113 protein-coding genes and 3 pseudogenes (1 of these 116 cut by a window edge) are annotated in these 113,326 nt (G+C 56.9%); 63 read left to right on the top strand and 53 right to left on the bottom strand.

The window, feature by feature from the left end; all coding sequences use genetic code 11:
* Positions 1-2,752: the 5' portion of a virulence factor SrfB gene (locus GV764_RS17635; RefSeq protein WP_161661251.1), read on the bottom strand. The gene continues 236 nt to the left of window position 1, outside the view; only the first 2,752 of its 2,988 coding nucleotides appear in the window; it begins with the start codon at positions 2,750-2,752; its stop codon lies off the left edge, out of view.
* 4 nt (positions 2,753-2,756) lie between these two features.
* The gene (locus GV764_RS17630) at positions 2,757-4,112 is read right to left on the bottom strand and encodes an SrfA family protein (protein ID WP_161661250.1); all 1,356 of its coding nucleotides are present in this window, start codon (positions 4,110-4,112) and stop codon (positions 2,757-2,759) included.
* Positions 4,113-4,290: 178 nt separating this feature from the next.
* Here GV764_RS17630 and GV764_RS17625 point away from each other — a divergent pair, with 178 nt between their 5' ends.
* Positions 4,291-4,536, top strand: a complete 246-nt coding sequence (locus tag GV764_RS17625; protein ID WP_161661249.1) for a DUF2526 family protein — start codon at positions 4,291-4,293, stop codon at positions 4,534-4,536.
* Here the strand turns inward: GV764_RS17625 and GV764_RS17620 are convergent.
* Together GV764_RS17620 and GV764_RS17615 are read right to left on the bottom strand one after the other, a co-directional pair.
* Positions 4,533-4,982: a DMT family transporter gene (locus tag GV764_RS17620; protein WP_125295195.1), complete on the bottom strand. Its 450-nt coding sequence runs from the start codon at positions 4,980-4,982 to the stop codon at positions 4,533-4,535. The genes GV764_RS17625 and GV764_RS17620 overlap by 4 nt on opposite strands.
* Positions 4,979-5,497, bottom strand: a complete 519-nt coding sequence (locus GV764_RS17615; RefSeq protein WP_161661248.1) for a GNAT family N-acetyltransferase — start codon at positions 5,495-5,497, stop codon at positions 4,979-4,981. Before GV764_RS17615 ends, GV764_RS17620 begins: the two co-directional genes overlap by 4 nt.
* Before the next feature lie 39 nt (positions 5,498-5,536).
* Between GV764_RS17615 and GV764_RS17610 the strand changes: the two genes are divergently transcribed.
* The 3 genes from GV764_RS17610 to GV764_RS17600 all read left to right on the top strand — a co-directional run bounded on the left by GV764_RS17610 (position 5,537) and on the right by GV764_RS17600 (position 7,208).
* Positions 5,537-6,121, top strand: a complete 585-nt coding sequence (locus GV764_RS17610; RefSeq protein ID WP_161661247.1) for a helix-turn-helix domain-containing protein — start codon at positions 5,537-5,539, stop codon at positions 6,119-6,121.
* A gap of 147 nt (positions 6,122-6,268) precedes the next feature.
* On the top strand, positions 6,269-6,937 hold the full coding sequence (locus GV764_RS17605; protein WP_161661246.1) for a GntR family transcriptional regulator: 669 nt from the start codon (positions 6,269-6,271) through the stop codon (positions 6,935-6,937).
* 97 nt (positions 6,938-7,034) lie between these two features.
* Entirely contained in the window at positions 7,035-7,208 is a 174-nt protein-coding gene (locus GV764_RS17600) for a hypothetical protein (RefSeq protein ID WP_161661245.1), read from the top strand.
* Positions 7,209-7,322: 114 nt separating this feature from the next.
* On the opposite strand, the gene pqqU is transcribed toward GV764_RS17600, so the two are convergent.
* Entirely contained in the window at positions 7,323-9,440 is a 2,118-nt protein-coding gene (gene pqqU / locus GV764_RS17595; protein ID WP_161661244.1) for a TonB-dependent receptor PqqU, read from the bottom strand.
* Between the two features lie 247 nt (positions 9,441-9,687).
* Between pqqU and yncE the strand changes: the two genes are divergently transcribed.
* A complete protein-coding gene (gene yncE, locus GV764_RS17590) occupies positions 9,688-10,746 on the top strand; it encodes a 7-bladed beta-propeller protein YncE (protein ID WP_161661243.1) in 1,059 nt (352 codons plus the stop codon).
* Between the two features lie 14 nt (positions 10,747-10,760).
* Here the strand turns inward: yncE and GV764_RS17585 are convergent, their stop codons facing one another.
* The 4 genes from GV764_RS17585 to ansP all read right to left on the bottom strand — a co-directional run bounded on the left by GV764_RS17585 (position 10,761) and on the right by ansP (position 15,947).
* Positions 10,761-11,894 (bottom strand): MFS transporter, encoded by a 1,134-nt coding sequence (locus GV764_RS17585; RefSeq protein ID WP_161661242.1) that lies wholly within the window; start codon positions 11,892-11,894, stop codon positions 10,761-10,763.
* Positions 11,895-12,011: 117 nt separating this feature from the next.
* Positions 12,012-13,112: a mechanosensitive ion channel family protein gene (locus tag GV764_RS17580; protein ID WP_161661241.1), complete on the bottom strand. Its 1,101-nt coding sequence runs from the start codon at positions 13,110-13,112 to the stop codon at positions 12,012-12,014.
* 130 nt (positions 13,113-13,242) lie between these two features.
* The gene (locus tag GV764_RS17575; protein ID WP_236651897.1) at positions 13,243-14,307 is read right to left on the bottom strand and encodes a DUF1176 domain-containing protein; all 1,065 of its coding nucleotides are present in this window, start codon (positions 14,305-14,307) and stop codon (positions 13,243-13,245) included.
* A gap of 140 nt (positions 14,308-14,447) precedes the next feature.
* Positions 14,448-15,947: an L-asparagine permease gene (gene ansP / locus GV764_RS17570; protein WP_161661240.1), complete on the bottom strand. Its 1,500-nt coding sequence runs from the start codon at positions 15,945-15,947 to the stop codon at positions 14,448-14,450.
* 261 nt (positions 15,948-16,208) lie between these two features.
* Here ansP and GV764_RS17565 point away from each other — a divergent pair, with 261 nt between their 5' ends.
* The 6 genes from GV764_RS17565 to umuD all read left to right on the top strand — a co-directional run bounded on the left by GV764_RS17565 (position 16,209) and on the right by umuD (position 21,322).
* Positions 16,209-16,826 carry a glutathione S-transferase family protein gene (locus GV764_RS17565; RefSeq protein ID WP_161661239.1) on the top strand — a complete coding sequence of 206 codons (618 nt, stop codon included), beginning with the start codon at positions 16,209-16,211 and terminating at the stop codon, positions 16,824-16,826.
* A 49-nt stretch (positions 16,827-16,875) separates the two neighbouring features.
* Entirely contained in the window at positions 16,876-17,106 is a 231-nt protein-coding gene (gene pptA, locus GV764_RS17560) for a tautomerase PptA (protein ID WP_161661238.1), read from the top strand.
* Between the two features lie 99 nt (positions 17,107-17,205).
* Positions 17,206-18,756, top strand: a complete 1,551-nt coding sequence (norR, locus tag GV764_RS17555; RefSeq protein ID WP_161661237.1) for a nitric oxide reductase transcriptional regulator NorR — start codon at positions 17,206-17,208, stop codon at positions 18,754-18,756.
* Between the two features lie 90 nt (positions 18,757-18,846).
* Positions 18,847-19,674 (top strand): arylamine N-acetyltransferase, encoded by an 828-nt coding sequence (locus GV764_RS17550; protein WP_161661236.1) that lies wholly within the window; start codon positions 18,847-18,849, stop codon positions 19,672-19,674.
* Positions 19,675-19,774: 100 nt separating this feature from the next.
* A complete protein-coding gene (locus tag GV764_RS17545; RefSeq protein ID WP_161661235.1) occupies positions 19,775-20,584 on the top strand; it encodes a Cof-type HAD-IIB family hydrolase in 810 nt (269 codons plus the stop codon).
* 312 nt (positions 20,585-20,896) lie between these two features.
* A complete protein-coding gene (gene umuD, locus GV764_RS17540) occupies positions 20,897-21,322 on the top strand; it encodes a translesion error-prone DNA polymerase V autoproteolytic subunit (protein WP_161661234.1) in 426 nt (141 codons plus the stop codon).
* 32 nt (positions 21,323-21,354) lie between these two features.
* On the opposite strand, the pseudogene GV764_RS17535 reads toward umuD, so the two are convergent.
* Positions 21,355-22,136: pseudogene (locus tag GV764_RS17535) on the bottom strand (glutamine amidotransferase).
* Between the two features lie 261 nt (positions 22,137-22,397).
* On the opposite strand from GV764_RS17535, the gene umuC reads away from it, so the two are divergent.
* On the top strand, positions 22,398-23,660 hold the full coding sequence (umuC, locus tag GV764_RS17530) for a translesion error-prone DNA polymerase V subunit UmuC (protein WP_161661232.1): 1,263 nt from the start codon (positions 22,398-22,400) through the stop codon (positions 23,658-23,660).
* 161 nt (positions 23,661-23,821) lie between these two features.
* On the opposite strand, the gene GV764_RS17525 is transcribed toward umuC, so the two are convergent.
* The 3 genes from GV764_RS17525 to GV764_RS17515 are packed head-to-tail and all read right to left on the bottom strand — an operon-like array spanning position 23,822 to position 26,723.
* Complete coding sequence (locus GV764_RS17525) at positions 23,822-24,403, bottom strand: nucleoside/nucleotide kinase family protein (RefSeq protein ID WP_161661231.1); 582 nt, start codon at positions 24,401-24,403, stop codon at positions 23,822-23,824.
* 6 nt (positions 24,404-24,409) lie between these two features.
* Entirely contained in the window at positions 24,410-24,907 is a 498-nt protein-coding gene (locus tag GV764_RS17520; protein ID WP_161661230.1) for a GreA/GreB family elongation factor, read from the bottom strand.
* Positions 24,900-26,723 (bottom strand): hypothetical protein, encoded by a 1,824-nt coding sequence (locus tag GV764_RS17515; RefSeq protein ID WP_161661229.1) that lies wholly within the window; start codon positions 26,721-26,723, stop codon positions 24,900-24,902. The genes GV764_RS17520 and GV764_RS17515 overlap by 8 nt, the downstream gene beginning before the upstream one ends.
* Before the next feature lie 67 nt (positions 26,724-26,790).
* Between GV764_RS17515 and GV764_RS17510 the strand changes: the two genes are divergently transcribed.
* The 4 genes from GV764_RS17510 to GV764_RS17495 all read left to right on the top strand — a co-directional run bounded on the left by GV764_RS17510 (position 26,791) and on the right by GV764_RS17495 (position 30,713).
* Positions 26,791-28,680: a BrxR family helix-turn-helix transcriptional regulator gene (locus tag GV764_RS17510; RefSeq protein WP_161661228.1), complete on the top strand. Its 1,890-nt coding sequence runs from the start codon at positions 26,791-26,793 to the stop codon at positions 28,678-28,680.
* A 148-nt stretch (positions 28,681-28,828) separates the two neighbouring features.
* Positions 28,829-29,314, top strand: coding sequence for a cold-shock protein (locus tag GV764_RS17505; RefSeq protein ID WP_161661227.1), 486 nt, complete (start codon positions 28,829-28,831; stop codon positions 29,312-29,314).
* 35 nt (positions 29,315-29,349) lie between these two features.
* On the top strand, positions 29,350-29,889 hold the full coding sequence (locus GV764_RS17500; protein ID WP_161661226.1) for a DUF2058 domain-containing protein: 540 nt from the start codon (positions 29,350-29,352) through the stop codon (positions 29,887-29,889).
* A gap of 194 nt (positions 29,890-30,083) precedes the next feature.
* Positions 30,084-30,713, top strand: coding sequence for a YcxB family protein (locus GV764_RS17495; protein WP_236651896.1), 630 nt, complete (start codon positions 30,084-30,086; stop codon positions 30,711-30,713).
* 63 nt (positions 30,714-30,776) lie between these two features.
* Here GV764_RS17495 and GV764_RS17490 read toward each other — a convergent pair whose 3' ends face one another.
* The 5 genes from GV764_RS17490 to eptA all read right to left on the bottom strand — a co-directional run bounded on the left by GV764_RS17490 (position 30,777) and on the right by eptA (position 34,930).
* Positions 30,777-31,190: an Imm63 family immunity protein gene (locus tag GV764_RS17490; protein ID WP_161661225.1), complete on the bottom strand. Its 414-nt coding sequence runs from the start codon at positions 31,188-31,190 to the stop codon at positions 30,777-30,779.
* Positions 31,187-31,417, bottom strand: a complete 231-nt coding sequence (locus tag GV764_RS17485; protein ID WP_161661224.1) for a hypothetical protein — start codon at positions 31,415-31,417, stop codon at positions 31,187-31,189. The genes GV764_RS17490 and GV764_RS17485 overlap by 4 nt, the downstream gene beginning before the upstream one ends.
* 131 nt (positions 31,418-31,548) lie before the next feature.
* Positions 31,549-32,622 carry a two-component system sensor histidine kinase PmrB gene (gene pmrB / locus GV764_RS17480; protein ID WP_161661223.1) on the bottom strand — a complete coding sequence of 358 codons (1,074 nt, stop codon included), beginning with the start codon at positions 32,620-32,622 and terminating at the stop codon, positions 31,549-31,551.
* Positions 32,619-33,299 carry a two-component system response regulator PmrA gene (gene pmrA, locus GV764_RS17475; RefSeq protein WP_161661222.1) on the bottom strand — a complete coding sequence of 227 codons (681 nt, stop codon included), beginning with the start codon at positions 33,297-33,299 and terminating at the stop codon, positions 32,619-32,621. Before pmrA ends, pmrB begins: the two co-directional genes overlap by 4 nt.
* Positions 33,296-34,930, bottom strand: coding sequence for a phosphoethanolamine transferase EptA (gene eptA / locus GV764_RS17470; protein ID WP_161661221.1), 1,635 nt, complete (start codon positions 34,928-34,930; stop codon positions 33,296-33,298). Before eptA ends, pmrA begins: the two co-directional genes overlap by 4 nt.
* A gap of 150 nt (positions 34,931-35,080) precedes the next feature.
* On the opposite strand from eptA, the gene GV764_RS17465 reads away from it, so the two are divergent.
* A complete protein-coding gene (locus GV764_RS17465) occupies positions 35,081-35,485 on the top strand; it encodes a nucleotide triphosphate diphosphatase NUDT15 (protein WP_161661220.1) in 405 nt (134 codons plus the stop codon).
* Here the strand turns inward: GV764_RS17465 and GV764_RS17460 are convergent.
* Positions 35,482-35,889, bottom strand: coding sequence for an ASCH domain-containing protein (locus GV764_RS17460; RefSeq protein ID WP_161661219.1), 408 nt, complete (start codon positions 35,887-35,889; stop codon positions 35,482-35,484). The two genes, GV764_RS17465 and GV764_RS17460, sit on opposite strands and share 4 nt — an antisense overlap.
* A gap of 246 nt (positions 35,890-36,135) precedes the next feature.
* On the opposite strand from GV764_RS17460, the gene GV764_RS22420 reads away from it, so the two are divergent.
* The 3 genes from GV764_RS22420 (at position 36,136) to mdtI (ending at position 37,040) form a co-directional block, all read left to right on the top strand.
* Positions 36,136-36,231 carry a protein YdgV gene (locus GV764_RS22420; protein WP_476561223.1) on the top strand — a complete coding sequence of 32 codons (96 nt, stop codon included), beginning with the start codon at positions 36,136-36,138 and terminating at the stop codon, positions 36,229-36,231.
* 127 nt (positions 36,232-36,358) lie between these two features.
* On the top strand, positions 36,359-36,724 hold the full coding sequence (gene mdtJ, locus GV764_RS17455) for a multidrug/spermidine efflux SMR transporter subunit MdtJ (RefSeq protein WP_328515182.1): 366 nt from the start codon (positions 36,359-36,361) through the stop codon (positions 36,722-36,724).
* A complete protein-coding gene (mdtI, locus tag GV764_RS17450; RefSeq protein ID WP_161661217.1) occupies positions 36,711-37,040 on the top strand; it encodes a multidrug/spermidine efflux SMR transporter subunit MdtI in 330 nt (109 codons plus the stop codon). Before mdtJ ends, mdtI begins: the two co-directional genes overlap by 14 nt.
* A gap of 26 nt (positions 37,041-37,066) precedes the next feature.
* Here mdtI and GV764_RS17445 read toward each other — a convergent pair whose 3' ends face one another.
* From GV764_RS17445 to GV764_RS17435, 4 genes are all read right to left on the bottom strand, one after another.
* The gene (locus GV764_RS17445) at positions 37,067-37,885 is read right to left on the bottom strand and encodes a trypsin-like serine peptidase (RefSeq protein WP_161661216.1); all 819 of its coding nucleotides are present in this window, start codon (positions 37,883-37,885) and stop codon (positions 37,067-37,069) included.
* 105 nt (positions 37,886-37,990) lie between these two features.
* On the bottom strand, positions 37,991-38,068 hold the full coding sequence (gene ydgU, locus GV764_RS22415; RefSeq protein WP_455708647.1) for a small membrane protein YdgU: 78 nt from the start codon (positions 38,066-38,068) through the stop codon (positions 37,991-37,993).
* 125 nt (positions 38,069-38,193) lie between these two features.
* Complete coding sequence (locus GV764_RS17440; RefSeq protein WP_161661215.1) at positions 38,194-39,678, bottom strand: carboxypeptidase M32; 1,485 nt, start codon at positions 39,676-39,678, stop codon at positions 38,194-38,196.
* Between the two features lie 71 nt (positions 39,679-39,749).
* Positions 39,750-41,000, bottom strand: coding sequence for an MFS transporter (locus GV764_RS17435; RefSeq protein WP_161661214.1), 1,251 nt, complete (start codon positions 40,998-41,000; stop codon positions 39,750-39,752).
* A 99-nt stretch (positions 41,001-41,099) separates the two neighbouring features.
* On the opposite strand from GV764_RS17435, the gene GV764_RS17430 reads away from it, so the two are divergent.
* From GV764_RS17430 to bioD, 3 genes are all read left to right on the top strand, one after another.
* A complete protein-coding gene (locus GV764_RS17430) occupies positions 41,100-42,020 on the top strand; it encodes a LysR family transcriptional regulator (RefSeq protein ID WP_161661213.1) in 921 nt (306 codons plus the stop codon).
* A gap of 106 nt (positions 42,021-42,126) precedes the next feature.
* On the top strand, positions 42,127-43,344 hold the full coding sequence (mlc, locus tag GV764_RS17425; protein ID WP_161661212.1) for a sugar metabolism global transcriptional regulator Mlc: 1,218 nt from the start codon (positions 42,127-42,129) through the stop codon (positions 43,342-43,344).
* Positions 43,345-43,467: 123 nt separating this feature from the next.
* Positions 43,468-44,148, top strand: coding sequence for a dethiobiotin synthase (gene bioD / locus GV764_RS17420; protein WP_161661211.1), 681 nt, complete (start codon positions 43,468-43,470; stop codon positions 44,146-44,148).
* Between the two features lie 35 nt (positions 44,149-44,183).
* On the opposite strand, the gene osmV is transcribed toward bioD, so the two are convergent.
* From osmV to osmY, 4 genes are read right to left on the bottom strand one after another with little or no spacing between them, the layout of a single operon-like run.
* A complete protein-coding gene (gene osmV / locus GV764_RS17415) occupies positions 44,184-45,329 on the bottom strand; it encodes an osmoprotectant ABC transporter ATP-binding protein OsmV (RefSeq protein ID WP_161661210.1) in 1,146 nt (381 codons plus the stop codon).
* Entirely contained in the window at positions 45,329-45,976 is a 648-nt protein-coding gene (gene osmW, locus GV764_RS17410) for an osmoprotectant ABC transporter permease OsmW (RefSeq protein WP_144129654.1), read from the bottom strand. The genes osmV and osmW overlap by 1 nt, the downstream gene beginning before the upstream one ends.
* A 12-nt stretch (positions 45,977-45,988) precedes the next feature.
* Positions 45,989-46,891 carry an osmoprotectant ABC transporter substrate-binding protein OsmX gene (osmX, locus tag GV764_RS17405; RefSeq protein ID WP_161661209.1) on the bottom strand — a complete coding sequence of 301 codons (903 nt, stop codon included), beginning with the start codon at positions 46,889-46,891 and terminating at the stop codon, positions 45,989-45,991.
* 22 nt (positions 46,892-46,913) lie between these two features.
* A complete protein-coding gene (gene osmY / locus GV764_RS17400; protein WP_439954652.1) occupies positions 46,914-47,594 on the bottom strand; it encodes an osmoprotectant ABC transporter permease OsmY in 681 nt (226 codons plus the stop codon).
* 530 nt (positions 47,595-48,124) lie between these two features.
* On the opposite strand from osmY, the gene murQ reads away from it, so the two are divergent.
* Together murQ and murP are read left to right on the top strand one after the other, a co-directional pair.
* Positions 48,125-49,027: an N-acetylmuramic acid 6-phosphate etherase gene (gene murQ, locus GV764_RS17395; protein WP_161661207.1), complete on the top strand. Its 903-nt coding sequence runs from the start codon at positions 48,125-48,127 to the stop codon at positions 49,025-49,027.
* A 10-nt stretch (positions 49,028-49,037) separates the two neighbouring features.
* Positions 49,038-50,483 carry a PTS N-acetylmuramic acid transporter subunit IIBC gene (gene murP / locus GV764_RS17390; protein ID WP_161661206.1) on the top strand — a complete coding sequence of 482 codons (1,446 nt, stop codon included), beginning with the start codon at positions 49,038-49,040 and terminating at the stop codon, positions 50,481-50,483.
* 35 nt (positions 50,484-50,518) lie between these two features.
* On the opposite strand, the gene GV764_RS17385 is transcribed toward murP, so the two are convergent.
* Complete coding sequence (locus tag GV764_RS17385; RefSeq protein ID WP_161661205.1) at positions 50,519-50,821, bottom strand: DUF1161 domain-containing protein; 303 nt, start codon at positions 50,819-50,821, stop codon at positions 50,519-50,521.
* Positions 50,822-50,930: 109 nt separating this feature from the next.
* Between GV764_RS17385 and GV764_RS17380 the strand changes: the two genes are divergently transcribed.
* Complete coding sequence (locus GV764_RS17380) at positions 50,931-51,641, top strand: YnfC family lipoprotein (RefSeq protein ID WP_161661204.1); 711 nt, start codon at positions 50,931-50,933, stop codon at positions 51,639-51,641.
* Positions 51,642-51,667: 26 nt separating this feature from the next.
* Here GV764_RS17380 and speG read toward each other — a convergent pair.
* Together speG and GV764_RS17370 are read right to left on the bottom strand one after the other, a co-directional pair.
* Positions 51,668-52,225 (bottom strand): annotated as a pseudogene (gene speG, locus GV764_RS17375) (spermidine N1-acetyltransferase).
* Between the two features lie 53 nt (positions 52,226-52,278).
* Complete coding sequence (locus GV764_RS17370) at positions 52,279-52,614, bottom strand: DUF1283 family protein (protein WP_161661203.1); 336 nt, start codon at positions 52,612-52,614, stop codon at positions 52,279-52,281.
* A 114-nt stretch (positions 52,615-52,728) separates the two neighbouring features.
* Between GV764_RS17370 and GV764_RS17365 the strand changes: the two genes are divergently transcribed.
* The 5 genes from GV764_RS17365 (at position 52,729) to GV764_RS17345 (ending at position 58,954) form a co-directional block, all read left to right on the top strand.
* Positions 52,729-53,055, top strand: a complete 327-nt coding sequence (locus GV764_RS17365) for a YnfA family protein (RefSeq protein ID WP_161661202.1) — start codon at positions 52,729-52,731, stop codon at positions 53,053-53,055.
* A gap of 148 nt (positions 53,056-53,203) precedes the next feature.
* Positions 53,204-54,418, top strand: coding sequence for a starvation-sensing protein RspA (rspA, locus tag GV764_RS17360; RefSeq protein ID WP_161661201.1), 1,215 nt, complete (start codon positions 53,204-53,206; stop codon positions 54,416-54,418).
* A 45-nt stretch (positions 54,419-54,463) separates the two neighbouring features.
* A complete protein-coding gene (gene uxaC / locus GV764_RS17355; RefSeq protein ID WP_161661200.1) occupies positions 54,464-55,870 on the top strand; it encodes a glucuronate isomerase in 1,407 nt (468 codons plus the stop codon).
* Between the two features lie 27 nt (positions 55,871-55,897).
* Complete coding sequence (locus GV764_RS17350; protein ID WP_161661199.1) at positions 55,898-57,448, top strand: MFS transporter; 1,551 nt, start codon at positions 55,898-55,900, stop codon at positions 57,446-57,448.
* A gap of 54 nt (positions 57,449-57,502) precedes the next feature.
* Positions 57,503-58,954: a mannitol dehydrogenase family protein gene (locus GV764_RS17345; RefSeq protein ID WP_161661198.1), complete on the top strand. Its 1,452-nt coding sequence runs from the start codon at positions 57,503-57,505 to the stop codon at positions 58,952-58,954.
* Positions 58,955-58,994: 40 nt separating this feature from the next.
* Here the strand turns inward: GV764_RS17345 and ydfZ are convergent, their stop codons facing one another.
* The 3 genes from ydfZ to ydfG all read right to left on the bottom strand — a co-directional run bounded on the left by ydfZ (position 58,995) and on the right by ydfG (position 60,834).
* Complete coding sequence (ydfZ, locus tag GV764_RS17340) at positions 58,995-59,198, bottom strand: putative selenium delivery protein YdfZ (protein WP_161661197.1); 204 nt, start codon at positions 59,196-59,198, stop codon at positions 58,995-58,997.
* Between the two features lie 114 nt (positions 59,199-59,312).
* Positions 59,313-60,002, bottom strand: a complete 690-nt coding sequence (locus tag GV764_RS17335; RefSeq protein ID WP_161661196.1) for a GntR family transcriptional regulator — start codon at positions 60,000-60,002, stop codon at positions 59,313-59,315.
* An 82-nt stretch (positions 60,003-60,084) separates the two neighbouring features.
* Positions 60,085-60,834 carry a bifunctional NADP-dependent 3-hydroxy acid dehydrogenase/3-hydroxypropionate dehydrogenase YdfG gene (gene ydfG / locus GV764_RS17330; protein WP_161661195.1) on the bottom strand — a complete coding sequence of 250 codons (750 nt, stop codon included), beginning with the start codon at positions 60,832-60,834 and terminating at the stop codon, positions 60,085-60,087.
* 150 nt (positions 60,835-60,984) lie between these two features.
* Between ydfG and dcp the strand changes: the two genes are divergently transcribed.
* Positions 60,985-63,045, top strand: coding sequence for a peptidyl-dipeptidase Dcp (dcp, locus tag GV764_RS17325; protein WP_161661194.1), 2,061 nt, complete (start codon positions 60,985-60,987; stop codon positions 63,043-63,045).
* Positions 63,046-63,085: 40 nt separating this feature from the next.
* Here dcp and GV764_RS17320 read toward each other — a convergent pair whose 3' ends face one another.
* Positions 63,086-63,925 (bottom strand): MerR family transcriptional regulator, encoded by an 840-nt coding sequence (locus tag GV764_RS17320; protein WP_161661193.1) that lies wholly within the window; start codon positions 63,923-63,925, stop codon positions 63,086-63,088.
* A 616-nt stretch (positions 63,926-64,541) separates the two neighbouring features.
* Between GV764_RS17320 and lpxP the strand changes: the two genes are divergently transcribed.
* Together lpxP and GV764_RS17310 are read left to right on the top strand one after the other, a co-directional pair.
* Positions 64,542-65,462: a kdo(2)-lipid IV(A) palmitoleoyltransferase gene (gene lpxP, locus GV764_RS17315; RefSeq protein WP_161661192.1), complete on the top strand. Its 921-nt coding sequence runs from the start codon at positions 64,542-64,544 to the stop codon at positions 65,460-65,462.
* Between the two features lie 114 nt (positions 65,463-65,576).
* On the top strand, positions 65,577-65,756 hold the full coding sequence (locus GV764_RS17310) for a hypothetical protein (protein ID WP_161661191.1): 180 nt from the start codon (positions 65,577-65,579) through the stop codon (positions 65,754-65,756).
* Here GV764_RS17310 and GV764_RS17305 read toward each other — a convergent pair.
* Entirely contained in the window at positions 65,753-66,025 is a 273-nt protein-coding gene (locus GV764_RS17305; RefSeq protein ID WP_161661190.1) for a hypothetical protein, read from the bottom strand. The genes GV764_RS17310 and GV764_RS17305 overlap by 4 nt on opposite strands.
* Before the next feature lie 150 nt (positions 66,026-66,175).
* On the opposite strand from GV764_RS17305, the gene GV764_RS17300 reads away from it, so the two are divergent.
* A complete protein-coding gene (locus tag GV764_RS17300) occupies positions 66,176-66,511 on the top strand; it encodes a GlpM family protein (RefSeq protein WP_161661189.1) in 336 nt (111 codons plus the stop codon).
* A 244-nt stretch (positions 66,512-66,755) separates the two neighbouring features.
* On the opposite strand, the gene mgtS is transcribed toward GV764_RS17300, so the two are convergent.
* Together mgtS and ftrA are read right to left on the bottom strand one after the other, a co-directional pair.
* Complete coding sequence (mgtS, locus tag GV764_RS17295) at positions 66,756-66,851, bottom strand: protein MgtS (protein WP_000901367.1); 96 nt, start codon at positions 66,849-66,851, stop codon at positions 66,756-66,758.
* 125 nt (positions 66,852-66,976) lie between these two features.
* A complete protein-coding gene (ftrA, locus tag GV764_RS17290; protein ID WP_236651895.1) occupies positions 66,977-67,942 on the bottom strand; it encodes a transcriptional regulator FtrA in 966 nt (321 codons plus the stop codon).
* Positions 67,943-68,035: 93 nt separating this feature from the next.
* Between ftrA and GV764_RS17285 the strand changes: the two genes are divergently transcribed.
* Positions 68,036-68,425 carry a rhodanese-like domain-containing protein gene (locus GV764_RS17285; protein WP_161661187.1) on the top strand — a complete coding sequence of 130 codons (390 nt, stop codon included), beginning with the start codon at positions 68,036-68,038 and terminating at the stop codon, positions 68,423-68,425.
* Here the strand turns inward: GV764_RS17285 and GV764_RS17280 are convergent.
* A complete protein-coding gene (locus GV764_RS17280) occupies positions 68,422-70,179 on the bottom strand; it encodes a sigma-54-dependent Fis family transcriptional regulator (protein ID WP_161661186.1) in 1,758 nt (585 codons plus the stop codon). The genes GV764_RS17285 and GV764_RS17280 overlap by 4 nt on opposite strands.
* 229 nt (positions 70,180-70,408) lie before the next feature.
* Between GV764_RS17280 and exaC the strand changes: the two genes are divergently transcribed.
* A complete protein-coding gene (gene exaC / locus GV764_RS17275) occupies positions 70,409-71,929 on the top strand; it encodes an acetaldehyde dehydrogenase ExaC (protein ID WP_161661185.1) in 1,521 nt (506 codons plus the stop codon).
* Positions 71,930-71,959: 30 nt separating this feature from the next.
* Here exaC and GV764_RS17270 read toward each other — a convergent pair whose 3' ends face one another.
* Positions 71,960-72,976, bottom strand: coding sequence for a LacI family DNA-binding transcriptional regulator (locus GV764_RS17270; protein WP_161661184.1), 1,017 nt, complete (start codon positions 72,974-72,976; stop codon positions 71,960-71,962).
* Positions 72,977-73,309: 333 nt separating this feature from the next.
* On the opposite strand from GV764_RS17270, the gene ascF reads away from it, so the two are divergent.
* From ascF to GV764_RS17180, 18 genes are all read left to right on the top strand, one after another.
* Positions 73,310-74,767 carry a PTS cellobiose/arbutin/salicin transporter subunit IIBC gene (gene ascF / locus GV764_RS17265; RefSeq protein ID WP_161661183.1) on the top strand — a complete coding sequence of 486 codons (1,458 nt, stop codon included), beginning with the start codon at positions 73,310-73,312 and terminating at the stop codon, positions 74,765-74,767.
* 18 nt (positions 74,768-74,785) lie between these two features.
* Positions 74,786-76,216 carry a 6-phospho-beta-glucosidase gene (locus GV764_RS17260; RefSeq protein ID WP_161661182.1) on the top strand — a complete coding sequence of 477 codons (1,431 nt, stop codon included), beginning with the start codon at positions 74,786-74,788 and terminating at the stop codon, positions 76,214-76,216.
* 266 nt (positions 76,217-76,482) lie between these two features.
* Complete coding sequence (locus tag GV764_RS17255; RefSeq protein WP_161661181.1) at positions 76,483-77,454, top strand: phosphotriesterase family protein; 972 nt, start codon at positions 76,483-76,485, stop codon at positions 77,452-77,454.
* Between the two features lie 8 nt (positions 77,455-77,462).
* On the top strand, positions 77,463-78,194 hold the full coding sequence (locus GV764_RS17250; RefSeq protein ID WP_161661180.1) for a creatininase family protein: 732 nt from the start codon (positions 77,463-77,465) through the stop codon (positions 78,192-78,194).
* Positions 78,191-78,625, top strand: coding sequence for a PTS sugar transporter subunit IIA (locus tag GV764_RS17245; protein WP_125293281.1), 435 nt, complete (start codon positions 78,191-78,193; stop codon positions 78,623-78,625). Before GV764_RS17250 ends, GV764_RS17245 begins: the two co-directional genes overlap by 4 nt.
* A gap of 28 nt (positions 78,626-78,653) precedes the next feature.
* Complete coding sequence (locus GV764_RS17240; RefSeq protein ID WP_125293282.1) at positions 78,654-78,932, top strand: PTS sugar transporter subunit IIB; 279 nt, start codon at positions 78,654-78,656, stop codon at positions 78,930-78,932.
* Between the two features lie 4 nt (positions 78,933-78,936).
* Positions 78,937-80,247: a PTS ascorbate transporter subunit IIC gene (locus GV764_RS17235; protein ID WP_125293283.1), complete on the top strand. Its 1,311-nt coding sequence runs from the start codon at positions 78,937-78,939 to the stop codon at positions 80,245-80,247.
* An 11-nt stretch (positions 80,248-80,258) separates the two neighbouring features.
* Positions 80,259-80,999, top strand: a complete 741-nt coding sequence (locus GV764_RS17230) for a sugar isomerase domain-containing protein (RefSeq protein ID WP_161661179.1) — start codon at positions 80,259-80,261, stop codon at positions 80,997-80,999.
* A 13-nt stretch (positions 81,000-81,012) separates the two neighbouring features.
* A complete protein-coding gene (locus tag GV764_RS17225; protein WP_161661178.1) occupies positions 81,013-81,765 on the top strand; it encodes a GntR family transcriptional regulator in 753 nt (250 codons plus the stop codon).
* 237 nt (positions 81,766-82,002) lie between these two features.
* Positions 82,003-84,390, top strand: coding sequence for a DMSO/selenate family reductase complex A subunit (locus GV764_RS17220; RefSeq protein ID WP_161661177.1), 2,388 nt, complete (start codon positions 82,003-82,005; stop codon positions 84,388-84,390).
* On the top strand, positions 84,387-85,010 hold the full coding sequence (locus GV764_RS17215) for a DMSO/selenate family reductase complex B subunit (RefSeq protein ID WP_161661176.1): 624 nt from the start codon (positions 84,387-84,389) through the stop codon (positions 85,008-85,010). Before GV764_RS17220 ends, GV764_RS17215 begins: the two co-directional genes overlap by 4 nt.
* Positions 85,007-85,834 carry a DmsC/YnfH family molybdoenzyme membrane anchor subunit gene (locus GV764_RS17210; protein ID WP_236651894.1) on the top strand — a complete coding sequence of 276 codons (828 nt, stop codon included), beginning with the start codon at positions 85,007-85,009 and terminating at the stop codon, positions 85,832-85,834. Before GV764_RS17215 ends, GV764_RS17210 begins: the two co-directional genes overlap by 4 nt.
* A gap of 1 nt (position 85,835) precedes the next feature.
* Positions 85,836-86,699: a 4Fe-4S binding protein gene (locus tag GV764_RS17205; RefSeq protein ID WP_161661175.1), complete on the top strand. Its 864-nt coding sequence runs from the start codon at positions 85,836-85,838 to the stop codon at positions 86,697-86,699.
* Positions 86,700-86,708: 9 nt separating this feature from the next.
* Positions 86,709-87,311, top strand: a complete 603-nt coding sequence (dmsD, locus tag GV764_RS17200) for a Tat proofreading chaperone DmsD (RefSeq protein WP_161661174.1) — start codon at positions 86,709-86,711, stop codon at positions 87,309-87,311.
* 356 nt (positions 87,312-87,667) lie between these two features.
* Positions 87,668-89,071: a cytochrome ubiquinol oxidase subunit I gene (locus GV764_RS17195; protein ID WP_161661173.1), complete on the top strand. Its 1,404-nt coding sequence runs from the start codon at positions 87,668-87,670 to the stop codon at positions 89,069-89,071.
* Positions 89,071-90,081 carry a cytochrome d ubiquinol oxidase subunit II gene (gene cydB / locus GV764_RS17190; RefSeq protein WP_161661172.1) on the top strand — a complete coding sequence of 337 codons (1,011 nt, stop codon included), beginning with the start codon at positions 89,071-89,073 and terminating at the stop codon, positions 90,079-90,081. Before GV764_RS17195 ends, cydB begins: the two co-directional genes overlap by 1 nt.
* Positions 90,081-90,215 (top strand): DUF2474 domain-containing protein, encoded by a 135-nt coding sequence (locus GV764_RS17185; RefSeq protein ID WP_161661171.1) that lies wholly within the window; start codon positions 90,081-90,083, stop codon positions 90,213-90,215. The genes cydB and GV764_RS17185 overlap by 1 nt, the downstream gene beginning before the upstream one ends.
* 196 nt (positions 90,216-90,411) lie before the next feature.
* On the top strand, positions 90,412-90,810 hold the full coding sequence (locus tag GV764_RS17180; RefSeq protein ID WP_161661313.1) for a (R)-mandelonitrile lyase: 399 nt from the start codon (positions 90,412-90,414) through the stop codon (positions 90,808-90,810).
* A gap of 2 nt (positions 90,811-90,812) precedes the next feature.
* Here the strand turns inward: GV764_RS17180 and GV764_RS17175 are convergent, their stop codons facing one another.
* The 5 genes from GV764_RS17175 to ttrB all read right to left on the bottom strand — a co-directional run bounded on the left by GV764_RS17175 (position 90,813) and on the right by ttrB (position 97,701).
* Positions 90,813-91,706, bottom strand: a complete 894-nt coding sequence (locus GV764_RS17175; RefSeq protein ID WP_161661312.1) for a LysR family transcriptional regulator — start codon at positions 91,704-91,706, stop codon at positions 90,813-90,815.
* A gap of 60 nt (positions 91,707-91,766) precedes the next feature.
* Positions 91,767-92,756: an aldo/keto reductase gene (locus tag GV764_RS17170; RefSeq protein WP_161661170.1), complete on the bottom strand. Its 990-nt coding sequence runs from the start codon at positions 92,754-92,756 to the stop codon at positions 91,767-91,769.
* Between the two features lie 147 nt (positions 92,757-92,903).
* Positions 92,904-95,966 carry a tetrathionate reductase subunit TtrA gene (gene ttrA / locus GV764_RS17165; RefSeq protein ID WP_161661169.1) on the bottom strand — a complete coding sequence of 1,021 codons (3,063 nt, stop codon included), beginning with the start codon at positions 95,964-95,966 and terminating at the stop codon, positions 92,904-92,906.
* Positions 95,959-96,963 (bottom strand): tetrathionate reductase subunit TtrC, encoded by a 1,005-nt coding sequence (gene ttrC, locus GV764_RS17160; protein WP_161661168.1) that lies wholly within the window; start codon positions 96,961-96,963, stop codon positions 95,959-95,961. Before ttrC ends, ttrA begins: the two co-directional genes overlap by 8 nt.
* Positions 96,964-97,701 (bottom strand): tetrathionate reductase subunit TtrB, encoded by a 738-nt coding sequence (ttrB, locus tag GV764_RS17155; RefSeq protein WP_161661167.1) that lies wholly within the window; start codon positions 97,699-97,701, stop codon positions 96,964-96,966.
* A 164-nt stretch (positions 97,702-97,865) separates the two neighbouring features.
* Between ttrB and ttrS the strand changes: the two genes are divergently transcribed.
* Positions 97,866-99,593, top strand: coding sequence for a tetrathionate respiration histidine kinase TtrS (gene ttrS, locus GV764_RS17150; RefSeq protein WP_161661166.1), 1,728 nt, complete (start codon positions 97,866-97,868; stop codon positions 99,591-99,593).
* On the top strand, positions 99,593-100,177 hold the full coding sequence (gene ttrR, locus GV764_RS17145) for a tetrathionate respiration response regulator TtrR (RefSeq protein ID WP_161661165.1): 585 nt from the start codon (positions 99,593-99,595) through the stop codon (positions 100,175-100,177). Before ttrS ends, ttrR begins: the two co-directional genes overlap by 1 nt.
* Positions 100,178-100,200: 23 nt before the next feature.
* On the opposite strand, the gene GV764_RS17140 is transcribed toward ttrR, so the two are convergent.
* From GV764_RS17140 to GV764_RS17130, 3 genes are all read right to left on the bottom strand, one after another.
* The gene (locus tag GV764_RS17140) at positions 100,201-101,283 is read right to left on the bottom strand and encodes a malate/lactate/ureidoglycolate dehydrogenase (RefSeq protein WP_161661164.1); all 1,083 of its coding nucleotides are present in this window, start codon (positions 101,281-101,283) and stop codon (positions 100,201-100,203) included.
* A gap of 69 nt (positions 101,284-101,352) precedes the next feature.
* A complete protein-coding gene (locus tag GV764_RS17135) occupies positions 101,353-101,769 on the bottom strand; it encodes a DUF6691 family protein (RefSeq protein WP_161661163.1) in 417 nt (138 codons plus the stop codon).
* Positions 101,770-101,779: 10 nt separating this feature from the next.
* Complete coding sequence (locus tag GV764_RS17130; RefSeq protein WP_161661162.1) at positions 101,780-102,208, bottom strand: YeeE/YedE family protein; 429 nt, start codon at positions 102,206-102,208, stop codon at positions 101,780-101,782.
* Positions 102,209-102,367: 159 nt separating this feature from the next.
* Here GV764_RS17130 and paoA point away from each other — a divergent pair, with 159 nt between their 5' ends.
* The 5 genes from paoA to GV764_RS17105 are packed head-to-tail and all read left to right on the top strand — an operon-like array spanning position 102,368 to position 107,702.
* Complete coding sequence (gene paoA, locus GV764_RS17125) at positions 102,368-103,051, top strand: aldehyde dehydrogenase iron-sulfur subunit PaoA (RefSeq protein ID WP_161661161.1); 684 nt, start codon at positions 102,368-102,370, stop codon at positions 103,049-103,051.
* Entirely contained in the window at positions 103,048-103,998 is a 951-nt protein-coding gene (locus tag GV764_RS17120) for an FAD binding domain-containing protein (protein WP_161661160.1), read from the top strand. Before paoA ends, GV764_RS17120 begins: the two co-directional genes overlap by 4 nt.
* Before the next feature lie 4 nt (positions 103,999-104,002).
* Positions 104,003-106,192: an aldehyde oxidoreductase molybdenum-binding subunit PaoC gene (paoC, locus tag GV764_RS17115; RefSeq protein ID WP_161661159.1), complete on the top strand. Its 2,190-nt coding sequence runs from the start codon at positions 104,003-104,005 to the stop codon at positions 106,190-106,192.
* A 12-nt stretch (positions 106,193-106,204) separates the two neighbouring features.
* Entirely contained in the window at positions 106,205-107,131 is a 927-nt protein-coding gene (locus GV764_RS17110; RefSeq protein ID WP_328515178.1) for an XdhC family protein, read from the top strand.
* Positions 107,121-107,702 carry a nucleotidyltransferase family protein gene (locus GV764_RS17105; RefSeq protein ID WP_161661158.1) on the top strand — a complete coding sequence of 194 codons (582 nt, stop codon included), beginning with the start codon at positions 107,121-107,123 and terminating at the stop codon, positions 107,700-107,702. The genes GV764_RS17110 and GV764_RS17105 overlap by 11 nt, the downstream gene beginning before the upstream one ends.
* A gap of 63 nt (positions 107,703-107,765) precedes the next feature.
* On the opposite strand, the gene GV764_RS17100 is transcribed toward GV764_RS17105, so the two are convergent.
* The 3 genes from GV764_RS17100 to GV764_RS17090 all read right to left on the bottom strand — a co-directional run bounded on the left by GV764_RS17100 (position 107,766) and on the right by GV764_RS17090 (position 109,579).
* On the bottom strand, positions 107,766-108,545 hold the full coding sequence (locus GV764_RS17100) for a hypothetical protein (protein WP_161661157.1): 780 nt from the start codon (positions 108,543-108,545) through the stop codon (positions 107,766-107,768).
* Positions 108,539-108,973, bottom strand: a complete 435-nt coding sequence (locus GV764_RS17095; protein WP_161661156.1) for a RusA family crossover junction endodeoxyribonuclease — start codon at positions 108,971-108,973, stop codon at positions 108,539-108,541. The genes GV764_RS17100 and GV764_RS17095 overlap by 7 nt, the downstream gene beginning before the upstream one ends.
* 141 nt (positions 108,974-109,114) lie before the next feature.
* A complete protein-coding gene (locus GV764_RS17090) occupies positions 109,115-109,579 on the bottom strand; it encodes a GNAT family N-acetyltransferase (RefSeq protein ID WP_161661155.1) in 465 nt (154 codons plus the stop codon).
* A 117-nt stretch (positions 109,580-109,696) separates the two neighbouring features.
* Between GV764_RS17090 and pdxR the strand changes: the two genes are divergently transcribed.
* A complete protein-coding gene (gene pdxR, locus GV764_RS17085; protein ID WP_161661154.1) occupies positions 109,697-111,130 on the top strand; it encodes a MocR-like pyridoxine biosynthesis transcription factor PdxR in 1,434 nt (477 codons plus the stop codon).
* Between the two features lie 119 nt (positions 111,131-111,249).
* Here the strand turns inward: pdxR and GV764_RS17080 are convergent, their stop codons facing one another.
* The 3 genes and pseudogenes from GV764_RS17080 to GV764_RS17070 all read right to left on the bottom strand — a co-directional run bounded on the left by GV764_RS17080 (position 111,250) and on the right by GV764_RS17070 (position 113,309).
* Positions 111,250-112,569 carry a glycoside hydrolase family 10-like protein gene (locus tag GV764_RS17080; RefSeq protein WP_161661310.1) on the bottom strand — a complete coding sequence of 440 codons (1,320 nt, stop codon included), beginning with the start codon at positions 112,567-112,569 and terminating at the stop codon, positions 111,250-111,252.
* 238 nt (positions 112,570-112,807) lie between these two features.
* A pseudogene (locus tag GV764_RS17075) lies at positions 112,808-113,002 on the bottom strand (type II toxin-antitoxin system HipA family toxin); the annotation flags it as partial.
* Positions 112,992-113,309 carry a helix-turn-helix domain-containing protein gene (locus GV764_RS17070; protein WP_201743242.1) on the bottom strand — a complete coding sequence of 106 codons (318 nt, stop codon included), beginning with the start codon at positions 113,307-113,309 and terminating at the stop codon, positions 112,992-112,994. The gene GV764_RS17070 and the pseudogene GV764_RS17075, both read right to left, overlap by 11 nt.
* Positions 113,310-113,326 lie beyond the last annotated feature (17 nt).

The following is a 113,326-nucleotide window of genomic DNA, read 5'->3' as shown; positions in this document are numbered from 1 at the left end:
AGTTGACCGCCAGAGTATACAGCGGCGTGGCGGGCCAGCGGGCGTTATCCAGCTGGCGAAAACCGAGCGTGACGTTGCCGCGCAGCGGGAAATGCAGTCTGGCATTGAGTTTTTCGCCGGGATTATCAAGGTCGATTTCCCGATACCAGATATTCTCATCGCGCAGCGTATTGGCCTCATTGTCCAGTACGCCGAGATAACGCACCGTGGAATACGCGCCGATGTCTGCCGCCTTAAAGTTAAAGCGCGGCAGGCGCAGATCCAGGGCGAGGGCGCACAGCATCGCGCCCACGGCGGCGGTGGATTTCGGATTGCCGACGCGGCCCCGTTTGCTGAACGGATACCATTCGTGTACTTCATAATTTTCCAGCCACACCATGCGGCTGACCGGCACCGGTTGCAGATGGCGGATCAGCGCCTGGACGCCCGGCAAACAGCCCGGACGTCCGGTGACCAGCAGCACGTCGCAGCGGTAATGGGAAATCACTTCGCACAGCGCGTGCAGCGGGGCGCACAGCGAGAATTTCCCGGCAAAAATCTGCTCCTGGAGTTCGCTGAAGCGGATTTGCAGCGGCGCGGCGAACAGGTCGTAACCGCTGGCGTCGGCGGGCAGCGCCAGGGCAATCGCCTGATTCAGATAGTTCAGGACGTTAACGCTCGGGCGCTTGCTCAGCAGATCGCCGACGCTGGCGTACAACCCGGCCAGCTCGTCGGCGGGATCGCTTTGCTCCCAGGCCTGCAAAATCGCATGGCCCAGCGGCATCAGCAGTTGCAGGGTGGTTTGCTGGCGCAGAATGGCCTGGGTGTCCATGCGTCCGGAATCGCCGAACAGCGATCCCAGCAGCGCGGCGGCGTCCGCCACGCCCGCTTTTTGCAGGTCGGCCTGTAGCGCAGGCAGTACGCAGCGCTGAATAATATCCAGCAGCAGATCGTCGCCCGCGACTTTGAATCCTTCGCGGAACAGCAGCGTTGGGGAGATTTTGACGTTACTGCCGACCCCGTCATCGAGGCTGTAGCGGGTAATCGCCATATCGGTCGTGCCGCCGCCGATGTCAATCGAGGCGACGCGCAGGGTGCGGCCCGGCGCTTCCCCCGGTTCCGGCAGGCGGTCGCTGCGGGCAAAACTTTTAAAGCAGGCCTCGGTCTGGCCGCGAAAATGCACCATGGCTTCGTTATACAGCCACACCAGCTGACCGCAGCTGGCTTCGTCCCACTCCATATGGATATTCGGCACCGGAATGCGGCTCTGGCGTTTGCCCTGCTCGCTGGCAAAGTCTTCATCCTGTGGATGCCAGCCCAGCGCTTTCCACACCAGGGCAATGGCTTCCTGCATCCGGCGGCGGAAAATTTCCCGCTCCTGGCCCGGCATGGCGGACGGCAGGGTGAGGATCAGGTTGCGCAGATGGCGTGGAGAATTGCTGAACCCCATGCGCTGGCGGCTGGCGACGCTGTTGATCTGCACCAGCGCCTGCGCCAGCAGTTCGCACAGCATTTGGGTCATCAGCGAGCTGCGGCTGTACTGCGGCGAGAACACCGGCAGGCGCTCGTCGGCGGGCAGCTTCCACAGCGGCTCGCCGTCGTCATTCATCAGGTTCATCAGCGGCCAGGCGGTAGCCAGCGGTTCGCGCTGGGTTTTCGGCGTCAACAGGCTGAAGCGCCACGCCTGGCTCGAGGGGGTTTCGTCCCATAAGTAGCGACGCGGGCTGGAGATGCCGCTGTGGCCTTCGCTGCCCAGTCGTTCAGTAGCGAGCTTACGGGCCTCATCGCCCACGCGCACGATGGACGGCCAGACAAAGGCGTCGTCGCGGCCGCTTTCTACCGAGAAATGCTGTTTGCCGAAGCGTGCCTGAGAGAATTCAAGGCGGCTGGTAAACAGCGGGGAGTTAAGAAACTGCGGTTCGCTCAGCGAACGCACCTGAAGTTCCATGGTCTGGCGCAGCCCGTCGTTGGCTTCGCCGTGATCTTCGATAATGACGCCGCAGGTATGGGTGTTGCCGACATCAAGGATCAAATCGACATGAATGGCGGCCGTGCTCAGGGTTTCGGTGACGATTTTGATCTCCGGCACCTGGAGCTGTTCGCCCAGCATGGTCAGCAGGTTCAGCCAGTGCGCCTGGTATTCAAAGTTTTTTAGCGCTTTGGCGCTGTCGCCCTGGGTGCGGCTTTCATGGGTGGCGAGGTAGTGGGTAAAACTCTCCCGCAGCCAGCCGTCAACCCAGGTGTGATCGAGAAAATCGCCCACTTCGTCATCGCGCCAGGCAAGGGCGAAACGGCTGCCGTTGCGCACGTCATACTGCGAAGGGGCCAGCAGCGAAGCGGTGTCATCGTCGCTGAGATGGGTGTCGAACGCGAAGGTCACGCGGTGGGTGTTTCCGGCGCTGTCAGACTCATCCAGACGGCGAATTTGCACCCGCGCCCAGTTATCCGGCCCGGTAGTGAAGGTGCGCGGCGGATTGAAACGCAGCACCGGCACCGGCAGCCAGACGCCGTCCAGCACGCTCAGCGAATAGCTCAGCAGATGGGCGCTTTCCGGTTTGACCACTTCCGCCACGCCGCCGTCGCGGGCAGGGAGCGCGTATTTATCGCTGGCGGCCAGATAATCGAGGCGCAGCAGCGGGCCGTTAGCGGTTTTACGCACAAAGCGGCCGCCGTGCAGCGGCTCTTGCGGCGTCAGGCCGAAATCGAGGAACTGCACGCCGCTGTTTTCAATCAGGGCTACGTTTTGTTGGTAATCGCACAGGTTTGCCAGCATAGGATCAGGCGCTCGCTTTCTTAAACGTCAGGGGAAGCAGGGTGTTCTGGTCATAACGCGCCGTACACTGCGCGACGTTGTCCTCTCCCGATTTACAGGTGATTTCCGGCAGCGGGAAGCGCGAACCGTCGGTACAGCGCGCGTTGCCACGGGTTTTGATCATCAGCTCGCCGCTGCTGTGCAGGCCGGAGAACACCTCGGCGCGGCAGACGATATTGTCGCCGTGGGTCACGCGCACGCTGCCTTTGTTGTTTTTGATGTCGTAACGCAGCGACGGCGGCTTGCCGGTGATGGGATCGCGGGACTCCACCTGTACCCGCCAGCTGCCGTTAAGGAAGCGGGTCGAACCCATTTTGACCTGATCGGCGTCCATCACCATGGCGTTGCGGGTGTCTTCGGGCTGCGCAGGGGCAGGCGGCGGCGTCACCACTGGTTCTGGCTGCGAAAGACTCGCCTGGGCCAGCGGCAACGGCGGAGCCTCAACCATCGGCGCGGGTTTGACTTCCGCCACGACCGGCGTTGGGTTTTCCAGCGCGCGTACCGCGGCGATTTTGTCTTCGGCGGCTTTCGGCGCGGCGGCAACGGCAGGCGCGCTCGGATTTTGCAGGCTGGCCCACAGCGCCGGGCCAGCAATGGCGGCAATCACTGCGGCGGCAACCGGCAGCAGCCAGACGGATTTACGTCGGCCTGGCGCAGGCGCGGGCGCGGCGGGGGCAGGTTGAATCTGCGGAGCCGGTTCATTGACGGGGGCTGCCACCGGGATAGCAGCGGGCTCGGGCGCGGGCATCAGTAGCGGCGCGTCGGGTTCGCTCAACTGTGGTTTAACAGCTGGCGCGTCAGGCTCTTCGGCAGGCAGGGTTTCAATCACCGGCGGCGCGGGTTCCACGTCATTCAGGCAGGCCAGGATATCGTCACGCAGCCCTTCATTAATACTGACGAAGCCCCAGAAGGTGATCGCCGGTTTGCCGTCGACCAGCCAGACGTGGTTGGCCGCCGGGAACTGAAGCGCTTTTTCCAGCAGCGCGCCAAAGTGGGCCAGCGCGGTTTTGTCGCTCTGACGGCAGCGCTGGCTTAACGCGCTGGCGCTGGCGAGGGCGCTTTCCAGCAGGCGGCGCGCCTGTTTACGCTGGGCGTCGCTGGCGGCCAGCCAGGACGTCGCTTTGCCTTCCTGCGGCGCATACCAGTCCACGCGATCGCCGTCGTCGTTACGCTGCGGAATGGCGAGATAGTCCACCAGCGGCTGCTTGCGCAGGCGCAGGGTTTCACGAATTTGCAGCGCAGAGTCAAAAACGGATTGCCCGTTGTCGCCGACAGCCTGGAAGTCATCCAGATTTCCGCTGCGTAAGAGAGTTTTTGCCACGTGTTGTTCCTGCCCATCTTCTTTTACCTGTCTACTTTACCGCGCCCGGCGGCAAGCAAACGGCGGAAGAAAAGCGAAATCTGATGAATTATCGGGGCATTGAAACGCCTGAGGTAAATGGCCTGGTTTGTCCTGTACGGTCGCGCTAAGATTGAACAAAACCCCATAAGGAGGAGCGATGTCTCATCTGGATGAAGTGATAAGCCGCGTCGATGCGGCGATTGCGCAAAGCGTGATCGCGCCAATGAATGAATTGCTGATTGCGCTGAGCGACGATAGCGAGCTGAGCCGCGAAGAGCGCTATCAACAGCAGCAGCGGTTACGCACCGCCATCGCCCATCACGGGCATCATCAGGCGCAGGAGCGCCAGCAGGCGGAAAAAGCGCGCCAGGCGCAGTTGACGCGCGGCGGTACGATTCTCTAAAACTGCCTTCTTGCCACCAGCCAGGCGCCGATCACCAGCAGCACCGCGCCGATGGCCGGCCCAATCATCGCCCGCAGCGGCACGCCGTGGCTGCGGGCGATATCCATCACCAGCCCGCCGATTAACTGGCTGGCGACCAGCACGGCAATCGTGGTGGCCGCACCCACATTCTGATAGCCGGTAATACTGGCGAACACGAAAAACGAACCCAGCAGGCCGGGGATTAACGTCCACCAGCGCACGGTGGCGAACAGTTCCTGCACCCCGGCGAGGCCGTTGCGCGCCAGCAGAATGCCGGTAAACAGCACAATTCCCACCAGCGAGTTCAGCAGCATGGCGATCAGGATCGTCGAGGCGGACTGGGTAATGCGCACCATAATGGTGTTCTGGACCACCAGGCCGATCCCTGCGGCGGTTAAAAACAGCAGGGTCAGGGAGCTGTTCATGCCGGCAGGTCCGGCTCGCTGCGGTCGTCGAGCTGGAGCTGCATAAAGGTCAAATCCAGCCAGCGCCCGAACTTGGTGCCGACCTGGGGCATTTTTGCGCTAATAGTAAAGCCCAGCTTATGGTGCAGCGCGATGGACGCCGCGTTTTCTGATTCGATTCCCGCCACCATTACGTGCTTATGACAGGCGCGCGCCTCGTCAATCAGCGCCAGCATCAGGGCGTTGCCAATGCCTTTTCCGTGATGATCCGGATGGACATACACCGAATGCTCTACCGTGTGGCGAAAGCCTTCAAACGCCCGCCAGTCGCCAAACGAGGCGTAGCCGGTAATCATGCCGTTCTCTTCAGCCACCAGCACCGGATAGCCCGCGTTGCCGCGCTGATAAAACCAGGCGAGGCGGTTTTCGGTATCCACCGTGCGGTCGTTCCAGATCGCCGCGGTATGTAAAACGGCGTAGTTGTAGATACCGGCAATGGCTTCACAGTCTTCTGCGCGGGCACGGCGAATCTTCATGGTTGAACCTCAGAGGGGTGTTCACTATATTGATACGCTATGAATAATATAATCGACACATTAAATCAACGGATCAGTCGCAGAATCCGCCTTGAGCGCGAATCACGCGGCTGGTCGTTAAGCGATTTGGCCCAGCGTGCCGGGGTGTCCCGCGCCATGATCCATAAAATCGAACGCGGCGAGAGCAGCCCGACGGCGACCATGCTGGCACGGCTTTCCGGCGCGTTCGGCATCAGCATGTCGACGCTGATCGCCCGTGCCGAAGCCCCCGCCGGGCGGCTGCTGCGTTATGCGGATCAGCCGCTGTGGCGCGATCCGCAGAGCCACTATCTGCGCCGCCATATCTCACCGCAAAATGATTTTCCCCTCGATTTGGTTCAGGTCGAACTGCCTCCCGGCAGCGATATACCTATGCCCGCCTCGGCGTACGCCTTTACCCGTCAGCTCATCTGGCTGCAGCAGGGCGAACTGGTGTTTTTAGAGGGCGATGTGCGCCACGAAATGCATCAGGGCGATTGCCTGGAGCTCGGTCCACCCAACGATTGTCACTTTATTAATGAAAGTGATGCATTGTGCGTGTATTTAGTCGTGCTTCTTAACCAGAATTCAATTAGCATTTCTTAACGATTTTGCTGGCATCTTATCTAAATATCGCTATTTTCTTTAAGTGCACCCGAGAACTATAAGGCTATTAATTATACAAGCCTGAGCCAACGGTGCCTGAAGGACAGCAACAGGAATATGACATCATAGAGTGAGGCAGGAAATACCATGCTTGATCTGGACAGGGCGCAACGGATGAGTTTAACCACGCAAGTGGAGGTGAGATTAAAGAATGCGTTGATCATTGGTAGTTTGAAGCCTGGTTCGCGTCTTGTCACGAAAGACCTTGCTGAGCAGCTGGGGACCAGTATTACCCCGGTGCGTGAAGCCTTGTTAAGGCTGGTTTCATCCGGCGCGCTGGTGGCAACGCCAGCCCATGCCTTTTTAGTGCCGGAAATAAGCGAGGAACGCTTCAGGGAAATTAATCTGATTCGTCAGAATCTTGAAGGACTTGCTGTCGAAAAAGCGCTGGAAAAAATGACCGCAGAGGATGTCATTAGGTTACGCAAACTCTGGGAAGATTTTGCCGAGGCGAAACAGAGTGGCGAAGTGGAACAAACTCTGGTGGCCAACCGGATTTTCCGCTTTGAACTCTATAAGCTGGCGCAAATGCCAACGCTCAATAACCTGATTGAGCAACTTTGGGTACAGGTAGGGCCGTGCTTCAATTTCCTGTACCCACAACTGCCCGAAATCGAACAATGCCAGTATGACTACCATGAACTCATCGATTCTCTTGAATCACGGAATGCTGAACGCTGCGTGCGCGCCGTTCATCAGGTGATTGAAGATGCGAACGATTTAGTGGGCCGTTTTTACTATCAATCGATAGGTTAGCGAATTTTCAACTAACCAAAGCAAACCTTTTTAGTTCCCCTCCCGCGCAGACGGCGTTTTACTGAGTTCAGTCAACGCCGTTTTCCTGTGAGGTCATATGCACACTTTTTTCAGTCGCCTCGGGCGCGCGCTGAAAGCCGCCTTTGTCCCCGCCATTGTTGCGCATCACGCCCCCGAGAGCGGACGCGTGATGGAATGCTTTATCCCAACCGGACACCGGTATGGCATTGATTTCGGCAATATCGATCCTGCCTGGTATCGCAAGCCGTAACGCGTTTCGCCGCGCGATACGCTTGCGCGACTGGAATGAACGGCGCGCTTTTTTTGATGGCCCTTGCCGGTGAGCTTGTCAACAGGCTTCCAGGCTAAGGGCCATTTTTTTGGGTTACTCGAACCGATAGCTTACCGACATCCCGACACCATAATTCCTGCCCGGCGCGGGCTCGTAGTAGCGCCCGTTGCTCTCGTTGACGATCACCGAGCCGACGTAGCTTTTATCAAACAGGTTATCCACCCGGCCAAACAGATCCAGCGCCCAGCGTTGATACAGGAATTTATAGCCGGTATTCAGGCCAGCGACGGTGTAGGAGGGCGCTTTGGCGCGGTTCTCGTCATCCGCCATGATATCGCCCATATAGCGCACGTCCGCGCCCGCGTACCAGCCCTGTTCCGGCTGATAGCCGAACGACGCGTAACCCATATTGCGCGCGATGCCCGGCATCCGGTTGCCATTGCAGTCCGTTGCGCCGCAGGCGTTGCTGCGGTAGGTGGCGTCCAGCCAGGTCCAGGCCATTTTCAACTTCCAGTCGTAAGCGAACTGCTGATCGAGAGCCAGCTCCAGCCCCTGGCGACGGGTTTTCCCGGCGTTTTTATAAGTGGTGCGTCCACCGCTGCTGGCATCCACCACGATCTCGTTATCGGTATCCGTCTGGAACAGCGCGGCGCTGAACAGGCCGTTGCCGATGCGGGTTTTGCTGCCCAGCTCCAGGGTGTCGCTGGTGGAGGGTTTCAGCGCCAGATTCAGCCCGCTCTGCCCGCCGGAGCGGTAGGAGAGCTCGTTGATGGTCGGCGTTTCGAAGCCGCGACCCGCTGAAAGATAAACGTTCCAGGCATCGGTGACGCGATACTTCAGCGCGCCCGCCGGCAGCCATTTGTGGTAGCTGGCGTCGCCGCTGTCATCGCCGTTGGCGGCGGTGATGTAATGGTCGTTGGCATCAAACCAGATGGAGCTGTAGCGCACCCCGGCGTCCAGCGTCAGTTGGTCGGTCAACTGCCAGCTCGACTGCAAATAGGGATCGAGGTTCCACATCAGGTTGCGCTCGTCGCGTCGGGTCGCGCCTTTTTCGCCATAGACCGGCGCGCCATTCTCCAGCACGAAGTTTTCGTAGCCTTTGCGCTTCTCGCTCATGGTTTCGTAATTCAGTCCCAGGGTAACGTTGACCGGCAGCGTCCACAGCGCGTCGCGGTGGGTCCAGCGGCTGTCGATGCCCTGATAGTGACGGTTAAGCTGGATCACGCCGCCAGGGTGGGTTGGGTTTAACTGCGGCCCCATGGGGATAGACTGGTACTGCGTGGTTTCCCGCTCGCCCGCGTAGGCCGTGACGCTAAGATCGTCGCTGGCGCTCATCGCCCGCTGGTAGTTGAGGCCCGCCTGGGTCTGCTTAATGGATTTGCGGGTATTGTACTGATCGCCGCGCGGCGACTGGCGCGGGTTATCCCGCCATTCGCCGTATGACAGCCCGCCGGGATCGTTGGCGTGAATATCCACGCTGTTCAGCAGCAGGGTCAGGGTGCTGGCGTCATCAATCCGCACCCCCAGTTTGGCGTTGGCGAGGTTTTTACGCGCGCCGCTGTGATCGCGGTAGCCGTGAGTGGTGAAGCGGGTCGAGGAGACGGTGTAGTTCACATCGCCCGGTTGGGTGCCGTCGCCCACCGCGCCGCTGGCTTTCAGGCCGTAGCGCCAGGTGCCGAAACTGCCGTAGTAGCTGCTGGCTTCCAGCGTCGGCGGCGCTTCGCCGGTTTCGGTTTTTACGTCAATCACGCCGCCGGAGGCGTTGCCGTACAGGGCGGAAAACGGCCCGCGCAGCACTTCCACGCTCGCCACGCTGTTTAAATCAATATTTGAGGTTTGCCCCTGACCGTCCGGCATAGTGGCCGGGATGCCGTCCACGTACAGGCGGATGCCGCGCACGCCGTAGGTGGAGCGCGAGCCAAAGCCGCGAATCGACAGCTGTAAATCCTGCGCGTAGTTCTGGCGGTTTTGGATCTGTAAACCCGGCACGCTGCCGAGGTTTTCCGACAGGTTGATCTGCGGCGCGGCGTGGCGCAGATCGTCGCCCGTCACCACGCTGACCGCCGCTGGCGTATCCAGTTCAGAGACCGGGCCGGGGGCGGCGGTGACCACCATCGTTTGTTCATTTTCTGCGGCAAGCGCCGTCAGCGGGGAAAAAATTGCCGGTAGCAACACTACCGGCAAGGGAAATAACGCGCGAGAAATAATCATGCCTTAACCAATTTTATGTAATTGCGCCAAAATTTTAGGTTATCTGGAAATAAGTTGAAAACATTAACAGCACTTATCGTTAACAATTGAAGTGTAGTGGGCAAATGCCAGGCGGTTACGCAAAATTGTTCCCTTTTTTTAAAAATAATGATTATTATTCTCACCAAAATCAGAGCCGTGAAAAAATCATGGCCGCTTTTCTGGATGCAATGTGACGCCGCCATTTCTACGTAAAAAGGGAGTTGTTATGGAATTTCGTCATCTGTCTGCACGCCGCGCGCTGCTCGGCGCGCTGCTGTTTAGCTCATCGTTCGCTACCTTCACCAGCCACGCCGCAGACGAGTTGCTGCGTAAGCCCGTCGACAAGGGGGCGTATGAAATGGCCTACAGTCCGGCAGAGCAGGCGCTGTATGTGGCGACATCCCAGAGTCGTTCGCTGGATAAAGGCGGCGTGGTCTATAAACTCGACCCGGCGACTCTGGAAGTGAAACAGCGCATTCACAACGATCTCAAGCCGTTTGGCGCCGCCATCAACACCAAAACCGATACCCTGTGGTTTGGCAATACCGTGAACAGCGCGGTGACGGCGATTGACGCCAAAACCGGTGAAGTGAAAGGCCGCATCGTGCTGGATAACCGCCAGCGCAGCGAAACGGTCAAGCCGATGCACACCCGCCAGCTGGTGGTGGATGAAGCGACCAATACCGTTTATGTGACCGGGCTGAGTGAAGACAGCGTGATTTGGGTGATTGACGGCGCGACCATGAAACTGCGCACCACGCTGACCGGCACCGGAAAATTCAGCACTGGCCTGGCGCTGGATAGCGACGCGAAACGCGTTTACACCACCAACGCCGACGGCGAGCTGATCGCTTTCGACACCACTAACAACAAGCAGGTGCTGCGTAAGAAAGTGCTGGATGACGGGAAAGAGCACTTCTTCCTGAACATCAGCCTGGATCCGGCGAACCACCGCGCGTTTATCACCGATTCCAGACAGCCGCAGGTGCTGGCGGTCGATACCCGCGACGGGAAAGTGCTGGCGAAAATCGATGCGCCTGCGTCGCTGGCAGTACTGTTTAACCCGGCGCGCAACGAAGCCTATGTGACCCACCGTCAGGCGGGCACGGTGAGCGTGATTGACGCGAAAAGCTACAAAGTGGTGAAAACCATCGACGCCCCGGTTCATCCGAACAGCCTGGCGCTGTCACCGGACGGTAAAACGCTGTACGTCAGCGTTAAGCAGCCTTCCAGCCGCAAGCAGGAAGCCACCAGCCCGGACGATGTGATTCGCATCGCCCTGTAAGCCGAGCGGTGGGGTCAGGCCCCACCGTTTTCCCGCTTGTGCACCCACAGCGCCCAGAGAAAAAACAGCCCGCACATCAGCGCCGCCAGGTACGGCAGACCGTGGGTGAAGGCACTCATGGCGATCCCCCCGAGGCTCGGGCCAATCAACGCGCCCACGCCCCACATAATCGACATCGCCGCGTAAACGCCCGCCAGATGCGCGCCGGTGAAGCGCGACCCCACCTGGGTGATAATCAGCGTATAGATGGCGACAAACACGCCGCCCCAGAAAAACATCAGCAGCCAGGCGAGGATCGGCACGTTTAACGCCAGCGGCCACAGCAGCGCGCCAACGGTAGACAGCGCGGCGCAACCCAGCAGCAGCTTATGGCGATCGTATTTATCCGCCAGCCAGCCCACCGGCAGTTGCAGCACAATCGCGCCGACCATCAGTACCGCCAGCAATTCAGTGGCCGCCTGTTCGCTCCAGCCCATTTGCATGGCGTACACCACCAGCAGATTCAGCCCGGCGGCTTCCAGCGCGGCATTCAGCGCGGTGGCCGCCATCGCCAGCGGTGCCATCCAGACGTAGCGCAAAATCCCGCTGACCTTATCTTCCGCCAGCGGCGGGCTGGGCGGGGCGCTGGTCCAGAGGATCACCGCGCTGAGCAGCGCCAGGCCGCCGCCGAGGTAAAACGGGATATCGCCAGGCGCAATCAGCAGCAACAGCGGCCCGATGGCGTAGCCCAGCGACAGGCTGGCGGTATACCAGGCGAGGGTTTTGGCCCGCGCCTGCTCGACGGTGGTGTGATTCAGCCAGGTTTCTGTCACCACCAGAATGATTTCGCTGAAGACGCCCAGTAAAAAGCGCAGCGCAAACCAGCCGAGCAGCGGCACAAACGGAAACAGGCACAGCAGCACTAAAATAGCGAACAGCGAACGGGTGATTAACGCGCCAGGGGTGTAGCGCTGACACAGCGCCGGAAGAAACGGCGCCACGGCAAATACGCCCACCGCATGCATCGCGGCGTTAAGGCCGATAAACCACTCGTCATAGCCTTCGGTATGCAGACGTAAAGAAATAAGCGGCGCGCTCAGGCCATAGGTCAGGCCAAAAATCATTACCGCGCCAATGACTACCGCTTGCCCTAAACGTTGAGTCGTCATAACGATCCTTAAAATTTTTTTATATAACGCTTAGCATTGATAAGACGAAACGACAAGCTACGCCAACAGCGGACAGGGAGAAACGCCGCCGCTGCCCCGGGCGGCGTGAGGTTGGGCTTAGGCCGCGTTCTGCGCCGGCGCGGCGCGTTTGACCTGTACCGGCGCGCGCATCACCAGGCTTGGCAGCGCCAGCTCGATATCATTTTCATTCAACTGTTCAATGATACGAATGTTAATCTCCTGCTGGATATCCATGTACTTGTTATAGTCGGCGGTCGCCACGATATGGACCACTTCAAACGTCAGCCGATCCTGATCGAAGGACAGAAAGTGAGCGCGGTCGAAGCGGGTATTGCCGACATCGTTAACAATCTCTTTCACCATGTCGCCGATAATGCGCAGTTTCTCCGGCGGGGTGGTGCTGGCGACGCCAAAGGTAAATACGATGCGGCGGGTCTGCATCCGTTTGTAGTTGTGGATGGTCTGCTGTAGCAAATTCGCGTTGGCGCAGACGATCTGTTCGCCGCTCAGGCTGCGGATGCGGGTGGTTTTCAGGCCAATATGCTCAATATTGCCCGCCACGTCGTTAAACACCACGAAGTCGCCGATTTCGAACGGCTTATCAAACCCGATTGACAGCGAGGCAAACACATCGCTCAGGACGGTTTGTACCGCCAGGGCGATGGCGATACCGCCTACCCCCAGGCTGGCGACCAGCGCGGTGATATCAACGCCCGCATTCGCCAGTATCGACAGGAACATCATTGACCACACCAGCACCCGCAGGATCATCCCGAGGATCACCAGCGTCACCGGGTTACGGTTGGCGTCAGGGTCGCGCAGCAAATGGCGCATCCAGGACTGGACGCCCTGGTCCAGCCAGATGGCCATCTGGATAGCAATCACCAGGAACCAGGCCTGGGAGATGGTCGAGAACAGCCGGTCCGGCAGGGCGGCGAAACGCAGGCTGAACAGAAAGGCGGTCACCAGAATCAGGATTTTGCTGGTTTTTTGCAGCATGTCGAAAACAATAAACCGCAAATCGCTGCTGCCGGGATGGCCGTTACGCCAGTTCTGAATGGTTTTGTAGGCGAATGCCAGTAACCGGTTAATGATCCAGTAAACAATCAGCGTGACGGCCACGACGATAGCCAGGTTGATCCAGAACGCCGTCGACATCAAAACGGTAACGAAATTAAGTTGTGCCAGATACGCCATTTCTCCTCCCATAAATCAGGCATAAGCACCAAGTATAGACAGCCTGTGCGGTGGGTCAGGTGACAGGGGTTTTCTGGGAGGATTCGCAGAGCGGCGGGCGCGGCGGTGGCTCCGCGCCCGCATGGGGATGTTATAGCGCGTTATCGGCTTTTTTAACGTCAGTCACGAACGTGGGCAGAACCCAGGTGCCGCCAGCGCGTAAATAGCGGCACATGCCGGTGGTGTAACTGCTGCTGAGCCGGAAGGTTTTACCGTCCCAGACCCAGCTTTCATTGCTCCAACAGTCACCGAGGCCCCGGCCTTTTTGGGCCATATCGATAATACCTTTCACATAATTGGTGCCGGAATTGGTCACCCTTTTCGGTTTGCCTTTCAGTGCCGCGTCCATCACCCAGTAACCGTAGCCTTCGTTATAGGCGGCGCGCCAGCACAGGGTAGAGAGCAATACGTGTTTGTCATCCAGCGGCGTGAGTGAAATGGCTTCAGGCGATTTTTCCTCATCGGGATAGAGCCGTTCGTAGGGATAGAGCCGTTCGCACTCATCCGCGCTGACGCTGGCCTGCAGCAGGGGGCGAATGACCGCGATTTGCGGGGCATCCAGCGGCTTTTCCGGTGCGTCCAGCGTAGCCGCTGCCACAATCACCGGGATCGCCGGGGCGGCAGGCACGCTGTTTTCCGGCTTGTTGCCTTTTTTGATCAGCGCCGCTGGGGTATTCACGCGTTTTTGCACATCGTCCATTTTCAGCAACACCGCGTTTGCACCCTCGCCGGAGAGAGTAAACGGCGCTTTGCCGCCGCGAAACTCCACTACGCCGCTGCCTTTTACCGCGCCGATCAGGGCATCGGTTTGCTGTTGGGTAAGCTCCCAGTCGCCGTCCGGGCCGGGGGCAACCGTTCCCATTGACTGGTTATCGATAAACAGCGTTAATTCCACGGTTTCCGGGGAATCGTTTTCTTCGATGTCCGCCAGCATGACGCGCCCCTGTACCGCCGTGCCGGGGCCTGCTTCACGGGTGAGCAGCACCGAGCCGCCGCTGCCTTCTTCCGGGCCATAGCCTGCCGCGCGGCAGGTCAGGATGTTATCGCAGACCACTTCCCAGTTCTTATGGCTAAACGCGACGCCATCCGCTGCCAGAACCCCGGCGCTTGCGGCGCACAGCGCTAAAGCAGACATCACTACCCTAAATGGCCCCATCGATTCCTCCTGAATACGTTATTAAAATAATGTTGCTATCGTTGCCCAGAAACCTCAGGTCAGGCAATGAAAATTAGCGCTTTTTGCGAGGATTTCAACGGGAAACAAAAAAGCCGGGGGTAACCCCGGCGTGATGCAGATTAACGGGAGAGATGTTCGACCAGCGGCTGCTCGGTCCCGGTTTCGGCGTGAGGTTCAACGGGCGCCGTGCTGTGAATTTCATTCACACGCTTGCGCACCGCGTACCAGCCGGCGATGAGCAGCAGGCAGAGCACCGGAATCGAGCCGATGGTCCAGGTGCCGTTCGGGTAATCAAACGCCATCAGCACCAGTACGCTGAGCAGGAACAGCAGGGTGAGCCATGAGGTTACCGGCGCGCCTGGCATTCTGAAGCTGACTTTCTCGGCTTTGCCTTCGCGGATGGCTTTACGCAGGCGCATCTGGCACACCACAATAAACGCCCAGGACGCGATAATGCCCAGTGACGCCATATTCAGCACGATCTCAAACACCTGGCTCGGCACCAGATAGTTCAACACCACGCCGAACACATAGATGCACAGGGTGGCGAGGATCCCGGCGAAGGGGACCTGCTGTTTGCTCATCTTCGACATAAAGCGCGGCGCGGAACCGCCCATCGACATCGAGCGCAGAATACGGCCCGTGGAATAGAGCCCCGAATTGAGGCTGGAGAGCGCCGCCGTCAGCACCACGATATTCATCACGCTGCCGATATAGGGCACGCCCAGCTTAGAGAAGAAGGTGACGAACGGGCTCTGGCCCGGCTGGTAAGCCATCCACGGCAGCAGCAGCACCAGCAGCACCACCGAGCCGACGTAGAACAGGCCGATGCGCCAGATCACGCTGTTAATCGCCTTCGGCACGGTTTTTTCAGGATCTTTAGCTTCACCTGCCGCGGTGCCCACCAGTTCAATGGAAGCAAAAGCGAACACCACGCCCTGCACCAGCACCAGCGCGGGCAGCAGGCCGTGCGGGAAGAAACCGCCGTTATCGGTGATCAAATGAAAGCCGGTGGCGTTACCGTCCAGCGGTTTACCGGTGCCGAGAAAAATCGTGCCCACGACCAGAAACGCCACAATCGCCAGCACCTTTACCAGCGCGAACCAGAACTCCATTTCAGCGAACCACTTTACGCCGATCATGTTCATGGTGCCGACAATCGCTAACGCCGCCAGCGCAAACACCCACTGCGGAACGTCGCCGAACGCGCCCCAGTAGTGCATATACAGCGCAACCGCGGTGATATCGACGATACCGGTCATCGCCCAGTTGATGAAATACATCCAGCCCGCCACGAACGCGGCTTTCTCGCCGAGAAATTCGCGGGCGTAGGAAACAAAACTGCCGCTGGAAGGACGGTGCAGGACCAGTTCGCCCAGCGCGCGCAAAATGAAAAACGAGAAAATCCCGCACACCAGATATACCAGCGCCAGCGACGGCCCGGCCATCTGCAAGCGCGCGCCTGCGCCTAAAAACAGCCCGGTGCCGATAGCGCCGCCGATGGCGATCATCTGAATCTGACGGTTGCCCATCGCTTTGTGATAGCCCTCTTCGTGGGAATTGAGCCAGCGTCGTTTGGCGGCCCGGTGTTCGGCCGCATGATCTTTGTTGATGGTCATATTTTCCTGTGTTCCTGTCCTGAAAAAAGGGGGCGACGCCTCTGTTCTTTTTGTGGTGAGGCGACTTTCCGGCGCAGCATCCTACCCGAATTCCTGATGGCGGCAAATCCGCGCAGTGGGCTAAGCGTGACGAAGATTAAAAAATGCGAAAAAGTGAATAAAACCTGATGGATTTCACCACTGACTCGTTTCAGGGCAGCGCAATCATCCGGGTAAATGTCTTAATAGCCATTACACTGGAAGAGAACTCAGGAGGTGACGATGAACCTTTACGGCGCGCCGGGCTGGGGCTCGGCAATCAGTGAAATCATGCTGACGATGGCAGGAGAACCCTACCAGTTTATTGATATTGAGGGCTTCGACCAGCCCGGTCCGCAGCGGGACAGGCTGGCGCGGTTAAATCCGCTGTGTCAGGTGCCGACGCTGGAACTGGACGACGGCGAAATCATGACCGAGAGCGCCGCCATCGCCCTGTGGCTGCTGGACCGGCATCCGCATTTTGCGCCGGAACCGGGGAGCAAAGAACGCCAGCAGTTCTGGCGGCTACTGGTCTGGCTGGTGGCGAACGTCTATCCCACGTTTACCTACGGCGATTATCCGCAACGCTGGGTGACGGAAAATCCGGCGTCGCTGACCGACAGTACCAACCGCTATCGCGAAACGCTGTGGCGCTGGCTGGAAACCCAACTGCATCACACGCCTTACGCGTTTGGCGAGCGGCTGACGCTGATTGACGCCTACTGGCCGGCGATCCGCATCTGGCGGCCACGCCCGGACTGGTTTGCCGCCGAGACGCCGAAGCTTAACGCCCTGGCTGACCGGGTTTGCGAGCGGCCCGAGTTACAGAACGTGCTGCGGGCAAATAAGCTTTTGTCATAGCGGATAAAACCGGGCAGGATGCATGTTCCCTTTTCTCAGGAGTGTTCCCATGCCGCATGTAGATATTAAATTTTTCCCGCGTGATTTAACCGAAGAGCAGCGCCAGGCGTTTGCCGAAGATATCGCTAACGTGGTGATCAAACATCTCGACAGTAAACCGACCTCGGTGAGCGTGGCGCTGGAACAGGTCCAGCCGGATAACTGGAAAGCGCAGGTGTGGGATACGGAAATCGCGCCGAATCTGGATACCCTGGCGAAGAAACCCGGCTACAGCATGTAACAGAGAGTGCCCGCCGTGGCGGGCAATTGTTCGCGCCTTTCATAATTGCAGTCAATATGACAAAATGCAGTCATATTGACTATTTATGAGGCGCCCGCCATGAGCCTGTCCATCAATCTTCTCGCGACCATCGCCATTCAGCTTCAACAGGGCATCAGCCATCAGGATCGCTTCCAGCGCTTAATCAGCACGTTAAGAGATGTGTTGCAGTGCGATGCGTCAGCGCTGCTGCGCTATGAAGCCCAGCACTTCCGCCCGCTGGCGATTGATGGCTTGTCCCCGGACGTGCCCGGCAGGCGTTTCGCCCTCAACGAGCATCCGCGTCTGGAGGCCATCGCCCGCGCCGGAGACATTGTGCGCTTCCCGGCGGACAGCACCCTGCCGGACCCCTATGACGGCCTGATCCCCGGCCATGAGAGCCTGAAAGTCCACGCCTGCATCGGCCTGCCGCTGTTCGCCGGGCAAAACCTGATCGGCGCGCTTACTCTCGACGGCATGGATCCTACCCAGTTTGATAACTTCAGCGACGAAGAGCTGCGGCTGATTGCGGTGCTTGCCGCCGGAGCGCTGGATAATGCGTTGCTGATCGAACAGCTGGAAAAAAATAACCCGCTGCCCGCCGCCACCGCCGCCCATACCGGCAACGCCTCGGGGACAGAGATGATCGGCCTGTGCGCGCCGATGGTGGCGCTGAAAAAGGCGATTGATATTGTCGCGCCGTCGGATCTCAACGTACTGATCAGCGGCGAAACCGGCACCGGCAAAGAGCTGGTGGCGCGCGCTATTCATGAAGGATCGGCACGCGCCGCCAACCCGCTGGTGTATCTCAACTGCGCGGCCCTGCCGGAAAGCGTGGCGGAAAGCGAGCTGTTCGGCCACGTGAAAGGGGCATTTACCGGGGCGATCAGCAACCGCAGCGGGAAGTTCGAAATGGCGGATCACGGCACGCTGTTTTTAGACGAGATCGGCGAGCTTTCCCTGCCGTTGCAGGCCAAATTGCTGCGTGTGTTGCAATATGGCGATATTCAGCGCGTCGGCGACGATCGCAGTTTACGGGTCGATGTGCGCGTGTTAGCGGCCACTAACCGTGACCTGAAAGAAGAGGTGATGGAAGGGCGCTTTCGTGCCGACCTGTATCACCGTTTAAGCGTGTTCCCGCTGGCGGTTCCGGCTTTGCGCGAGCGCGGCGACGACAAAGTGGTGCTGGCGGGCTTCTTCTGCGAGCAGTCCAGGGCGCGGCTGGGGCTGGGCAGCGTGGTGCTGAGCGCCAGCGCGCTGGCGCATATCCGCGCTTACCACTGGCCGGGCAACGTGCGGGAGCTGGAACACGCCATTCACCGGGCGATTTTACTGGCGGGCGCGACGCAAAACAGCGATGAACTGATCCTCGAAGCCAGCCATTTTGCCTTAACGCCGGGCCTGGAAAACGCTTCGCCAGCGCCTGTGGATCTCCCGGCGGAAAACCTGGCGCTGCGCAGCGCTACTGACGCTTTCCAGAGCCAGCTTATCCGCCGTACCCTGGCGGAAAATAACCATAACTGGGCCGCCTGCGCCCGGGCGCTGGACATTGACGTGGCGAATCTGCACCGGCTGGCAAAACGCCTCGGCCTTAAACCGGCCCGGGCCGGGCGCGCGTCACCGGCGGTATAAACGCGGCGGTTGAGTGTAAAGCGCACAAACCGGAACAGGCATTCGTTATTAACGGCTATAACTGTAGGGTGTTTTTACAGGAACCCGGTTATGGCCTTTATTGATGATTACTTTGCGCGCATCGGTTTCAGCGGTGTGGCGCGCGCGGATTACGCGACGTTAAAACAGCTGCACTTACTGCACACCTGTCATATTCCCTTCGAAAATCTCGACGTGCTGCTGGAGCGGCCCATTTTGCTGGATGACGCGCATCTCTCTGACAAGTTGCTTGGCACCCGACGCGGCGGCTACTGCTACGAGCAGAACGGCGTTTTTACCCGCGCGCTGCGCGAGCTGGGTTTCGCGGTGCAGGATCTGGGGGCGCGGGTGGTGCTGGCGAATCCGCCGGAGATGCCGCCACGCACCCATCGGCTGTCGCTGATTACTCTTGACGATACCCGTTGGCTGGCGGATGTGGGATTCGGCGGCCAGACGCTGTCGACCCCGATAGCGTTTATCCCGAACGCCGTGCAAACCACGCCGCACGGCAGCTACCGGCTTATCCGGAATGAAGATGATTACGCTCTGGAGACGCGCAACGACGAGGGCTGGCAGGCGCTGTACCGCTTCGACCTGGCGCACCAGTATCCGGCGGATTATCTGATGGCGAACCATTTTGTCTCCCGCTGGCCGGACTCGCATTTTCGGCATCATTTGCTGCTGGCGCTGATGCGCCCCGACGGCGGCAAAATCACGCTGCTTAACCGACGCGTCACCCGGCGCGTGCCCGGCCATCCTGCCGCTACGGAAGAATTACCCCATGCCGATGCGCTGTATGATTGCCTGGTGGAAGAGTGCGGGCTTTCGTTATCGCACCCGGTGCATGGGGTAAGCCGTGAGGCGCTGCGGGCCGTGATGGCGCGCCTGGAACAGTCGTGAATTCATTTGTGGTAAGGATGAATAATCCCATTCCATATGGTTCTTTGATTAAAGGGTGTTAGCATATCGCCCCTGAGTTGTACTGATTTAATGAGGTTGTATGAAGATTAAGCTCATCGCGGTGGATATGGATGGCACCTTTCTCAACGAGAAAAAGGAATACGATCGGGAGAGGTTTCAACGGCAGTACCACGCGCTGAAGGAGAAGGGCATCAAGTTTGTGGTCGCCAGCGGCAACCAGTACTACCAGCTTATTTCATTCTTCCCTGAGATTTGTCACGACATCGCGTTCGTTGCCGAAAACGGCGCGCTGGTGTATGACCAGGGGCAGCGCGTTCATCACGGTGAGCTGACCACTGCCCAGTTCCACAACGTGGTGGATGAACTCGGCAAATTCGACGGCATTAACTTTGTGGTCTGCGGGCTGGAAAGCGCGTATTACCGCACCGGCGCGCCGCAGGCGTTTATCGATTTGATGTCAAAACACTATCACCGCCTGAAGCCGGTGGACGATCTGTACGCCATTGACGATGTGATCTTTAAATTCTCACTGAATTTGCATGATGACGCGATCCCGGCGCTGGTGGACAGCCTGCACCATTCGCTGGATGGTATCGTCAAGCCAGTGACCAGTGGCTTTGGCTTCGTGGATTTGATTATTCCCGGGTCGCACAAGGCCAGCGGCTTGCAGCGCCTGATGGCGCGCTGGGATATCAATCCCGGCGAATGCGTGGCGGTGGGCGACAGCGGCAACGATATCGAGATGCTGCAACTGGCAGGGTATTCCTTCGCCATGGACAACGCCGCGCCGGAAGTGAAAAAGATCGCCAAATACGCCACCGGATCGCTGAACCACAGTGGCGCGCTGGATGTGATTGACGCGGTGCTGGAGCAGCGGCTACCCGCCTGATTACGCGCCGTGCGCGTGGTGGTGGAGGATGTTATTGCGTGAAGCGATATACTCCTCTACCGGCAGCCATAACATCGGCCAACAGGTCGGGATTTCTTACCGCCACACCTTCTGATCCCTTCGCCACGACCGCCTGCCTGTGCAGGCGGTCGTTTTTTGTTCCTCTGTCACGCTGTCACGTTTTCTGCTGATTAAAAAATAAAATCTCTCCATTTTTCAAAGGACTGCGGCGAAGCGGCCAAAATGGCGTTGTCGGCTGCGCAAAAACAATAATACTGTATATAAACACAGTAATGTTGGGTCTAACTAAAAATGAACAGATTAATTCCCTTAAGCGAAGCGACTCGCCCCGAATATTTACCGCTCTTTCTGGAGTACGTGCCGTGCGGCTTTCCCTCTCCGGCGCAGGATTACGTAGAAACCCGTATCGATATTGCAGCGTTATGCATTCAGCACCCCAACGCGACCTATTTTCTTAAGGCCTCGGGGGATTCAATGACGGGAGAGGGCATCTCCGATGGGGATTTACTGGTGGTGGACAGCGCGTTAACGCCGCAGCATGGCGATGTGGTTGTCGCCGCCGTGGATGGCGATTTTACCGTGAAGCTGCTGCGCCTGCGCCCGGTGCCGCAACTGGTGCCGACCAATCCGGCTTATCGGCCGATCACCTTTACCGATGATTCGCAGTTGCAGATCTTCGGCGTGGTGAGCTGGGTATTAAAGAAAAAGCGAAGTTGAATAAAAAACGCGCGGTGGGTACCGCGCGTTTTTTATTGCCGGGAGAGTGTTAATAATGCAGCACGCTCAGCTCGTCGAAAATATCCTGGCTGGGGTGGCCGCAGGTCTGCTGGATGAAAAAGCGCAGCACGTTGCGGGCCTCCGGGGCGTCGCGGACTTCACTGAGCATGGCATCCAGATCGCGGCCCTCGCTGCGCAGCACGTCAGCGCGGAACTGCATCAGCGCCGACGAAATACCCGGCGTGAATTCCGGATGGAACTGGGTGGATACCGCATTCGGTCCGTAGCGCACGATCTGATGCGGGTCATGGCTGGAATAAGCCAGCGCAGAAGCGCCCGGCGGCAATTCCACCACGGTCTGCATATGGGTCAAGTGCGCGGTAAAAGTCTGCGGAAAGGTGTTGAGCAGCGGGTCTGTTTGGGCTTCCGGCGTCAGGGTGATTTGCTGGTTGCCCGCTTCACGCCCCTGAGGATGGTAATCCACGCGCCCGCCGAGGGCATAGGCCATAAGCTGGTGACCGTAGCAGACGCCGAACAGCGGCATATGGATGCGCATCGCTTCGCGGATCCACTCCGCCATGGCTTCGCTCCACGGCAGGCGCTCCGTCACCATCGCCCACGAGCCGGTAATAATCGCCATCCGGCGCGGATCGGGTTGCGGCAGCGGCTCGCCCTCAAACACGCGCACCACTTCAACGGCACCGACGGGCACCTGCAAGGCATGGCAAAACCACACCGGGACATCATCATGTACTGCGAGCATCTCCTCCGGCGGCGTACCCACCTGAAGGATGATGATTGGACTGACTTGCATCAATAAAGACTCCGCCTGAGAAACCGTAATACGTAACGCCTGAGGTTACTTTGCGCTCTTTAGTACAAAAAATCATCAGAAATATCCTCAAGATAAATATTTTTATTTCTGATGTCTTGAGCCTCATGCAGAATCAACGATACTGTATTTATATACAGTTACTTTATATATTCATCATGCAATTGATTGATTACACACACAGCGACCGCGCACAGCATCGCCTTCTCGCTGCGACGCGAGCCGATTTAAGAGCCAGTCACCATGTTTGCGCTGGTTGACGTCAATAGTTTTTACGCCTCCTGCGAGGCCGTTTTTCGCCCTGATTTATGGGCGCGACCGGTGGTGGTGCTGAGTAACAACGATGGCTGCGTCATTGCACGCAACGCTCAGGCAAAGGCGATAGGGGTTTCGATGGCCGCGCCGTACTTTAAACAGAAAGCGCTGTTTGAGCGCCATAACGTGGCGGTATTCAGCTCTAACTATGCCCTGTATGCCGACATGAGCCATCGGGTAATGAGTATTCTGGAAGAGATGGCGCCCGCCACGGAAATATATTCCATCGATGAAGCTTTTCTGGATGTGCGGGGCATCGCCAGTTATCAGTCGCTGGAGTCGTTTGGCCAACAGATCCAGCAGCGCATCCGCCAGGAGGCGCATCTTCAGGTAGGCGTAGGAATAGGGCGCACCAAGACGCTGGCGAAACTGGCGAACTATGCCGCCAAGCGCTGGAAAAGCACCGGCGGCGTGCTGGATATTTCCAGTCCCGCACGCCAGCACAACGCGCTGGCGCATATTCCCGTTGAAGAGGTCTGGGGCGTGGGGCGACGGTTAAGCAAGCAACTGCGCGCCATGGATATCAACACCGCCCGGGATTTAGCCGAATGCCCCGCCTGGCTTATCCGCAAACATTTCAGCGTGGTGCTGGAGCGTACCGTACGGGAGCTGCGCGGCGAATCCTGTCTCGCCATAGAGGAGTTTGTTCCGGCGAAACAGCAGATTATTTGCAGCCGTTCGTTTGGCTACCGGGTGACGGAGTATGAAGACATGCGCCAGGCGGTCTGTTCATACGCGGAGCGCGCGGCGCAAAAGCTGCGCCAGGAGCACCAGTTTTGCCGCCAGGTTTCGGTATTTATCCGCACCAGCCCGCACGCCATTGATGAAGAGTATTACGCCAACCAGGCGCTCAGCGTGCTGCAAACCCCGACTCACGACACTCGCGACATCATCAAAATGGCGGTGACGGCGCTGGACAGTATCTGGCGCAGCAACTGCCGCTATCTGAAAGCGGGCGTGATGCTGAGTGATTTTTATAGTCTCGGGGTGGCGCAGTTAAACTTGTTTGATGAGTATACCCCGTGGGCGAACAGCGCGGCGCTGATGTCGGTGATTGATGAGGTGCATAAGCAGGGTAAAGGCAAACTGTGGTTCGCCGGGCAGGGGATCCAGAAAAGCTGGGCGATGAAGCGCGAAATGCTGTCGCCGGCGTACACGACGCGGTTATCGGATTTACGGGTAGTGGGGTAGACGTAAGATAAGAGAGGTTTCCCAGAAGCGGACGTAATGAGCTTTAGCTGCGCCACCTCGTGTTCAGGAGCAAGTTTAACCGCAAGCATCTGGTTGTTCTGTCCATGACTTTGGCAACAGATAGACAATCACCGCTCGGTGAGTACGACACTGAGTTCAGGTCACAAAGCGATTCCCAATGCATTCAGGTGGGTTAGCATCGTATCAACACATGATTCGACAGTATGGTCATTATCGATATAAATCATTTCCGGACAAACCTGCCTGAACTCATGAAGAAATTCTGTCCGGACGCTGTCACAATCCAGGACTTTGTCCAGCGTTGACTTACCCCGAATCTCAATCCTGTTCTGTCTTAGCGCTTCATTTAAACGAATAAAGAAAGTGATATCAGGGATGGCTATGGTGCTAAAACCAAGATCATAATTGAGTTGGACATTTACCCCCGCAACGCGATGCGACACTACTGTATCTACCAGATAGCGTACACAGTAAACGTTATGAAATTTAAGATGCTCTTTTATTTCATCCGATGCAGCTACGACTGCAGCCAGGTAGAAAAGGTAGTGCGCCTCCGGATGCTCAATACGGAAATCTCCATCAAAGCCTTTCCGTATTTGCGAAAAAATACCATTAGGCGTGTGCATAAAAAGGCCATTAGGATCCTTTTCAGCCAGAAACTTTGCCACGCTCGTTGTTCCTGAACCATCAAGTCCCGTGATAACAATCAGCTTTCCGCTCATGGCTTCTCACTTCAGATAAGGGGTGCGAGTGATATTAACCACTTTAAAGTTCACGCTTTTTCCCTGGTACGGGAGGCTTATTTCATCGCCAATTTCACGGTCTAAGAGCGCTCTTGCCAGAGGGGTATCGAAGCTAACGATGGAATGCGCAGGATTACTTTCCCCAAAGCCTAAGATATGAATCAGACGTGCATTTCCGTCGTCATCCTTGAGGGTTACTGCATTACCTACCCCAATGAATTCGCACTCATTACTCAGGATGTGCTCTGTCGTTTCAACGAGCGTATGATTATTAAGGATGTTACTGAGTGCTGTAATTCGTGCCGGGAGTTCATATTCCGCTTTAGTCCGCAAAGCCAAGAATTCCGGATTTTCGCGCAAATCATTATCCAGTGACACCGTATGGCCTATCTTGCGATTACATTCGCGAATTTCGTCCTGCAACGCTTTTAACTCTTGCTGTACTCTGAGCAATCCTGCTCTGGTCAGATACATGTCAAACATTTAAATTCCTTGTGGCAATTTGGCCAATGATAGCTGGCTCTGTCAGATCCTGAAGGCGATAAGAATGATTACATTCCATCGGGAAAAAGTGGCGATTAACTGACTGACCATCCGCACTGCTTGTTGACTCCAGATCCAACTGTTCAATTGTGAACCCTTGCATGAGCTGGTTCTGGCGGGAAAAACTGGATGCCTTACGTATCACATTGCTTGGTGCCAGGCGAAAAACAGTGCCTTCACTTGCAAGCTCCCCATTTTTCCCGAAAGCGCGTTCGTGGTTAAGCGTAAGAGGTAAGTCAGGGCGTGAAGCAATAGCCTTATATTCATGGTATGCCTGCCCAAGATTACATATCTGGCCTGTTTCAATAGTAACTGCTTTATTGAACAAGCTGTTAGCAGGAAAATTGGCAATTTTCAGTGCACGAATATAGGACAAGAGCAATGGCACAACGTGTTCGCGGAGGTATTCGGCTGATTCAGGGTAATCAATCTCCAAAGCGCGGGCAGTAGCGCTCAGCTTTTCACATAATAGGGCAACATGCCCCCAAGTCTGGTCTTCTCCTGATGCTGTCGCCAGCAATAATGCGTTAAGAAGGTATCGCTCACCATCAATGAGACCACTGCCTGGCCGAGTGCCGATTTTCGGATAGAAATATTTAGCGAAATGATAACCTTCAGAAGTGCGCTCAACATCAATACCAAAATAGTATCCATCTTCATTCTCGAATTTATGCAAGTGATGTTGGGTCGTTCCGACTCCCCCGGTACTCAGAACCTCTCGGACGGTTTTATCCCATGACTGCAGATCAGGCGCGTTTATCTGCCAAACAGGAATGCCTGTAGCGGCGACGTTGAAATTATGAGAACCCGATCCCAGAACGGCAGGAAAAGCGTCAGTCAGGTCGCCTTCCTGTTGAGCAACGTAAGCGTAATTTCCTGCTTTCAATACAAAATGGCCATTGATTTGATCGGTAATCACATGGGTTGCGTGAACCATTGGGGCAAACCGAATTTCGGCACAAACACCTTTGCGACCCTCTTCTGAGGACAGCATTCCTTCACGGAACAGATTGAGAAAATGCGCGAGGTCTTTTTCAAATTCAGCACGATTTGCCAGTTGAGCACGTTCAGCCGCCTTACTCCAGCCATAGGTGTAAGGAGAGACCGACAGCCTGACACCTGCTATATAGCGCTGGTAATCATGACTAATACGTTTAAAAGCTGTTGCAATAGTGCTGTTATGGCGGCTAAACCCAACAGTAGCAATGCGGGTCTTTACGCCAAGGTTTTCATAAAGCAACTTCGCGAGTTGATCGATTTTTGGATACAGAGCCGGATCATTGTCCAGATAAGAGTACACCACGCCAGGCCGGTCTGACCGTTCATTGGCAATCAAGCTCTTACCCATAGCGAAGTAGCGTTCAAGCTGCTGCGGGTGCTGAAGGACCGATGCTGGCAGTGTGCCGTTTGTCGTGTTTTGTTCAATCGTAGCGATCCTGATGGCTGCAACAATATTCTCGAGAGCACCCCAGTCAAATTCGACTATGCGGCTGGAGGCCGATTGACTACAAAAGCTACACTTATTGAAGCAACCACTTTGCGGCTGTAGATGCCGCAAGCGGGTAAAAACTTCAGGGGGCAGGGTTCTGAATTGCAACGCCAGTGCCAGACGGTCTTTGATATTGCGTTCTGAAACATCCCCTTCGTTGTATAAATAACCATACCACGGCAGTGTCGTTTCATTGCCAGTACCTTGTTCATCGTTGACAAGGTCTGCATGTGTGACCTTCAGAGCACTTGTGGTATGCGCATTCATACTTCACTCCATCAGAAGACTATGTTAGTGTCTATTCAGTAGACATGCTAGTGACGAGTTAACAGATATGTCAACAGATGAATTACAAAATATTGCATCACTCCGTAATGGAGCGATGATCCTGACCAGACTGAAGTGGATTGATGAACAGCTGTTGTGGATGGGGGAGTTCAACAGGACCGAACTGGTCTATAAGTTCGGTATATCAACTCAGCAAGCCTCATCAGATATCAATCGCTATCAGGAACTGGCGCCTGATAATTTTGTGCTGGATTACAGTCATAAAGCGTTTTGCGCCACGGACTCATTTAGCCCGGTATTTGATTCAAATCCCATTACATGGTTGCAAAACAATACTAATGAGCTGAATCAGCGTATTTCCTTTGAAAATGTCGAGGGGGTGCCACAATTTGTCGAACCTCACATCTTCCGCACATTGAACCAATGTCATAAACGTAATATCCCGGCAATTATCAAAATGACATCACTTAAACAAAATGAAGTGATCACTCATATGATTTCGCCTCATTCGGTAGTTGCAACCACATTGCGCTGGCATGTAAGAGGATGGGATCATGATAATCACCGCTTCGGTGATTTCCCATTAACCAGAATTAGGGAAGTGACACCGAGCGACAGTAAAGATTGGGTATCTTCAGTAACAGATAATGAGTGGAATACCTTTGTGGATATCATTATCACGCCTTCGGACGGACTTTCACCCCTGCAACGTGAGTCACTGAGGAAATCCTTTGGCATGGTCAATGCGAGGCTAACTATTCCTGTTCGTCAGTGTTTAGCCTATTACCGTCTGGCTTCTATGCAGTTGTTAAGTGCTATTCGGGAATACAAAGGCCGCGCTGTTGATCCTAATCTTTTCATTACCGTTGAGAACTGGGAAGCGCTTAGACCTCTCGTACAGTCTTTACCTGATCCTGATGTATTTGCACCTCTCGACCTTGAAAATGATTTTGATCGCTTACGCAATATAAATCCGACCTATGTGGACGACAGATATACAGTCTCATCCGAACCACGAATGCTGTGGTTAGGGGCGGGTTTATCAAAGATTGCCGCTTCCTATGCTGATGAACTTTGTCAGCATAATGACATTAATTCCAGCTATAGCTCTTATTTATCGCTCATTAATCATCCCGGACTAAATAAAAAAACACCGGTAATTATTAGTATCGCGGGAAAACATGAAGATGCCGTCAATGCTGGAAAGTTAGTGTCTTCGAGATGTGTAGATGTCGGAGTGGTGTCATGTGATCATACATCAAAACTTGTAAAGGTCCTGGAAACATCCAACGTCAATATTCATGGAGCGTTCATTCCATTCCCTGAGCGAGATAAGCGATTTATCAACATACGCTCGGTGATTACCCTAAGTCAGAGTGTTGAGTGTTATGTGAGACAATTTCTTGATATAGATGTGAAATATCAAAGTATTAGCGAGGCTGTGAGGTTGCAGGCAGCCACGGTTTCCACTTTCCTTGCGAATATCCCTTCGTTTTCTGAAAAGAATCTCATCATACTGACAAACGGTGATCATGGCATGTTGCAGGAGACATGGCGGTCTTTGTTATGTGAGTCTGGGGTTCATTCACCCATGTTCTTTGATATAAAAGACTATACTCATGGCGACCATCGTTACGCGAGCATACGGCAAAATTGTTTTTACATTGTACTTTCAACCCCAGATATTAAAAAATTCGCAGATATCTTTACCGATCGCTTTAGTGAGCTGTTTTATGTCCACGTAATTGATCTTCCTCAGCCAATATCAGAACGATTCTGGAGCAACCTCTATATTGCTCTTCATATGACTCATGCGATGTCTTGTTATCTGGGTTATCAGGGAAGCAGGCCAGAAAAGAATGCTCTGGTTCACTCCTGGCGTGGCTGGGGAGAGATTCATACAAGTAACGAAGATGAAGTGAATGGCCAAGGATAAACAATTCATTTTCGAGGCGTTGATGACATCTGATTGCTTGGTCCTGATTTAAATGAAATCCCGACTGTCGCCGCGTAGACTGTGCCGACATTGTGCTTTACACTTCGCGCTGCAAAAATTAAGTAGCTAACAGATTAATCAGGCGGTAATGGCGATGAACGGAAAGATCACAACGTGGTTTAAAGATAAAGGTTTTGGATTTATCAAAGATGAGAACGGCGACAACCGCTATTTTCATGTGATTAAAGTCGCCAACCCGGAACTGATTAAAAAAGACGCCGCGGTGACGTTCGAACCCACCACCAATAATAAGGGCCTGTCAGCCTATGCGGTGAAAGTGGTGCCGGAAAGCAAATACATCTTTATCGCGGGCGAGCGCCTGAAGCTCACGTCGATCAAATCTTATCTGGTTTACAGCGAAGAGGTGCCTGCCGAGGCCCGCATTGATAAAGAGAATGCGGTGCTGTCCGTCGGCGCGTTAATGAATAGCATCCGACCTAAATCCACCGCAAAACCAGGTGAAACGCGCTCGCTGAAAAAACTGGCCATCACCACCTTCCAGGGGGCGACGCACATCTTTTCTGAAGATGAGATCGATATCGATGCCACAGTGAAAATGCTTAAACTCAAATAATCTGGATTGAATAACGGGCGAGCGAAGAGACAAAGATGACAAAACTTACCTTACAAGAGCAGATGCTGAAAGCGGGTTTAGTGACCAGCAAAAAAATGGCTAAAGTCCAGCGCACGGCAAAAAAATCACGGGTTCAGGCGCGCGAAGCTCGCGAGGCCGTTGAAGAGAATAAGAAAGCGCAGCTTGAGCGAGACAAACAGCTCAGCGAACAACAAAAACAGGCTACGCTATCGAAAGAATATAAAGCGCAGGTGAAGCAGTTGATTGAGATGAACCGCATCACCGTTGCGAAAGGCAATATTGAGTTTAATTTCACCGACAGTAATTTGATTAAAAAAGTGGTGGTGGATAAGGCGACGCAGGCGCAGTTAATCAATGGCCGTCTTGCCATTGCGCGTCTGGCAGGTAATAACAAAGATGAATACGAATACGCCATTATCCCTGCCAGCGTGGCCGATAAAATCGCCCAGCGCGACGCGGACAGCATCGTCCTTAATAGCGCGCTAAGCCAGGAAGAGCAGGACGAGGACGATCCGTACGCCGATTTTAAAGTGCCTGATGATTTGATGTGGTAACTGAGAGTGTCGTGACCGGCTGCCAATGATAATGTCCACGTCCTTCAGCCAGCGCGGGTTGCGCGGGTGACGTTTTTCCTTCCATGAACGACGGTTTACTCTTTATCGTGTAATGCACGGGGAGCTGAGCAGGATCCTGCACCTCATAGTCAATCCCTCCCTGCGATATCGAAATTTGATATTGTCAGGAGGCATTGACTCAAAAACAAACAGGGATAGACCCGATGATAACAAAAAGCCGAATTATCGTTGATTTTTCAATGTCAGTGCTTGAGCGCACCGAAGCAGGTAAGCTGATAAAAGCCTATGAGAAAGAGAGCATTAAACCCTACGGATCTATGGGTTTCATCAAGCGAGCCGCAGGGTATATTTTCATTTTTGCGGCGATGTTTACTCTTCTGCAAATGATTATGCAGATTATTGACGCCCCCCATGATGACAGCATGATGGCCCGGACCCGGGTGATAAATATCATTTTGCTCGCGCTGTTCGCGCTTTCACTGGCGTTGTTTAACCTTTATGACAGGCTGTTATGTAAGGCCATGAAAAAAAATGCAGCCGCGGAACAAACTGATGATGAGCTTGCTCAGAGAGTGAAGCTTACCCGGTATTATGTCGAAAACATCACCCATTCAGCGACCGGGCGCGTGTACTGGGAATATATTAAAACCAGTTACCGAAAAGGCGGCTTTATCTTTATTCATATGCGAAATGACAACTGCATTGTTATTCCTGAGAGGGTTTTTACTTCCGACAGTGAGGCCGCTGGTGCTGTAGACTTTATCCATGCGCAAATTGCCTGGAGGAAACAGCAGGCCGGATAAATCCCGACGATCGCAGAAGATAAACCCAGGGCAGAACGCCAACGCGGAGGATGTATTTGAAATTTACTTCGCTTCGCTAATTTGAGAACGCAGGATTGCGGTGAATTCTTTACGCTTTCTCGTGGCCCACTCAGGGTTGATGGAGAGCATTAATCGGTATTGCTTGCGGAAATAAATATCCCTGAATTCCCTTTCAGGTGAACTGTTTAATGCCGCATAGCGTGAAGCCAGGCCCGCCACGCTACATTCAACAAACCAATACAGAATCTCATCATCACTGGACGTGACTTTACGCGCTATTTCGACGCCTCTTTCACTGACAATAAAATGGTATTCCTGGTCATGAATTTCCAGCCAGGGGGTAGCCAGGCCATCCGGGCTATCAGGAATAATGAAGTAATGATTGGGCCTTATTCCTCCACCTAACTGCTCTCCAGTTTTGAGAAGCTCCGCCCGCAGTTCTTCAATCGTTTTCACAGGCTTTTATTTTTCTTGTAGGCTAACCATGCATTCCAGACATCCTCCGGATCGATATCGGGATAACCACGGCTGTTGGTCATATCTACTGCAAATTCTTCCGGCAACGCAATCGCGGTCGCATTATCGCGTATCGACTCAACTTCATCGCGGGTCAATTCCCGCCCAGTTGCTTTCTCTTTTGCTTCCAGCAAGGCCACAAGCGCAGGGATAAATACCATCGCCATTCTCAGTCAGGCTCCATTATGCGTTTAATTTCAATCATTCTGGCACAGATATGGCACTAATGTTCTGCCAGGCGCCGTCAAATCGTCAGCGTATCAATAACAGCGCGTAGCGCGGGTGAAGTCGTGCCGCCTTACAGAAACCGCACCCGCGCCCGGCAACCCGGCCCCGGGTTGCGGTTGTCGAGAATAAACTGCGCCTGGTGCAACTGTACGATGCGGGTGACAATGCTTAACCCCAGGCCAATTCCCCCGTAGCGGCGGTCCATACGCACAAAGGCTTTGCTGAGCTCGCCGCTTTTGGTTTCGTCAATGCCCGGCCCTTCATCTTCCACCACCAGCAACGGATGCGGGGTGGTTTCCACGCGAATAAACACGGTGGTATGTTCCGGGCTGTAGCGATGGGCGTTTTCCACCAGGTTACGCAGCATGGCGCGCAGCAGCGTCGCGTCGCCGCGCACGGTGACGTCCTGAGGGGCGACAACCTGTAGTTGCTGATGGCGGGTGTGCAGCATGGTCTCGAATTCTCCCCGCATCGGTTCAATCACCTCCGCCAGTAACGGCACCTGCTGATAATCGCCGGAGGCGAAGGATTGCCCGACCCGCGCCAGTTGCAGCAGCTGGGATACGCTTTGCGTCATTTGGTCGAGACGCTGTAATAGCGGTTTTACATCCACGTGATACGCCTTTTCAATCAGTTCCAGATGCAGCCGCAGCCCGGCGAGCGGGGTGCGAAGTTCATGGGCGACATCGGCGGTAAACAGCCGCTCGCGCTCCAGGGTGACGGTCAGCCGCGATACCAGATGATTAATGGCGTGAGTAACCGCATCAATTTCCCGTACCGAACTGACGTAGCCGATGGGTTCAAGGTTATCTTCGCTGCGGCTGTCGAGATGGCGCTGAAGCTCCAGCAGCGGGCGGGTGATCCATTTCACCGCCTGAAAACAGAGCAGCAGCGCCAGCGAAATCATAACCAGGCTGGGCAGCGCCAGGCTGGCCACCGCCTCGACAATCTCTTTTTCGATGTGCCACTGGTTGTTGCGGTTATGCAGCGCCTCGTCCACCAGAAAGGAGATCTGCTCTTTACTTTCGTGCCACAGCCACACCACGCTGATGGCCTGGCACACCACCAGAATCAGCCCGATCGCCAGCAGAAGGCGAAAGCGTAACGTGCGGTGGCTGCCCAGCCGGGTAATCAATGCCCTCATAGTGGTTCGCTTTCCTCGCCGGGCTTGATGAGCGCATAGCCGAAGCCGCGCACGGTGCGGATCGCCGCTTTGCCGATTTTGTCGCGCAGATTGTGGATATGGACTTCAAGGGTGTTGGTGGAGGGTTCGTTGTCCCAGTTATAGATGTCGTTATAGAGGATTTCCCGGTGTACCGGGTGGCCCGCCTTCAGCATCAAACGGCACAGAATGGCGTACTCCTTCGGGGTGAGCTCCACCTGCATGCCGTCGAGCCTGGCGATCCGGTGGGTCATATCCAGCGTCAGATTGCCCACCGCCAGGGTATTGTCCGCCTGGTTAGCGTGGCGGCGGATCAGGGCGCGAATGCGCGCCAGCAGCTCCTCCAGCGCGAAGGGTTTAATCAGATAATCATCGGCGCCGGCGTCCAGCCCGGCGATGCGCTCGTTCACCGAATCGCGCGCCGTCAAAATTAACACCGGCAGCATCATTTTCTGGCGACGCAGGCGCAGCAGCACATGCAGACCGTCCTCGTCGGGCAGGCCCAAATCGAGGATCAGCAAACTGTATTGCCCGGCCAGCAGACTGGCCTCCGCCGCCCGGGCAGTGGAGACGCCGTCGCACACGTAACCTTCGCCCTGAAGCGCCATCACCAGCCCCTGTAGCAGCAGCGCATCATCTTCTACGACTAATATTTTCATCGCGTTGTCCCCCTGCACGCCGCCACCAGATCGTCGGACGCAATATACTCTTTGGTTTGGGTGCCCGTCAGCCCCAGCATGGTTGAAAATAAATTATCCTGTGATGCGTCCTGTGCGGCGCGTTTATTCAGGCAATCCCGATCCACAGCATAGCGTTTTTGATAGTCGTCGGATAACCATACCAGCAGCGGCACATGTTTCTGGGTTGCCGGTGCGATGCGATAAGGCAGCCCATGTAAATAAATGCCGTCTTCGCCCAGCGACTCGCCGTGATCCGAGAGATAAACCAGGCTGGTGGTGAATCTGTCCTGGTGCGCTTTCAGTATATCGATCGCTTTCGACACCACATAATCGACGTATAACAGCGTGTTGTCGTAAGTATTGGTTAACTGTTCTGCCGTACAGGTCTGGATCTGATTGGTGTCGCAGGTGGGCGTAAATTTACGGAACTGCGGCGGATAGCGATTAAAGTAGGTCGGCCCATGGCTGCCGATGGTATGCAGAACAATCACGCCGTCGCCGGTCAGCTTGTCGATGTACTCATCCAGCCCATGGAACAGCACCTCGTCGTAGCATTCGCCTTCAATGCATTGACCGGGCAGGTTGAGCCGGGTCATATCCTGATGGGGTACGCGATCGCATGCGCCTTTGCAGCCGCCGTCGTTTTCATTCCACAACACCTGAATACCGGCGCGCTGGATAATATCCAACATGCCTTCCTGATGGTGAGCCAGCGCTTCGTCGTAGCGGGCGCGCGGCATATTAGAAAACATACAGGGCACGGAGACGGCGGTGGCGGTGCCGCAGGAGGTGGTATGCGGAAAATAGACCACGTTGCGCTGCGCCAGTTGCGGATTGGTTTGCCGCGCATAGCCGCCTAACGAGAAATTATCCGCCCGGGAGGTTTCCCCGACGATTAAAATAGTCAGGTTTTTCTTGCCCTGGCGCATCAGCGGGTTTTGCGTTGCATCCTCGCCGATTTTCACCAGCGGCAGGTTGTCTTCCCGGTTATGCACGTACCACGACCAGCTGGCGGCCACGGTATTGGACGGATTGATCGCCTTCACCAGCTCTTTGTTATTGCGAAACAGCGAGGCGTAATCTTTATAAAACAGCAGCGCCACGACGACGACGACGGCGGCGCAGCCAATCAGGCTCAGGGCGCGATGCGCAAAACGACGCCAGGACGCGGCCTCTTTTACCCGCACCCAGAATGCCAGCATCGCCATCAGCACGCCGGAAAACACCAGCGTCAGCGTGAGCTGCGGCGTAAGCAGGGCAAAGGTTTCGGAGGCGGTGGTGTCGAGCATATTGGCGATCATCGAACGATCCATGACGATGCCGTAGGTCAGGATAAAGTATTGCGTCGAGGCGCTGACCAGGATAAACAGCGCAATCACCAGCCGGTCCAGCTTCACCAGCGAGGCCAGGGTCGCGACGCTGCTGACCACACAAAAAATTACCAGCGGCATGGTGATAAACACCAGAATATTGCGTGGCGTGGTCAACGGAAACACGCGCAATATCTGATGGTAAAAAGCAAAATTTAAAAACAGGGCGATATAGGCCGAAAACAGGCTGATAAACGCAATCCGGCTCAGCGTCGGTCTTTTCAGGCGTGGGAAGGGCATAGCGGGGCATCCAGTCATTTCAATGTATGCAGGATGCCAAATTAAAATTAGGAAAAGCTTAAGAGACTTAAGGTTGGCCCCGGTACTTGAAGCGTTGCCGAAAACCTTTTACTGTGCGGGCGGTCCGGGGGCAGCAACAAAGGAGTATTTATGTCACCGCAAATTGGCGTTGGGGTATTGATTTTTCGTGACGGGAAGCTGCTGTTAGGGCGGCGCAAGGGCAGCCACGGCGCGGCGACCTGGTCCGCGCCCGGCGGGCATCTGGAGTATGGCGAAACGCCGGAAGCCTGCGCATGCCGGGAAACCGCCGAAGAGACCGGGCTAACGCTGAATCAACTCGAGGCGGGGCGGTTTGTCAGCGACGTGTTTCACGATGTGGGTAAACACTACATCACGCTGTTTATGGTGAGCCGTGACGCGCAGGGCGAGCCTGAATGCCGCGAGCCGGAAAAGTGCGACGGCTGGCAGTGGTTTTCCCCGGATGCGCTGCCGTCGCCGCTGTTCGCCCCGCTGCAAACGCTGATTGCGCGTTACGGGCTGGACGCGCTGCGTTAAACCACTTCCACCAGTTCGAACTCTTCGAACACCAGCTCCATCTCCGGCGCCCAGGTGCCTTCACGCTCGAAGAAGGCCTGGTGTGACGCTTGCCAGTACGCGAGGCTGAGATCGCCTTCGCCTTCACGGCTCGCCAGTTCGGCGGTCACGTCGCAATAGCGCACCACCCGCAGCACGGTGGTGCGGATCACGCAGACCGGCTCGTCGCGTCCGTTCAGGATGATGTTGTAGCTGCCGGGCAGTAGCGGCTCTTTGAGATACGAGACCAGCGCACCGCAGCTGGCGCGCTTACGTCCCTGTATCACCAGCGCGGCGAGTTCGTCGGCCATCTGCGGCGAATCGCCAAATCCCCAGATCGCTGCCTGGGGGTAACGTTGTTGAAGCCTTTGCAGGGCGGTTGTCATTTTTATTCCTTATTATTTGTCGATCGCGGAAAAATGTCCGGCGGTATCAATAGCAGGGCGCGATGAAAAAAGAAAATAAAATTTACCCGTGGCGAAAAAATAGCGTGATAAGCAAAGTCTCAGTAAAGAATTGAAAAGGGATTGAGTAAACCCAACGGCTATGGTTTAATTCCAGCGTGTTTAACTACCGAGGACAATTTTCATCCGCAACGAAGAGAAGCAATACCGCGGATAAGTTGGAAAATTATGGACAATCTGTTCAGGACGTTATTGTTATCCCCACAAGTATTCCCCCTTTCTTATCACCAATTTGGTGAACAGCACTGGCGCAACGCGCTTTAGTCCCTGCATGTGAATTCTGGCGTCTGCGCACCGCGTAGCCACGCGCTTAGCTTTATTTTTTCGGTTTGCCGCCATGAAATTGTGGCGCGGCAGGCTGTGGCGAATTATTTTCTCATGCAGGGGAAAAATCATGTTTTACTGGGCTTTATTAGGTCTGGCGATTATTGCCGAAATTACCGGAACGCTGTCATTAAAATGGGCCAGCCAGAGCGGAAGTTCCGCCGCATTTATTTTTATGCTGGTGATGATCAGCCTGTCTTATATTTTTCTTTCGTTCTCCGTTAAGCGTATCGCCCTTGGGGTGGCCTATGCCCTGTGGGAAGGCATCGGTATTTTAATTATTACGGTGTTCAGCGTCTGGTTATTTGATGAAAGCCTGTCGATGGTCAAAGTGGCGGGTTTAGCCACGCTGGTGGCGGGGATCGTGCTGATTAAATCGGGCACCCGTAAAGTGAAAAAGCCGCAGGCCGGGGGTTCTCATGTCGCAGTTTGAATGGATCCACGGCGCATGGCTGCTGATGGCGATTGTGCTGGAAATCGCCGCTAACATCTTTTTGAAATTCTCTGACGGTTTTCGCCGTCCGCTGTATGGCGTGTTTTCACTGCTGGCGGTGCTGGCCGCGTTTAGCGCCCTCGGGCAGGCGGTGAAAGGCATCGAGCTTTCCGTGGCTTACGCCTTGTGGGGCGGATTCGGCATCGCGGCCACCGTCGCGGCGGGCTGGATCCTGTTCGGCCAGCGCCTGAACCGCAAAGGCTGGGCCGGTTTAGCCCTGCTGCTGGTGGGTATGATCCTGATTAAACTCGCCTGACGTGCAGAACCCCGCCGTCGCGATCGCTACTGGGCCAGCTGCTCCAGCTTCTCCCGGAAACCGGTGACCGAAATGGCGCGGTTATCCGCGCGCCAGCGGTCTTTGGCTGCGGGTGCCGAACTTTGTACGCCAATCAACTGCCAGCCGTTTTCAGTATTGAGCATCAACGGCGAACCGCTATCGCCGGGCAGGGTATCACACTGATGCGACAGCACCGATTTCTGCGCCCAGCCGGTAACAATACAGTCCTGATGGCTATAGAGATTATCCAGATGATCTTCCGGATAACCCGCCTGGGTAACTTTACGATCGGCGGTTTTTAGCGCGGCGGTGAGATCTGCCCGGTCGCCGGCAAACAGCGGCAGCGGGGTAATCGCCGAAGGCGGGTTACGCAGCACAATCAGACCAAAATCATCCGGAGCGGCGGAGGGCGGCACGATCCAGCCATCGCCATCGGCCTTAAGCCGCCTGCCCAGATTTGATTCCACGCGGCCTTCAATGCCGTGAATTTCGTAACGCCATTTACCTTTGATAGACACAAAACGCAGCGCCACCGGCTTATCGAGCTTGCCGCGCGGCGGGGCCAGCAGGCAGTGCCCGGCGGTGAGCGCCAGATGTGAGGAGATCAGCGTCGCGGTGCACAGGTTGCCGCTTTCGGTCTCCAGTTGGCCGATAGCGTCCCACGGTGATTGCGTCGGATCGGTGATGCGCTGCCGGTCATCATGACCGAAAAACAGCGTCTTAACCTCGTTAGCAGTGGCTTCCGGCGGCTCGCCGACGTCCGCATGGGCAGGACAAACGCTCAGAAAAACGGTTCCCAGAATTAACACAACGGTTTTGCGCATATCACTCTCGGGTGGGGCAATTATGATTATTAAAGTAAACCCATTGATGTTGATTATAGACGGGCTGGTTATAAAGAGGGAATAAAATCAGCATGCTACGGGGCTTTACCAGTAGAACGAGGCCGATACCATGGCGCACAGAATGAGAGAGACAAAAAGGATCTCGAACAGATAACGGCGCATCTGAACCTGCCTTTTACGATAAGCGATGGGGGCACTATAGTGCTGATAATGCAGGGGTTCCGTGAGGCAGTGGTTACGACGTGTAACGCAATGTACAGCGCCGGGCGTTAACCCGGCGCGGCGTTTTACACATAGCGCGTTTCCAGATGCTTCCTGAAGTAGTGCGGATTGAGGTCTTCGCCAGTGGCGTTGATCACCAACTGCGCGGTGGTAAAGCGGCTGCCGTGCTGCCAGATGTTCTGGCGCAGCCAGTCAAACAGGGCGGTAAAGTCGCCGTTGGCGATGTCCCGATCGAGAGACGGCAGCGCCCGGCGGGCGGCGTGGAACAACTGGGCGGCGTACATGGCGCCTAACGTGTAGGACGGGAAGTAGCCGAAGCCGCCGTCAGTCCAGTGAATATCCTGCATACAGCCGTTGCGGTAATCGCCTTTAGTCGTCAGCCCCAGCCAGGCCTGCATCTTCTCATCCCACAGCGCCGGGATATCATCGACGTCTATTTCGCCTTCAATCAGCGCGCGCTCAATCTCATAACGCAGCACCACGTGCGCCGGATAACTCACTTCATCAGCATCTACGCGAATGTAGCCCGGCTTAACGCGCTGGTTCCATGCAATGTAGTTATCACGCTCAAACGCAGGCTGATCGCCAAAACGCGCGGTGATGTGCGGCAACAGGCGGGTAAGAAACGCTTCGCTGCGCCCTAATTGCATTTCGAAAAACAGGCTTTGCGATTCATGCAGTGCAGTAGAACGCGCCAGCGCCACTGGCTGGCCCAGCCACTCGCGCGGCAGATTCTGCTCGTAGCGGGCGTGGCCGGTTTCATGGATCACGCCGAACAGGGCGCTGAACAGTTCGTTTTCGTTATAGCGCGTGGTGATGCGCACGTCCTCCGGCACGCCGCCGCAGAACGGATGGGCGCTGACGTCCAGCCGGCCGCCGTCAAAATCAAAACCCAGCAGCTTCATGGCATCCAGCCCTAACTCGCGCTGCTGCGCGGTGGGGAATGGGCCCTGCGGCGCAATCAGGGTTTTCTGCGCCTGTTTCTCTGTGGCGCGGGTCAGTAAGTCCGGCAGCCAGCTTTTCAAATCGCCGAACAGGGTGTCGAGGCGCGCGCTGGTCATATCCGGCTCGTAGATATCCAGCAGGGCGTCATAGCGCGATCCGCCCCGATGAGCGGCCCGCAGCGCCGCCTCTTCGCGGCTGTATTTCACCACCTGTTTGAGGTTTTCCGCAAAGCCTTGCCAGTCGTTATTCGGGCGCTGGGTGCGCCAGGCGTGTTCGCAGCGGCTGCCCGCGAGGGATTTCGCCTCGACCAGCGATTCCGGCAGCAGTGCCGCCTGCTGATACTGGCGGGTCATTTCGCGCAGGTTGGCGCGTTCGAGATCGTTTAAATCTTCCTGCTCCGCGTCGGCCAACGCCCGCGCCACCTCCTGGCTGGTGAGGATTTGGTGGCACAGCACGCTCATTTCCGCCAGCGCTTCGGAACGCGCTTTACTGCCGTTGGGCGGCATCATGGCGAACATATCCCAACCGGCAATGGCTGAGAGGTGAGAGAAGCGGGACAGGCGAGCAAAAGTTTTGGTAAGTTTTTGATAATGAGTGTTTTCCATAAAGCCTCGTGTGCAGGTGGAGCGTAGTGTGAAAAGTACCACTACCGGGGCGGAAACACGAGGCCCGGAAATCAATGTGCGCGGTGGTGCAACCGCCAACCGGTCAGGATCGCCAGCAACAGCAGCAGGGCGATAAACCCGCCGACGCCGTTCCAGCCGTAGCGGTGCCAGAATATCCCGCCGAGCGTACCGGCCACGCTGGAGCCCACGTAATAGCTAAACAGATACAGCGATGAGGCCTGGCCTTTGGCGCGTTTCGCACGGTGACCGATCCAACTGCTGGCTACCGAATGGGCACCAAAGAATCCTGCCGAGAACAGCAGCATCCCGGTAAAGATCGCCCACAGCGACGGCAGCAGGGTTAACAGCAACCCGAGCAGCATAATGCCGGTAAAGCTGACCATGACCGGGCCGCGCCCGTAGCGTACCGACAGCGCGCCGGCCTTCGGCGAACTCCAGGTACCGGTGAGGTAAGCCACCGACAGCAGGCCCACTACCGCCTGGCTGAGATGCCACGGCGACAGCATCAGGCGGTAGCCGATATAATTAAACAGCGTCACGAACGCCCCCATCAGCAGGAAACCCACCGCGAACAGCAGCGGCAGACCATCATCCCGGCAGTGCAGGCGGAAGTTGATAAACAGACTCCTGGGCCGCAGCGAGGCGGGGCGGAAATGGCGCGACGCGGGCAGGATCTTCCAGAACATCAGCGCCGCCGCCAGCGCAAAACAGCCGATCGCGCCGACCGCCACGCGCCAGTCAAAGAAATCGGTGATCACGCCGCTCAGCAGGCGTCCGCTCATCCCGCCGATAGAGTTACCGCTGATGTACAGGCCCATGGAAAACGCCACAAAGCTTGGATGGATCTCTTCGCTTAAATAGGTCATGCCCACCGCCGCCACGCCGCTCAGCGACAGGCCAATCAGCGCGCGCATGATTAAAATCCCGTGCCAGCTGGTCATCTGGGTGGAAAGCAGCGTACAGCAGGAGGCCAGCAACAGGGCGGTAACCATCACGTTTTTTCGCCCGATGGCGTCAGACAGCGGCCCGGTAAACAGCAGCCCCAGCGCCATTAATCCGGTGGCGATTGAGAGCGAAATACTGCTGCTGGCCGGGGATACCCCAAATTCATGAGACAGCACCGGCAGGATCGGCTGTACGCAATACAGCAGGGCAAAGGTCGCCAGACCCGCTGAGAACAGCGCCAGCGTCACGCGCATAAACTGCGGCGTACCGCGGGTAATAAAGGAAGTGGGCTGAGGGGCATTAATGACGTCTGGCTGAACAGCCGAATCAGGCGAGACGGTGGATGTACGGCTCAAAACGGATCCTTGTGGATAACGGAACAGACTATTCACAGAGTAGAAAGCGCCAAATATTCTGTCTAATATATTAATAATCTCAAATGATATGTATTAAATATGAATATCGAACTTCGGCATTTGCGTTATTTCGTGGCGGTGGCGGAAGAGCTCCACTTTGGGCGGGCGGCGGCGCGGCTGAATATTTCCCAGCCGCCGCTCAGCCAGCAAATTCAAATTCTGGAAGCGCAGGTCGGGGCCAGGCTGCTGGCGCGTACCAATCGCAGCGTCAGCCTGACGGCGGCGGGGGCGCAGTTTCTGGCCGACAGCCGCCAGATTTTAAGCCAGGTCGAGGCGGCAGCGGTGCGTGCGGCACGCCTGCATCAGGGGGAAACCGGCGAATTGCGGATTGGCTTCACCTCTTCCGCGCCGTTTATCAAACCGATCTCCGATAGCCTGTCGCAGTTTCGCAAGGGGTATCCGGACGTGCATTTACAAACCCTGGAAATCAACACCCGGGCGCAAATCGCGCCGCTGAATGAGGGGGAACTGGAGCTGGGATTAATGCGCAATACCCCGCTACCCGACACCCTCGACTGGCAGCTGATTTTGCGTGAACCGCTGATGGCGATGGTGCACCGTGAAAATCCGCTGGCGGCCAGGCCCGCGATTTCGCTGCGCGAGCTGGCGGATCAGCCGTTTGTGTTTTTCGATCCCCATGTCGGCACCGGGTTGTATGACGATATTCTCGGCTTGCTGCACCGTTATGATGTGCAGCCGCTGATTGCCCAGGAAGTGGGCGAGGCGATGACCATTATCGGCCTGGTGGCCGCCGGGCTGGGCGTATCGATCCTTCCGGCGTCGTTCCAGCGCATTCAACTGAATGAAATGCGCTGGGTGCCGATAACGGAAGCCGACGCTGTTTCAGAAATGTGGCTGGTTTGGTCGAAACATCACGAGAAAAGCGCTGCCGCGCTGCGGTTTATGCAGCTACTGGACGAGGCGCTCGACGTGAGCAAAAACAGCGCAACGCCACGTTAAAACGTGCTGTAAATCACAACCATGACTAAAAATTTGACGGCTCGTGTTGATGTGCTTCACCATAGCGTAAGTTTATTTCGAAGCCCGAAAATAAAGGGAGATTGCAGTGGTTGCTGATAGTCAACCGGGCCATATTGATCAGATTAAACAGACGAATGCCGGTGTGGTGTATCGTCTGATAGACCAACTTGGCCCGGTGTCACGTATTGATCTTTCGCGTCTGGCGCAGCTGGCGCCTGCCAGTATCACTAAAATCGTCCGCGAAATGATTGAAGCGCATCTGGTGCAGGAAACCGAAATCCAGGAGCCGGGCAGCCGTGGTCGTCCCGCGGTAGGGTTGATGGTGGAAACCGAAGCCTGGCACTATCTGTCGGTGCGTATTAATCGTGGGGAAATCAACCTTGCGCTACGCGATCTCAGCAGCAAACTGGTGGTGGAAGAGCAACTGGCGCTGCCGCAGCAGGAGAGCCCGCCGCTACTGGAGCGCATCATCGCCCATATCGATCAGTTCTTTATTCGCCATCAGCAAAAGCTCGAACGGCTGACGGCTATCGCCATCACGCTACCGGGGATTATCGATACCGAAAACGGCGTGGTGCATCGCATGCCGTTTTACGACGTTCAGGAAATGCCCCTCGGCCCGGCGCTGGAAAGCCGCACCGGGGTGCCGGTATTTATTCAGCACGACATCAGCGCCTGGACCATGGCAGAGTCGCTGTTTGGCGCATCGCGCGGCGCGCGTGACGTGATTCAGGTGGTGATCGACCATAACGTCGGGGCGGGCGTCGTTACCGACGGCCGCCTGTTGCATGCCGGCAGCAGCAGCCTGGTGGAGATCGGCCATACCCAGGTCGATCCTTACGGTAAACGTTGCTATTGCGGCAACCACGGGTGCCTGGAAACCATCGCCAGCATCGATAGCGTGCTGGAGCTGGCGCAGCAGCGCATGAACCAGTCCATGGGTTCGATGCTGCACGGCCAGCCTCTGAATGTGGAGACGCTGTGCGAGGCGGCGCTAAACGGTGATTTGCTGGCGCGGGATATCATCGTCGGGGTAGGGACAAACGTGGGCCGAATTCTGGCGATCATGGTTAACCTGTTTAATCCGCAGAAAATCCTGATTGGCTCGCCGCTCAACCGGGCGTCGGCTATTTTGTTTCCGGCTATTGCCGGTTGTATACGCCAGCAGGCGCTGCCAGCCTACAGCCGTAATACGGTGGTGGAGAGCACGCAGTTTACCAATCAGGGTACGATGGCGGGGGCGGCGCTGGTCAAAGACGCGATGTATACGGGATCGCTGCTGATTCGTCTGTTGCAGGGTTAACAAATTTTCGTAATCCACTAAAAATTGCGCTATCTCAAGCTGACTCCAGACGTCTTCTCTTAGACTTTCACTATTGAATTATTCCGAATCAATATATTTTAAGAGCATAACCTGGAGTTTGTGATGTTTAAGCGTTTCTTTGTAACGGGTACAGATACAGCTGTTGGTAAAACGGTCGTTTCCCGTGCGCTGCTTCAGGCCCTGGCGGCGGAAGGGAAAAGCGTAGTGGGTTTCAAACCTGTCGCCAAAAGCAGTAAAGAGACGCCGGAGGGGTTACGCAATAAAGACGCCCTGGTGTTGCAAAGCGTGTCCACTCTGGCCCTGCCTTATTCAACGATTAACCCGATTGCGCTCAGCGAAGATGAAAGCAGCGTGGCGCACAGTTTCCCCATCAATTATTCCCTGTTGACCGATACCCTGAGCCAGCTCAGCGCGCAGGCCGACCACGTAGTGGTTGAAGGCACAGGCGGCTGGCGCAGCCTGATGAACGATTTGCGTCCGCTGTCGGAGTGGGTGGTCCAGGAACAGTTGCCGGTGGTGATGGTGGTGGGGATTCAGGAAGGGTGCATCAACCACGCCCTGCTGACCGCTCAGGCGATTGCCAGCGACGGCTTGCCCCTGGTGGGGTGGGTGGCTAACCGTATTAATCCGGGCCTGGCGCACTACGCGGAAATCATTGACGTGCTCCGCAAAAAAATCCCGGCGCCGTTAATGGGCGAGTTGCCGTATTTGCCGCGCGCCGAACAGCGCGAGCTGGCCCAGTACATTCAACTGCCCGCTGACCCCGTCAAACTGAGCGCCTGATAATCAAAAGGGATACTTTCGTATCCCTTTTTTGTTTATTCCCCGTGGATATTCAACGCCCGACGGGTTCGCCCTGAACTCAAATAGTCGGCGATATAATCTTGCGAAATCTCCCCGCTGTAGCGCCCGTCTTCATCGACAATCGGCATCCATACCGTGTTGTGTTCATACAAGCGTGACAGCACCACGCGCAGGTTGTCCTCCGCCTTGCCGGTAATACGGAACGGATGCAGGAGATCGCCGCAAACGCCCGTCGCGCCGCGCGCTTCCCGGCGCTTCACGAAGCCAATCGGTTTGGACTCGCTGTCCACGACGGTGACCGAGCGCTGATCGTTGTCATCCATGATCGCGAAGGCTTCAGATAACGGCGTCGACGCCTGCACCGTGATGGTCGGCTGCTGGTCGGTCACGTCACCGGCCTGTACCAGCAGCAGGCGCTTCAGGGTACGGTCCTGGCCCACAAACGAGCCGACAAACTCATTGGCCGGTTTCGCCAGCAGTTCATCCGGGCTGGCGCACTGCACGATGCGCCCCTGACGGAATACCGCAATACGGTCGCCGAGCTTCAGCGCTTCATCAATATCATGGCTCACCAGCATCACGGTCTTTTTAAGCTGGCGCTGCATTTCCAGAAACTGGTTCTGGATCACTTCGCGGTTAATCGGGTCGACCGCACCGAAAGGCTCATCCATCAGCAGTACCGGCGGATCCGCCGCCAGCGCGCGGATCACGCCGATACGCTGCTGCTGCCCGCCGGACATCTCTTTGGGGTAGCGATGAAGGAATTTTTTCGGATCCAGCGCCACCATGTCCATCAGCTCCGCCGCGCGCGCCTGGTAGCGGGCTTTATCCCAGCCCAGCATACGCGGCACAACGGTGATGTTCTCTTCAATGGTCATATTCGGGAACAGGCCGATTTGCTGGATCACATAGCCAATGTTGCGGCGCAGCGTCACGGTATCCATCTCTTGAGTGTCTTTACCGTTGATCAGAATAGTGCCGCTGCTGGGGGCGATAAGCCGGTTAATCATTTTCAGCGTGGTGGTTTTGCCGCAGCCGGAAGGGCCGAGCAGCACGCACATTTCGCCTTCCGGTACGTTGAGATTAACGTTATCCACGGCTTTAAAGGTCTGGCCGTTTTTCTGCGTGAACTGTTTGGTGAGGTTTTCCAGTTTTATCATTATCGTATCCCCTTCGGAGTCAGCAGCACCTGCAAACGGTGCAGCATCCAGTCAAGTACAATCGCCAACAGGCAAATCATTACCGCACCCGCGATCAGCATACGGATGTCGCTGCCGCCGATGCCGTTAAGCAAGAGCAATCCCAGGCCGCCCGCGCCGATCACTGCTGCGATCGCCATTACGCCGATGTTCATCACCACGGCGGTGCGAATGCCGCCGAAAATCACCGGCAGGGCAATCGGGATTTCCACCCAGCGCAGGCGCTGCCAGAAGGTCATGCCGATGCCGCGACCTGCTTCGCGCAGCCCCGGCGGCAGGCTCTCCAGTGCGGTGTGGGTGTTACGCACAATCGGCAGCAGCGAGTAAAGGAATACCGCCGTGACGGCGGGCACCGCGCCAATACCCTGACCGATCAGCGAAAACAGCGGGATCATCAGGCCGAACAGCGCGATGGACGGAATGGTCAGCATCACGGTGGCGATGCCGAGCACCGGCGTCGCCAGCCATTTATGACGCACGATCAGCACGCCCAGCGGCACGCCAATAACAATCGCCATCCCAACCGCCAGACCCACCAGCCACAGGTGCTGGAGAGTCAACTCGCCGATATACCCGGCGTTATCCATCATGTAATGAATCGTTTCCATCGGGACGCCTCCTTAAAGCAGCTTGTGCTGTTGCAGAAATTCGCGCGCCACTTTCTGGGGCGATTCATGGTCGATATCCACCTTTGCGTTGAGCGTGGAGATGACATCGTTATTCAGCAGGCCGGAAAGGGTGTTCAGCGCGTCCTCCAGGCCCGGATTGGCATCCAGGATCGGTTTACGCACCACCGGCGTTACCGCGTAGCTGGGAAAGAAACCTTTGTCATCTTCCAGCACTTTCAGATCAAAGCCTTTGACGCGCCCGTCGGTGGTGTAAATCAGCCCGGCATCGACAAACCCGTCGCGAATGGCGTTATACACAAGGCCCGGGTCCATCTGGCGGATCTGCGGGCGGTCCAGATGCATATTGTAAGCCTGTTGCAGCGGCTTCATGCCGTCGCTGCGTCCGGCGAACTCCAGATCAAGGCCCAGCAGCCAGTTATTTTTGGGGTCATGCTCACGTAAGTCGTCCATCCGCTCCACCATCTGCGACAGGGTGGTAATGCCTTCTTTTTCAGCCCGTTCGCGCTGCATGGCGAATGCGTAGGTGTTGTTCATGTCCGCCGGTTTCAGCCACACCAGCCCAAGTTTGGCGTCGAGGCGTTTGACCGTATCGTAGGACTCCTGCGGGGTCATACGTTTGTCGATTTTGTTAAAGATAATCAGCGAGGTGCCGGTGTATTCCCAGGTGATATCGATCTGGTTATTGACCATCGCATTGCGGGAAATCACCGCCGCAATGTTGGTTTTCGGCTGGATCTGAAAGCCTTTCTTTTGCAGATACATCGTGGTCATGGCGGAAAGGATATGCTGTTCAGTAAAGCCCTTGGTCGCCAGCACAATCGGCGCGGCCTGCGCCACGCTGGCGAACAGGGCCGTTGCCGTGAAAGCGGCCAGCAGGCGGGACAAAAATTTCATGGTTCGCTCCTTGTTATAATTATCAGGCGGTGTGCGGGCTCATCAGGCGGCCCAAACCCGCCAGTGCCAGATCCAGAATCATGGCGAACAGCGCCGTGGCGGCCGCACCCAGAATCAGCGTCGGGAAATCGTTCAGATAAATGCCGGGGAAAATCAGCTCGCCGTAGCTGCTGGCGCCAATCAGGAACGCCAGCGGCGCGGTCCCGACGTTAATCGCCGTGGCGATACGGATACCGGACAGCATCACCGGCCAGGCGTTAGGCAGTTCAACCTGGCGCAACTGTTGCCAGCGCGTCATCCCGATGCCTTTAGCGGCTTCAATTAACGAGGCGGGGACTGAGCACAGCCCGGCGTAAGTGTTGCGCACGATGGGCAGCAGTGAGGCGAGGAATAACGCGATAATCGCGGGGCGATCACCGATACCGATGATGACCATCGCCAGTGCCAGTACTGCCAGCGGCGGCAAGGTATTACCGACGTTAAAGATTTGCATCACATATTCAGCAAACCGACGGGCGGCGGGGCGGCTAAGCAAAATGCCGCTGGGAATGCCCACGGCCAGCGCCAGCGCCATTGAGCTGAACACGAGGATCAAATGCTGTTTCCCGAGATAGAGTAAATCGACCTGACGCGCCCTGATGGTTTCCATACCGACGCCCCAGGCGATTAAGCCTGCCACGACGATAAGTGCCACGAGCGCCATCACTGCGCGAAGTGCGAGGTTTTTATACATTGCGGTGTGTCTCCCTGAGCACGCTTTATCGAATTGTTATGCCTGGTGTTGGCAGCGTGTTAAGAGCTATAGCAATGCGTCGGGAAGGATTCCAGTTTGCGAACCCTTAACAGAATAATGGTTTATGCACAGAACCATTAGTTTGGCCTTATATCGCCGGGTTATAGGGCCGAACGTAAAGAATTGTCTTAAACTGAAAATCGCTTCGTGACGTTGTCACATTTTAAATCTGTAACCCGAGAATGTAGCGCGGGACAGGCGATGTTTGTGTGGGGTTCATCCGGTATTGCAGGGACCGCAAAAACAGAAAATACGAGCGGGAAATAAACGCCCGGGCGTTTTATGAACAAATTCATGCGGATAATGCTTTTCCTTGCGTCATAAAACCCTGGCGCACCGCGTGGGGTAATAATATTTAATTCACGATATGTGACATAATCCCCAGGGATGGAATAAAATATTCCTTACACTGTGACCACGTTGCAAAAAATGAGGCCAATATGAGTATCGATTTAAGCCAGCTACTGACTGAACGCCGGAACCCCCTGAGCAATAACATTGATACGTTATCCACTCTGGAGATGCTGACCGTAATGAATAACGAAGACCGGCGCGTACCAGAGGCGATCACGCCTTATCTGCCGCAAATCGCCCAACTGGTGGATCGCGTGGCGCAGGCGTTTGCTGAAGGCGGCCGGTTGATCTATATCGGTGCGGGCACCTCAGGCCGCCTCGGCATTCTGGATGCCAGCGAATGCCCGCCAACGTTCGGTACTCCCCCTGAGCAGGTGGTGGGCATTATTGCGGGCGGCCATAAAGCCATTTTAAGCGCGGTGGAAAATGTTGAAGATAACCGCGAACAGGGCGCAGCGGATCTGAAAGCGCTGAACTTCAGCGCGAAAGATGTGCTGGTGGGCCTCGCGGCCAGCGGCAGAACGCCTTACGTTTTAGGGGCGATGGCCTGGGCGAAATCGCAGAATGCCAGCGTTGCGGTGGTGAGCTGCAATCCGCAAAGTGAGATGGCGGCGCTGGCGGATATCGCGATTACGCCTGCTGTTGGCCCCGAAGTGGTCACCGGTTCGACCCGTCTGAAAGCGGGCACCGCCCAGAAACTGGTGCTCAACATGATCACCACCGGCGCGATGATCCGCAGCGGCAAGGTTTACAGCAATCTGATGGTGGATGTGGAAGCCACTAACGCCAAGCTGATCGAACGGCAGATTTCTATCGTGATGGATGCCACCGATTGCGACCGCGAAACGGCGCAGGCGGCGCTCCAGCAATGCAACCGCCATTGTAAAACCGCCATTGTGATGGTGCTGTCGGGCCTTGACGCCGCGCAGGCTGGTGCGGTGCTGGAACAAAATAACGGATTTATTCGCCTGGCGTTACACAACGCCTGAAGGAAACAAAATGGCAAAAATAACCAGCGAGATGATAGCGCGGATAACTGACGCGGTGGGCGGAAGCGCCAACGTGGCGCAGTGCGGTAACTGCATGACGCGGCTGCGGCTGACTTTGCGTGACGATACCCGTGCCGACGTCGCGGCGATCCGTCAGATCCCCGGCGTGCTGGGTGTGATTGAAAGCGACGAGCAGTTCCAGATTGTGCTGGGTCCGGGTAAAGCCCAGGCGGCGGCGGAAATGATGAATCACTCTCTGGAAAGCGCGCCCGTCGCGGCTTCCAGCGAGAACCAGAGCCTCGAAGCCATCGCGGCGCAGAAAAAGCAGCAGTTGAAAGGCAGGCAGACCAGCAGCGTGCAGAAGTTCCTCGCGAAATTCGCCACCATTTTTACGCCGCTGATCCCGGGGTTTATCGCCGTGGGGCTGCTGCTGGGGTTCGCGACGCTCGCCGAGCAGGTTTTCGTGCTGGGTAAGCCGTCACCCAACGGCGCGCTGGTTGAGACCATCAGCTATATGAAGGTGTTCAGCAAAGGGATGTTTACTTTTCTGAGCATCCTGATTGGCTACAACGCACAAAAAGCGTTTGGCGGATCGGGCGTTAACGGGGCGATTATCGCCGCGCTGTTTGTGCTCGGCTACAACCCCGATGCTACCGTGGGCTTCTATTCCGGTATCTCTTCGTTCTTTGGTCACACCATCGATCCGCGCGGCAACATTATCGGCGTGCTGATTGCCGCCATTCTCGGGGCGTGGGTCGAGAAGCGGGTACGCAGCATGATGCCTGCCAATCTGGATATGATCTTAACCTCCGCCGTGACGCTGCTGATCATGGGCGCGGTGACCTTTATCGTGATAATGCCGGTGGGCGGTTATCTGTTCAGCGGTATGTCCTGGCTGTTCCTGCACCTCAACGGCAACCCGTTCGGTTCGGCGGTGCTGGCGGGGCTGTTTCTCCTGGCGGTTATGTTCGGCGTCCATCAGGGGTTTGTGCCGGTCTATTTCGCACTGATGGAAGCGCAGGGCTTTAACTCGCTGTTTACCATTCTGGCGATGGCCGGGGGCGGCCAGGTAGGGGCGGCGCTGGCGTTATACGTACGTGCAAATAAAGAGGCGTTACTGCGTACCCAGATTAAAGGGGCAATTATCCCGGGGTTATTGGGTATCGGCGAGCCGCTGATTTATGGCGTGACGCTGCCACGGGTGAAACCGTTTATCACCGCCTGTCTCGGCGGGGCCTGCGGCGGGTTTTTTATTGGCCTGGTGGCCTGGATGGGCTTGCCGGTGGGGCTGAATACCGTGTTCGGTCCGTCGGGGCTGGTGGCGCTGCCGTTGATGACCTCGGGCAGCGGCATTTACGCCGGGATGGCGGTCTATGCGGCAGGCTTGCTGGTGGCCTATCTGTCCGGGTTTATTCTGACGTGGCTGTTTGGCAGTAAAAATATCGACTTAAGTTAACCGTTTTCCTCCGGCGTCAGGCCGGAGGAAGGGCGTTACTGCGGCTCGTTCTGCGAGCCGTCCTGCGCCGCTGGCGGGTTGCCCGGCGCGTTACCGCTGCTGGTGCGGGTATAGAGGATTTTGTGCGTGTCGTTGGCGCAATGTCCCACCACCTGCGCATCCACCTGATCAACCTGATCGCCAGGCACAATCGTCAAGCTAAAGCTGGTTTCCGGTACGCCGTTATTGATGATTCGCTGCTGAATATCGGCTTTCACCCGTTCACACGACTCCGGCGCGGCGAACGCCGGTGCGGCTAAAATTAACAAACAGGCGCCAGTCCAGGATAAACGCTTCATATCAGCCTCCTTTTTGGTTGGGCTCAGGGTTAAGCATAGCAGCCATAGTGTAAATCTCTGTATTTGCTTATATCATAAGCGTTGTTTTCAGACGGGAGGAAGCCCACGCATGAAGCCACAGATCCTGATAATAGCGTTAACAGCAGCCCTGAGCGGCTGTGACAATTCGCAAGGGCCGATTGCCTATACGCCTGAAATGGCAAGCTTTTCTAATGAATTCGATTTTGATCCGCTGCGCGGGCCGGTGAAGGACTTCAGCCAGACGCTGCTCAATGACAAGGGTGAGGTGACCCGGCGCATAAGCGCGACGCTATCGGAAGAAGGGTGTTTCGACTCCCTTGAGTTTCACGATCTGGACGCCAATACCGGCGCAGCGCTGGTGCTGGATGCAAACTATTATCTTGAAGCCGACTCCGGTGAAAAACGGGTAAAGCTCCAGGGTAAATGCCAGCTGGCTGAATTACCGGCGATCGGGTTGCTGTATGATACCGATGACAACGGGTTCGTGGTGGCGGCACGCAGCAAAGAGACCACCATAAACTACCGCTACGATGAGGAAGGTTATCCGCTGGGCAAAAAGACCCAGGCGAAGGCCTCGACGCTGGCGGTGGAAGCCAAAGCTCCCCCCGATAAGCGCAAGAAACTCGATTATCAATCGGTGAGCACGCTCAATGATAAAGCCATCGCGCACGCTACGCAGGCCTGTCAATACGATCGCTATTTTAATCCGGTAAGCTGCACGCTGGATATTACCGATGAGAGCGTCACGCCGCCGTCGCTACAGCATTTCACCATCAAAAACACCATTGAATATTATTGATCCCGCGGCCGCGCCGCGGGCAGGGGTTACTGCGCGGTCGGCTTTAAAATGCTGCCCGGGGTTTTGTGTTCCGCCAGGTATTGATGCTGGAAAATGCACATCCGAATGGTGTTGCGGTATTCGCCGTTGATGAAAAATTCATGCACCAGTTCGCCCTCTACCGTAAAGCCCAGTTTGCGGTAGATGTGGATCGCTTTAACGTTCTCTTTATCGACGATTAAATAGAGCTTATAGAGATTCAGTACCGTAAAGCCGTAATCCATTGCCAGCTTAGCCGCGCGAGATGCCAGGCCTTTGCCCTGATGCTCGGGAGAGATGATGATTTGAAATTCCGCGCGGCGGTGAACGTGATTAATCTCAACCAGTTCCACTAATCCGGCCTTATCGCCATCGCACTCCACCACAAAGCGCCGCTCGCTCTGGTCGTGAATATGTTTGTCATACAGATCGGACAGTTCCACAAAAGCTTCGTAAGGTTCTTCAAACTAGTAACGCATGACGCTGGCGTTGTTATCAAGCTGGTGAACGAAGCGCAAATCTTCCCGCTCAAGCGGACGAAGTTTGACGGAATACTCGCTGGGCATGGTAAATCCTTTATTAGCAGGTGAAACAAGGGCCCCCGTGGGAGCCCTGAGTATTACGGCGTAATCTGGCGGCCCGTGCGACGATCCAGGCAGCGAAGGGTATTCGGTTCCCAGTAAGCGTTCATATTGGCGCTTTGCTGGCATTTATCCTGGGCGTCGAAAGCAACGTCCGCTTTATCCCACTCTTTTTCTGCGCGTTTATTCACTTTCTGGCGCAGCGAGCGCGTGTCATTCCATTGCTCTTTATCCATCGCCGCGTTCTGGCGGGATTGCGCGCTGTCACCGGATTCGATGACCAGTCGGTCGGTCTGCGCATGGAGCGGCGAAGCGATGGTAAACACACCAGCCAGCAACATCAGCACTGCAGATTTGCTAAGGAGGTTTTTCATCCTGGTTTCCTTTCTGGTTAAACAGTACATATCGGTATCCCGACGCTTTTATTATACCATTGCCGCGTTACAGAGCAGCACACACAAACGCCATTATCAGGATTTTCCTTCAACATGATTAAAACAACCCTGCTGTTTTTCGCGACCGCGCTGGCTGAAATTATTGGCTGCTTTCTTCCCTGGTTATGGCTGCGACGCGGCGCGAGTTTGTGGCTGTTGTTGCCCGCCGGGCTGTCGCTGGCGGTATTTGTCTGGTTGTTGACCCTGCATCCTGCCGCCAGCGGCCGCGTTTATGCGGCTTACGGCGGCGTCTATGTGATGACCGCGCTGCTGTGGCTGCGGGTCGTGGACGGCGTCAAACTCAGCGTTTATGACTGGCTCGGGGCGGGGATCGCCCTGTGCGGCATGCTGATCATCGTCGCGGGCTGGGGCCGCGCATAACCCAAATTTAGCTGCAAAAATGAGCAGGTCACCAAACTGTTTGTGACTGCACTCATACTTTTGTGATCTTCATACTTGTATGGTAGTAGCTCAGTTGCGTAAATTGAACGCAACTTAATACATGCCGTTCACGTTGTAAGGAAAAACCATGAAGATCGTCAGTGCTGAAGTTTTTGTGACCTGTCCAGGGCGCAACTTTGTCACCCTAAAAATTACTACCGACAGTGGATTAACCGGGTTAGGGGATGCCACGCTTAATGGCCGCGAGCTGTCGGTGGCGTCATATCTGAAAGATCATCTGTGCCCCCAGCTGGTGGGGCGCGATGCGCACCGCATCGAAGATATCTGGCAATTTTTCTATAAGGGCGCGTACTGGCGTCGCGGCCCGGTCACCATGTCGGCCATTTCCGCCGTCGACATGGCGCTGTGGGACATCAAAGCCAAAGCCGCCAATATGCCGCTGTATCAGTTGCTGGGCGGCGCATCCCGCGAAGGGGTGATGGTTTACTGCCACACCACTGGCCACAGCATCGACGAAGTGCTGGATGACTACGCCCGCCATAAAGAGATGGGCTTTAAGGCCATCCGCGTACAGTGCGGCGTGCCGGGTATGAAAACCACCTACGGGATGGCGAAGGGGAAAGGGCTGGCCTACGAGCCGGCGACCAAAGGCGAATGGCCGGAAGAGCAACTGTGGTCTACCGAGAAATATCTCGACTTCACCCCGAAACTGTTTGAAGCGGTACGCAGCAAGTTCGGCTTTAACGAACACTTACTGCACGACATGCACCATCGCCTGACGCCTGTCGAAGCCGCGCGCTTTGGTAAGAGCGTGGAGCAGCATCGCCTGTTCTGGATGGAAGACCCCACTCCAGCCGAAAACCAGGAATGCTTCCGCCTGATCCGCCAGCACACTGTTACGCCCATCGCGGTAGGCGAAGTGTTCAACAGCATCTGGGACTGCAAACAACTGATTGAAGAGCAACTGATCGATTATATCCGCACCACCATTACCCACGCAGGCGGCATTACCGGCATGCGCCGTATCGCCGATTTTGCTTCGCTGTATCAGGTTCGTACCGGTTCCCACGGCCCGTCGGATCTCTCGCCGGTTTGCATGGCGGCGGCGCTGCATTTCGACCTGTGGGTGCCAAATTTCGGCGTGCAGGAATATATGGGCTATTCCGAACAGATGCTTGAGGTATTTCCGCATAACTGGACCTTTGATAACGGCTATATGCACCCGGGTGACAAGCCGGGGCTGGGCATCGAATTTGATGAAAAACTGGCGGCGAAATACCCCTACGAACCTGCCTGTCTGCCGGTCGCCCGTCTTGAAGACGGCACGTTGTGGAACTGGTAAACCCTGACGATTAATTGAATCCATGCTCAGGAATGGAGAGCAGTCATGAAATTTATAAATGATAGTTTTATGATTAATAATGAATCAGGGCGCAAATTGTATCGTGAACTGGCAAAGGATTTGCCGGTTATCGATTACCATTGCCACCTTGATGCAAAAGAGATTTATGAAAATAGATCTTTTCAGGACATTACTCAATTATGGCTGGCGGGCGACCACTATAAATGGCGTGCCATGCGCGCCAATGGCGTCTGTGAAGAGAAAATTACCGGCAGCGCCTCGTCAGAAGAGAAATTTCAGGCATGGGCAGAAACAGTTGAAGCCTGCTTCGGTAATCCGCTTTATCACTGGACGCATCTGGAGCTGAATTATTATTTCGGTATCGAAGAAAATCTCGATTCCAGCAACTGGCGCGAAATCATGGACGCCTGCAATCAATGTTTATCGCAGGATGATTTTAAACCCCGGGGGCTTATTTCACGCTCCAACGTTGAAGTCATTTGCACCACCGACTCGCCGCTGGACTCGCTGGAATACCATCGCCTGTTGCGCGACGAGACGGATTTTAAAACCCGGGTGCTGCCAACATTCCGCCCGGATGAGATTTTTGAGGAAAACCCCCAGCAGTTCCTGTTATTTATCGGGAAACTGGCGGCGTTAACCGGGATTAATATTCAATGTTTTGCCGATCTGTCACGGGCAATGGAAAATCGCATTGATTATTTCCATGAGGTGGGTTGCCGTATTTCCGATCATGGTCCGGTCGAAATCCATTACCAGGCTGCGACGGAAAGCGAAGTGGATAAATTATTCACTAAAAAATGCAGCGGCGAAGCTTTAAGCCTGCACGAGAATGCGGCACTGATGAGCGCAATCTTTGTGATGCTGGCCGGGCATTATAAACAGCGCCAGTGGGCCATGCAGATCCACTTTGGCGCAATCCGCAGCAATAATACCCTGATGAAGCAGAAGATCGGCATCAATACCGGTTTTGACTCTATTGCCGATCAGTGCCATCTGGCGCAGGGATTAAACGGTTTGTTGGATAGCATGGCGCGTAATCATGCGCTGCCAAAAACCATCCTTTATAACCTGAATCCGATTTATAACGATATTGTCGCCACGACAATCGCCAACTTCCAGTCCGCCAGTGACGGCGTGAAATCACCTGTCCAGTTTGGTTCCGGCTGGTGGTTTAACGACACGCGGCGGGGCATGGAAAGCCAGCTAAACTGCCTGGCCGATCAGGGGCTGCTGATGAATTTCGTTGGTATGCTCACGGATTCCCGCAGTTTTATTTCCTATACGCGCCATGACTATTTCCGGCGGATTTTATGTAATCTGGTCGGTGGATGGGTTGAGCGTGGAGAAGTGCCTGATAATCCCAAAATATTATCAAATCTAATAATAAATATTTGTCACGATAACGCTAAAAATTATTTCCGATTCTAATCTCTCTGACCCTATTGAGGATAGTCCATGTCTCAGTCCAAAAAGCAAATTACCATACCCGTCAGTATTGGGTATGGCGTAACCGATATAATGGGTGGCGGCGCCTTTACCGTCATTGGTGCCTGGCTTCTGTTCTTCTATACCACGTTTGTCGGGCTGTCGCCGGTAGAAGCCGCCTCTATTGTAGCCATCGCCCGTATTGTCGATGCGATTGTCAGTCTGTTTATGGGCAGCTTTACCGACCATTTTTATAAAAACTATTTAGGCAAAAAATTCGGCCGTCGTCGCTTCTTCTTATTAATTGGCGCGCCGTTGATGCTGGTTTATTCTTTACTCTGGCTCAACGGCATGACGTATGGTTTTTATCTGGCGGTCTATCTGGCATTTGAAATTATCGCGGCGATGGTGCTTATTCCGTGGGAAACCCTGCCGTCAGAAATGACCAAAGACTTTAACTCACGCACAAAATTATCCACCTGCCGTATGTTCTTTTCGGCCACCGGCACTTTCCTGGCAACCTTTATTCCGGGACTGCTGATTGGTTTCTTCGGCGAGCATAATGCGAATGCCTATTTGATCAACGGCGTGGTGTTTGCCGTACTGTTTATGGTATGTGTGTTTATTTCCTGGAAAGTCACCTGGGAGCGTGAATTAACGCCGGAAATGCTGGCGGAACTGGAACGCCCCAGCGAAGCGAAAACCGCTAAGGAAAAACTGGCTCAGTTGGGCAACTTATTCCGGGATTATGGCTCAACCCTGAAAGTCCGTGCGTTCAGAAAACATCTGGCGATCTATCTGTTCTCCTTCACCGCCAAAGATGTCTATAACACCGTGTTTGTCTTCTTCTGCGTGTACTGCCTGCAGGTTTCGTCCTCCCTGGCCGGGACACTGCTGTCGATGAGTATCGTCGGGCTGCCGGTCACCCTGCTGGCGGGTGTGGCGATCATTAAATATGGCCCGTCGCGCCTGTATGTGTTCGCCTATACGGTAATGATGCTGTGCCTGTTTGGCTTGTTCCTGGTGTATCAATTCCCGACCGACAATAAAGTGCTGCTGTTAGTGGTATTGGCAGCGGTGTATCAGGTAGGGCGTTGCGTACTGGAATTTACCCCATGGAACGTGTTCCCGTTTATTCCTGACATTGACGAGATGATCACCCGTCAGCGTCGTGAAGGGCTGTTTGCCGCGGTGATGACCTTCTCCCGTAAAACCACGGTAGCGATTGCGACTTTTATCGTGGGTTTGCTGTTGCAGAGCGGCGGCTTTGTGAAAGGCAGCCAGGTCCAGCCGGAAAGCGCGGTAAACACCATCGCTTCACTGCTGTTCATCGGCACGGCGGGCCTGCTGCTGATTGCCCTGTGGCAAGCGTTGACCTTCCGCCTGAACAAGCGCACCCACAAGATTTTTGTTGATGAAGTGGAGCGTCTGAAAGCCCACGGCGCGAAAAGCGACGTTCAGCCAGAGACCCGTCACGTGGTCGAGGATCTCACCGGTTATCGTTATGAAGAATTGTGGTGCAGCGACGAATCGGCATCACATCTGAAACCCGCCGAACTGCGCGTTTCACGAGACAGTTAACAGCCAGCCTCCCTGAAAAGGGGGGCTTTTTAGTGAGTTTATAGCGAGTTAAACATGGAAAACAGAACGTTACCTTCACCGCAATACGATCGCAGCACGCTGGTGACCCGCTGCGTCCACCTCGGCTTCGGCGCTTTTCACCGCGCCCACCAGGCGGTGTACGCCGATATTCTGGCGACCGATCACCGCAGCGACTGGGGTTATTGCGAAGTCAATCTGATCGGTGGTGAACAGCAAATTGCCGATCTTAATCAGCAGGGCCGCTTATACACCGTGGCGGAAATGTCCGCCGACGGCTGGACGACCCGTGTCGTGGGCGTGGTTAACCAGGCGCTGCATGCTCAGGTTGATGGCCTGGACGCGGTGCTTGACGTCATGTGTCAGCCACAAATCGCGATTGTGTCGCTGACCATCACCGAGAAAGGCTACTGCCATTCTCCGGCTACCGGGCAACTGATGCCTGAGCATCCGTTGATCGCTGCGGATTTAAAACAGCCGCAACAGCCGGTTTCCGCCGTGGGCGTCATCGTGGCCGCCCTGGCGCGCCGTAAAGCGGCAGGCCTGCGCGGTTTCAGCGTCATGTCCTGCGACAATATGCCGGAAAACGGCCACGTGACGCGTAATGTGGTGCTGGCCTATGCCCGCGCGATTGATCCCGCGCTGGCAAACTGGATTGAAAGTGAAGTGACGTTCCCGTCCACCATGGTGGATCGTATTGTTCCGGCGGTCACCCCAGAAACCCTGCAACGCATCGCTGAGCAGACCGGCGTTAACGATCCGGTGGCCGTGGCCTGCGAGCCGTTCCGGCAGTGGGTGATTGAAGATAACTTTGTTGCCGGTCGCCCGGAATGGGAAAAAGCGGGCGCAGAGCTGGTGCATGACGTGCTGCCGTTTGAAGAGATGAAGTTACGGATGCTCAACGGTAGCCATTCGTTTCTGGCCTATCTGGGTTATCTGGCGGGTTATCCGCTGATCAACGTCTGTATGGAGGACGCCAACTTCCGCGCCGCCGCACGGGCGCTGATGCTGAACGAACAGGCCCCGACGCTTAAGGTGAAGGGCGTGGATTTAGCCCGCTATGCCGACAGCCTGATTGCCCGCTATGAGAACACCGCGCTGGCGCACCGTACCTGGCAAATCGCCATGGACGGCAGCCAGAAACTGCCGCAGCGGATGCTGGATTCAATCCGCTGGCATCTGGCGAACGGCTCCAGCTGGTCGCTGCTGGCGCTGGGCGTGGCAGGCTGGGTGCGCTACGTGCATGGCGTGGACGAGCAGGGCGAAACCATTGACATTAGCGATCCGCTGAAAGCCGATATCGCGGCAAAAGTGGCGCAAAGCGAGCAGGGCGAGGCGCGGGTTAAGGCACTGCTGGAGCTATCGGCGATATTTGGTAACGATTTGCCGCAAAACCCGGCGTTTGTTAGCGGCGTGACGGCGGCGTATGGGATGCTGCTGGAGAAAGGCGCGAAAGCGGCGGTTGCGGAGTACGCAAAAGCGTTGTAGCGATAATATGGAATGCCGCCCTGGGCGGCATTCCGACCACTTAGTGCATGCCCAGCCGAATTAATTCAACCGGCGCAACTTTACCTTCATAACCTTCCACTTCTACCGTCTGCTGGCGGCGCACGTCGGCAGCGGTCATTCCGTCACTCTGTATAGCGCGGATAATGCCAGTATGGCCGGTGCCATTAATCATGACCCGGCTGCCTTCGGTGATAGGGTTACGGTTACGATCATACGTCATCATGGTGGTTTTCTCCTGAACAGAATGAAAATTCAGACGGTGAATATTTTAAAAATCACCGGAGCGAAAACCTTAATGTCGATCAAAAAAAACGGATTTGTGTGATGAATGTCACGCTCAGACGTCGTCGCTGAACCAGTCGCGATTTTCCTGTTTGATGAGCTGAACCGACTCGCCGATCTCCTGCAAATGGCGGGTCATGGCGAGGTCAACGCCATCCGCATCATGCCTCTCCAGCGCGTTGAAAATATTCATGTGTTGTTCCAGCAGCATCTCCGGCGGCGACACGTGATCGAGGCTCATGTAGCGCACCCGGTCAATGGTGGCTTTGATATTCTCAATGGTATCCCATGCCAGCTGGCATTCGGCGATATCAGCCAGTTTCTGATGAAAGGCATCGTCGAGTTCGAAAAAGTCGTTAATCTGCTTACGCTCGATGGCGGTGCGCTGCTGATTAAGGTTTTGTTCAAGCTGATAAAGCTGTTCGGTGGTGATCATCCCGGCCGCGCGGCGCACTACCGCACATTCAATCGCCTGGCGCACAAAACAGCCGTTGCGCACCTGCGCCAGTGAAATCTTATTCACATAGCTGCCGCGCTGTGGGCGGATCTGGATCAAACCGTTTTCCGCCAGCTTGATAAAGGCTTCGCGTACCGGCTGGCGGGAGACGTCAAACCGTACCGAAACTTCTTTTTCCGACAGCGGGGTTCCTGGCGGGATTAAGCAATGAACAATATCGCTGCGCAAAATACGGTAAATTTGCTGATTAACAGGTTGGGTGGGATTTAACAGGGTTTCAACGGCCATCGGTATGTGCTTCGTTTGCGGGTAACTCACTCAATCTACCACGAATCCGCTACCCGGCGCGAGACCGGGCAGCAGCTAAGCATCAGGACCCGCGATGAACGCTTAATCCGGCATAGGTCTGGCTGACCGGCATCATTTCCAGCGTATTAATGTTGACGTGCGCAGGCAGGGTGGCGACCCACCACACCGCTTCGGTCACATCGTCCGGCGTGAGCGGGTTGGCATTCTGGTAGGTTTTGTCGGCTTTCTCATCGTCGCCTTTAAAGCGTACATTAGAAAACTCGGTGCCGCCCACCAGGCCTGGCTCGATATCGGTCACGCGGATCGCGGTGCCGTGCAGATCAGTGCGCAGATTCAGGCTGAACTGACGCACAAAGGCTTTCGTCGCGCCGTAAACGTTGCCACCCGCATAAGGCCAGTTGCCTGCGGTCGAGCCGATATTAATAATATGGCCGCGATTGCGTTCCACCATACCCGGCAGCACGGCGCGGGTCATATACACCAGCCCTTTGTTGTTGGTGTCGATCATGTTTTCCCAGTCTTCAACGCTGGCTTTGTGCGCCGGCTCCATGCCCAGCGCCAGCCCGGCATTGTTCACCAGCACGTCAATCGCGCGCCATTCCTGCGGCAGATGAGTGATCATCTCTTCAATAGCGGCGCGGTTGCGTACGTCCAGCTGGGCGGTGTACAGATTGTCGCCCAGTTCGTCTTTCAGTTCCTGTAAGCGTTCCTGGCGACGCCCGGTGGCAATCACCTTGTGACCATTTTGAATAAAACGACGGGTAATGCATTCGCCGAATCCGGCGGTAGCTCCAGTAACCAGAATAATCATCTCGCTGTTCCTCAACGCTTTTCGAAGTGTTTATTACCTTAGCATGCGAATCAGGGTTGTGGTAAGGGCGGCGGCGCGCAGAAATTATTGCGGCCCGGCAAGGGGTTGCATAAGCTTGGTTTTTGCCTGAAGTTCCTGCGGGAGTGCGTTATGCAGCAATCAAACCCTTTTTTCAGTGTCAGCCTCAAGCCTTATCAGGCACCGCCGTTCGATGAAATTCGCGATGAACACTACCGTCCAGCTTTTGACGAAGCGCTGCGGCTAAAACGCGAGGAGATCGCGGAAATCGCGTCATTTGTTGAATCCCCCAGTTTCGATAACACCTGTCTGGCGCTGGAGCTCAGTGGTCAGATGCTCAGCCGCGTGGTTAATGTCTTTTTCGCCATGACCTCGGCGCATACCAATGACTATTTGCAACAGCTGGATGAAGCGTTTTCCGCCGAACTGGCGGCGCTGGCAGATGAAATTTATCTGAATCCGGTGCTGTTCAGCCGCCTCGACGCCGTTTATCAGCAGCGTCATGAAATGGCCCCGGATGCCGAAGCGCTGCGCCTGATCGAGGTGATGTGGCAAAATTTTATGCTGGCGGGTGCGACCCTGGAGGCAGAGCAAAAAGAGGCGCTTAAGGCGATCAACCAGTCGCTGGCCCGGTTAACCAGCCAGTTTAACCAGCACCTCCTGGCGGCGGCGAAATCGGGCGGGCTGGAGATTAGCGATGTCAGCCAGTTAAAAGGACTGACGGAGGCGGACATTCAGGCGGCGGCTCAGGCTGCGGCAGATAAAGGACGGGAAGGGCGTTGGTGGCTGACGTTGCTCAACACGACCCAACAACCGGCGCTGCAGTCGCTGGAAGACCGTGATACCCGCAAGGCGCTGTTCGACGCCAGCTGGAACCGTACAGAAAAGAACGACGCTAACGACACACGTGACATTGTCACAAAACTGGTGACGCTGCGGGCCCAAAAAGCCGCGTTGTTGGGCTTTGATAATTACGCGTCCTGGAGCGTGAGCAGCCAGATGGCGAAAACCCCGGACGCCGCGCTGAGCTTTATGCGCAATATTGTTCCGGCTGCAACGGCGCGAGCGCGGCAGGAGCTGGCGGATATCCAGGCCTGTATCGACCACCAGCAGGGTGGTTTTCAGGCCCAGGCCTGGGACTGGGCATTTTACGCTGAACAGGTGCGCCATGAGAAATACGCGCTGGATGAAAACCAGCTGCGGGAATATTTCGAACTGGATCGCGTGCTGAACGACGGCGTCTTCTGGGCCGCCAGCAAATTGTTCGGCATTAAGTTGGTGCCGCGCGCCGACATTCCGGTTTATCACCCGGACGTGCGGGTATGGGAAATTTTCGACAATAACGGTGCCGGGCTGGCGCTGTTCTACGGGGATTTCTTCGCGCGCGAAAGCAAAGGCGGCGGCGCGTGGATGGGTAATTTTGTCGAGCAATCCACGCTGCTCGGCAATCTGCCGGTGATCTACAACGTCTGTAATTACCAAAAACCGGCGCACGGGCAGCCCGCGCTGATCGCCTGGGACGATGTCATCACGTTATTTCATGAGTTCGGCCATACCCTGCATGGTTTGTTTGCGCAGCAGCGCTTCGCCACGCTTTCCGGCACCAATACGCCGCGCGATTTCGTGGAATTCCCGTCGCAAATTAACGAACACTGGGCCAGTCATCCGGAGGTGTTCGCCAACTATGCGCGCCATTACCAGCATGGCGAACCGATGCCCGATGCGCTTAAACAAAGCCTGTTCCGCGCCGCGCAGTTTAATAAGGGTTATGACATGACCGAGTTGCTGGCGGCGGCGTTGCTGGATATGAACTGGCACACCCGCCAGGTTGATGAGCCGCTGGAGAGCGTGACGGACTTTGAGCGCCAGACGCTGGCGCGGGAAAAGGTGTTGATGGAAGCCGTTCCGCCGCGCTATCGCAGCAGCTATTTCGCGCATATCTTTGGCGGCGGCTATGCGGCAGGGTATTACGCCTACCTGTGGACCCAAATGCTGGCGGATGATGGTTATCAGTGGTTTATCGAACAGGGTGGATTAACCGCCGAAAACGGCCAGCGTTTCCGTGACGCCATTTTATCACGGGGTAACAGCTGTGATTTAGAAGCGCTATACCGGGACTGGCGCGGGCACAATCCCGAAACAGAACCCATGCTGAAAAACCGCGGGCTGTCGACGTTGAATTCCAGCGAATAAACACAGTGATAAAGCTACCTTTATCGGTAGCTTTTGCACTTCAGGCGGTCTGGATATCGAGACTATCCGGCGGATTCTGGTTGGCGGCAGGAGGAGCCTTAAGCCTGAGATCCACATCCAGACTGGCTTTCTTCATCTTCGGACGCACTCCTGGCCCGGTTATGGCCACCGGCACGCCCTGTTCAAGCCAGGCGGTATGGCGCGCTTTCTGCGCGGCGTTAAGAGGGCGTTCCGCCCAGACCAGAATATGGTCGTAGGGCTCGCGGCTGAGATCCGGCTGGGAAACCACACCCGCTAACACTTCCACCTGGAAGCCCTCTCCGGCATAGCGGATGGCTTCCAGCCATAACTCTACCGTATCGTTAAAATTGGTGCCTAAAATCAGCATCGACCCACCCGCACGTTTACGCATACTGCTCACTGCAAAGGTGGCGTATTCGATCAGGGCCGTATCCAGTCTCACGCGGCTGATTTCCAGTCCCGGTTGACGGCCTGCGGTAATCCACAGCCGGAACGGCCGGATAAACTCATCAATGAAGACGTGAGGTGGCACTTCGCGGGCGATCTTCCAGATAAAACCGCGCAGCTTGCTGAGATTACCCGCTTCGCACAGGGCATACAGTTGTTCCTGGTAAGCGAACCAGCCGGAATTCTTGCGGATCTCTTCGCCCATCATCAGTGCCTGAATGTTGCGCAGCGGCACGCCTTTGCCAATCCACTGCACAATGAGATTGACCTGGCTGATATGGGAAAAATCGTAATAGCGGTGACCCTTTTCATCTTTAAAAGCCCTGATAAGACCATAACGCTGCCACGAGCGTAAATTTTGTGTGGTCACTCCGCACTGAGAAGCGAGTATGTCTATCGAAAATCGGCCCATGTCAGGCTCCATGTGGCATGTTGAAGGGGAGAAAATTCCCTAAAAACATTTTGTCAGCAGGTTGTTAACAAAATGCGAATTAATGAGTATACGTTCTTTTCGAGTAAAGCGAGGTAAATATGCGTATTAAAGTGTTGTAGTCAGGCAGGTTTTGATTTTTGTTAAGCGCTCTTCACTCGAAACATACGAGTGATGACGCGATCAACCATTTTGATCGGGCAGTGAGAGGCTATCTACGCCAGAAATGATCAGCTTAAGTTTTATTAAGCTTTCAGGATTAAAAAGCCTAAAAAATAAACGCCAGAAAATTCCTCACAATTAAGAATATTTTTAAACTTGATGAAATGGATATAAAAAGGGCAAAAGAATATACTCTCGTTCTCAGCGTAAATTTCCTGAAAAGAGATTCAATCATTCGTCTGAAATGAATGGCTTAGCCATGTTGATTTTATAATTAATTGATTTTAATAAAGATATCTTCTGTAACATATTTCCCCGCTGTTTTGTCTGAAATTGACATTAAAAAATGAATTATTTGTCACAACAGTGCCTAAGCAAGCAGCGTAAAAATTACTTTTGAATGGCGGCCTTTCCGAAGGCTCGCTTAAGGTTCTCTATGTTTAAGCTTTCAGGTTTTAAAAACCAATTTTTGCAACCGAAATACTGGCTGACGTGGTTTGGACTCGGCTGTTTATGGCTGCTGGTTCAACTCCCGTTTCCCCTCATCCGGGCCATTGGTTTCAATGCAGGCAGATTATCGCGACCCTTTTTAAAGCGCCGCGAAGCCATTGCCCGTAAAAATATTCAGCTCTGTTTTCCCAACAACACGCCCGCAGATACAGAACGTCTGGTGACGGAAAATTTTAAATCGTTAGGTATGGCCCTGCTGGAAACCGGCATGGCGTGGTTTTGGTCCGATCGTCGGGTGCGTAAATATTTTGATGTAGAAGGCATGGAAAATCTGCAGCGCGCCGCCGCACAGCAGCGTGGCGTGATGGTTGTCGGGGTACACTTTATGTCGCTGGAACTGGGCGGGCGAATCATGGGCATCTGTCAGCCGATGATGGCAACCTACCGGCCACATAACAATGCGATGATGGAATGGGTGCAGACCAAAGGGCGAATGCGGTCTAACAAGGCGATGATCGATCGTCGCAATCTGAAGGGTATGGTCAGTGCGCTGAGGAAAGGTGAGTCAGTCTGGTTTGCGCCAGACCAGGACTACGGCATCAAAGGCAGTAGCTTCGCACCGTTTTTTGCCGTGAAAAATGTTGCCACCACCAACGACACCTTTGTGCTGTCACGTTTATCGCGTTCGGCGTTGTTGACGGTCACCATGGTACGCAGGGCTGATAACAGCGGCTATCGTCTGTATATTTCGCCGGAAATCGAAAACTATCCCACCAACGAAGCTGAAGCGGCGGCGTTTACCAACCAGATTATTGAGCATGAAATCCTGCGTGCCCCGGAACAGTATCTCTGGGTGCATCGCCGCTTTAAAACACGTCCTGCCGGTGAAGTGTCGCTGTACGTATAGCGCGTTGCGCGCGAATAGCACAAAAGCGTTGTGGCTATTTTACCCGCCATATCTCGGTTTTACCGAGCAATGACTGCTATACATAGCGCACTGTCTATACGTAAGATACATCATATGAACTGGATTTATTATCGTGGCGATTGGTATCGGGTCACCATTGTCACGAAAGATAAAGAGTATCGCCTGACGCGCCCCGGCCAGCGCACCCACATCACCATGACGCGTCAGGGCCTTGAACGTGCGCTGCGCGACTACTACAGCCTGACCATGGCGCCGCTCAACCCGTACAGCTAAATGCTGCGCTGATCCTCCAGATAATCCAGCCCCTCGGCGCTGATGCGGGTTTCCGGCGAATTAATACGCCAGGCGCGCTGGGCAATATTGTAGTTCATGGTAATGTGAATAAACCCTTTCTCCTGTAGATACAGCAGATGCCCGTCGAGGGTCATTTCATCCCCCAGCGATGCCGCCAGATCGGCATAGTCCTCCGCAACCATGGGGAGCGGATACAGGTCTTCCAGCTTGTTCAGAATGGTCCGCAGATGACTTTTTGAAATTCGCATAGCGCATGTCCTTGCCGTGTGGAGTTATCTGATAACTATAGATAAGGCAACGATAAACGCCGTTGCCGGCCTGAAAAATTTTCATCCGTTAAAGGTTGCTCTGGCTTCGCTTCGCTGCGTATGCTGCCGGGTGACGTTAGGGGAGGGAAAATGGGCCTACTGATTAAGGCGGCGCTGGGCGCGCTGATTGTGGTATTGATTGCGATCCTGTCGCGGACGAAAAATTATTATATCGCCGGGCTTATTCCGTTATTCCCCACCTTCGCGCTGATTGCACACTATATTGTAGCCACCGAACGCGGTGTCGAAGCATTACGCACCACCATTATTTTCGGCATGTGGTCGATTATTCCTTATTTTATCTATCTTGCCTCGCTGTGGTATTTCACCGGCATGATGCGGGTGCCGTTCGCGCTCGTTGCGGCGGTCGGCTGCTGGAGTCTCAGCGCCTGGTTGCTGATCCTGTGCTGGACGCGTTTTCACTGATTTTCACGCGCTTCGTTTACTCGCCGTTGAACCATCGACTGATAAGTTCAAAGGGTATTCCGGCGTTCTCTCTGCCATTGAGAACTGCGCGCAGACTACGAATTTCAAAGAACTATCCATGCAAGCATTTAACCGTCAGGGCTCTGGCGGTTTTTTTTTGCCTGTCCAAACCATAAAAATCAAAAGGCCCCCCGGTGTGCGTACCAACGAGGGGCCTTTCTCTGGAAGGGACTATCTCCGTTCATTAGTCATCCCATTTGTGGCTGAAATAGGCGGCAAGAAAACCGGAAAAAAGAATAATACCCAGTACTGCCATAAAAACATTCATATTGCCAAGCATGGTGGACCTCCATTTATTTGCTGATAAAACCTCACTTTGTTTAAAAAAAGAACCTCAACCGAGTGCAGAGAGAATACCGCACCCAACCTAAACAAAAGCAGAACTGTGTGAAGATAACGCGACGATCAGGTAAAACTTTTACGATAAGCTGCAGGCGAAACGGAAAAGTGTTGCTGAAAGTGATAGCGCAGCGTGCTGGCGCTGCCGAACCCGACCTGCGCGGCGATGTGGTCCAGCGACAGCCGGGTTTTTTCCAGCATCGTTCTGGCGCGCACCAGCCTTTCATTAAGCAGCCAACGCGCAGGCGTGGTGCCGGTGGCGTCCTGGAAACGGCGCAGGAAGGTGCGTGGGCTCATGCCGGCACGGCTGGCCAGCGACGCCACGGTATGGCTTTCCGCCAGTTGCTGGTGCAGATAATCAAACAGTAATCCCAGCCGCTTGCTCTCCCGCGCGACCGGCACGGGACGGACGACACTTTGCGACTGCGCGCCGTCGCGGTGGGGTTGCACCACCAAACGCCGCGCCACGCTGTTCGCCGTTTCCTGGCCGAAATCACGCCGCACCAGGTGCAGGCATAAATCGATGCCAGCCGCGCTGCCTGCGGAGGTCAGGACATTGCCTTCATCGACGTACAGCACATCGGGGACCACATCAATTGCCGGATAGCGCTGCTGGAGCGCGTCAAGATAGCGCCAGTGGGTGGTTGCCTGGCGGCCATCCAGTAACCCGGCAGCCGCCAGCACAAACACGCCGGAGCAAATCGACATCATTCGACAACCCCGCTCATGCGCGGCGCGTAGCTGTGCGCACAACGCCTCGGGAACCGGTTCATCCACGCCGCGCCAGCCCGGCACCATCACCGTACCAGCCTCGGCGATTAACGATAAATCGCCATCCGCCACCAACCGAACGCCGCCCGTGGCGCGCAGTTCGCCGTCATCGACGGACGCAACGGCGAAGCGATACCAGTTTTCCCCAAGCTCCGGACGCGGCAGGCCAAAAACTTCTACCGCGACGCCGAATTCAAAGGTACATAAACCGTCATAAGCCAGCGCAACCACCAGCGGACGGGAGAGGGAGGGTTTCATCATGTCATGATCCTGGCGATTTCTGTCACGTCTGAGCGCAGCCATCTGGCGGGGTGAACGTTAGAGTATTGTTAACACAAAACAGGAGTCACACCAATGAGCTATGTTACTGAATTTCCGCCCGCCCAGCCGCAACAGGTGGTTGCCCACTATCAACAGCGTTTAGCCTTCGAGACCGACTGCGCCGATGTTTACGCCGCCATTCGCGACGGCCAGCAGGATTTTGTTTTATTGCATGTGGTGGGAAACGAAACGACCTTTCATCGCCGCCATGTGCCGGGCGCGATCTTTTTACCCCACCGGGACATGACGCCCGCGAGGATGGATGAATGGCCGCAGGACACGCTGTTTGTGGTGTATTGCGCCGGGCCGCACTGCAATGGGGCGGATCGGGCGGCGTTAAAACTCGCCGGAATGGGGCGCTATGTGAAGGTCATGCCTGGCGGCATCACCGGATGGGCGGATGAAGCATTGCCGTTCGCTTAACTGACGCTGCGCCGCTCTAACCGGCGATACAGCGTGCTGCGCGAAATCCCCAACTGGCGGGCGGCCTGGGCCATATTGCCGTTGGCTTCACGCAGCGCCGCCAGTTCATCCGGCGGCGGCGGGACGGCGGTGAGCGCGGGCGCAGCCCGTAATCCAGGGCATACCACGCCTTCCGGCAGGGTATCTTCTTCAATGACATCGCCGTCATCATACAGCGCCAGCAGCACTTTCAGGAAACTCAGCAGCTGGCGGACGTTGCCCGGCCAGGGCAGGCGGGAAAGGGTGTGGAGCAGGTTATCCGATAAGGCGATTTGCCGCTTGACGCCACCCAACTGCTCCCAGAGCGTAAGGATAAACGCGGCAAGATCGGGCTTCTCACGCAGCGGCGGCAGCCGCAGCTGAAACTCCTGGATTCGGTACAGCAAATCTTCACGAAAGCTGCCTTGCTCCACGCACTGTTGCAGATCGCGGTGGGTTGCGCATACCAGCGCGAAATTAACATTATGGCGGCCATTGCCGCCCAGCGGCGTGACGCATTTTTCCTGTAGCACCCGCAGCAGGCGGGTTTGCATCGCCAGCGGCATATCCCCGATCTCATCGAGAAACAGCACGCCGTTATTGGCTTCACGCAGTTTGCCTTCGTAGCCCTTGGGGTTCGCGCCGGTAAACGCGCCGGGCACATAACCAAACAGCTCGGACTCGATCAGGTTTTCCGGCACGGCGGCGCAGTTAATGGCGACGAACGGCCCGCTGCGCCAGTGGCTTTGCTGATGCAGGGCGCGGCACAGATGCTCTTTGCCGCTGCCGGTTTCTCCGGTGATGCACAGCGCAATGCCCGCATTCAGCAGCCGCAACGCCTGCGGGTGGACCGGCGCCTGCATCGGCGGCACGGTGACGCGTGCGTTGTGATGGGTTTGCTGGCGCGCCAGGTAGCGGCGCTGGTTTAATGCGTCTACTGGCGCGGCGTGCCGGTCGGGCCGGTGGGTAAATAACGAACGCCATGCCACGCTGCCGATACTGGCCGGGGTCAGGTTAAACTCCTGCATCGCCCGCCGGTTGGCGCCGAGTAACACCTCATCGCCAAACACCATAATCATCTCGTTTTCCGGATCGTGCTCCGCATGCAAACGCAGCAGCCAACGGTCTTTGTTGAGCATATTGCAGGCCCAGTCGTGCTCGATATTCGCCACGGCGCGGCGGATAAGCATAACGGCGTCACGGCCGGGATGCGTCGCCGGGGTCGATAAATCCAGCACGCCGGCGATTTTTCCGTCAGGGCCGTAAACCGGCGTGGCGGCGCAGTACAGGCCGGCGTTGTGATTGAGGAAATGCTGTTCGCCCGCCACTTCGCAGAAATCACCGATGGCCAGCGCGGTGCCAATGGCGTTAGTGCCGCGCGCCTGTTCGCCCCATAAACTGCCGGGCAACAGGGCGAAGCGCTGGGCTTTGTGCAGGAAATCCTGATTGCCGAGGGTGTCCAGCACCAGACCTTGCGCATCGGACATCACAATAATCGACGGGCTGTTTTTGAGGGATGGCAGCAGGGTGCTGAGCTGCGGTTGCACCAGGCGAGATATCCACGGGTTTTGCTCACGAGCATTTTTCAGATCGGCAAGTGGAAGCACCGGGGCCGCTTCGTCGTCCCGCCGCAGGCCCAGACGCTCGGAACGCTGCCAGGACTCGCTAACCAGACCGGGGAGCACCAGGCGAGTGGCGCTGACGTTGACATGATGTGATCCGATTCTGCGTGGCATTATCCTCTCCGTGTCGTGAGTGTTGCATATATGTAGCATCAAAGTGTCGCATCTGTTGCGATGCGCGACACAATTCCGCGACAGGGGGAAACACTGTGCGACATCGGTGGTTTTAATATATTGAATTTAAAGCAATAAATATTTTAAACGCGGCGGCGTAAAAACTGGCATAAGAACTGCTTATGAACATGGGCCTTACCCTACACCATCATAATCAGAGGACATTACAATGAAATATGCCCATCCTGACCAGCCAGGCGCAAAAGTCACTTTCCGTGAGCGTTACGGCAACTATATTGGCGGTAAATTTGTTGAGCCGGTTGCAGGCAACTATTTTTCTGATACCACGCCGGTAACGGGCAAAGTGGTGGCGGAATTCCCGCGCTCCGACGCGCAGGACATTGAGCGGGCGCTTGACGCCGCCCATGCCGCCGCAGAGGCGTGGGGTAAAACCAGCGTTCAGGCGCGTTCGAACGTGCTGCTGGCGATCGCCGACCGTATTGAAGAGAACCTGGAAAAACTGGCCCTGACCGAAAGCTGGGATAACGGCAAACCGATTCGCGAAACCTTAGGCGCGGACCTGCCGCTGGCGGTGGATCATTTCCGCTATTTCGCAGGCTGTATTCGCGCCCAGGAAGGCACCGCGGCGGAAATCGACAACACCACCGTGGCGTATCACATCTACGAACCGCTGGGCGTGGTCGGCCAGATTATTCCGTGGAACTTCCCGATCCTGATGGCGGCCTGGAAACTGGCCCCGGCGCTGGCGGCAGGCAACTGCGTGGTACTGAAACCGGCTGAACAGACGCCGCTGAGCATCTGCGTACTGATGGAAACCATTGGCGATCTGCTGCCGGAAGGGGTGGTCAACGTGGTGCACGGTTTTGGTGAGGAAGCGGGCGAAGCGCTGGCGCGCAGTAAACGCATCGAGAAAATCGCCTTTACCGGCTCGACGCCGATTGGCCGCCATATTCTTTCCTGCGCCGCCGAAAACATCATCCCGAGCACCGTCGAACTGGGCGGCAAATCGCCAAACATCTACTTTGAAGACGTGATGAACGGCGACCAGGATTTCATCGATAAAGCGGTAGAAGGGGTGGTGCTGGGCTTCTTTAACCAGGGTGAAGTCTGTACCTGCCCGTCACGCGCGCTGATTCAGGAATCAATCTACCCGCAGTTTATCGAAAAAGTGCTCGCCAAAATGGAAACCATCCGCAAAGGCGACCCGTTTGATACCGACACCATGATTGGCGCGCAGGCATCGGAAGAGCAGTACGACAAGATCCTGTCCTGGATCTCGATTGCCCGTGAAGAAGGCGGTGAAATCCTGACCGGCGGTGAGCGCGTCGGGCACGGCGACGCGCTGGAGACCGGATATTACATCCAGCCGACGCTGATCAAAGGCAACAACCAGATGCGCAGCTTCCAGGAAGAGATCTTCGGGCCGGTGATCGGCATCACCACCTTTAAGGATGAAGCGGAAGCCATCGCGCTGGCGAACGATACCCAGTATGGCCTCGGCGCAGGCGTGTGGACCCGTGACATCAACCGCGCATGGCGTATGGGGCGGGCGATTAAGGCGGGCCGCGTCTGGACCAACTGCTACCACCTGTACCCGGCGCATGCGGCGTTTGGCGGCTACAAAAACTCCGGTATTGGCCGTGAAACCCACAAAATGGCGCTCAATAATTACCAGCAGGTGAAGAACATCCTGGTGAGTTTTGATAATAAGCCGATGGGGTTGTACTAACCGAACACGTGCGCAGGTTCGCCTGCGCACTTATATTTTGAAAGGCCCGTCCTGCACCGAATCGCGCGCCAGTAGCTGCGAAGAAAACAGACTTTTGGTCGACAGATAACCGCCGTCCAGCATCGACATCAGCCGCTCAATCACTTCATTGATCATCTCGCTGACCGGATCTTTGATGCTCGACAGCGCAGGCTGCAAGAACGGCGCGGTGGCAATGTTATCGAAGCCGATAATCGAGACATCCCCCGGCACCGTCAGCCCGGCAGCGTTAAGGGTTTTCATTGCGCCAATCGCCATATCATCGTTACTGACCACCAGCCCGCTGAAAGGTAACCCTGCGCCCAGCAATGTCTCCGCCGCTTCCGCGCCGCTGGCCGGGGACCATTTGCCATAGGCGATGAGCGCCTCGCGCACCGGCAGCCCGCTGGCGGTCAGCGCCGCTTTATAACCCGCCAGACGGTCAATTGCCGTCGGGGAGTCCATCGAGCCGGTAATAAATGCGATATCACGATGCCCGCGATCAATCAGATGCGTCGTCGCCATAAAACTCGCGCCGTGGTGGTCGCAGCAGATGCAGTGGCTGTGATGCTTACGCAGCTTACGGTTCATCACCATAATCGGCTGCTTGTGCTTTTCAACGATGGCGTCCATCTCGTCAACGTTGAGGAAACGCGGGTAGATGATGATGGCGTCGCAACGCAGGTCGAGCAGGAAATCAATGGCGGCTTTTTCTTCTTCGGCGCTGTGCTTACCATCCACCAGAATCAGTTGCCGCCCGTTGGCTTCGAGCCTTTTCGCCGCCTGGGAGAGCAGTTCGCTAAAGTAGCTGCCGGTATACAGGGTGTTGGTCACTACCAGGCCGATGCATTGCGATTTACTGGTCGCCAGATTGCGCGCCAGCAGGTTAGGGCGATAGCCGGTTTCTTCAATCGCTTTGTATACCCGCTCTTTGGTCTCTTCGCTGGTATAGCCCTTGCCGGAGAGTACCCGCGACACCGTCGCCTTTGATACACCCGCTTTTTTTGCCACTTCCTGCATTGTCGACATGAATCGTTCCCGGACGGTAAGTACGCCCGTCATTCTACACAGTTTTCACCGGATGGCAGCGGCAGTTTTCGCGGATGAAGGGTAACGGTGAGGGGCTTTTGGCGATCTGAATCACAGATTCAACATCGTTTTTAATTTTGTGTTGAAAACAATACCTGATTTAACCACCCTTATGTGGAACCGGTTACCTATGCTGTTTCACCGAAAACGGCTTTTCATGAAGTTACTATCTAACCCTATGAAAGTAATGGCCTTACCCGGATAAACGCGCTGATTTTGTCGGCCAACAAGCACGGCGATAAAAAACGGCAGGGCATTACGCGAGAATCAGTCATGTCAAAAAATTATGCAGCAGTATCCCGCTCGATAGTGGATGCCATTGGCGGTGCGGACAACATCGCGTCGGTGACGCACTGCATGACCCGTCTGCGCTTCGTGCTGAAAGACAATAGCGCGGCGGACATCGCGAAACTGAAAAGCATCAGCGGCGTGATGGGGGTCGTGAATAACGATACCCAGTGCCAGGTGATCATCGGCAACACCGTGTCTCAGGCCTACGCCGACGTGCTGAAACTGCTGCCGGAAGGCGCAGTGGCGCACAAACCACTGCCGCGGAAAAATAAACTTACCCTGCGGCGCATCGGCGCGGGCATTCTCGATGCGCTGATCGGGACCATGTCGCCGTTAATCCCGGCGATTATCGGCGGCTCAATGCTGAAACTGCTGGCGATGATCCTCGACATGACCGGCGTGTTCGAAAAGGGCTCGTCAACGCTGATTATTCTTAACACCATCGGCGACGGCGCGTTCTTCTTCCTGCCGATCATGGTGGCGGCTTCGGCGGCACTGAAATTCAAAACCAACATGTCGCTGGCGATTGCTATCGCGGGCGTGCTGGTACACCCGAACTTTATCGACTTAATGGCGAAAGCCGCCCAGGGCCAGCATATTGAATTTATGGGCCTGACGGTCACGGCGGTGAAATACACCTACACCGTGATCCCGGCGCTGTGCATGACCTGGATCCTGTCGTACATCGAACGCTGGGTAGACAGGATCACCCCGGCGGTCACCAAAAACTTCCTTAAACCGATGCTGATTGTGCTGATCGCCGCGCCGATCGCAATCATGTTTATCGGCCCGGTGGGCATCTGGATCGGCAGCGGGATTTCTAAACTGGTGTACACCATTCACAGCCACCTGGGCTGGCTGTCGGTGGCGATTATGGGCGCTATCTGGCCGCTGCTGGTGATGACCGGGATGCACCGCGTGTTTACCCCCACCATTATTCAGACCATCGCCGAAACCGGCAAAGAGGGCATGGTCATGCCGTCGGAAATCGGTGCCAATCTGTCGCTGGGCGGCTCGTCGCTGGCGGTGGCCTGGCGTACCAAAAACCCGGAACTGCGCCAGACGGCGCTGGCTGCGGCGGCGTCCGCTATCGTCGCCGGGATCTCCGAACCGGCGCTGTACGGCGTGGCGCTGCGTCTCAAGCGTCCGTTGATCGCCTGCCTGATCACCGGTTTTATCTGCGGCGCGGTGGCGGGTATCGGCGGGCTGGCCAGCCACTCAATGGCGTCGCCAGGGCTGTTCACCAGCGTCCAGTTCTTTGACCCGACGAATCCCATGAGCATTGCATGGGTAGTCGGCGTGATGATCCTGTCGGTGGTGATCTCGTTCTTCGTGACGCTGCTGCTGGGCTTCGAAGATATCCCGGTTGAAAAGTCGGCGGACGCTGAGCAACCCGCGTCTGCCAATCCACAGATTGAACCGGCAGTAAAAGTTAATTAATTCAGGGAGTCGTGCTTAATGGCAGTTTCACAGTTTCCGGACGGTTTTTTATGGGGCGGCGCACTGGCCGCCAACCAGGCGGAAGGCGCTTACCTTGAAGGCGGTAAAGGGCTGACCACCGTGGATATGATCCCCCACGGCAGTCAGCGGATGGCGGTAAAACTCGGCCTCGAACCGCGCTTTTCCCTGCGCGACGATGAGTTTTACCCCAGCCACCAGGCGATCGATTTCTATCATCGCTATAAAGAAGATATCGCCCTGATGGCGGAAATGGGCTTTACGGTGTTTCGCACCTCCATTGCCTGGAGCCGGATTTATCCGCAGGGCGACGAACTGACGCCCAACGCCGAGGGCATTGCGTTTTACCGCGACCTGTTCGCCGAGTGCAAAAAGTACGGTATTGAGCCGCTGGTGACGCTGTGCCATTTTGACGTGCCGATGCATCTGGTGCGCGAATATGGCTCGTGGCGCAACCGCAAAATGATTGAATTCTTTACCCGCTACGCGCGCACCTGTTTTGAAGCGTTTGACGGGCTGGTCAAGTACTGGCTGACCTTTAATGAGATTAATATTCTGCTGCACAGCCCGTTTTCCGGAGCCGGGCTGGTGTTCGACGAAAGCGACAACAAAGAGCAGGTGAAGTATCAGGCGGCGCACCACGAGCTGGTGGCCAGCGCGCTGGCCACCCAAATCGCCCATGAAGTGAACCCGGCAAACCAGGTCGGCTGTATGCTGGCGGGGGGGAATTTCTATCCGTGGTCCTGCAAGCCGGAAGACGTGTGGGCGGCGCTGGAGAAAGATCGCGAAAACCTGTTCTTTATCGACGTACAGGCGCGCGGCGCGTACCCGTCCTATGCGGCGCGGATGTTCAGAGAGAAGGGCATCAGCATTGTCAGCGAGCCGGGTGATCATGAGATCCTCAAAAACACCGTGGATTTTGTGTCGTTCAGCTATTACGCCTCGCGCTGCGCCTCTGCCGATATGAACGACGGCAACAGCAGCGCCGCCAACGTGGTGAAGTCCCTGAAGAACCCGCATATTCAGGCCAGTGAATGGGGCTGGGGTATCGATCCGCTGGGGCTGCGCATTACCATGAACATGATGTACGACCGTTACCAGAAGCCGCTGTTCCTGGTGGAAAACGGTCTGGGCGCGAACGACGCGTTCAACGAGCAGGGCGAAATTGAGGACGATTACCGCATCAGCTACCTGCGAGAGCACATCAAAGCCATGGGGGAAGCCATTCAGGACGGGATTCCCGTTATCGGCTATACCACCTGGGGCTGCATCGATCTGGTGTCGGCGTCCACCGGGGAGATGAGCAAACGCTACGGTTTTGTCTATGTCGATCGCGACGACAACGGCGCAGGCACCCTGGCGCGCACCCGCAAAAAATCGTTTTACTGGTATACGAAAGTCATATCCAGCAACGGCGCTGATTTGGATTAACGCCGCCAACCGGGAATGCGCCTGGCGCGTTCCCGGTTAACGTTTACCTTCCGATACCGCACGGTTTCCGTGGCCTGATTTCCCCCGCGCGCCCTCGCACCCTTTCCAGGCATTTTTCACGATTTATCAACATTTCCTATGAAACTGTGCGTTGCCTCGCAGCACCAGGCTTTTTGCTGGTCGTTTTGCGACCATGATCACTTGACCAGTCAGGTGGACAAGTTCTAAGTTGAATACACCAACTCACTGATAACAGGGCGTATCGTATGGGGTTTATTCGCACACTCACCGGTGACATCGCACCGCAGCAGCTCGGGGTGACTTACAGTCACGATCATCTTTACTGCATTCCGCCGTACTGGCAGGAGCGCAATGAAGAGGACCTGCTGCTCGACGATAAAGCCGCTTCCGAGCGCGAACTGGCAGACTTCCGCGCCGCAGGCGGGCAGTCGATTTATGACGCCACCGCGCCGGACTATGGCCGCCACGTTGACGTCGTGGCGGAGATAGCCAGCCGTCAGCAGGTGCAAATCATCGCCACCGCCGGGTTTAACAAAGGCTTCCTGTGGAGCTCGACACGCCCGGGCACCGATCAGACCTTCGCCGACTGGATTGCCAACACCACCCTCGATGCGCTGGTTGAACACGTCAGCCGGGAAGTCACCGACGGCATCGACGGCACTTCGTACCGCGCGGGAATGGTGAAGTGCGGCACCGGCTATAACGCCATTTCGCCGCTGGAGCGTAAAACCATGGAAGTGGTGGTGCGCGCCCAGCAGGCAACCAACGCGCCGATGCACAGCCATACGGAAATGGGCACCATGGCCCTGGAGCAGGCCGCGATTTTTAAACAACTGGGCCTTGATTTGTCCCGCATCTGCTTTGCGCATATGGATCGCAATCCCGATCCGTGGCTACACCGTCAACTTGCCAACACCGGGGCATACATCTCGTTTGACGGTATCAGCCGGATCAAATATTTCCCCGAGCACGTCCGCACCGACGCCATTCTGGCGCTGTGCAAAAAGGGATATCAAAAACAGATCCTGATCGGCGGCGATTTCGCCCGCAAAAGCATGAGCGCCCATTATGGAAAAGGCGGGCTGGGGTTGAAGTTTATCCTGGCGGACTGGCGCCCACGGTTTCTTGAAGAAGCGCGGGAAGCGGGTTTTGACGGCGAAGCGCTGCTGCATGATTTCTTCGTCGAAAACCCGGCACGCTACTTCAGCTTCGGTTAAGGCAGCCTATGAAACTGCATCAACTTAACGAGCAGCAGGCGAAAGCGGCCCTCCCCAGGGCCAGAATCGCGCTGCTGCCGCTGGGGGCAGTGGAGCCGCACGGCGATCACCTGCCGCTGGATACCGATAACCTGTTAGCCGAACGCTTTTGCGAACGGCTGGACAGCGCGCTGGGCGAGGATGCCATCACCCTGCCGGTGATCGCCTACAGCCAGGTGTGGTCGCTGCGCGGTCATGCCGGGGCGATTGATATCGGCAACGCGCTACTGGGGGATCTGCTGGTCAGCCTGGCGCGCAATATGGCGGGCTACGGCATTACCACCACGGCGGTGATCAACGCCCATTACGGCAATTTCGACGCCATCAAAGCGGCGGCCCGCCAGCTTCGCGAGGAGGGCATCACGCTGCTGAGTTACAGCTGGGCGGGGATGGACGGCTGTGTGGCGAAGCTGCGCGAATCGGCGGTGGCCTATCCTGGCTATATGCATGCCGATGAAATTGAAACGTCATTGATGCTGGCGCTCGCGCCGGAGGCGGTGGATATGTCCCGGGCGCGCGAGCATTACCCCGCGTTCCCGGAGGATTTCCGCTACCGCCCCGAGCCCTGGACCGCGTTTTCCGATTACTCGGTGCTCGGCGATCCGCGTTGCGCCAGCGTGGAAAAAGGCGAAGCCTTTGTTCAACAGGCGCTGGAAACCACGTTAGCGTCCATTAAACGCATTATCAGGGAGGCGCAATGATCAGCCCGAACGCAATCCATCTGGATTACCCGGCCACGTCTGCCGACGAGGCGATTCGCAAATCCGGCGACGCGCTGTGCGCCGCCGGGGCCTGTAGCGAGCAATACACCCAGGCGATGATCGACAGCTATCACCAGTTCGGCCCCTATTTTGTGATCGCGCCGGGCCTGGCGATGCCCCACGCGCGGCCAGAGAACGGGGCGATTGCCCCGCAAATCAGCCTGGTGCGGCTACGCGAACCGGTGGAGTTTGGCCACGCGGAAAACGACCCGGTGCAGCTGGTGCTGGGGCTGTCCGCCACCAACAGCGATCAGCATATTCAGTTGATTCAAAAAATTGTCACCCTGCTGGGTGATGAGGAAAACCTGCAAACCTTAATGAATTCCCATGATGCGCAGCAGATTTACCGTCTGATGATCGATGCGGAATAAACCACTACGTCCGTCTGGAGAAATAACAATGAAAATACTCACTGTCTGCGGTTTGGGAATGGGGTCGAGCTTAATTTTACGCATGAACGTGGAAACGGTGCTGAAAAAGCACGGCGTGGAGGCCAACGTCGAGCATATGGACGTGTCCGCCGCCGCGTCGGCGAATGCCGATCTGGTGATCACGAACGCCGAGCTGGTGGGCAATTTGCAGCATCTTTCCTGCCCGGTGGTGGTGGTGAACAACTACATCGACACCAACGAAATCACCCAGGCGCTGGTCAACGCAGGCATTCTTACTCAGGGGTAAGACCATGAACGAATTTATCGGCGTACTGCGTTGGATCACCGTCAATATCTTCGGCGAAGCGTCCATCCTGATTGGCCTGATCGTGCTGCTCGGGCTGGTGCTGCAAAACAAACCGCTGGCGGATATTGTCTCCGGCACCCTGAAGGGGATTTTAGGCTTTTTGATCATCGGTGCCGGGGCGGGAATTATTGTCTCTGCGCTGCTGATCTTCCAGCCCATCTGGACCGAAGTGTTCGGCTTAAGCTCCATGAACCTGACCAATATTATCGGCCAGGTGAAGTTCAGCGAGCGCTACGGCAGCAGCGTCACCATCGCCATCGCGGGCGGGTTCGCCTTCAACCTGCTGCTGGCGCGCCTGACACGCTTTAAATACATCTACCTGACCGGGCACATGATGTTCTGGACCACCATGATCTTCGCGGGCGTGATGGTGAACAGCAACCCGGCGATCTCGGGCTGGCAACTGACGCTGATGCTCACCGTGATCATGGGCCTGTACTGGACGCTGCAACCGGCGCTGGTACAGCCGTGGGTGCGCAAAATCACCGGCAACGACAACATTGCGCTCGGCCATACCTCGGCGTCGGTGGCGCTGCTGGGGGCGATATTCGGCAAACTGTTTTCCCGCAACAGCATCAGCTCGGAAGACATCCAGGTGCCGAAAAAGCTCGGCTTCCTGCGTGATTCCAACGTGGTGACCGCGCTGACCATGACGCTGCTGTTTTTTATCGGCACCTTTATTCTGCAAATCAAAGGCACCCCGAAAGCGGCGGAGATCCTGGCGCAGTCCGGCGATTTGAGCTTCTACATCTATGCCCTGAAGCAGTCGCTGATGTTTACCGGCGGGATTGCGGTGGTGCTGCTCGGCGTGCGGATGTTTATCGGCGAAATGGTGCCGGCGTTTAACGGCATCGGCTCGCGGCTGGTTCCCGGCGCGCGTCCTGCGCTGGACTGCCCGATCCTGTTTAACTTCGCGCCGAACGCGGTGGTGCTGGGCTTTGTGGGCGCGTTTGTCGGCTCGCTGCTGTGGCTCACGCTGATTGGTCATTACACCGGTTACGTGTTTATCCCCAGCATGATCGTGATTTTCTTCCATGCGGGCACCGCCGGCGTATTCGGCAACGTCACGGGCGGCTATAAGGGCGCGCTGCTGGCAGGCTTTATCACCTCGACGGTGGTGGCCTGGGGGCAATACTTCTGCGTCAGCTACTTCATTAATAACACCGTGCCGGATACCGCGCTGTGGGCCGGGGACAGCGATATGTTCGTGCTGTCGCCGCTGATTAGCGCCTTAACCCGTCTGCTGACGTTCTGAGGGAGATAACCATGAGTCACGCAGTGAACGCGTATTTTGCGCAGATCCAGCAAAAGCTGGCGCAGCTGGCGGCGCAGCAGGAGACGCTCGACCGCGCCGCCCGGGCGATGTTCGACACGGTGCTGAAAGGCCGCAACCTGTTTGTGTTTGGCGCCAGCCACGCCGGGATCCTGGCAGAGGAGATGAGTTATCGCGCTGGCGGCCTGGCTATCGTCAATCCGCTGTTTTCCCCGGCGCTGATGCTCAACGTGCGCCCGCTGACGCTCACCAGCGCAGTAGAAAATGTCGAAGGGCTGGGGAAAGTGATGGTGGAAAGCTCCCCGCTGGAAGCGGGGGACACGCTGATTATCCATTCAGTTTCCGGGCGCAACGCCATCACCCTCGACGTGGCGCTGGCAGCCAAAGCCTGCGGCGCGACGGTGATCGCCATTACCAGCATGGAAACGGCGAAGCGCGTCACCTCGCGCCACTCCAGCGGCAAACTGCTGGCCGAAGCGGCGGACATCACGCTGGACAACCAGTGCGACTACGGCGATGCGGCGGTCAGCCTGCCGGGCCTGGCGCAGAAAGCCGCGCCGCTGTCGACCATCATGGGAGCGACGATCGCCAACAGCCTGGTGCTGCGCGTGTGCGAGCTGATGCAGGAGAACGGCGTGGAGCCGCCGATCCTTGCCAGCGCAAACATAGACGGCAATCAGCAGATAAATCGGGATATAATGGACGCTTACCGGAGCCGAATCTTCTACCTCTGAGTGGAGCAACCGTATGTTCGAGTCTGATGGACTCCCGCTTTACCTCAAAATCAAAAACATCATTTTGCAGCGTATTCTGTCGTGTACCTATACCGACAGGCTGCCCGGCGAGTTGATCCTGGCCGATGAGTTTAATGTGGCGCGCGGCACCATTAAACAGGCGATCGATTCACTGGTTAGCGGCGGGATGGTGTATCGCGAGCAGGGGAAGGGCACGTTCATCAACCGCGACGCGCTGCTTAAGCACTATACCGATTTACCGGATGTGCTGGTGGCCTTCGGCGCGCCTCAGCCGATCCGGGCTGAGGTGGTTTCCCTGCTGGCGACCATGGCGGACCATGATGTCGCCCGGCAGATGGGGCTGGAAGTCGGCAGCCAGCTGATGCGGCTGGAGCGGCGCATGCAGCAGGGCGACCGCATCGTTGGGCATTCCCTGAGCTGGTTAAACGGCCGCTTTTATAACGATCTCAGCCATATTGATGACGAAAGCACGCTCTATTCCCAACTGCGTGAAGCCTTTGGCTATTCGCCGACCCACGCGAAGGAAAGTTTTGCGCCGGTGGTCTGCGACCCTCGCCTGGCGCGCCTGCTGGACTGTGAGCCGGGTGAGCCGCTGTTCAAAATCGAGCGTATTGCCCGCAATCCTGATGATGTGGTGCTGGAGTACAGCATTACCTACGTTAAAAACGCCACGCTGTCGCTGGAGATCGCCGCTAACCAGAATGCGGCGGACGCGCACTGGAACTGTAAAATCGTTGCCCGCTAAGCGCGCCGTCGGGTGCGATCCTTTGGTTGCACACGAACACAAACGGACACGGGTCAGGGGGTGACTTGTTAACATTCAGCACAAAATTCTGATGAAGTTAATAAGTATTCTCATTCCATTCCGAAAAATACCCCTTGATTTCCGTTAATCCGCTATTTGCTGCGTTTCATCAAACTACCTGTCGGATAGCTCTCCAAAAATACACACTTTCTCAATGCCTATGAAGAGAGTGATGTCATGCCAATCATGGAAGACGAAAGCGGAATAACGACCGTTAGCCGTCGTCGCTTTATCCAGGCCAGCGCCGCACTGGCCGCCGTACCCCTGGTGGTGCCGCAGTTTGTTTCTGCCGCAACCGAATCGCCAGCCCCCACTGCATCACCCGCTGCTGCGCAGGACACCGGGCGCGTGGTGCCCACCTGTAGCACTTTCGACTGCGGCGGCAAATGCGATATACGCGCCCACGTCGACCAGGGCATCGTCACGCGCATCACCACGCTGCCGGACGCTGAACTGGACGAGGCGATGCCGATCATGCGCGCCTGTATTCGCGGGCGCGGCTACCGTAAATTCGTCTATCATCCGGACCGTCTGAAATACCCGATGAAGCGCGTCGGCAAGCGCGGCGAAGGGAAATTTGAAAAAATCAGCTGGGATGAAGCCACTACGCTCATCGCCGACAATCTCAAGCGGATCACCGCCAAATATGGCCCGGCCTCACGCTACGTGCATGTCGGGACCGCCGTCAGCGGCGGCACCTTCTCCGGGGATAAAATGGTGCGCCGCCTGCTGAACCTGACTGGCGGCTATCTTGAGTACTATCACTCCGTGAGCATGGGCAACACCGCCGCCGCCACGCCGTACACCTACGGCACGCCCGCCACCGGCAGCTCGCTGGATACCCTGCTGGAAACCCCGCTGGTGATTTTGTGGGGCCACAACACCAACGAAACCATCTTTGGGCACGCCAATCACTACTTCCAGCAAATGAAACGCAACGGCACGCGCTTTATCGTGATCGATCCGCGTTATTCCGATACTGTCGCGTCGCTGGCGGATCAGTGGATCCCGCTGCTGCCCACCACCGATAACGCGCTGATGGACGCGATGATGTACGTCATCATCACCGAGAATCTGCACGATAAAGACTTAATCGCCCGCTACACCCTCGGTTTTGACGAAGCCAGCATGCCGGAAGGCGTCCCGGCCAATGAATCGCTGGTGGCTTACCTGACCGGCGCGAAAGATGGCGTGGCGAAAACCCCGGAGTGGGCGGAGCCGATCACTAAAGTCCCGGCCAATACCATTCGCCAACTGGCGCGGGAGTATGCCACCGCCAAACCGGCGGCGCTGATCCAGGGGTGGGGGCCGCAGCGCCATATCTGCGGCGAGCGCACCGCGCGCGGCTCTACGCTGCTGGCTACGATCACCGGCAACGTCGGTAAAAAAGGCAGCTGGGCGGCAGGTTACGGCGGTATCGGCAACCGCAAATTTATGAGCGAGCCGGAAAGCATCGAAAACCCGATCGCGGCGAAAATTTCGGTGATGAACTGGATGCAGGCGGCGGAAGACGCCAGCAAAGTCACGCCGGAGCAGGGGCTGAAAGGGGCTGACAAACTCGACAGCAATATCCGCATTCTGTTTACCCTGGCGGGTAACTATCTGGCGAACCAGAACCCGGACATCAATAAGGCGGCGAAGCTGCTGGAAGATGAATCAAAAATCGAGTTTATCGTCGCCAGCGATCTGTACCTGACGCCCAGCGCCAGATATGCCGATCTGCTGCTGCCGGAAACCAGCTTTATGGAGCGCTGGAACATCGGCGAAACCTGGGGCACCGGCAACTACGTGATCCTGTCAGAAAAACTGGTCGAGCCGGAATTCGAGCGCCGTTCAGATTATGAATGGCTGCGTGAGGTCGCCGCGAAGCTGGGCGTGGAGCCGGCCTTCAGCGAAGGACGCGATGAAAAACAGTGGATCGAGCATATCGTCGAAACCACCCGCGCCGCGATGCCCGCAGAAAACATACCGAGCTTTGCGCAGTTGCAGGTTCAGCGTCGTCACCTGTTCAAAAGCGAGCCGTATGTGGCGTTCGCCGATAACATCCGCGACCCGCAGAACAATCCGTTCAAAACGCCGTCCGGGAAAATCGAAATCTTCTCGAAACGGCTATATGACATGAACAACCCGGAGATTCCGGCGTTGTCCCATTACGTGCCCGCCCACGAAGGGCCGCAGGATGCGCTGACCGCAAAATATCCGCTGCAACTGATCACCTGGAAAGGGAAAAACCGCGCCAACTCCACGCAGTACGCCAACCCGTGGTTGCAGGAAGCCCAGACCCAGAAGCTGTGGATTAACCCGCAGGATGCTGCGCGCCGTGGCATCGCGCAGGGCGACAACGTGCGCATCCATAACGATCGCGGCATCAGCATGGTGCCCGCGGAGGTGACGCCGCGCATTATCCCCGGCGTGGTGGCGCTTCAGGCAGGTGCCTGGTGGCAGCCGGACGCGTCGGGCGTGGATCGCGGCGGCTGCGCCAACGTGCTGAGTTCCACCCGCATCACCCCCCTGGCAAAAGGGAATTCGCATCAAACAATGCTGGTTGAGGTTGAGAAAGCATGAGCCAATACATGGAGTTTCCCCCGGTAAGCGATAAGCAACTGGGTTTTTATATCGATTCATCGCGCTGCTCCGGGTGCAAAGCCTGCCAGGTCGCCTGTAAGGACAAAAACAATCTGGAGCCGGGCCGTCGTTTCCGCCGGGTGTACGAAGTCAACGGCGGCGGATTTACCCCGACCGGCAGCGGCGGGCTGGAAAACAACGTCTACGCCTACACGCTGTCGATTTCCTGCAACCACTGCGCGGATCCGATTTGCACCAAAAACTGCCCGACCACGGCGATGCATAAACGCCCGGGCGACGGCATCGTGCGGGTCGATACCAGTAAGTGCATTGGCTGCGGCTACTGCGCCTGGTCGTGCCCTTACGGCGCGCCGCAGTTTGATAAAGAAGCGGGGCAGATGTCGAAGTGCGATTTCTGCGTCGATTTGCAGGCAAAAGGCGACGATCCGATTTGCGTGGCGACCTGTCCGCTGGGCGCGATTAAGTTCGGCCCGATTGATGAACTGCGCAAGCAGTACGGCACGCTGTGCGACGTCCAGGGACTGCCGGATTCGGCGATCACGCAACCGAACCTGGTGGTGAAGCCGCATCAGGGCGCTGAAAAGGGAAGTAACTCATGATGCATGAATGGCCATTATTGATTTTTACTCTGCTGGTGCAGGCGTCGGTGGGTCTGACGCTGTTCACCGCCGTTAACGCCTTTAACCGCGAGGCAAACAGCCAGGCGCAGCGCGTGGCGCTGGTTGTCAGCTGCGTAATGGGCGGCGTGGGGCTGATCGCATCGGTGACGCATCTGGGCTATCCGCTCAACGCGTTTAACTCGTTGCGCCATATCGCCAGCTCCTGGCTGAGCCGTGAAATCGTCTTTGCCGCGCTGTATCTGGGCGTGCTTGGCGTCACGACGCTGCTGGCGCTGTTCGCCCGACGTGTCGTGCCGCTGCTGGCATTGCTGGCCGGGCTTATCGGGCTGGTGGATGTGTATTGCATGAGCCATATCTACATCAGCGCGTCGGTTGTCACCTGGATGCACATCAACACCTTCTTTATGTTCTACGGCTCGGTGCTGATCCTCGGCGCCGTGCTGGCGATGCTGATGCTGGTGCCGCAGGGGCGTAACGGTGAAATGCGCGATCTGGCGAAGCTGGCGGTAACTGCGGTGGTGGTCGCCGTGGCGGCACGCCTGGTCGAACAGCCAGCGTATATGAGCTTCCTGGCGCAGTCGCGTGTGAGTGACGTTGTCACGTTCCCGTTGCAGGCGATGGCGGCATTTGAGGGCTTAGCCAGCGTGCGTATCGCGGCCTGGTGCCTGATGGCGGTGGGGGCGGCGCTGTTTGCGCTTTCCCTGCGTCAGCCGCGCATCGCCCGTGGCATCGCCCTCACCGGCAGCGTGCTGCTGGTGATAGCGGAAATCATGGCGCGCTATGTCTTTTTTAGCCTGAGTTGATATGTCGCTGCTGTCGTTAAATCTGAACCCTGCGCCGCCCGGCGCAGGGTTGTTATGCGTTCGCCGTAAGGTGAAGAAAAATCCCTGTCAGGCCTGTCTTGACGCTTGCCCCCTTACTGCCATCTCGCTGACTGAAGGCAATGTTGTTATCGATGAGGCCCGGTGTAATCAGTGCGGGCGCTGCCTGTTTGCCTGCCCGACCGACGCGCTGGAAAATATCTACCCGGTGAAACGCCACTGGCATCAGGATCGTCTGTGCGCGCCGCTCAGCGCCCAGCCTGCCTGCGTAGACGAACTGCTGATGTGGCATTTTCATTACGGCATCCGGGCCATTGAGCTGGATACGCCCGATGAGGGGTGGCTGCGGGCGGTTGCTGAACTTAATCTTACCCTCAGAATGCTCGAACAGCCGGTATGGCGGCTGGCGCAGCCTGCGGAGAATACGGTGAATACCGGGCGTCGCCAGTGGCTGAGAATGGCTAACGACGCTGACAGCGGGTCAGTGCCAGCGGGTCGCCGCGCGTTGCGTGACGCTGTCACTTCCATTAACCCTTATGCGATTAAATTTAACGCCGATCAATGCTACCTGTGCGGCGCCTGTGCCCGCATCTGCCCCGAACAGGCGATTCGCCTCGGGGCCGACCATATCGTGCTGGACAACGCCCGTTGCACCGGCTGCGGCCAGTGTACGGCGGTCTGTTTCCCGGACGCCATTCACAGCGTAAAGGCGTTTAATAGCGATGCCGGGCAGCGTTTACCGATCATTCAGCAGCGTTGCGACACCTGCGGCCAGCTGTTCAGCGCCTGGACTGCCGGACACTCCACCTGCCCATTTTGCCGGCAACATACCCTCGGCATGCGATAAGGAATCATCATGAAAGCGGATTTAACCCACTGGGCCACGTTGCTGAACCTGCTGGCGAGCGCCATGCGCACTGCGCCGCAGACGGACGCGTTTACGCCCATTGGCGAATTTTTCCAGACGCCGGACTGGCCGGAACTCTGGCCCGCGCAGCGCGCAGACATCGCTGCCCTGCAACCGGAGCTGGCGCAGCGGGACAGAACGTTGCTCCAGCAACAGTGGCAGTGGCTGTTCGTCGGCCCGGCGAGTCTGCCCGCGCCGCCGTGGGGATCGGTATGGCTCGATCCTGAGCATGTGCTCCAGGGCGACTCCACGCTGCGGCTGATGGATTTCCTTAACCAGCACCGCATCACCCTGCATACCGACTATCCGGAACCGGCAGATCATCTCGGGTTAATGCTGTTTCAGGCGTCGTGGCTGGCGATGGCAAACCAGCCCAGGGCATTGCTGGAACTGCTCAGCCAGCATTTTCTGACGTGGTTACCGCTGTACCAACAGGCGTTAAACAACGCCCATCCGCACGGCTTTTATCGCGCGCTCGGAGAACTGACATTACTGAGTCTCCGGCAATTACATCAGGTGCTTAATGAGGGTCAGCCCGGGAGGATTTTATAACCCGAAAATATTATTTCGGTTATTTTCCCCGCAACACGCTGCCGCTGCGAATTAAGCTGAAGTGAATGCCACGCGACAGGGTGGTTATTAACGAAGCGGCAGGACCTTGTATTTTCTCCTTCAACATTCTCTGCGCCATAAATAAACTGCCGCCAGCGCTGCGCCGTGCTCTGCTGGCTTGCAGGGCGCGCCGGGCAAGGCATCACCAGTCAGCAAATAATTCCTGTATCGCCCGGCGCTATTTTCTCACCCGCCTCAGGCTTATCCGTTACCTTCATTTTCTGCGTCTATACTCAAGGCGTTAAATAATTTACTACCGGTCCGTTTAATACCGGTTTGTCGATGATGAGGCAGCCATGTTTGGTTTAGACGCGTTTATTCTTGCCAGGATACAGTTTGCCTTCACCGTATCCTTTCACATTATTTTTCCGGCGATCACCATTGGGCTTGCCAGCTATCTGGTGGTGCTGGAAGGGATGTGGCTGAAGACCCACAATCCGCTGTGGCGCTCGCTGTATAAGTTCTGGCTGAAAATTTTTGCCGTTAACTTTGGCATGGGGGTGGTGTCCGGTCTGGTAATGGCCTATCAGTTCGGGACCAACTGGAGCGGATTTTCGCAGTTCGCCGGGAGCATTACCGGGCCGCTGCTGACGTATGAAGTGCTGACCGCGTTTTTCCTCGAAGCCGGTTTCCTCGGCGTGATGCTGTTCGGCTGGAACAAGGTCGGCCCTGGGCTGCACTTTTTCTCAACCTGCATGGTGGCGCTGGGTACGCTGATGTCCACCTTCTGGATCCTTGCGTCCAACAGCTGGATGCACACGCCGCAGGGTCATGAAATCATCAATGGCCAGGTGGTGCCCGCCGACTGGTTCGCGGTGATCTTTAACCCGTCGTTTCCTTACCGGCTGTTCCATATGTCGGTGGCAGCCTTTTTAAGTAGTGCGATGTTCGTCGGCGCGTCCGCCGCCTGGCATTTGCTGAAAGGCAACGATACCCCGGCGGTGCGCAAAATGTTCTCTATGGCGCTGTGGATGGCGCTGCTGGTGGCACCGATCCAGGCAGTGATCGGCGATATGCATGGCCTGAATACGCTTAAGCACCAGCCCGCGAAAATTGCCGCCATCGAAGGGCACTGGGAAAACCCGCCCGGCGAGCCAACGCCGCTGCTGCTGGTGGGCTGGCCGGATATGGAGCAGGAGCGCACCCGCTACGGGCTGGAAATCCCGGCGCTCGGCAGCCTGATCCTGACTCACAGTCTCGACCAACAGGTTCCGGCGCTGAAAGATTTCCCCAAAGACGAGCGGCCAAATTCCACCATCGTGTTCTGGTCGTTCCGCCTGATGGTGGGGATGGGCGTGCTGATGATTGGCCTGGGGCTGGCGAGCCTGTGGCTGCGCTATCGCGGGCGGCTGTACCAGTCACGACCGTTTCTCCATTTCGCGCTGTGGATGGGGCCGTCGGGCTTAATCGCTATTCTGGCCGGATGGGTCACCACCGAGGTGGGGCGTCAGCCCTGGGTGGTGTACGGGTTGATGCGCACCCGGGATGCGGTCTCGGCCCATAGCGATCTGCAAATGTCGATCAGCCTGCTGGTGTTTATCGTGGTGTATACCCTGGTATTTGGCGTCGGGTATCTGTACCTGATCCGGCTGATTAAAGTGGGCCCGCAACCCGAAGACGAGCTGTCTTCGAAAACCGATGGCCGACCCGCGCGGCCCATTTCCGCCGTGGGCGAGCGTCTGGAAGAGGAGAAAAGATAATGAACATCGACCTGTCGGTAGTGTGGTTCGTCATTATTGTTTTCTCGACGCTGATGTACATCGTCATGGACGGCTTCGATCTGGGGATTGGGGTGCTGTTTCCGTTTATCCGCGACCCGCACGATCGTGACGTAATGGTCAACAGCGTCGCGCCGGTGTGGGACGGCAACGAAACCTGGCTGGTGCTGGGCGGCGCAGGGCTGTTCGGCGCCTTCCCGCTGGCCTACGCGGTGATTGCCGACGCCCTGACCATTCCGATCACCCTGATGCTGATCGGCCTGATTTTCCGCGGCGTGGCGTTTGAGTTTCGCTTCAAAGCCACCGAATCGCACCGCCCCTGGTGGGATGTCGCCTTTCTGGCGGGCTCGATCCTGGCGACCTTTTGCCAGGGGATTATCGTCGGTGCGGTGATTAACGGCTTTCCGGTGGAAGGGCGCACCTTCGCCGGCGGCGCGCTGGACTGGTTAACCGCGTTCAACCTGTTCTGCGGGCTGGGGCTGGTGGTGACCTACGCGCTGCTGGCCGCCACCTGGCTTATCATGAAAAGCGAAGGTCCGCTGTTTACCCGGATGCGCCAGCTGACGCCGCCGCTGTTAATTATGCTGTTAATCGTGATGGCGATAGTCAGCGCCTGGACGCCGCTCACTCATGACGATATCGCCCAGCGCTGGTTCTCGCTGCCCAACCTGTGGTTCTTCCTGCCGGTGCCCGTGCTGGTGCTGATTTGCAGCCTGGCGCTGTGGAAAACCGTTTCGCGTCCTGGCCACCACGCCACGGCGTTTATCCTGACGCTGGCGCTGGTATTCCTGGGCTTCAGCGGGCTGGGGATCAGTATCTGGCCGAACATTATCCCGCCGGATATTTCCCTGTGGGAGGCCGCCGCGCCGCCAGCCAGCCAGGGCTTTATGCTGGTGGGCGCGCTGCTGATTATCCCGGTGATCCTCGCGTATACCTTCTGGAGCTATTACGTGTTTCGCGGCAAAGTGCGCCACGGGGAGGGCTATCACTGATGGAAAAACGGCAAAGCAAACTGAGCCAGATTGTCTGGCTGGTGGTGATATGGTCCGCCAGTATCCTGGCGCTTGGCGCGGTCAGTATGGTGCTGCGTGTGTTGATGACCTCGGCAGGCCTCAAATCCAGCTAGCGGCGATTTATGCGCTGCGCTCATAACACCATCCTGGTTTTATGCATGGATGTGGAGGTCGGTGGCGATTACGCTTTTAGTCATCGCCCGGACGGACCTCCACAACAGCGAGCCAACCATGAAATTATTGAGCGCAATGACGGTGATGATCCCGGTGCTGACCTCCGGGGCAGCGCTGAGCGCAGAGGATGACAAAGTGAAAATTACCCCGAGTGGTTCTCAGGCGTCGGCGATAGGGCCGGACAGCTGGTTTACCGGCCAGGTGCGGATCGATTCGTTGTTTCAGGCCACCGAACCCGCCCGCGTTGGCGGTGCGACCGTCACGTTCGAACCCAGCGCGCGCACCGCCTGGCATACCCATCCGCTGGGCCAGACGCTGATCGTCACCCAGGGGAAAGGGCGGGTGCAGGAGTGGGGCAAACCGGTGCGGGAAATCAACGTCGGGGATATCGTCTGGATCCCGGAAAACGTCAAGCACTGGCACGGCGCAGCGCCAGATACGGCCATGACGCATATCGCCATCGCCGAATCGGTTAACGGCAGCCCGGTGGAGTGGATGGAAAAGGTCACCGACGCGCAGTATCAGGGGCAGTAATTTTACCCCCGATAGCGCAGGGCCTCGACAAACAATGAAAATGCCGTGGTGTGCTGCCGTCGGCTGGGATAGTAAAGATAGTAACCCGGAAACGGCTCGCACCACGCCTCAAGCACCCGCAACAGCCGACCGTCCGCCAGCGCGTCGCGCACCGTATCCTCCGGCAGATAAACCAGCCCGTTTCCCGCCAGCGCCGCGTCAATCCGGTGGCGAATCGGGTTGATGGTCAACTGGCCCTCCACGCGCACCCGCAGTTCTTTGCCGTCGCGGGAAAACTCCCACGCATACAGGCCGCCCAGCGTCGGCAGACGCATATTGATGCAGCGATGCTGCTGGAGATCGGCGGGCACCCGCGGGACGGGAAAACGGGCAAAATAATCCGCTGAGCCGACCACCGCCATGCGCATCGGCGGGCTGACCGGCACGGCAATCATATCCTTCGCCACCTGCTCGCCGAGGCGGATGCCTGCGTCAAAGCGTTCGGAAACGATATCCGACAGGGCGTTATCGACCGTCACTTCGACATGGATATCCGGCCAGGCGGTGAGAAACGGCGACAGCACCGGCCACAGCACCCAGTCCACGGCATGTTCCCCGGCGGTGATGCGGATGTTGCCGGCGGGCACCTCGCGCATCTCCTTCATGGTATTAAGTTCGCTTTCAATATCGCGGAAGTGCGGGCCAAGCCGTTCCGCCAGCCGTTCGCCCGCCTCGGTGGGCGACACGCTGCGGGTGGTGCGGGTCAACAGGCGGATGCCCATCCGCTCTTCCAGCCCGCGCATGGAGTGGCTCAGGGCCGACTGCGACAGGCCGAGCTTCGCGGCGGCGCGGGTAAAACTGCGCTCCTGCGCCACCACCAGAAAGGCAATCAGATCGTTAAAGTTCTCTTTTAGCAAGGGATTGTCCTGGAGGGAGGTAATGGAGCCAGTATAAACCATCGCTGGCTCCGCTTGCGATTAACGCCCGACGCGCGCCTGTAAAGCGGCGGGATAGCGCTCTCCAACGATGCGCACCGTTTCCAGCGCCTGCGCGATGGCGGTAAGCTCCTGTTCGCTTAGCGTAATTTGCGCCGCGCCCAGGTTTTCCTCCAGCCGATGCAGTTTGGTGGTGCCGGGGATCGGGACAATCCACGGCTTCTGTGCCAGCAGCCACGCCAGCGCGATTTGTGACGGTGTCACGCCTTTATCCTCCGCCACCGCTTTAATACGTGTTACCAGTTGCTGGTTAGCTTCTCGCGCCTCCTGCGCAAAGCGGGGCACTTGACTGCGGAAATCGTCGTCGCCAAACGGTGTGTCGGCGGTTATCGCACCGGTTAAAAAGCCTTTGCCCAACGGACTGAACGGTACAAAGCCGATCCCCAGTTCCTCCAGCGTGGGGATAATTTCCTGTTCCGGCTCGCGCCACCACAGGGAATATTCACTCTGCAACGCGGCGACCGGCTGCACCGCATGGGCGCGGCGAATCGTGCCGACGCCCGCTTCGGACAGGCCAAAGTGTTTCACTTTGCCTTCGTTGATCAGGTCTTTGACGGTGCCCGCCACGTCCTCAATCGGCACCTCCGGATCGACGCGGTGCTGGTACAGCAAATCGATGACATCGGTTTTCAGGCGGCGCAGCGAGCCTTCCACCGCTTTACGGATATGTTCCGGGCAGCTGTTAAGGTTCTGCTGTTTATTGTCATCCCCGAAGCTGAACCCGAATTTGGTGGCAATAACCACCCTGTCACGCAGCGGTTTAAGCGCTTCGCCGACCACTTCTTCATTCAGATACGGACCATACACTTCAGCGGTGTCGAAAAAGGTCACGCCGCGCGCGACGGCGGCGCGGATCAGCTCTACCGCCTGACGGGTATCGGTCGCCGGACCGTAGCCGTAACTCAGGCCCATACAGCCCAGGCCCAGCGCCGAGACTTCAGGACCGTTTTTACCGAGTAGACGTTTTTGCATTGGATGTGTTCCTTTATGGCAGGTTGTTCAGGGCAGGAACAGACAGCTTACTTCAGTACCGGAGACAGGATTAGCGGGGTAAATCCGCAAGCCTTGATGAATGGCATTCATTAATCGCGCCGCTGCATTGCACAGCGGCGCGGATTTTTAGATACGCTCTATCTTCGCCGGTAATCCCTGGCGCACCGCCGAACCGGATACCCAGTCCAGCCAGCTGTTCGGCACCGTGCGGGTCGGGTCGGCAAAGCCCAAATCGTTCTGGTTGATCCCGGAACCATTCTGCGGCGCGACCGCCAGCGGCTCGCCGTCCAGCGTGTGCGGGCTGGCACCCATTTCCCGGTGCCCGTAGCCGTGCTCAATAGCAATCACGCCGGGCATTACGCCTTCCAGCAGGCTAATGCGCGCGGTCGTGCTGCCGCCCGGCGTGGTGATGCGTACCTCATCGCCGTGCTTCACGCCAAAGCGCTGACCATCCTGCGGATTAAGCGCCACCAGGTTGACCGGCTTCACGTGGTGCAGGCGCGGGATCACGATGGTGGAACTGCTCATCACGTTGGATTTAAACGAGATCATCTTCAGCGGCCAGGCGTCGGGCCGATACACCTCGTCCAGCGCTTTGCCATCGGACAACCGCGCCGGATACCAGGCCGGACAGCCGCTGTAGCGCTCGCCGGTAATGGCGTGGCGATGCTTCGCCACCCCGGCGTTCCAGATTTGCAGCGGTTTATCCCAGCGGTTGCCGAGGCCGCTGTTTTCCCGCCCTGACTGATGCGGCGCAAACCGCCCACCGCGCGTAAAAATAAACGCCACCCGCCGGGCCTCATCGGGTTTAAGCGTCTGGCTGATGGCGGGCATCAACCGGTCGACGCCGGTCAGCCGGATATCCTCGTCACTGGCGGCGGGCGTGGGGGCTTTACCGGCATACGCGATATTGGCCGCCACCCGCAGGTAATAATCCTCAGCGCGATGAATGGCCAGGGCGTTGCCGTCGCTGTCCTGCATGGCGTTATCCCCGAAGCCGGGCAGGCCGATGCGTTGCGCCACGGCGATGCAGAACGCCTCCATGGAAATCGGTTCGCCATGGGCGGTGCGGGCGGTAGCAGGGTTAACAATCGGCCAGCGCGCGGTGGTGGCTTTACTGGCGACGCCCGCCCAGGGGGCGCTGAATCCCCAGCTTTCAAAGTTATGGGTATCCGGCACCAGATAATCCGCCAGGGCGGTGGTTTCGTTAATAAACGCGTCGATGGCGATAAACAGCGGCAGCCGCGCCGGATCTTTAAGCTGCTCCTCCGCCACCGCCCGGAACCCGGCGATGCCGTACACCGGATTGGTCATATTGGAAATCCACGCCTTCAGCGGGTAAGGGTAGCCGTTGAGCGCGGAGGGCAGCAGCTCGGTAAGCTGTCCGGCGACAAACGGATACCACGGCGCTTTGGCAGGCCACGGCGACTGCCCGGCGGCGACTTTCTGGCGATATTCATCGGAGCTTTCATAAGCCGCTTTACTGCGGCCAATGTTCAGCCCTTTGGGTTTGACCATGCCGGGGAAACTTGCAAGGTTATAGCGCGGCCCGTCGGTGACGCCGTTGAACTTACCGCCGCCGACAAACACGCCGCCTTCCAGACTGAGGTTGCCGATCAGCGCGTTAAGCATCATCACCGCCCAGGCGTTATAGAAGCCGTTGCCGGACATCATCCCGCCGTGGGTAATCACCGCCGCTTTGCGCCCGTGGCGGGTAAAGGCGTCTGCCAGCTGTTCGATACGCGCCACCGGCACGCCGCACTCGCGGCTGTATTCTTCCGGCGACCGTTTCTCCGCGCTCTCTTTTAACAGTTGATACGCGCTTTTCACCGTCACCTCGCTGCCATCCTGCAGGGTCAGGGCGCGGGTCACTAACAGCGTGGCGGCAGAGCAGCTTTCCGCAGGCACCAGTTCACCCGTTTGATCGACCACCAGCACGCTGTCGCCGCCGCCGTTGAGCAGCGCGGCGGTAAGGTGTTGCCCGGCCTGGGGATGATCGTCGCTGGCGATCACCAGATGAGTAGCGTTGGTCCAGCTCTTTTCACCCGCCTGCTGCATCGCCGCCGCGCACGGCAGGGAAAGATAGCCTTCGTTAGCGCGGTGATTGTCGATAATCCAGCGGATCATGCCCATCGCCAGCGCCGAATCCGCGCCCGGCACGACCGGCAGCCACTGGCCGCGCGGGTCGGCCATTACCGTGGTAAGCGGCAGCGCAGGGGCCACCACCACGTAGCTGAAGTTATCCCGCAGCCGCGCGGTGGCCAGCTGGCTGGCCTGGCGCTTAAACGGGTTGCCGGATTGCGCCGGGGAGGTGCCCATAAACAGCGCAAACTCCACGTGCTCCCAGTCGGGCTTCACGTGCGGGTTTTTATCGAGATCGTTCATCAGTGCGCCGGACCCGGCGCGATAGGACAAGCCGCAGTACGCCCCGTGCGCGCCAAAGTTTTTACTGCCGAAACTGTTCTGGGCGAAACGGCGCATAAAGGCGTCGCGCCCGTCATCGCTGGTATTAGTGACCAGCAGCTGGTTGGCCTTCGGCCCCAAACCCGGATGCGCCGGGTCGATGGGGGTTTGCAGGTCGCGAATGGCGCGTAACCCGTCGACATGGCCTTCGCCGAACAGATCGCCGCCGTCCACCACTTCGGCAATCAGCTGCTCAAAACTGATGCGCTGCCATTTGCCTTCGCCGCGTTTTCCGACGCGCTTCATCGGCTCAAGGATGCGTAGCGGGCTGTACAGCGCCTCCAGGGTGGTCGCGCCACGGGAACACACGGTGGAGCGGGCGTCGAGGCCGCTTTCGCCGCCCATCTGCGCCAGCGCCTGGGCTACCGGGATTCTGGCGTCGACGTGCTGCTCCTGGGAGAGCGGATGATACGGATTCCCGGCGATGCGGATCACCTTGTCGGTTTGTCGATCGACGCGCACCCGGATACCGCACTGGGTCCAGCAGCCGAAGCACTGGGTCATCGACACCGCCTGTTGCGGATTGGCCTGCCAGCCCGGAGCGGCATGGCCTTCCGGGATCAGCGCGTTGCCGTAAATGCGGTGCAGCGTGACTTTGCCGGAAGTGCCGTTGACCAGCCCGTCAAAGGTTCTTTTGATCACGTCCCGGTAGCTCAGCCCAAACGCGCCAACCCCTCCGAGTACCAGTCCTACTTTAAGCCACTGACGACGGGTTAATTCAGGCATGATGATTTCTCCGCATTAAGCCATTCACAATTTCACGCGCGATGATAAGCAGCGCCATCCACAGCCCGAAGGTGCCGACAATCGCCAGCAGCCCGTCGGTGCCCATCGGCAGCGTGTAAGGATTAAACAGCGCGTTATATTTCGGGAGGGTTTGCCCCTCGATGAGTAAGGTCCAGCGCATCAGCCAGCTGAGCGCCATCGACGCCAGCGCCAGCAGGATGCCCCCCGCCAGCGGTAGCGGACGCATAACGGCAAACAGCGCCGCGATTAAAGTTAACAACCACAGTGCCGCCCAGCCTGTCGCCAGCGCCTGCGCCCGGGGCCACGCCAGCCAGTGGCGCAGCGCCGCGCCGGACAGCGTGTCGCCGGAAATCCACATCGCTACCGTGATGCCCAACAAACCCATAGTGATCAGCAGACCGCGCGCCAGTTTCAGTTGCAGCGCTGGCGTGCGGGTAGCGGCAGTCAGCAGCGCCAGCAGGGTCTGGAACGCGCTGAGGAACATCGCCAGCGGGAACCACCAGCTGAACCAGATCGGGCGGGCGCGCACCACCGACACTTCGCGCCCGGTGTACAGCAGCAGGCCAATCGCGGTCAGCGCGCAGGCATACGCCATCCAGCGGGTCCAGGCGAACGTTTTGCCGTAAAGGTGCTGTACGGTCGCGGCGATAAACCACAGGCCGATAAAGCCGGTAAACAGCGGCAGGAACAGCGCCCCCCAGGGCATCCACGACCACGGCGTCGGCCAGGCGTAAAAGTGCCATACCCTGGCGGTTTGATGGAGATCAGCTGTCAGCGCCAGCGGCGCGGCGATGGCGCAGGTCAGGCCGATCAGCAGCGTCAGCCGTTCCAGCCCGGCATGACGACCATGCAGTCCGCAGGCCAGCAGCGCCGAGCAGGCCGCAATGCCGATAAAGAAAAAATACTGCACTGCCCAGGGGAGCCAGGTCACATCCTGCGGATGGGCGAGCACTTCATTAATCATAAGCGGCGACATTTACACCTCCTGCCACAGCGCGGGCTGGCTGCGGCCCATCAGCGGGGAAACAAACGCCTCGTCGAGGCCCAGATAAAACACCTGTGGCGAGGTGTTATCGTCCGGTTTCAGCACCCGGATAGCGTCTTTATGCGCATCCAGCAGCTGGCGCAAACGGCTTTGCGGATTGTGCAAATCGCCGATAATGCGCGCGCCGCCCACGCAGGACTCCACGCAGGCGGGCAGTAATCCCGCTTCCAGACGGTGAACGCAGAAGGTGCATTTATCGGCGGTCTGGGTTTCATGGTTGATAAAGCGCGCGTCATAGGGGCAGGCCTGTACGCAGTAGGCGCAGCCGACGCAGCGCTGGTTATCAATCACCACAATGCCGTCTTCGCGCTGGAAGGTGGCCTGCACCGGGCATACCGGCACGCAGGGCGGGTTATCGCAGTGGTTGCACAGGCGCGGCAGCAAGACGTTAGTGACAACGTCACTGTCTTCCTGCCGGACCTGGTACTGGTTCAACGTGGTGCGGAATTCGCCCTGCGGCGTCTGGTTCTCAATCGCGCAGCTGACGGTGCAGGACTGGCAGCCGATGCAGCGGCGTAAATCGATCAACATGGCATAGCGGTGGTCGGCGGACCCTTCGCGGCGCGTCGGGCTGAACGACAGTTTGGCCTGCGCCAGCGGAAGGGTGGCTGCGCCCGCCGCCGCCGTCCCCCCCAGTTGTCTGAGAAAAATGCGTTTACTGATATCCATACATATCTCCGTGGACGCCGTTACAATCCATGCGTCACAGTGTTGTTAACAGCGTGATGAATAAACAATCTGTATGATTTACAGTGTAAAAATGGGCGAGGGGCAGGGACTATTGTGGTAAACCACATACCCGGCGGGTTGTTGATCTAACGCAACCTGACGCAATGGGAGACGGTGTGAAAAGGGCGTTATTACTGTTTTTTTGCCTGGGTTTCGGCTCGTTGGCCGTGGCCGGGGAATGGAGTGTCGGTGTGCTGGCGATGCGCGGCGATGCCGCGACCCTGCGGCACTGGCAGCCGCTGGCGGACTCCCTGAACCAGCAGGTGCCGGGCGAACGTTTTCGCATTCAGCCGCTCGATCTCAACCAGATGCGTAAGGCGGTGAATCAGAAATCTATCCAGTTTGTGGTCACCAATCCGGCGCAGTTTGTCCAGCTTAATAGCCACTACCATTTGCGCTGGCTGGCGTCGCTGCGTACCCGGGATGGCAATAACATTATCGGCAGCGTTATCCTGGTGAATCGTGATAGCCAATTACAGGATCCTCAGGATCTGACCAATAAAACCGTCGGGGCTATCGATCCGCTGGCGTTCGGCGGTTATCTCACCGGTTATAAAGCGCTGGCCGATCGCGGCATCCGGCCCGAGAAAGATTTCCGGCTGCGCTTCACCGGTTTTCCCGGCGACGCGCTGCTCTACCTGCTGCGCGAGAAAGCCATCCAGGCGGCGATTGTCCCGGTATGCTTGCTGGAGCAGATGGATGCCGAAGGCTTAATCGATAAAACCGCGTTTCGTCCGTTGATGGTGAATCCGGTTGCCGCGCCGTGCGTCACCAGTACGCCGCTGTACCCGAACTGGTCGTTTGCCGCGTTGCCGGATGCGGATAACGCGCTCACGGATAACGTGGCGCGTGCGTTACTCAATAACCAGCAGCCGCCGTTCCTCTGGGGCGCGCCGGTGTCCACCAGCGATGTCGAGAGCCTGCTGCGGGCGGTGAATCAGCACCCGGAACAGCGGCGGCTGTGGCAGGACGTGCGTAGCTGGCTGATGCAGAATCAGTTTGCGGTTGGGGTGTCGATACTGGCCCTGCTGCTGTTGACGGTCAATCATATCTGGATCGCCCTGCTGGTGCGCCGACGCGGGCGACAGCTGGCAAAAGCCGGCGAAACGCTGCGTCAGCAGGAGAACGCGCTGGAAAATGCCCGTCAGCTCAGTGTGCTGGGGGAGATGGCGTCGGGGTTTGCCCACGAGCTCAACCAGCCGCTGTCGGCCATTCGGCATTACTCCCAGGGCTGCCTGGTGCGGCTGCGTCACACCGATGAACACCATTTTCTGATCCCGGCGCTGGAGCACATTGACGCCCAGGCCCGGCGCGGCGGCGATACGCTGCGTAATCTTCGTCACTGGGTGCAACCGCCGTCGGCCCAGGATGCCGATGACCGCGAGTCTGTCCGGGTTCCCGTAAGGGAAACGGCCCAGCGCGTCGCGGATCTGCTACGGCTCGGGCAGCATTATCCAGGGCTGACGCTGGTTAACTCGCTACCGGGCTCGTTAACCCTGACGCTGCCGCCGATGGTGCTGGACCAGCTACTCGCTAACCTGATCCTCAATGCTGCCCAGGCGGGAGCCAGCGCCGTCTGGCTAACAGAACAGGAGGGCGGGATGGTGGTGCAGGATAACGCGGGCGGGATGTCGGACGAGCAACGGGTCCACGCCTTTCGGCCGTTCAACACCACCAAACCCGACGGTATGGGGCTGGGGCTGGCAATTTGCCAGCGGCTGATCCGCGCTGCTTACGGCGACATCACGCTGGAGAATCATCCCGCGCCGGATGGGAAAACCGGGCTGCGGGTGGCGCTGCAATTTTCAATGAATGAATCTGAGGAAGTCTGATGTCTGTTGTTCATCTGGTCGATGATGACGTCGCCGTAACCGAAGCCTGTCAGTTCTTGCTGGAGGGGTTTGGTTATCGCGTTCAAAGCTGGAACGAGAGCCAGACGTTTCTGGCGCAGGCCGCGCTGCATGAACAGGGCGTGGCGCTGCTTGATTTGCGGATGCCGCATCTCGACGGCCACGGGCTGTACGGTGAACTGCTTAAGCGACACAGCACGCTGGCGGTGATTTTTCTCACCGGGCACGGCGATTTGCCGGTCGCGGTAGAGCAGATGAAGCGCGGCGCAGTGGATTTTCTGCAAAAGCCGGTCTCCGCCGGGGCGCTTATCGCGGCGATCGAACGGGCGGAGACGGTTTCCGCGATGGCCTGTGAACGCCGCTGTATCCGCCAGCGTTATGAGAGCCTGACGCCGAAAGAGCGGGAAATCGCCCGGTTTATCGTGCAGGGCCTGATGAACCGTGAAATCGCCGGACGGCTCAACGTGGCGCTCAGGACGGTGGAAGTGCATCGCGCCAGGGTGATGGAAAAGATGATGGCGGTGAATATCGCCGAGCTGGTGGGGAAGATGCGGGCCATGGAGTAACAGGCCCGCGAGGGCCTGAAAATTTACGCCAGCTGCGCCTTAAACCGCGCCAGCTCCGCGTCCGGCATGCCCGCCTCGCGCGCCGCCTGGCAAATGGCGCTCCAGCTGCTTTCATCCAGCGGGATCCCCTGGGCGAGGCGCGTTTCGCGGTTATGCATTTCCCATTCCCCCGGCACCTGCACCGGCTGCGCCGGATCGTGCGGCGACTGTTTTACCCACTCCACAAAGGCATCGGTTTGCTGCTGCCTGTCCGGGGCGTCGAACAGTTCCGGGTTGAGAATAATCGTGGTCATGCAGTTGAAGATGGCGTCCACGCTCGCCTGAAGCGTCTCCTGGTGGGTGGTTTTCCCGCCCGACAGCGCGCCGCCGAGGATTTCGCACATCGCCGCCAGCGCGTAGCCCTTATGTTGGGCAAAGGTAAGCAGGGACCCCAACGGCGCGACATGCATTACCGCCGGATCGTTGGTCGGCAGCCCGTGTTCATCAATCAAACAGCCCTCCGCCACCGGCTCGCCTTTATGCCAGGCGACGCGGGTTTTGCCAAAGGCAATGGCGCTGGTGGCGTAATCCAGCAGCAGCGGCGGCGCATCCTTGCGTGGGAACACCACGCACAGCGGATTGGTGCCGAAACGGCTGTCTTTGCCGCCGAACGGCGCGACCATCGGGTCGCCAACCACATTCACAAAATGAATGGAAATAAATCCCGCCGCCGCGCATTTTTCCGCCCAGTAGCCAATCCGGCCTATATGGTGCGAATTACGCAACGCCACGGCGGCCATCCCGAACTGGCGCGCTTTTTCAATGCCCAACTCGATGGCTTCATGCGCCGCCACCTGACCAAAGGCGGCGTTGCCCTCCAGCGTGACCACCGCACCGGCGTCCTTCACCACGCTGGCATGCTGATTAAGCTGTAAATAACCCTGCGCCAGCGAGCGGATATAGCTGGGGATCATGCCCACGCCGTGGGAATCGTGGCCCGCCAGATTGGCGGAAACCAGGTGATCGGCCACCAGCCGCGCTTCCTGCGGCTCACTGCCCGCATAGCCAAGCAGCGCTTCGACAAATTCCTGAAGCGTTGCCGCCTGAAAACGTAACCCTGTCTGCATTATTGTTCTCCGTTATAGGTTGTGTGCGTTTTCATGCTGCGCTCTGCGGGAAGTGAGGTCAAGCCGCCGCTATTTGCCTCGGTTTTCAAGCCGCTGGAAAATCAGCATTCCGGCAATCATCGCCGCCACAAACACCACGCCCTTGCCGATCCCCGCACCGAGCAGGACCAGGCCCGGGCCGGGGCAGATCCCCGCCAGCCCCCAGCCGATGCCAAACAGCACCGAGCCGCCTGTCAGGCGTTTATCAATTTGTTGGGAATTCGGCAGCTGTATTTCCGCTGCGCAGACGGGCCGCGCGCGCTTTTTCGCGCTCCGAAAAGCAAAGAAGCCGACGCCGATTGCGCCGCCCATCACAAACGCCAGCGACGGGTCCCAGAGACGGGTGATGTCCAGAAAACCCAGCACTTTAGCGGGATCAGCCATGCCGCTGACGATCAGGCCGAGACCGAAAATCAGCCCGGCAAACAGGGAAACGATACTGTTCATGGTGCTCTCCTTAACGCCACAGGCCGGTTAACCAGACGGTGATAAACGCCACGCCCATAAAGGTGGCGGTCGCCGCCAGCGAACGGCGCGACAGGCGCGACAATCCGCAGACGCCGTGCCCGCTGGTGCAGCCGGAGGCGTAGCGGGTGCCGATACCCACCAGCAGACCGGCGAGTATCAGCAGCCACCACGGCGTAGCGACGGTAATGGGCGGGAGCGGGGCAACCAGCCGGTACTGCCACGGCGCGAGCAATAATCCCGCCAGAAACGCCAGCCGCCAGCCTTTATCCGGGGTTTTCAGGTTTAACACGCTGCCAAGAATACCGCTGATCCCGGCGATGCGGCCGCAAAACACAATCAATACCCACGCCGCGCCGCCGATCAGCAATCCGCCGGTAAAACTCGCCAGCGGGGTAAAGTTCGCTATATCAATCTCCACGTTTATCTCCTTATTCATTTGCGTTGCTTATCAGGGCGGTCAGGTTTTAAGAATAATCCTGCCGCCAGTGCTGACTATGCTTAATGTTCAAAAACTTCCAAAACAATTGCGGTAAGCGTCCATTCTTACCCGTTTATTTTTTATTACCGGAGGCCTGGTATGAGCAACCAAGGCAATAACGAGCATCAAGCCCATTCTGACGACGATCGCCACCATTTTAACCTGACGCGGCGAGATCTTTTAAAAGTAGGTGCGGCGACGGCCGCCACAGCGGCGGTGCCTTCGGGCGTGGCGCTGGCCAGCGAGCCGCCGGTCACGCCGCCGCCGGAAATCACTGCGGTGCGCTTTACCGTTAATGGCGAGGTCCGGGAGCTGGATGTGGATACCCGCACCACCTTGCTGGACGCGCTGCGCGAAAACCTGCATCTCACCGGCACCAAGAAGGGCTGCGACCACGGCCAGTGCGGGGCCTGTACGGTGATTGTCGACGGTCGACGCGTTAACTCCTGCCTGACGCTGGTGGTGATGCATCAGGATGCGGACATCACCACCATTGAAGGGCTGGGTACGCCGGATAATTTGCATCCGATGCAGGCGGCGTTCGTCAAACACGACGGTTACCAGTGCGGCTATTGTACGCCGGGGCAAATCTGCTCGTCGGTGGCGATGCTGGAGGAGATCAAGGCGGGGATCCCGAGCCACGTCACGCTGGATTTAGTTTCGCCGCCGTCGATGGACGCCGATGAAATCCGTGAGCGGATGAGCGGCAATATCTGCCGCTGCGGGGCCTATTCCAACATTCTCGCCGCCATTGAGGATGTCGCCGGAGGGCAGAAATCATGAAGGCGTTTACCTGGCAGCGGGTAAATACCCCTGCCGAAGCGGCGTCCAGCGCTCAGGGGCATACCGGAGCCAAATTTATCGCGGGCGGCACCAATCTGCTCGACCTGATGAAGCTGGAAATCGAAACCCCAACCCATCTTATCGACGTTAACAGCCTGGGGCTGGATAAGATCGAACCGACCCCGGAAGGGGGCTTGCGCATCGGCGCGCTGGTGCGCAATACCGATCTGGCGGCGGACCAACGGGTGCGGCGCGATTACGCGGTACTGTCGCGCGCGCTGCTGGCCGGGGCGTCAGGGCAACTGCGCAACCGGGCGACCACGGCGGGAAATCTGCTGCAACGCACCCGCTGCCCCTATTTTTACGATACCAACCAGCCCTGTAATAAACGCCTGCCGGGCAGCGGATGCGCCGCGCTGGAAGGCTTTAGCCGCCAGCATGCGGTGGTGGGGGCCAGCGAAGCCTGTATCGCCACCCATCCCAGCGATATGGCGGTGGCGATGCGGCTGCTGGATGCGGTAGTCGAGACGGTGAAGCCGGACGGCAGCGAACGTAACATTCCGCTGGCGGAGTTTTATCGCGCGCCGGGCAACACGCCGCATCTGGAAACCGTGCTCACTGCCGGGGAGTTGATCACCGCCGTGACGCTGCCTGCGCCGCTCGGCGGCACCCATATCTACCGCAAAGTGCGCGATCGCGCTTCTTATGCGTTTGCCCTGGTCTCGGTGGCGGCGATCGTGCAGGCCGATGGCACCGGTCGCGTGGCGCTGGGCGGCGTGGCCCATAAGCCGTGGCGAATGGAGGAGGCCGATGCGCAGTTAACGCACGGCGCGCAGGCGGTCTACGACACGCTATTTGCCCGCGCGCAACCCACTCCTGAAAATGAATATAAGCTGATCCTGGCGAAGCGCACGCTCGCCTCGGTACTGGCGGAAGCGAGGGCATAAGCTGATGAAATTTGAAAATCCGGCTCAGGATAACCCTGTCGACCAGCTTAAGGTGGTGGGCCGTCCGCACGATCGTATCGACGGCCCGCTGAAAACCACCGGCACCGCGCCTTATGCCTATGAATGGCATGATGAGGCTCCCAATGCGGCCTACGGCTATGTGATCGGTTCCGCCATCGCCAGAGGGCGTATTACCTCAATGGACGTGCAGGCCGCGAAAAAGGCGCCGGGCGTACTGGCGGTGATCACCGCGGAGAATGCCGGGAAGCTCGGTAAAGGCGAAAAGAATGCCGCCACGCTGCTCGGCGGCCCAAAAATTGAGCATTATCACCAGGCGATTGCCGTGGTGGTGGCCGAAACCTTTGAACAGGCGCGGGCGGCGGCGGAGCTGGTTCAGGTGGAATACCAGCGCGAGCGCGGCGCGTACGATCTGGCGGAAGAAAAGCCTGCCGTCACCACACCGCCGGAAGACACTCCGGATAAAAAAGTCGGTGAATTCGACAGTGCGTTCGCATCCGCCGCCGTTAAGTTAGATGCTACCTATACCACCCCGGATCAGAGCCATATGGCGATGGAGCCGCATGCGTCGATGGCGGCCTGGGAAGGGGATAAACTGACGCTCTGGACCTCTAACCAGATGATCCACTGGTGCCAGACCGATCTGGCGAAAACCCTTAACATCCCCGAAGAAAATGTCCATGTGCGTTCGCCGTATATCGGCGGCGGCTTCGGCGGCAAACTGTTTTTGCGCAGCGATGCGCTGCTGGCGGCCCTGGGCGCGCGGGCCATCAGGCGTCCGGTGAAAGTGATGCTGACCCGGCCGCTGATCCCCAACAATACCACCCATCGACCGGCGACCATCCAGCGGGTGCGTATCGGCGCGGATAAAGAGGGGAAAATCACCGCTATCGCTCATGAGAGCTGGAACGGCAACGTGCCGGGCGGGCCGACGGAGACCGCCACCAACCAGACTGAATTTCTTTATGCCGGGGCCAACCGTCTGACCGGTTTGCGGCTGGCGAAGCTTGATTTACCGGAGGGCAACGCCATGCGCGCCCCTGGCGAAGCGCCGGGCATGATGGTGCTGGAAATCGCCATTGACGAGATGGCGGAAAAGCTGGGAATCGACCCGGTAGCGTTTCGCATACTTAACGATACCCAGGTGGACCCCGCCGATCCGCAACGCAAATTCTCGCAGCGCCAGCTGGTGGAGTGCCTGCGCCAGGGCGCGGAGCATTTCGGCTGGAGCCAGCGTAACCCGAAGCCTGGCCAGGTGCGTGAAGGGCGCTGGCTGGTGGGCATGGGGATGGCGGCGGGCTTTCGTAACAATCTGGTGATGAAATCCGGCGCGCGGGTGCATCTGGATCCGCAGGGCACAGTAACGGTGGAAACCGATATGACCGATATCGGCACCGGCAGCTATACCATCATCGCCCAGACGGCGGCGGAGATGATGGGCGTGCCGCTGGAGAAGGTCGTGGTTAAACTCGGCGATTCCGTCTTCCCGGTTTCCGCCGGCTCTGGCGGGCAGTGGGGCGCCAACAGCTCGACCGCAGGCGTCTATGCGGCCTGTGTGAAGCTGCGCGAAGCGGTCGCGGGCAAGCTGGGCTTCAATCCTGATACGGCGGAGTTTGCCGACGGGCAGATCCGCGACGGGGATCGCCGCGCCGCGCTTACCGATGCCGGGGCGCTGAGTGCCGAAGACAGCATCGAGTTCGGCGATCTCGATAAAAAATATCAGCAATCCACCTTTGCCGGGCACTTTATCGAAGTGGGCGTGGATGTGGCGACCGGCGAAGTACGCGTGCGCCGGATGCTGGCGGTCTGCGCGGCGGGCCGCATTCTGAACCCGAAAACCGCGCGTAGCCAGGTGATCGGCGCGATGACCATGGGGCTTGGCGCGGCGCTGATGGAGGAGCTCGCCATCGATACCCGGCTGGGCTATTTCGTTAACCACGACATGGCGGCTTATGAAGTGCCGGTTCATGCCGATGTTCCGCGTCAGGAAGTGATCTTCCTTGATGAAACCGACCCGATCTCCTCGCCGATGAAAGCCAAAGGCGTGGGGGAACTGGGGATTTGCGGCGTCAGCGCGGCTATCGCCAATGCCATCTATAACGCCACGGGCGTCAGGGTGCGTGATTATCCCATCACGCTGGATAAGCTGCTCAAAGGGCTGCCCGAGCGGGTATGAGGATGGTGAACCGTGCTGCAACACGCGTCTTTGACTGAACCTGGCCTGCTCTGTCCCGAGCAGGCGTTTTTAACCGATGACAGCCGGACGATCCTGCGCTTCGCAGCCGATGCCATGACGGCGGGAATGGCGGCGGCGCTGGTGACGCTGGTGGAGATCCGCGGCGGTGCGGCGCGTCCGCTGGGCGCGCAGATGGCGGTACGTGAGGATGGGCTGTATTGCGGTTTTGTCTCCGGCGGCTGCGTGGAGGCTGCCGTCGCGTATGAGGCGCTGGAAGCGATGCTCGCCGGGGAGGACCGCACGGTAGTGTATGGCGAAGGGTCGCCGTATTTCGATATTGTGCTGCCGTGCGGCGGAGGCATTACGCTGACCGTACATATTTTACGCGCCGTGCAGCCGCTACTGTCGGTGCTTAACAGTCTGGAGCAGCGCCAGGCGAGGGGGCTGCGTTATAGCCCCGCATCACAAACTCTGATCAGCGGCGCGGATCGGCCAACCGGCTGGCACGGCGAGGATTTTGTGGTGAACTATCGCCCGTGCGCGCGGGTTATGGTCGTGGGGCACTCGCTTGAGGCTCAGGTAACGGCCCGGATGGCGCAGGCCGCTGGGTTCGACGTGCAGACCCGCGACAGTTTTAACCCTAAAACCTCGCTCCTGATGATCGATGCCGATACGGCGGTGCTGCTGCTTTATCACGATCTGCATCAGGAACTGCCGCTATTGCAGGCTGCACTGGCGGCTCAGCCGTTTTATATCGGCGCGCTGGGCAGCCGTCGCACCCATGAAAAGCGGGTCGCGGCGCTGGCGGAGGCAGGCTGGAGCCCGGAAGATATCGCGCGAATCAAAGCGCCCATCGGGATCTTCCCGAAAGCCCGCGACGCCCATTCGCTGGCGCTTTCGGTGCTGGCCGACGTGGCGGCGGCGCGTCATGGCTCGTGAGGGGGGTGTCACGCCGCCGGTGGTGATTATCCTGGCCGCCGGGAAAGGGCAGCGGTTCCGTGACTCCGGCGGTGAAGTGCATAAGCTGGATGTGCTGCTTGATGGCAAAACGGTGCTTGAACATGTGCTGGACGCGGCAAACGCGGCGGGTTTGCCGTGGCATCTCGTCAGACCGCCAGGCGGCACCGGCGGGATGGGGGAATCTATCGCGCTGGGCGTAACGGCAACGGCGGAGGCTTCCGGGTGGCTGATCCTGCCGGGCGATTTACCGCTTATTCGGCCCGAGTCGCTGCGGCGCGTTGCGCTTGCGCTTAACGAGAAGCCGGTTGTGGTGCCGCATTATCAGTCGCAGCACGGTCATCCGGTGGGGTTTTCATACTCGTATTTTACTGAGTTAAGCGAGCTATGCGGTGAGTATGGTGCAAAAAGTATTGTAAAGAAGGCATGCCGGATGAACGATGTCATGGAATTGCCGCTGAAAGACAGGGGTATTGTAAGGGATATCGATACGCTTAATGATTTGTGTTCCATGTACTCTTTACTGGAGCAAAACGATAGCCAATATCAATGATAAGCTTCGCAACAAATAAATGCTTACTTTTAGATGTTGCGAATCGGGGTAGTATTACTAAACCTAAAAAGTATCGCCTTTGAATTTAAGCCGTTTTCGAATTGCGTTTCTTAAATAAATTAAGTGTATTCGTAATGCTTTGACTTCTGCCGGGGGGACTTGTCCGCCATTAATAATCTCCAGAACATAATCATGGAGCATGAATAAATCGGCTATTTCTGTTTCTGTTTTCTGGCTATCCTCCGCAGGAATTATATGATATCGAGAAAGCATAATATTGTATTGCTCCATTACGGTGCGCTGTTCAGTGATGGCATTGTTTTGTTCTACATGGCTAATAAATGCCCTTATAAGTTGGGCGATTAACGACCAGTCAGACAAGAATTGCGTATTGAGTAACCGTGAATTACGATAATCTCTAATTGAAGCGGGGAGTCGGCGGGCTAACAGACTTTTGATCTGCTTTTCCGCGAATTGTGGCTGAATTTCCTTGCTGAGTCTGCGTTCTGAAGCTTCATGAGCATCAATATAACGAAAATCAACGGACCACCGCGTAATGCCAGCGAATTCGTGGATTGCGTTGCGGTGCCGTTTCGAAACAATATCACGAATAACTTCAGCACGTTGCAGTAAATGTTCTTTTCGACTGCCCCCCGGGCCAGCATTAATCAATTCAATAATAATTCCATCACCGGTTAGGCGATTAAAGGCAATAGCATCAAATCTAAATCCTGGTTCTGGAAAAAAATAATCAGTATGAATTTCAAATCCTTTGCTTTCATATTCTGCTGCTATCAGGTTAAGTTGATATTTTTCATAGTTTGCACCGTTATCCCTTACCATAAATTGCCTCCATTATATTCATACTCCTCTACTTTAACCAACGTGAGGTATTCCGGTGAAGTCGATATTTCGCGTTGCTTAATGACCTGTGCAATTTGCGGCGCAATATTCAGAGGGACAATGAGCGAAGCGCCGGGGATCTTAGGGAACCGTTCGGTAATAATGCGCGTAACGGTTCTGTCATTTTTCATCAAAACATCAGCCATTCCGTCAATAGTATATTTCAGACCATTATCGATATCGCAATATTGCTCATTATGAGGAAAATAAAATATTTTAACTGTAAGTTTTTCACCTATTTTTCCACCTGTATAAAGGGCGATTGCCTTTGATTTTACTTGCGCTTTCCAGCTGTCTTTGCGAGCTTTACTCCCATTAACGGATGCCGGTTTGCCTGTTAAGTCAAATTCAATGAGCGTTTTTGTCACTGGTCCCCCCTGACTGATTTAATAAAAACTTGACGCAACGCATCATAAAGGCATTTAAAGCATCATGCATGTGATACAGATCGGATTTATCCGTACAGCAAACCCAGAGGATCTCGGGTTTTTGTTATTTAATGATGACAATTATCTCACCGGCATACGGTATTCAATCATGCCGCTTTTTCTGGCGACCCAGTCATACAACCGCTGGCCGCGCAGGTTAGTTTCATGGGTATGCCAGTAGAGATGGGCAGAGTGGCGCTTGCGGGCCTGCTGCTGCACATATTCAATAAGCTGCTTGCCGATCTGCTGACCGCGCAGCGCTTCGCTGACAAATAAATCCTCCAGATAGCAGTAGTCCGTATCCGCCCAGGTGGAACGATGGAACAGATAGTGGACCAGACCGACGATTTTGCCGTCGCATTTCGCCACCGCGCCGAATATCGGCTCAATCGGATTGAGAAAGCGGCTCCACGTCAGACGGGTGATATCGTCTGAAATATCGACGCGATAAAACACCTGATAACTTTTCCATAGCGGTAGCCAGTCGGCATAGTCCTGTTGAGTAACAGGCTCAATCGTCACGCGGGAATTTTGCGGGTTAGTCATAATTATCCTTTTATTTCGTTTGCTGTGATGACGGCTATGTTAATGGCGATTGTGGTTCCAAATAAGTGACACTTTTTGTATTTTTAACGGATCCACTTTTAACGTATGAGCTCCGCTATGAAAAAAACGGTCGCGCCGGTGTTTCACGAGCTGTTGCTGGAAAAAGGCGTCATTAAGGATCAGGTGTATCATGCGCTGCGTAACGCCATTCTGGACGGACGGCTTGCTGGCGGCTCGAAAATCCCCTCAAGCCGCGCCATGGCGGAAATGATGGCGATTTCCCGCAACTCGGTAATTGCCGGATTCGATCGGCTGACAGATGAAGGCTATCTTGAGACCCGCAAAGGGGCGGGGACGTTTGTTGCCCGGAGCATTCCGGATCGGCTCACCAACGACCCTTTTCCGTTAGTGCCACGAAATACGGTGACTCAGGAGGAACCGACGCCCGTCAGCGACGGCGGAATGGAGCGGCTTTTTGCGGTCGGTGTAGGTTGTACCGATCTTTTCCCCCATGACCTGTGGGGAAGGTTGCTTGGACGGGTATGGCGGCAATCACGACGGGAACTGAGTTTACACACCAGCCCGTATGGTTACCTGCCGCTGCGCCGGGCGATTACGCGCTATATCCAGGCAGCACGGGGCGTTCATTGCCATGAGGATCAGGTGATCATCGTTAATGGGATCCAGCAGGCACTGGATATCGCCGCTCGCTCTCTGTTAACAACGGGGGATGAAGTCTGGCTCGACGACCCGGGTTATAACGGCGCGCGCGGGGTGTTTACCTCTGTGGGCGCAACGGTCTGCCCGGTCAGGGTCGACAGCGAGGGTATGGATATCGACGATGGCATTCAGCATTACCCTCAGGCGAAGCTGGTCTATACCGCGCCGTCGCACCAGTTTCCGTTAAGCGGGACGCTTAGCTTGCCGAGGCGTCTGGCGCTGCTGGAGTGGGCGCATTCGCATAACGCATGGATATTCGAGGATGATTACAACAGCGAATTTCGCTTTGCAGCGCGCTCATTGCCGGCACTGCAGGGGCTGGATGCGCATCAGCGCGTCATTTACGCCGGCACCTTTTCAAAAATGATGTACCCGGCGTTTCGGGTGGGGTTTTTAGTGGTTCCCCGGACGCTACGCGAGCGTTTTATTACCACCCGCTATTATGCCGATCTCTGTAATGGCTATCTTGAACAGGCGGTATTAGCGCGATTTATCGAAGAGGGGCATTATGCCGCCCATGTGCGGCGGATCCGTAAAGCCTGCTACGAACGTAAATCCGCGCTGGTGGCGGCAATTGAACAGTATTTTCCGCAGCAGATGACGGCGCATCCCACGGATTCTGGCGTGCATTTAGTGTGTTGGTTGGCTGGTGGACTCACGGCTCAGGCAGTACAGGAAAAGGCGCAACAGCTGGGGATGGGGATCCAGACTTTTGATCGTTACTGCCAGCGGCCAATGTCCCGGGAAGGGATACTACTGGGCTATGCGAACCATCCGCCTGAAGCGTTAAGAGAAGGCATTCGCCGCCTGGCAGCAGTGATCTCGCTTTAGTTACAACATACAATATAGTGCTAATACATACCCGAACGCCAGCTCAGTACCTTATTCGCTATGCAGAAAAGAAAGGGCAGAGTGAGCCGTTATTCTGCGGCTCACTCCGGTAACAGAAATCAGCGGCTGCTCCAGCGATGCTTAAGATAATCAACGGCCTGACGCGTTTGCGGTTGTTCCAGATAGGCTTCCCTGAACAGAATAGTGCCGTGGATATGCGGGTCAGACTCATTCATATCGAGCTGTTTTTTCAGTTCCGGCACGCCGCCCTGAACCGTCCAGTCGGGCTCGTTTTTTGACGGTTCGCCCACTTTATACAGCGCTACGCCTATATAGAGGCGGGTGTTGGTCGGTTTAACCACGTCCGACCACCATTTCGCCAGCACCCCATAGCGGGCCGCGTCGCGGGCGAAAGGCCAGTAAATCTGCGGAGCGATGTAATCCAGCCAGCCTTTTTGCACCCACAGGCGGGTGTCGGCGAATGACTCATCATAGGCCGCTGCGCCTCGGGTATCGGAACCGGCGGGATCGTGCGAGCGGTTACGCCATACGCCCGCAGGGCTGACGCCAAACTCAACGTTCGGGTTCAGTTGCTTAATCGTGCGGGAAACCTGCTCGATAAGCAGCGCCGTGTTATGCCGCCGCCAGTCCGCCTTTGAGACAAAGCCCTGACCATACTGTCGCCAGGTCTGGTTATCGTTCAGGGGGGAGTCGGGCGTTTCGGTATAGAAATAATCATCGAACTGCACGCCGTCCACAGGATAACGTGCAACCACTTCCGCCACGATACTGGTGATCCAGTCACGGGCTTCCGGAATGCCAGGGTCGAGTACAAACCGGTCGCCTGAGGTACGTATCCAGTCGCGATGCAGCACAAAAATGCTGGCAGGATTTAAGGGCAGGGTGCGGTTGAGTTCGTTTACCGTTGAACTGCGGATATTGGTCGACACCCGATACGGGTTAAACCACGCATGCACCTTCATGCCACGCTGATGCGCTTCATCGAGAATGAACTGAAGCGGATCGTAACCGGGATCTTTACCTATCTCGCCAGTCAGCATATCGGACCATGGCAGGATTTTTGATGGCCACAGCGCGGTGGCGTCGGGTTTAACCTGAAAGAACACCGTGTTGATGCCCATGCTTTTCAGGTTATCCAGCTTGGCGGTCAGCGCCTGTTTTTGCTGGCGAATACGCGCCTCCGGGCTGAGATTGACCGAGTTCACCGGCGGCCAGTCGAGGCGGGAAACGGTCGCCAGCCACACCCCGCGCATGGGCTGCGTGTTTTGCCCTGGCTTATCCGGCAGCGGATTTTTTGCCACCGGCGGCAACGGCGTCACCAGCGACTTCGGCGGTTCGGAGGAACAGCTGGCAAGCAATAGCGCGGCGACAAGGATTTTTATGCTCGCGAAACGGGGAAAGCGACGAGTATTGATGATAAGACACTCCCTTTATTCTGATCGTCATTTACGTGGCTTCAGGCTGTATGGAACCCGCCAGGCGAGTAAGTATATACCTGACTTTCGCGCAACGGCAGCTTATCGCAGCCGGTTGATATTGCTGTTCAACTGAGACTGGATAACGCGCAGCATATCGTGGGTAATTTGACCCGGCAGGATGTGTTCAGCCATTGCCATAAAACGGGTTGCCACATCAGAAATGCGCTCAACGATCTGGCGGATTTTCGCGCCGCAGACGAGGCCCCTTTAACGGCAAAGAGAGCAGGGAGAGTTCCAGTCCTTTTTCCATCGCGGCCTGGCTGTACTCGAACATAATCAAGGGGCGGCCGGTAAGGGCGGTTGTGGTCGCCAGCGTACCCCAAAGCCATCGTTCGCCCCATCCCTGGTAATAAACCTCGACGTTACCCGGCATCCTGGCTCCTTTTCTTTATTCGCTGACGTTTAAGACTCTCTTCATAGCGGCGCAAATCGTCAAGACTTTCCAGTCTGGGTTGAAACAGTTGCTCCAGTTCGTGAACACGTCCCAGCACCATTGCTACCCGTACCAGGCTCTGGAAGCCGATATTTTTACCGGACTCCATATTAGATACCGTATTGACGCCCACGCCCGCTCTGGCCGCCACTTCAGATTGGGTCATTTGTAGGGCAATGCGTTGCTGGCGTAAACGATCGCAAATGAGTTTGACGATTTCACTCGGTTTTTTGAGATATAAATCCATTATAATGGGTGTTAAGT

Origin of the sequence: Atlantibacter hermannii, assembly GCF_009907385.1 — a bacterium.
GTDB classification, from domain to species: Bacteria; Pseudomonadota; Gammaproteobacteria; order Enterobacterales; family Enterobacteriaceae; genus Atlantibacter; species Atlantibacter hermannii_A.
This window is presented reverse-complemented; position numbering and strand designations above follow the sequence as displayed.

Excerpts from the sequence above, each read along its gene's own strand:
- GV764_RS17185 (WP_161661171.1), top strand. The coding sequence starts at position 90,081 with ATGGAAAAACGGCAAAGCAAACTGAGCCAGATTGTCTGGCTGGTGGTG.
- GV764_RS17320 (WP_161661193.1), bottom strand. The coding sequence starts at position 63,925 with ATGGGCCGATTTTCGATAGACATACTCGCTTCTCAGTGCGGAGTGACC.
- GV764_RS17615 (WP_161661248.1), bottom strand. The coding sequence starts at position 5,497 with ATGAAGATTCGCCGTGCCCGCGCAGAAGACTGTGAAGCCATTGCCGGT.
- osmV (WP_161661210.1), bottom strand. The coding sequence starts at position 45,329 with ATGATAAAACTGGAAAACCTCACCAAACAGTTCACGCAGAAAAACGGC.
- GV764_RS17310 (WP_161661191.1), top strand. The coding sequence starts at position 65,577 with ATGAACTGGATTTATTATCGTGGCGATTGGTATCGGGTCACCATTGTC.
- GV764_RS17620 (WP_125295195.1), bottom strand. The coding sequence starts at position 4,982 with ATGAACAGCTCCCTGACCCTGCTGTTTTTAACCGCCGCAGGGATCGGC.
- dcp (WP_161661194.1), top strand. The coding sequence starts at position 60,985 with ATGCAGCAATCAAACCCTTTTTTCAGTGTCAGCCTCAAGCCTTATCAG.
- GV764_RS17285 (WP_161661187.1), top strand. The coding sequence starts at position 68,036 with ATGAGCTATGTTACTGAATTTCCGCCCGCCCAGCCGCAACAGGTGGTT.
- umuD (WP_161661234.1), top strand. The coding sequence starts at position 20,897 with ATGAACAGATTAATTCCCTTAAGCGAAGCGACTCGCCCCGAATATTTA.
- ttrR (WP_161661165.1), top strand. The coding sequence starts at position 99,593 with ATGTCTGTTGTTCATCTGGTCGATGATGACGTCGCCGTAACCGAAGCC.
- GV764_RS17345 (WP_161661198.1), top strand. The coding sequence starts at position 57,503 with ATGGAAAACAGAACGTTACCTTCACCGCAATACGATCGCAGCACGCTG.
- lpxP (WP_161661192.1), top strand. The coding sequence starts at position 64,542 with ATGTTTAAGCTTTCAGGTTTTAAAAACCAATTTTTGCAACCGAAATAC.
- ydfZ (WP_161661197.1), bottom strand. The coding sequence starts at position 59,198 with ATGATGACGTATGATCGTAACCGTAACCCTATCACCGAAGGCAGCCGG.
- GV764_RS17305 (WP_161661190.1), bottom strand. The coding sequence starts at position 66,025 with ATGCGAATTTCAAAAAGTCATCTGCGGACCATTCTGAACAAGCTGGAA.
- pmrB (WP_161661223.1), bottom strand. The coding sequence starts at position 32,622 with ATGAGGGCATTGATTACCCGGCTGGGCAGCCACCGCACGTTACGCTTT.
- GV764_RS17135 (WP_161661163.1), bottom strand. The coding sequence starts at position 101,769 with ATGAACAGTATCGTTTCCCTGTTTGCCGGGCTGATTTTCGGTCTCGGC.
- GV764_RS17580 (WP_161661241.1), bottom strand. The coding sequence starts at position 13,112 with ATGGCGTATCTGGCACAACTTAATTTCGTTACCGTTTTGATGTCGACG.
- GV764_RS17525 (WP_161661231.1), bottom strand. The coding sequence starts at position 24,403 with ATGAGCGGAAAGCTGATTGTTATCACGGGACTTGATGGTTCAGGAACA.
- osmY (WP_439954652.1), bottom strand. The coding sequence starts at position 47,594 with ATGGCGCTCGTGGCACTTATCGTCGTGGCAGGCTTAATCGCCTGGGGC.
- mgtS (WP_000901367.1), bottom strand. The coding sequence starts at position 66,851 with ATGCTTGGCAATATGAATGTTTTTATGGCAGTACTGGGTATTATTCTT.
- GV764_RS17505 (WP_161661227.1), top strand. The coding sequence starts at position 28,829 with ATGGCGATGAACGGAAAGATCACAACGTGGTTTAAAGATAAAGGTTTT.
- GV764_RS17225 (WP_161661178.1), top strand. The coding sequence starts at position 81,013 with ATGTTCGAGTCTGATGGACTCCCGCTTTACCTCAAAATCAAAAACATC.
- GV764_RS17105 (WP_161661158.1), top strand. The coding sequence starts at position 107,121 with ATGGCTCGTGAGGGGGGTGTCACGCCGCCGGTGGTGATTATCCTGGCC.
- GV764_RS17585 (WP_161661242.1), bottom strand. The coding sequence starts at position 11,894 with ATGACGACTCAACGTTTAGGGCAAGCGGTAGTCATTGGCGCGGTAATG.
- ansP (WP_161661240.1), bottom strand. The coding sequence starts at position 15,947 with ATGACCATCAACAAAGATCATGCGGCCGAACACCGGGCCGCCAAACGA.
- pptA (WP_161661238.1), top strand. The coding sequence starts at position 16,876 with ATGCCGCATGTAGATATTAAATTTTTCCCGCGTGATTTAACCGAAGAG.
- GV764_RS17430 (WP_161661213.1), top strand. The coding sequence starts at position 41,100 with ATGAATATCGAACTTCGGCATTTGCGTTATTTCGTGGCGGTGGCGGAA.
- ydfG (WP_161661195.1), bottom strand. The coding sequence starts at position 60,834 with ATGATTATTCTGGTTACTGGAGCTACCGCCGGATTCGGCGAATGCATT.
- GV764_RS17260 (WP_161661182.1), top strand. The coding sequence starts at position 74,786 with ATGGCAGTTTCACAGTTTCCGGACGGTTTTTTATGGGGCGGCGCACTG.
- ydgU (WP_455708647.1), bottom strand. The coding sequence starts at position 38,068 with ATGCGCCGTTATCTGTTCGAGATCCTTTTTGTCTCTCTCATTCTGTGC.
- ttrS (WP_161661166.1), top strand. The coding sequence starts at position 97,866 with ATGGGAGACGGTGTGAAAAGGGCGTTATTACTGTTTTTTTGCCTGGGT.
- GV764_RS17270 (WP_161661184.1), bottom strand. The coding sequence starts at position 72,976 with ATGTCGACAATGCAGGAAGTGGCAAAAAAAGCGGGTGTATCAAAGGCG.
- GV764_RS17365 (WP_161661202.1), top strand. The coding sequence starts at position 52,729 with ATGATTAAAACAACCCTGCTGTTTTTCGCGACCGCGCTGGCTGAAATT.
- norR (WP_161661237.1), top strand. The coding sequence starts at position 17,206 with ATGAGCCTGTCCATCAATCTTCTCGCGACCATCGCCATTCAGCTTCAA.
- uxaC (WP_161661200.1), top strand. The coding sequence starts at position 54,464 with ATGAAATTTATAAATGATAGTTTTATGATTAATAATGAATCAGGGCGC.
- GV764_RS17510 (WP_161661228.1), top strand. The coding sequence starts at position 26,791 with ATGTCAACAGATGAATTACAAAATATTGCATCACTCCGTAATGGAGCG.
- GV764_RS17465 (WP_161661220.1), top strand. The coding sequence starts at position 35,081 with ATGTCACCGCAAATTGGCGTTGGGGTATTGATTTTTCGTGACGGGAAG.
- murP (WP_161661206.1), top strand. The coding sequence starts at position 49,038 with ATGGCAAAAATAACCAGCGAGATGATAGCGCGGATAACTGACGCGGTG.
- pmrA (WP_161661222.1), bottom strand. The coding sequence starts at position 33,299 with ATGAAAATATTAGTCGTAGAAGATGATGCGCTGCTGCTACAGGGGCTG.
- GV764_RS17485 (WP_161661224.1), bottom strand. The coding sequence starts at position 31,417 with ATGGCGATGGTATTTATCCCTGCGCTTGTGGCCTTGCTGGAAGCAAAA.
- GV764_RS22420 (WP_476561223.1), top strand. The coding sequence starts at position 36,136 with ATGGACAATCTGTTCAGGACGTTATTGTTATCCCCACAAGTATTCCCC.
- rspA (WP_161661201.1), top strand. The coding sequence starts at position 53,204 with ATGAAGATCGTCAGTGCTGAAGTTTTTGTGACCTGTCCAGGGCGCAAC.
- GV764_RS17300 (WP_161661189.1), top strand. The coding sequence starts at position 66,176 with ATGGGCCTACTGATTAAGGCGGCGCTGGGCGCGCTGATTGTGGTATTG.
- GV764_RS17385 (WP_161661205.1), bottom strand. The coding sequence starts at position 50,821 with ATGAAGCGTTTATCCTGGACTGGCGCCTGTTTGTTAATTTTAGCCGCA.
- dmsD (WP_161661174.1), top strand. The coding sequence starts at position 86,709 with ATGAAAGCGGATTTAACCCACTGGGCCACGTTGCTGAACCTGCTGGCG.
- GV764_RS17565 (WP_161661239.1), top strand. The coding sequence starts at position 16,209 with ATGAACCTTTACGGCGCGCCGGGCTGGGGCTCGGCAATCAGTGAAATC.
- GV764_RS17235 (WP_125293283.1), top strand. The coding sequence starts at position 78,937 with ATGAACGAATTTATCGGCGTACTGCGTTGGATCACCGTCAATATCTTC.
- GV764_RS17500 (WP_161661226.1), top strand. The coding sequence starts at position 29,350 with ATGACAAAACTTACCTTACAAGAGCAGATGCTGAAAGCGGGTTTAGTG.
- pdxR (WP_161661154.1), top strand. The coding sequence starts at position 109,697 with ATGAAAAAAACGGTCGCGCCGGTGTTTCACGAGCTGTTGCTGGAAAAA.
- GV764_RS17515 (WP_161661229.1), bottom strand. The coding sequence starts at position 26,723 with ATGAATGCGCATACCACAAGTGCTCTGAAGGTCACACATGCAGACCTT.
- GV764_RS17370 (WP_161661203.1), bottom strand. The coding sequence starts at position 52,614 with ATGAAAAACCTCCTTAGCAAATCTGCAGTGCTGATGTTGCTGGCTGGT.
- paoC (WP_161661159.1), top strand. The coding sequence starts at position 104,003 with ATGAAATTTGAAAATCCGGCTCAGGATAACCCTGTCGACCAGCTTAAG.
- GV764_RS17140 (WP_161661164.1), bottom strand. The coding sequence starts at position 101,283 with ATGCAGACAGGGTTACGTTTTCAGGCGGCAACGCTTCAGGAATTTGTC.
- ftrA (WP_236651895.1), bottom strand. The coding sequence starts at position 67,942 with ATGATGAAACCCTCCCTCTCCCGTCCGCTGGTGGTTGCGCTGGCTTAT.
- GV764_RS17545 (WP_161661235.1), top strand. The coding sequence starts at position 19,775 with ATGAAGATTAAGCTCATCGCGGTGGATATGGATGGCACCTTTCTCAAC.
- GV764_RS17220 (WP_161661177.1), top strand. The coding sequence starts at position 82,003 with ATGCCAATCATGGAAGACGAAAGCGGAATAACGACCGTTAGCCGTCGT.
- GV764_RS17205 (WP_161661175.1), top strand. The coding sequence starts at position 85,836 with ATGTCGCTGCTGTCGTTAAATCTGAACCCTGCGCCGCCCGGCGCAGGG.
- GV764_RS17440 (WP_161661215.1), bottom strand. The coding sequence starts at position 39,678 with ATGGAAAACACTCATTATCAAAAACTTACCAAAACTTTTGCTCGCCTG.
- GV764_RS17600 (WP_161661245.1), top strand. The coding sequence starts at position 7,035 with ATGCACACTTTTTTCAGTCGCCTCGGGCGCGCGCTGAAAGCCGCCTTT.
- GV764_RS17550 (WP_161661236.1), top strand. The coding sequence starts at position 18,847 with ATGGCCTTTATTGATGATTACTTTGCGCGCATCGGTTTCAGCGGTGTG.
- GV764_RS17090 (WP_161661155.1), bottom strand. The coding sequence starts at position 109,579 with ATGACTAACCCGCAAAATTCCCGCGTGACGATTGAGCCTGTTACTCAA.
- umuC (WP_161661232.1), top strand. The coding sequence starts at position 22,398 with ATGTTTGCGCTGGTTGACGTCAATAGTTTTTACGCCTCCTGCGAGGCC.
- GV764_RS17170 (WP_161661170.1), bottom strand. The coding sequence starts at position 92,756 with ATGCAAAAACGTCTACTCGGTAAAAACGGTCCTGAAGTCTCGGCGCTG.
- cydB (WP_161661172.1), top strand. The coding sequence starts at position 89,071 with ATGAACATCGACCTGTCGGTAGTGTGGTTCGTCATTATTGTTTTCTCG.
- GV764_RS17195 (WP_161661173.1), top strand. The coding sequence starts at position 87,668 with ATGTTTGGTTTAGACGCGTTTATTCTTGCCAGGATACAGTTTGCCTTC.
- GV764_RS17625 (WP_161661249.1), top strand. The coding sequence starts at position 4,291 with ATGTCTCATCTGGATGAAGTGATAAGCCGCGTCGATGCGGCGATTGCG.
- osmW (WP_144129654.1), bottom strand. The coding sequence starts at position 45,976 with ATGGAAACGATTCATTACATGATGGATAACGCCGGGTATATCGGCGAG.
- GV764_RS17215 (WP_161661176.1), top strand. The coding sequence starts at position 84,387 with ATGAGCCAATACATGGAGTTTCCCCCGGTAAGCGATAAGCAACTGGGT.
- GV764_RS17335 (WP_161661196.1), bottom strand. The coding sequence starts at position 60,002 with ATGGCCGTTGAAACCCTGTTAAATCCCACCCAACCTGTTAATCAGCAA.
- mdtI (WP_161661217.1), top strand. The coding sequence starts at position 36,711 with ATGTCGCAGTTTGAATGGATCCACGGCGCATGGCTGCTGATGGCGATT.
- exaC (WP_161661185.1), top strand. The coding sequence starts at position 70,409 with ATGAAATATGCCCATCCTGACCAGCCAGGCGCAAAAGTCACTTTCCGT.
- GV764_RS17520 (WP_161661230.1), bottom strand. The coding sequence starts at position 24,907 with ATGTTTGACATGTATCTGACCAGAGCAGGATTGCTCAGAGTACAGCAA.
- GV764_RS17240 (WP_125293282.1), top strand. The coding sequence starts at position 78,654 with ATGAAAATACTCACTGTCTGCGGTTTGGGAATGGGGTCGAGCTTAATT.
- GV764_RS17120 (WP_161661160.1), top strand. The coding sequence starts at position 103,048 with ATGAAGGCGTTTACCTGGCAGCGGGTAAATACCCCTGCCGAAGCGGCG.
- osmX (WP_161661209.1), bottom strand. The coding sequence starts at position 46,891 with ATGAAATTTTTGTCCCGCCTGCTGGCCGCTTTCACGGCAACGGCCCTG.
- GV764_RS17575 (WP_236651897.1), bottom strand. The coding sequence starts at position 14,307 with ATGGGGCCATTTAGGGTAGTGATGTCTGCTTTAGCGCTGTGCGCCGCA.
- GV764_RS17100 (WP_161661157.1), bottom strand. The coding sequence starts at position 108,545 with ATGGTAAGGGATAACGGTGCAAACTATGAAAAATATCAACTTAACCTG.
- GV764_RS17445 (WP_161661216.1), bottom strand. The coding sequence starts at position 37,885 with ATGCGCAAAACCGTTGTGTTAATTCTGGGAACCGTTTTTCTGAGCGTT.
- GV764_RS17280 (WP_161661186.1), bottom strand. The coding sequence starts at position 70,179 with ATGCCACGCAGAATCGGATCACATCATGTCAACGTCAGCGCCACTCGC.
- ttrA (WP_161661169.1), bottom strand. The coding sequence starts at position 95,966 with ATGCCTGAATTAACCCGTCGTCAGTGGCTTAAAGTAGGACTGGTACTC.
- GV764_RS17070 (WP_201743242.1), bottom strand. The coding sequence starts at position 113,309 with ATGGATTTATATCTCAAAAAACCGAGTGAAATCGTCAAACTCATTTGC.
- GV764_RS17250 (WP_161661180.1), top strand. The coding sequence starts at position 77,463 with ATGAAACTGCATCAACTTAACGAGCAGCAGGCGAAAGCGGCCCTCCCC.
- ttrC (WP_161661168.1), bottom strand. The coding sequence starts at position 96,963 with ATGTCGCCGCTTATGATTAATGAAGTGCTCGCCCATCCGCAGGATGTG.
- yncE (WP_161661243.1), top strand. The coding sequence starts at position 9,688 with ATGGAATTTCGTCATCTGTCTGCACGCCGCGCGCTGCTCGGCGCGCTG.
- eptA (WP_161661221.1), bottom strand. The coding sequence starts at position 34,930 with ATGCCCTTCCCACGCCTGAAAAGACCGACGCTGAGCCGGATTGCGTTT.
- GV764_RS17605 (WP_161661246.1), top strand. The coding sequence starts at position 6,269 with ATGCTTGATCTGGACAGGGCGCAACGGATGAGTTTAACCACGCAAGTG.
- GV764_RS17460 (WP_161661219.1), bottom strand. The coding sequence starts at position 35,889 with ATGACAACCGCCCTGCAAAGGCTTCAACAACGTTACCCCCAGGCAGCG.
- GV764_RS17245 (WP_125293281.1), top strand. The coding sequence starts at position 78,191 with ATGATCAGCCCGAACGCAATCCATCTGGATTACCCGGCCACGTCTGCC.
- ascF (WP_161661183.1), top strand. The coding sequence starts at position 73,310 with ATGTCAAAAAATTATGCAGCAGTATCCCGCTCGATAGTGGATGCCATT.
- pqqU (WP_161661244.1), bottom strand. The coding sequence starts at position 9,440 with ATGATTATTTCTCGCGCGTTATTTCCCTTGCCGGTAGTGTTGCTACCG.
- GV764_RS17255 (WP_161661181.1), top strand. The coding sequence starts at position 76,483 with ATGGGGTTTATTCGCACACTCACCGGTGACATCGCACCGCAGCAGCTC.
- GV764_RS17350 (WP_161661199.1), top strand. The coding sequence starts at position 55,898 with ATGTCTCAGTCCAAAAAGCAAATTACCATACCCGTCAGTATTGGGTAT.
- murQ (WP_161661207.1), top strand. The coding sequence starts at position 48,125 with ATGAGTATCGATTTAAGCCAGCTACTGACTGAACGCCGGAACCCCCTG.
- GV764_RS17380 (WP_161661204.1), top strand. The coding sequence starts at position 50,931 with ATGAAGCCACAGATCCTGATAATAGCGTTAACAGCAGCCCTGAGCGGC.
- GV764_RS17210 (WP_236651894.1), top strand. The coding sequence starts at position 85,007 with ATGATGCATGAATGGCCATTATTGATTTTTACTCTGCTGGTGCAGGCG.
- paoA (WP_161661161.1), top strand. The coding sequence starts at position 102,368 with ATGAGCAACCAAGGCAATAACGAGCATCAAGCCCATTCTGACGACGAT.
- GV764_RS17610 (WP_161661247.1), top strand. The coding sequence starts at position 5,537 with ATGAATAATATAATCGACACATTAAATCAACGGATCAGTCGCAGAATC.
- bioD (WP_161661211.1), top strand. The coding sequence starts at position 43,468 with ATGTTTAAGCGTTTCTTTGTAACGGGTACAGATACAGCTGTTGGTAAA.
- ttrB (WP_161661167.1), bottom strand. The coding sequence starts at position 97,701 with ATGGATATCAGTAAACGCATTTTTCTCAGACAACTGGGGGGGACGGCG.
- GV764_RS17230 (WP_161661179.1), top strand. The coding sequence starts at position 80,259 with ATGAGTCACGCAGTGAACGCGTATTTTGCGCAGATCCAGCAAAAGCTG.